Origin of the sequence: Oxalobacter vibrioformis, assembly GCF_027118995.1 — a bacterium.
GTDB classification, from domain to species: Bacteria; Pseudomonadota; Gammaproteobacteria; order Burkholderiales; family Burkholderiaceae_D; genus Oxalobacter; species Oxalobacter vibrioformis.
The window spans coordinates 1,487,937-1,603,279 of the sequence record NZ_CP098242.1 but is presented as its reverse complement, the minus strand read 5'-3'; the positions used below and the strand labels follow the sequence as shown (position 1 = coordinate 1,603,279).

Sequence of the window (115,343 nt, the reverse complement as noted above, 5' to 3'; positions counted from 1 at the left end):
TCGATGAAAAAGGACAGCCCTTTCCTTTCACCACCCAGCTTTTTTCCGCGCCAAAACGGGTTGGCCTGGAAGAAGCAACGAACTGGATTCAGGAGTTAACCGGTCTTTCCAGAACCGATCCTGCGTCAGAAGAAAACCAGCCGGAATAAATATTCCGCTTCATCGTTCGATATTGCCCACCCCTTTTTTGTAAAATAGCCTAATCCCGTCAAGTCACAATAACCATGCGCATATGGCAAAGCAGATCAGCTACAGGCAGGAACTCCTGCGAAAACTCATCCATCTGAGTTCACTCTGGATGGTCGTTTCGCTGGGCATCCTTCCGCGTTCATGGAATGTCTGTCTCTTTGCGGTACTACTTTTCGGGCAGGTGATGATTGAATACGGCTATTACAAGAAATGGCCGCTTCTGGTATCAACCTACGGGCGTTTTTTCAGTCGCATGTTAAGAGAAAGCGAAACCGGAGAAACCTTTCGTCTGAGCGGCGCACCGTACGTTATCGCCGCAGCCCTGATGGTGGCTTTGCTTTTTGAGCGCACCATTTCCATGGTGGCGCTTTCCACCATGCTGATCGGGGATACCTGCGCCGCATTGATCGGCAGAAAATTTGGCCGGCACAAGATCAACGAAGGCACCAAAAGCATCGAAGGCGCCATTGCCTTCTGGATATCCTCAGCCGCTGTTCTGGCTTTCTTTGTCAACATTTACAGCCAGCCGCCAGCCTTTGCCATCATGGGCGTCTTTGGCCTGACCGTCGCCATGCTGGCAGAAATCTATGAAAAGCAGATCAAGATGGATGACAACTTTTCCATCCCGCTGGCAATGGGTATCTCGCTTTCTTTGGCACGTTTTCTTCCTGTCGGCTGATCAGGCAGACGTCTCGTCTTTCACCCACTGCAGGTAAGAAGGCAAACCCGCTGTAACCGGAACGGCAATCAGTTCCGGTACATCATACGGATGCAACGCCACCAGCTTTTCAGACAGCGCAGCAAACTGGTTTTTCGTTGTTTTTATCATCAGACAAACTTCAGACGCTTCTAGAACGGCCCCCTGCCAGCGATAAACCGACTGGTATCCAGGCATCATGCCCACACAGGCAGCCAGCTTTTCGCCAACCAGCGCCTGCGCTATTTTTTTAGCCGTATCCAGATCCGGTGTCGTACTGTAAACCAGCATCACGTTATCCATACGATTTCCTCCCAGACAGTTTTTCCGTTCAGTTTACGCGAAATCCTGCCCGGGAAGCAGAAAAACAAAAAGGCCGGATATTCCGGCCTTTCAGGATACGTCTGAAGTGCAGGTTATGCACCTTCGATAACAGTTGGTTCAGGACGATCCACCAGCTCGACATAAGCCATTGGCGCATTGTCGCCAACACGGTTAGCGATCTTCAGGATACGCAGATAACCGCCGTTACGGTTAGCATAACGCGGACCCAACTCGCCAAACAGCTTGACAACGATATCGCGGTCACGCAGACGATTGAATGCCAGACGCTTGTTGGCCACTGACTCCTTCTTGCCCAGCGTAATAAGCGGTTCAACGACCCGGCGCAATTCCTTGGCCTTTGGCAAGGTGGTCTTGATCGCCTCATGGCGCAGCAGCGAAACACTCATGTTGCGCAACATGGCAAGGCGATGGGATGAAGTACGGTTGAGTTTTCTCAACCCGTGACGATGACGCATGATATTACCTCTTTATCTTAAATCCAGCTCTTCTATCGGCGTTGCCGCGGGCCGGTGGTGTTATAAAAAAACGTGAAAATTATTTTTCAAGCCCCGGTGGCGGCCAGTTGTCCAGCTTCATGCCCAGGGTCAAACCACGGGAAGCCAGCACTTCCTTGATCTCGTTCAAGGATTTGCGACCCAGATTCGGGGTCTTTAACAACTCGTTTTCACTGCGCTGGATCAAATCCCCAATGTAATTGATGTTTTCCGCCTTGAGGCAGTTGGCTGAACGGACAGTCAGCTCAAGATCATCAACCGGACGCAGCAGAACTGGATCAACCGGCGGCAGCTGCGACATGGCTTCAGCAGAAGTCTCTGTGCCTTCAAGTGCGGCAAAAATGGTCAACTGGTCAACGAGGATACGGGCTGACTGACGAATCGCTTCTTCAGCGGTGATGACACCATTCGTTTCAATGTTGATGATCAGCTTGTCCAGATCGGTACGCTGCTCAACACGGGCGGATTCCACAGAATAGGAAACGCGACGCACCGGTGAGAAAGACGCATCCAGAATAATCCGGCCGATTGTCTTGTTGGCATCTTCCGAAAGACGACGCACATTGCCCGGCACATAGCCGCGACCCGCTTCAATCTTGATCTGCATGTCCAGCTTGCCGCTTTCTGTCAGATGGGCAATCACATGCTCCGGATTGATGATTTCAACATCATGCGTGAGTTCAATATCAGCTGCCGTCACGATACCTGCCCCATCCTTTTTCAGGTTCAGGGTAACCGCATCGCGGTTGTGCAGCTTGAATACAACCCCCTTGAGATTTAACAGCAGGTCAACGACGTCTTCCTGGATACCGTCAAGTGTCGAATATTCATGTACCACACCGGCAATGGCAACTTCAGTTGGCGCATAGCCAGCCATGGAGGAAAGCAGAATGCGGCGCAGAGCATTGCCCAGTGTGTGTCCATAACCACGCTCAAAGGGCTCCATCTCGACGCGGGAATGACCGGGACCCAGCACTTCCACATTGATGATGCGCGGCTTGAGAAAATTATTTGGCATAAAATGTCCTTTTCAATACCCTCGGCTCGTTACACCGATAAGGCTGATGGCATTAATAAGTAAACCTGATTGCTAAGGCTAAGATAACAGCGATTGTGTCAATTAGCGTGAATACAACTCAATAATCAGTGATTCGTTGATATCGTTTGCAAACTCGGTACGATCCGGAACACGCTTGAACTGGCCTTCCATTTTCTTGGAATCAACCGATACCCAGTCCGCCATACCGATCTGCTCGGCCAGTGACAGTGACTCGATAATACGGGCCTGTTTCTTGGATTTTTCACGAATGGCAACCACGTCATTGGGCTTGACCAGGTAGGACGGAATATTCACTACCTTGCCGTTGACCGTGATAGCCTGGTGGCTGACGAGCTGACGGCTTTCCGCGCGGGTTGAGCCAAAGCCCATACGATAGGTCACATTGTCCAGACGGGTTTCTAAAAGCTGCATGAGATTGTCGCCCGTGTTGCCTTTTCTGCGCTCGGCTTCAGCAAAATAACGACGGAACTGTCTTTCCAGAACGCCGTACATACGCTTGACCTTTTGCTTTTCACGCAGCTGATTACCATAGTCAGACATGCGTGCGCCGGAGCGCAGACCATGCTGGCCGGGTTTCACATCCAGCTTGCATTTGGAGTCAAGCGAGCGCCGGGCGCTTTTCAGAAAAAGATCGGTGCCTTCACGGCGGGAGAGTTTGGCCTTTGGCCCTGTATAACGTGCCACAATATTTCCTTTACATTCAATGACGCCCCGAATTTACAAGTCATTCAGGCGCTAGTCAGGCTGCAATCAGCCTGACGGTGGTCTTCAATAAAAATCAGATACGACGGCGCTTCGGTGGACGGCAGCCGTTGTGTGGAACCGGGGTGATATCCTGAATCTGGTTGATGCGGATACCCAGGTTGTTGAGCGCACGCACAGCTGATTCACGACCAGGGCCAGGGCCCTTGATACGGACTTCCAGATTCTTGATGCCATACTCAATGGCAACCCGGCCGGCCGATTCGGCAGCAACCTGTGCTGCAAAGGGTGTTGACTTGCGAGAGCCCTTGAAGCCTGCGCCACCGGAAGTTGCCCAGGTCAGGGTATTACCCTGGCGGTCTGTAATCGTGATGATGGTATTGTTGAAAGACGCATGTACATGTGCGATACCTTCCGCAATATTTCTCTTCACCTTTTTGCGCACACGAGACGCTGCGCTGTTTGATCCTTTTGCCATATTTAAAAATCCTTGATCCGTCTACGATTCAAACACGGTGGTTTGTCTTATTTCTTCAGTGCCTGCGCGGCTTTACGCGGTCCCTTGCGTGTACGCGCATTCGTGCGTGTACGCTGCCCCCTGACCGGCAGACCGCGGCGATGACGCAGGCCGCGATAGCAACCCAGATCCATCAGGCGTTTTACGCTCATGGATACTTCACGACGCAAATCACCTTCAATCAGGTAATGATTCAGTGCATCACGCAGTTTTTCGAGTTCGCTGTCATCGAGGTCCTTGACCTTCTTTGACGGTTCCACACCCGTTGCTTCGCAGATTTCCTGCGCACGCGGGCGACCAATACCGTAAATGGCCGTCAGGCCAATAACAATGTGCTGATGGTTGGGAATGTTTACCCCTGCAATACGTGCCATTCGTTAGTCCTAATAGTGCCGTTATTAACCTTGACGCTGTTTATGACGCTTTTCCGTGCAAATAACACGTAAGACGCCATTGCGCTTGATGATCTTGCAATTGCGGCAGATCCGCTTCACAGATGCCTGTACCTTCATTTTCAACCTCTTCCAAATCTAAAGTACTACCGGTTCGTGCTATTTTGACCGGAAAACAATCCGGGCACGAGTTAAATCATATGGCGTCAATTCCACTGTTACCTTGTCACCCGGGAGGATACGAATATAATTCATGCGCATCTTTCCGGATATGTGCCCCAGCACAACATGTCCATTCTCCAGTTTTACGCGAAAGGTTGCGTTGGGCAGATTATCAATAACTTCGCCCTGCATCTGGATAACGTCATCTTTTGCCATATATCGTTATTTCTCTTCTTTCCGTTGTTTTAGGGTCATCAACCCTTGAAATTCGATTTCTTCAGCAGTGATTCATACTGATGTGACATGACGAAGTTCTGAATCTGCGCCATAAAGTCCATCGTGACAACAACAAGAATCAAAAGTGAAGTACCGCCAAAATAAAATGGTACGTTCCACTTGGCTACCAGGAACTCCGGCAGCAGACACACCAGTGTCACATACACGGCACCTGCCAGTGTCAGGCGCATCAAAATCCTGTCAACATAACGTGCAGTTTGCTCGCCCGGACGAATACCCGGAATAAACGCACCACTCTTTTTCAGGTTATCTGCTGTTTCACGGCTGTTAAATACCAGCGCGGTATAAAAGAAACAGAAGAAAATAATCGCAATAGCATAAAGCAGCGCATGCATCGGCTCACCTGGGCCAAGCGATGCGGACAGATCCTTCAGGAATCGGGCAAACATATTATCCGAATCCGTGCCGGTTGCAAACCATCCTGCAATCGTTGCCGGAAACAAAATGATCGATGAAGCAAAAATCGGCGGAATCACACCGGCCATATTGACCTTCAGCGGCAAGTGTGTGCTTTGGCCACCATAAATCTTGTTACCGATCTGACGTTTGGCATAATTCACCAGAATACGGCGCTGCCCGCTTTCAATAAAGACAACCAGATAAGTCACCGCCACCACAATCACACAGATCACAAGGGCTGAAATCGCACTCATCGAACCGGTACGCACCAGCTCAAAAAGTCCACCAATCGCGCTGGGCAGGCCTGCGGCAATACCGGCAAAGATCAGAATGGAAATACCATTGCCCAATCCTCTTTCAGTAATCTGCTCACCCAGCCACATCAGGAACATGGTGCCAGTCACCAGCGTGACAACCGCGGTAAAGCGGAACATCATGCCCGGGTCGATAACGAGACCCGGCTGTGATTCAACGGCAATCGCAATCCCCAATCCCTGGAATGTGGCTAAAAGCAATGTGCCATAACGCGTATACTGCGTCATTTTACGGCGCCCTGCTTCGCCTTCCTTTTTCAGCGCCTCAATTTGCGGAGAGATGATACCGATCATCTGCATGATAATAGATGCAGAGATGTAAGGCATGATACCCAGTGCAAATACCGAGAAGCGGGAGAGCGCACCACCTGAGAACATGTTGAACATGCCCAGGATACCGCCCTCGTTCTGCCTGAACAGAAAAGCCAGCTGATCCGGATCAATTCCCGGCACCGGTATATGCGCACCAATCCGGTAGACCACCAGCGCACCAAGCAAAAACCACAGACGCTGCCAGGGGAAGCCCCCTGTCGATGTGTTGTTTTTTGCGGCCGCTTTAGATGACGTTGCCAATCGAGTTCCCCGTCTGTCTTACTTATCCAATCGTACCGCCACGGCTTTCAATTGCCGCACGCGCACCTTTGGTCACTCCCAGACCGGAAAGATTCACACTCTTGGTAATCTCGCCAGCGAGAATGACACGCACTTCCCTGATACGCTGGGAAACAATACCGGCCTGCTTCAACACCAGAAGGTCAATATCATTGACTGCCAGCTTTTCCAGATCGGAAAGACGAACTTCCGTGCGATAAGGCGCTGCCATGGATTTGAAGCCGCGCTTTGGCAATCTGCGCTGCAGCGGCATCTGTCCGCCCTCAAAACCGACTTTATGGAAACCACCGGCACGCGCTTTCTGCCCCTTGTGACCACGGCCGGCTGTTTTGCCCAGACCAGAGCCGATACCACGACCGACTCTGCGTTTGACATGTTTTGCACCGGTAGCGGGCTGTAAATTATTCAATTTCATAACTTATCCTGTTGGCAACTTCCTGAAATCAGGAAACCACTTTAACGAGATACGACACTTTGTTAATCATTCCACGAACAGCTGGCGTATCTTCCAGCATGGAAACAGAATTCAGGCGACGGAGTCCAAGGCCACGCACGGTAGCACGGTGTGCCTCATTGGTCCCGATCAGGCTTTTTACCAGCTTCACCTTGATTTGATTAGACGACATAGCCACTCACCTCTTATCCAACGATTTCTTCAACGGACTTGCCACGCTTGCCGGCAATTTCTGACGGCGTATTCATGGAAGCCAGCGCATTCATGGTTGCACGCACCATGTTGTAAGGATTACTGGAACCAAATGATTTGGCGACCACGTTGGTCACGCCCAGTACCTCAAACATTGCACGCATCGCACCACCTGCAATCACACCGGTACCCTGTTTGGCAGGATTCAACATCACTTTGGATGCGCCGTGTTTTCCGGTGATCGTGTGCTGCAGCGTACCATCTTTCAACGTCACCTTGATCATATTGCGACGGGCTTCTTCCATTGCCTTTTGGACAGCAATCGGAACCTCTTTCGATTTACCCTTGCCCATGCCGATACGGCCATCGCCATCACCGACAACGGTCAGCGCAGAAAAACCCATGATGCGACCGCCCTTGACCACTTTGGTTACGCGGTTAATGGAAATCATTTTTTCGCGCAAGCCGTCATCAGGCCTTTCGTTCTGCATTTTCTGTTGCATTTTTGCCATGGAATATCCCTTAGAACTTCAGGCCGGCTTCACGCGCAGCTTCTGCCAGCGCTTTCACACGACCGTGATAACGAAAACCGGAGCGATCAAAAGCGACTTCGGTAATACCGGCCTTCAACGCTTTTTCCGCAACCCTCTTGCCAACCAGCGTCGCTGCTTCCACATTGCCACCGGCACCGGACTTTCCGCCCAGTTGCTGACGCACCTCGTTTTCTGCCGTGGAAGCAGATGCCAGGATACGGGAATCCGGCGCAATAACATTGGCATAAATATGCATATTGGTACGATGCACCGACAGGCGATTCGCGCCTAATACGGCAATTTTGGCCCGAGTCTGACGTCCGCGACGCAAACGTGATTGTTTCTTGTTCATCAAACGCCCCTATTACTTCTTCTTGGTTTCTTTAAGCTTGACCACTTCGTTAGCATAGCGAACACCCTTGCCCTTATAAGGCTCAGGGCTGCGATATGCACGAACTTCGGCAGCGACCTGTCCCACAACCTGCTTGTCAATTCCCTTCAGAACGATTTCAGTTTGTGACGGGGTTTCGCATTTCACCCCTGTCGGCATTTTGTGCGCAACCGGATGCGAAAAACCCAGGGACATATTGAGCATGTCTCCCTGCGCCTGCGCACGAAAACCCACACCAACCAGCGTCAGGCGGCGCTCAAACCCCTTACTGACACCCTCAACCATGTTGCTGACCAGTGCGCGTGTGGTTCCCCACATCGCCTGGGCTTCACGGCTTTCATTGGCCGGCTCAACCAGCAGATTTTTGTTTTCTTCCTTAACACGCACATGATCAGAAAGATCACGAGACAGTGCGCCCAGTGAACCCTTGACGGTAATCTGACCACCGGAAATGGTGACAGTCGTGCCATCGGGAATAGCAATCGGCATTTTTCCAACTCTTGACATGCTTGACTCCTCAGGCTACGTAACAGATGACTTCACCACCCACGCCAGTAGCACGCGCCTTGCGATCCGTCATCACACCCTTGGAGGTGGAAACGATTGCAACGCCCAGGCCATTCATGACGTTCGGCAACTCATCACGTCCTTTGTAAATACGAAGTCCTGGGCGCGATACACGCTCCAGCCTTTCGATGACAGGACGTCCCACATAATATTTCAGTGCAATATTCAGCTCGGCCTTGCCGCCGGCTTCCTTGACACCGAAAGACTCGATATACCCCTCTTCTTTCAAGACATTTGCAATTGCAATCTTGACTTTTGAAGAAGGCATCGAGACCGAATTCTTGTTGACCTGCTGCGCATTGCGGATGCGGGTCAGCATATCTGCGATAGGATCGCTCATACTCATTTGATATCCTCCTGCTACCAGCTGGCTTTGGTGACGCCAGGAATTTCACCATTCATGGCAAACTCCCTGAGCTTGGTACGACCCAGGCCAAATTTTCTGTAGGTGCCACGCGGCCGACCAGTAAGTGCGCAACGATTGCGCTGACGGGTCGGATTCGCATTACGCGGCAATGACTGCAGCTTCAAACGTGCGTTGTAACGCTCTTCGTCTGTTTTGCCTTGGTCGTCGATGATCGCTTTTAACTCAGCACGCTTGGCGGCATATTTCTTTACCAGATCCGCGCGCTTTTTTTCACGATTAATAAGTGCCAGTTTTGCCATGCTGCCTCAGTTTCTGAACGGAAATTTAAATGCGGTGAGGAGTGCTCTTGACTCATCATCAGTCTTGGCGGTCGTCGTAATACTGATATTCAGACCACGCAAAGCGTCAATCTTGTCATATTCGATTTCAGGGAAAATGATCTGCTCCCTGATGCCAAGATTGTAGTTACCTCTGCCGTCGAAAGATCTGGCGGAAATGCCACGAAAATCCCTTACTCGCGGCAACGCAATCGTTACCAGGCGATCCAGAAATTCGTACATCCTCTCACCACGCAAAGTGACCATGCAGCCAAGCGGATAACCATCACGGATCTTGAATCCGGCAATAGATTTTTTTGCCTTGGTGACAACCGGCTTCTGGCCAGCGATCTTGCCAAGGTCTTCCACCGCATGATCAATAATTTTTTTGTCTGCAACCGCCTCCGACAAGCCCATGTTCAGGGTTATCTTGGTGATACGCGGCACTTCCATTGCGGACTTGTAGGAAAATTGCGTCATCAGATCAGACACCACCTTTTCCCGATAAAAATCTCTTAAACGCGCCATAATTATTTCGCCCCAACCACTCTGCCACTGGATTTGTAGACGCGAACTTTTTTACCGTCCACGACCTGGATACCCACTCGCTCCGCCTTATTTGAAACCACGTCGTACAACGCGACATTGGAAACGTGAATCGGCATCTGCTTATCTTCAATACCACCCGTTGCACCCGTCATCGGATTGGGACGAATGGTTTTCTTGACCACATTGACGTTCTTGACGATCACATAGTCATCAATGCAGCGCTCGACGAGACCGCGCTTACCCTTATCCTTGCCGGTCAGGACGATCACTTCGTCATCTTTTCTGATTTTTTTCATGACATTCCCCTTACAGCACTTCCGGCGCAAGAGAGACAATCTTCATAAAGCGCTCGGTACGCAGCTCACGGGTCACAGGCCCGAAAATGCGGGTACCAATCGGCTCCAGCCTGGCGTTCAGCAGCACAGCAGCACTACCGTCAAACTTGATCAACGACCCGTCCGGACGGCGCACACCCTTGGCTGTGCGAACAACCACAGCATTATAGATTTCACCCTTTTTAACTCTTCCCCGCGGCTGAGCACTCTTTACAGTGACCTTGATAATGTCACCGATGCCAGCATAGCGGCGCTTGGAACCACCCAACACCTTGATGCAAAGCACTTCCCTTGCACCAGTGTTGTCGGCCACTTTCAAACGGCTTTCACTTTGAATCATAAATTTTCTTTCCCAACTTGAATTCGTCCAGGCACCCGGCCCAACGATCAGTCTTGGTCCCGTCATCTGATGCTTTCACATCATCTGATTGGGTGGACAGTTTCTAAACTAGAACTTCGTGCCATGACTTAATGACACGAAGCCTGCAATTATCACATCAATATAAAATTAATGCAAGATTTTTTTATACAACCTGCGCAACCTGCAGTACACGGGTAACGACCCATGACTTGCTTTTGGAAATCGGACGACTTTCCCGAATTTCTACCGTGTCACCGATTTTTGCCTGATTGGCTTCATCATGTGCCAGATATTTTTTCGAGCGTCTGATGATTTTGCCGTACAGGGGATGCTTGACATGGCGCTCGATCATGACAGAAACGGTTTTATCCATCTTGTCTGAGACAACCCTGCCAGTCAGCGCACGCTGAACTTTTGCCTGATCATTCATTATTTATTACCCTTTGCATTCATAACCGTCTTCACACGAGCAATATCACGCCTGACCTTCCTTATCTGGGAAGTATTCGTCAATTGCTGGGTGCCTTTCTGCATGCGCAGACCGAACTGGGCCTTCAACAGCTCATTCAATTCCTGCTGCAGTGCGGCCTGATCTTTATTGCGAAGCTCGGAAGCTTTCATAATCACTCCTTTACTGGCCGCCAATCCGGCGAGTCACAAACGTGGTTGACAATGGCAGCTTGGCTGCAGCAAGGCGGAAAGCCTCACGCGCCAGCTCTTCACTGACACCATCCATCTCATAAAGCATCTTTCCAGGGCGAATTTCAGCAACCCAGTATTCCGGGTTACCCTTACCACTACCCATACGAACCTCTGCCGGCTTCTCGGAAATCGGCTTGTCCGGAAAAATACGGATCCAGATGCGGCCACCACGACGAATGTGACGGGTCATGGCACGACGTGCCGCCTCAATCTGACGGGCCGTGATTCTTCCGCGGCCGGTTGCCTTCAGACCAAATTCACCAAAAGAGACGTTGGTACCGCGCTCATGCGAAATACCGGTATTGCGTCCTTTCTGTTCTTTTCTATATTTTCTGCGTCTTGGCTGCAGCATAATTATTCTCCTGCCGTTTCAACTGGTGTGGATTCGGGCGCTGCGTCAGCCCTCCTGGCGCGGACACGTTTGACGCCACCCGGCGCAGATGCACCTTCCACTTTCCTTACCCGTTGTTTGCCAGCCGGCTTGGCGCCATCATCACGGCGCGTTCCACGGCGTTTCTTGTCTTCTTCAACACTGGCTTCCACCTTAGGCGCTTCGTCACCTTCCAGACGGTCACCTTTGTATACCCAGACCTTCACACCAATAATGCCGTAAGTGGTCAGGGCTTCGCTGAAACCATAATCGATATCCGCACGCAGGGTATGCAATGGCACACGGCCTTCACGATACCATTCGGTACGCGCAATTTCGATACCATTCAATCTGCCTGAAGACATGATCTTGATACCGAGCGCACCTAAACGCATGGCGTTTTGCATTGCACGGCGCATCGCGCGGCGAAACATGATCCGCTTTTCCAGTTGCTGCGTGATGGAATCAGCAATCAACTGCGCATGCGTTTCCGGCTTGCGGATTTCCTCAATATTGACATGCACCGGCACGCCCATGATCTTCGTCAATTCATTTTTCAGAATCTCGATGTCCTCGCCTTTTTTGCCAATCACAACGCCAGGACGTGAGCTGTAAATCGTGAAACGGGCATTTTTGGCCGGACGCTCAATCACAACGTGTCCTACCGATGCATTTTTCAGTTTTTTCTTCAGATACGAGCGGGCCTGCAGGTCTTCATTAAGCATGCCAGCAAAATTGCTGTTATTGGCATACCAGCGTGATGACCAGTTGCGAGCTACCGCAAGACGAAACCCGGTTGGATGAATCTTTTGTCCCATCGTGGCCCCCTTAGTTACCGACAGTCACATAAATGTGACAGGTTTGTTTGGTTATACGATCACCACGGCCTTTTGCGCGCGGGCTGTAGCGTTTGAGGAACTGGCCCTTTTCGACATAAATCGAAGCGACTTTCAATTCATCAATATCCGCACCATCATTGTGCTCGGCATTCGCAATAGCGGACTCCAGCACCTTCTTGATGATCGCTGCACCTTTTTTCGGGGTAAAAGTCAGAATATCAAGCGCCTGATCCACCTTCTTGCCGCGGATCATATCGGCCACAAGGCGACCTTTCTGCGCTGACAGACGCACACCACGGAGAGCAGCTTTAGTTTCCATAATTGCCATTGCGTTCTCCTACCTTCTCGCCTTCTTGTCGGCAGCGTGACCCTTGAATGCACGGGTCAGCGCAAATTCGCCGAGCTTGTGTCCAACCATGTTTTCAGAAATATACACAGGCACATGCTGCTTGCCATTGTGTACGGCAATGGTCAGACCAATGAAATCCGGCATAATCGTGGACCGGCGTGACCATGTCCTGATCGGTCTTTTGTCCTTGGTTTCCTGGGCAGCTTCCACCTTTTTGACCAGGTGAGCGTCGCAGAAAGGACCCTTTTTCAATGAACGTGTCATATGCTACCCCTATTTTCTCTTACCACGACCACGGCGTGAAACGATCATTGAAGTCGTACGCTTGTTGCTGCGCGTCTTCATGCCCTTGGTTTTCTGACCCCACGGCGACACCGGATGACGACCACCCGACGTTCTGCCCTCACCACCACCATGCGGGTGGTCGACCGGATTCATGACAACACCGCGCACCGTCGGGCGAACACCCCGCCAACGCATGGCGCCTGCCTTACCGATCTTGCGCAAGCTGTGTTCTGCATTACCGACTTCACCGATCGTGGCGCGGCATTCGACATGAACGCGGCGAACCTCACCGGAACGAAGGCGAACCTGCGCGTAGGCACCTTCACGCGCCATCAATACCACACCGGCACCGGCACTTCTCGCCATTTGCGCCCCCTTGCCTGGCAGCATTTCGACGCAGTGAACCGTGGTGCCAACCGGAATATTTCTGAGCGGCAGACAGTTGCCAGCCCGGATCGGCGCTTCAGAGCCATTCATCAGCTGATCGCCAACAGAAAGGCCTCTTGGCGCAATGATGTAACGGCGCTCACCATCTGCGTAACAAACCAGTGCAATATTGGCTGTACGGTTCGGATCATATTCAATCCGCTCAACCTTGGCCGGAATACTGTCCTTGTTGCGCACAAAATCAACAACACGATAATGCTGTTTGTGACCACCACCCATGTGGCGAGTCGTAATACGGCCATTATTGTTGCGACCAGCGCTTTTTGATTTCTTTTCAATCAGTCCGGCAAAAGGGCGCCCCTTGTACAGATCCGGAGTGACCACTTTCACCATCCCCCGGCGACCGGGAGACGTTGGCTTGACTTTAACGAGAGCCATCTTTTAAGCCTCCTCGGTAAAATTGATTTCCTGGCCGGGCTTCAAGCAAATATACGCATGCTTGACATGATTTTTTCTACCGACCGTTTTTCCGGAGCGCTTCTGCTTACCGATGCGATTGAGCATCTTCACAGACTCCACCTCTACCTTGAACAGGCTTTCTACTGCAGCTTTTACCTCTGGCTTGGTTGCATCTCTCATGACACGGAAAACCACTTGCTCATATTTATCAGCAACAAAGGTGGCCTTCTCGGAGATCACAGGAGCCAGCAGCACTTTCAGCATGCGCTCTTCACTCACTTTTTTCGCTGTATTCATGACAGCATCTCCTCAATTTTGCCCAGCGCAGCACGGGTAACCAACACGTCCTTGAAATAGACGAGTGAAACCGGGTCAGCCTGATGCGGCTCAAGAACCAGCACGTTTGGCAGATTGCGGGATGCCAGGTACAGATTTTCATCGAAATTGTCAGTCAGAACGAGCACTGAACCGAAACCGAACGCCTTGAGCTTGTCTGCCAGCATCTTGGTTTTGGGCGCCTCAATTGACAACTCGTCAATCACAGTCAGGCGGCCCTCCCGGGCAAGCTGCGACAGTATCGAACAAAGACCTGCACGATACATTTTCTTGTTGACCTTGTGAGAGAAATTTTCTTCGCCGGTGTTCGGGAAAGCACGACCACCCCCACGCCACAGCGGCGAAGACGTCATACCGGCACGCGCACGGCCCGTACCCTTCTGACGCCATGGCTTCTTGGTGGAATGCGCCACTTCCCGGCGGGTCTTCTGCTTGCTGTTACCGCCACGGGCATTTGCCTGGAAAGCGACAACGACCTGATGAATCAATGCTTCATTGTATTCACGGCCAAAAATGGTATCCGGCGCTTCAACTTTAGCGGCAGACTGGTCACTGCTGTTCAGGAGCTTGAGTTCCATAAATTATGCTCCTTTCTTGCCTGCGGCTTTAATAGCCGGCTTGACAACAACCTGACCGTTTTTTGCGCCAGGAACCGCACCCCTGACCATCAGAAGCTGGCGCTCTGCATCAATACGGGCAATTTCAAGATTTTGCACAGTACGGGTCACATCACCCATATGACCCGTCATTTTCTTACCCTTGAAAACGCGACCCGGATCCTGGTTCTGACCAATCGAACCAGGAACATTATGCGAAACAGAGTTACCGTGCGTGGCACGACCGGATGCGAAGTTGTAGCGCTTGATGACGCCGGCATATCCCTTACCAATCGAGACACCCTGCACATCAATTTTTTGCCCCACCTCGAAAATAGCTGTCGTAATGACATCGCCCGGCTTCATGTCAGCCATCACAGATGCATCAATACGGAATTCTCTTAAGACACTACCGGCTTCCACACCCGCTTTAGCACAGTGACCGGCAGAAGCCTTGTTCACACGGGAGGGGCGGCGTTTTCCAAACGCGACCTGTACGGCATCATAGCCGTCTGTCTCGGTCGTCTTGATTTGCGTAATACGGTTGTCTGATACGTCAACTACGGTAACCGGGATGGTTTCCCCTTCATCCGTAAAGATACGCATCATACCAACCTTACGCCCAATAAGGCCCAGGCTCATTTTATTCTCCATTCCTGTCTACGATTGGACAGGTTGTCTAATTTATACTACTGCACGCAAAAAAGGCTTTTTGCGTGCAGTCGGGCATTATAGCCCGTGTCCATTCATTGCACAACCGCAAAAATGGATTTTCTTGTTAAAAAAACTTACTGCAGCTTGATTTCGACATCCACACCCGCTGGCAGATCGAGCTTCATGAGCGCATCAACGGTTTTGTCAGTCGGATCAATAATATCCATCAGACGCTGGTGCGTTCTGATTTCAAACTGGTCGCGGGATGTTTTGTTCACGTGTGGTGAACGCAACACATCGAAACGCTGAATGCGGGTTGGCAGCGGAACAGGTCCTTTGACGACAGCGCCGGTTCTTTTGGCCGTATCGATAATTTCCTGTGCGGACTGGTCAATCAGTTTATAGTCAAACGCTTTTAAGCGAATGCGAATTTTCTGGTTTTGCATGATTACTTTCCAAAGAGCGAGCTGCGGATGATTGCCATCCGCAGCATGTTTATTGATACAACAGCGTGATCAGGTCAGTGTCCTGCGTTATGCAATAATTTTGGATACGACGCCGGCACCTACCGTTCTGCCACCTTCACGGATGGCGAAGCGCAAGCCTTCTTCCATCGCGATCGGGGAAATGAGCTTGACGGTAATGGAGACGTTGTCTCCCGGCATGACCATTTCCTTGTCTTTGGGCAGCTCGACTGATCCGGTCACGTCTGTGGTACGGAAGTAGAACTGCGGACGGTAGTTGTTGAAGAAAGGGGTGTGACGGCCGCCTTCGTCTTTGGACAGTACGTAGATTTCGCCTTCGAAGTGGCTGTGCGGCTTGATGGAGCCGGGACGGGCCAGTACCTGGCCACGCTCGACTTCTTCGCGCTTGGTGCCACGCAGCAGTACGCCTACGTTGTCGCCTGCCTGACCCTGGTCGAGGAGTTTTCTGAACATCTCTACGCCGGTGCAGGTGGTTTTGACGGTTTCTTTGATGCCTACGATTTCGATTTCTTCGCCTACTTTGATGATGCCGCGCTCAACACGACCGGTTACGACGGTGCCGCGACCGGAGATGGAGAAGACGTCTTCTACCGGCATGAGGAAGGCGCCATCAATGGCACGCTCCGGCTCAGGGATGTAGCTGTCTAAGGCATCGGCCAGGGACATGATGGATTGTTCGCCGAGTTCGCCGGTATCGCCTTCGAGGGCCAGTTTGGCGGAGCCTTTGATGATGGGGGTGTCGTCACCCGGGAATTCGTAGCGGGACAGGAGTTCACGGACTTCCATTTCGACGAGTTCCAAAAGCTCGCTGTCGTCCACCATGTCGCATTTGTTGAGGTAGACGATGATGTAGGGTACGCCAACCTGACGTGCAAGCAGGATGTGCTCACGGGTCTGGGGCATGGGGCCGTCGGCTGCTGAGCATACGAGGATGGCGCCGTCCATCTGGGCTGCGCCGGTGATCATGTTTTTGATGTAGTCGGCATGGCCCGGGCAGTCTACGTGGGCGTAGTGCCTGCTGGCGGTTTCGTATTCTACGTGCGAGGTGTTGATGGTGATGCCGCGGGCTTTTTCTTCCGGGGCTGCATCAATCTGGTCGTAGTCTTTTGCCTCGCCTCCAAATTTCTTGGAAAGGATGGTCGCAAGCGCCGCTGTCAGGGTCGTCTTACCATGGTCTACGTGCCCAATTGTCCCTACGTTTACGTGCGGCTTGGTCCGCTCAAATTTGCTCTTTGCCATTGTTGTTTTCCTTCAAAAAGAACGATTGTTAAGTTTTTCCTTGTCCGTTAAAACGGATTAAATTACTTTGCTTTTGAGCTGACAATTGCGTCAGCAACATGCTTGGGTGCTTCAGCGTAATGCTTGAATTCCATGGTATAGGTTGCACGGCCCTGTGTTGCCGAACGCAACGCAGTGGCGTAACCGAACATTTCAGACAACGGCACCTCAGCCTTGATGATCTTGCCGCCACCGCCTGGAATCTCATCCATGCCCTGCACCATGCCACGGCGGGATGACAGGTCACCCATAACCGTACCGGCATAGTCTTCCGGCGTTTCCACTTCAACAGCCATCATTGGCTCAAGCAGAGCCGGATTGGCTTTGCGTAAACCATCTTTCAGCGCCATGGATGCCGCCATTCTAAAGGCATTTTCGTTGGAGTCAACATCATGGTAGGAACCGAAGAACAGCGTTACCTTGACGTCAACCACCGGATAGCCTGCCATCACACCTACCGGCAGCGTGTCAACAATTCCCTTCTCAACCGCAGGAATATATTCACGTGGCACGACACCACCCTTGATGGCATCAATGAACTCAAAGCCCTTGCCGGCTTCCTGCGGCTCAATTTTCAGCACAACGTGACCATACTGACCGCGACCACCAGACTGTTTGACGAATTTGCCTTCGATTTCATCACAAACAGAACGGATCGTTTCACGATAGGCCACCTGCGGTTTACCGACCGTTGCCTCAACACCGAATTCACGGCGCATCCGATCAACCAGAATGTCCAGATGCAATTCACCCATACCGGAAATAATAGTCTGACCGGACTCTTCGTCGGTATGCACACGGAAAGACGGATCTTCCTGAGCCAGACGACCCAGCGCAATACCCATTTTTTCCTGGTCAACCTTTGTTTTTGGCTCAACCGCCTGGGAAATAACCGGCTCTGGAAATTCCATACGTTCCAGCGTAATCGGCGCACTCGGATCACACAGCGTTTCACCAGTAGTGGCTTCACGCAGACCGACAGCAGCAGCGATATCACCAGCGCGCACCTCCTTGATTTCTTCGCGGTTATTGGCATGCATCTGTAGGATACGACCCAAACGCTCGCGCTTGCCCTTGAGCGGGTTGAAAACCGTATCGCCGGACTTCACCATGCCGGAATAAACACGGAAGAAAATCAGTTGACCAACAAAGGGGTCTGTCATGATCTTGAATGCCAGCGCGGAGAACTTTTCATTATCGTCCGCCTTGCGGGTAGCCGGCTGCTCACTGTCATCAATCCCTTCAACAGGAGGAATATCAATCGGAGAGGGCAGGTATTCAATCACCGCATCCAGCATAGCCTGCACACCCTTGTTCTTGAATGCCGTACCGCACATCATCGGCACAATTTCACCGTCAATGGTGCGCTGGCGAAGCGCCTTCTTGATATCCTCTTCTGAAAGATCACCTTCTTCGAGGTATTTGTTCATCAGGTCTTCGCTGGATTCGGCAGCCGTTTCCAGCAGCTTTTCACGCCATTCCTGCGCGATCTCCATCAGATTTTCCGGCACATCGCGGTACTCGAACTTGGTACCCTGCGACGCCTCATCCCAGTAGATGGCTTTCATCTTGACCAGGTCAACCACACCCTCAAAGTTGTCCTCAGCGCCAACAGGCACCTGCAGTGGTATGGGGTTGGCCTTCAGACGGGAACGCATCTGGTCATAGACCTTGAAGAAATTGGCACCGGTACGATCCATCTTGTTAACGAAGGCCAGACGCGGCACGTTGTATTTGTTGGCCTGACGCCAGACTGTTTCAGATTGCGGCTGCACACCACCTACGGCGCAGTACACCATGCATGCGCCATCCAGAACACGCATGGAACGCTCAACCTCAATGGTAAAGTCAACGTGGCCCGGGGTATCAATAATATTGATATGGTGCTCGGGAAAATTGCCGGCCATCCCTGTCCAGAAGCAGGTCGTAGCAGCGGAAGTAATGGTGATGCCGCGCTCCTGTTCCTGCTCCATCCAGTCCATGGTTGCAGCACCGTCGTGTACTTCACCCAGTTTGTGATTAACGCCGGTATAAAACAGAATACGTTCGGTTGTTGTGGTTTTGCCAGCGTCAATATGCGCGGAAATACCGATATTACGATAGCGTTCAATGGGTGTCTTGCGAGCCATATTCAGTCCTAGTTTCTTTCAGATAAACAAAGCCGAGCATCACGTTCTTTTCAGAATGTGCCCGGCCTGCAAATGATTGTTTTTTGTGAACAACATCACGTTTTATGCTGCTGTTCAAATACTCAATTAAAAGCGGAAATGGGAAAACGCTTTGTTAGCTTCCGCCATCCGGTGCACTTCGTCACGCTTTCTCATTGCGCCGCCACGGCCTTCTGCCGCCTCAAGCAATTCGCCAGCCAGACGCTGCGGCATGGATTTTTCGCTGCGCTTGGCGGCAGCTTCGCGAATCCAGCGCATGGAAAGCGCCATGCGGCGAACCGGCCTGACCTCAATAGGCACCTGATAGTTGGCACCACCAACACGGCGGGACTTCACTTCAACAAGCGGTTTGCAGTTATTGATTGCAGTCATGAACGTTTCCAGAGGATCCTTGCCGGATTTTCCCTGGATAATGTCAAAAGCACCGTAGATGATATTTTCTGCTACAGATTTTTTGCCTGAGAGCATCAGGACGTTGACGAATTTCGCAACATCCACATTACCGAATTTCGGATCAGGCAGAATTTCGCGTTTTGGTACTTCGCGACGACGAGGCATTGCATTTCCTTTCTATCTTCAGTCGAGTGTTTCAAACACTCATGGCGCACCATCATGGCACACCACTTACTCGGCCATTCGGGCCGACTCACACACCACCGGCTAAAGCCGATTAAGCTTTGGCAGGTTTCGCGCGCTTGGCACCGTATTTGGAACGGGCCTGCTTACGGTCTTTCACACCCTGCGTATCCAGAGAACCGCGCACCATGTGATAGCGCACACCCGGCAAGTCTTTCACACGACCACCACGAAGCAGAACCACGCTGTGTTCCTGCAGATTATGGCCCTCGCCGCCGATGTACGAAATCACCTCAAATCCATTGGTCAGGCGCACTTTGGCCACCTTACGCAATGCGGAGTTCGGTTTTTTCGGTGTCGTTGTATAAACGCGCGTGCAGACGCCGCGCTTTTGCGGGCAGTTTTCCAGTGCGGGCGATTTGCTTTTCACCTTGACGGAAACACGCGGCTTACGAATCAATTGATTGATGGTTGGCATCGATCTTTCCAGCTATATTTATTAATTAATGTAACAATCCCGGTCACGCCCAAGACGTACCGGGGACTCTACGGAGAGATTATCTGACCGCTAGATGAGTGCCAGAGCAGGTAAAACAATGATTTAGGTCATCATCTGCCAAAGGCATACATTGAGAACCAGAGATTCTAAACCGCCTGATTGCCCAAGTCAATTCCTGTTTGCCGCCAATTTAAAAAAAACGGCAAAAAAACAACAAAAAAACCGGGGCGGGTAAAACGACTGCGATAAAAAAGGCATTCCGGATAATCCGGAATGCCTTTTTGACTGATGACGCTATCAGACCTGATCCGGATTGATGGAATCCACCTCTTCAGATGACGCACCTTCTGCGGGCATCGGGCTGAAAAGCGATTCGCGCTCCTCGCGCTCCATGGCTTCACGTTCTTCACGCTCCCAGACGCCCTTGAGTCTGCGGGCACGGTGAACAGCCAGGCCGGTACCAGCCGGGATCAGACGTCCAACGATCACGTTTTCTTTCAGACCACGCAGACCGTCGCGCTTGCCCATGATGGCTGCTTCGGTAAGCACGCGGGTCGTTTCCTGGAAGGAAGCGGCTGAAATGAACGAATCGGTTGAAAGCGATGCCTTGGTAATACCCAAAAGCACGTTTTCATGGGTCGCCGGAATTTTGCCTTCCGCAATCACGCGATCATTTTCATCGAGCAATTCTGAACGCTCAACCTGCTCACCCGTAATGTAGGACGTATCTCCTGCGTCAATCACATTCACACGACGCAGCATCTGGCGGACAATGACTTCAATATGCTTGTCATTGATCTTCACGCCCTGCAGACGATACACATCCTGCACCTCGTCAACGATGTAACGGGCAAGCGCCTCGATACCCAGCAGCCTCAGGATATCCTGCGGATCAGCCGGACCGTCAACAATCATTTCTCCCTTGTTGACAACCTGACCATCGTGGACCAGCACCTGCTTTTCCTTGCCGATCAGGAATTCATGACGGTTGCCGTCCATATCGGTGATTTCCAGACGCTGCTTGCCCTTGGTTTCCTTACCGAATGCAACGGTACCTGTCACCTCAGCCAACGTACCGGCATCCTTGGGTGAACGGGCTTCAAAGAGTTCCGCCACGCGCGGCAAACCACCCGTAATGTCGCGTGTCTTCTGTGACTCGGTCGGGATACGTGCCAGCACTTCGCCAACGGATACTTTCTGGCCATCCTGCACCATGAGCAGTGCACCAACCTGGAAGCTGATGGTAACGGAGTGCTCTGTACCTGCAATCTTGACTTCCTGGCCGCTGTCATCGAGCAGCTTGACCTGCGGACGTGCCGACTTGGTGGAAGTACCGCGACGTTTCGGGTCAATAACCACCAGGGTGGACAGACCAGTCACCTCATCCAGCTGACGGGCAACCGTCACGCCCTCTTCCACATTTTCAAACTTGATCGTACCGGCATACTCTGTAATGATCGGGCGAGTCAGCGGATCCCATGTTGCCAGCACCTTGCCTGCCTTGATGGCGAGTCCGTCATGCGCCTGCAATGTTGCACCGTATGGCACTTTATGACGCTCACGCTCACGACCCAGATCATCAGAAATAATGACTTCACCGGAACGGGAAATGACGATCTGGTCACCTTTCTCATTCGTCACATAACGCATGGTGGCGGTAAAATGAATGGTACCGTTTGAACGTGCCTCAACATTGGATGCCACTGCCGAACGCGAAGCCGCACCACCAATATGGAACGTACGCATTGTCAGCTGGGTACCAGGCTCACCGATGGATTGCGCAGCAATAACGCCAACAGCCTCACCCACATTAACCAGGTTACCCCGGCCCAGATCGCGGCCATAGCACTTGGCACACATACCATAGCGGGTTTCACAGGTCAGCGGCGTACGCACCTTGACTTCATCCACACCAAGACGGGCGATTTCCTCAACCATGTCCTCATTCAACAGGGTGCCGGCTTCATAGAGGGTTTCCTGCGTTTCCGGGTTGATCACATCATTGGCCGCAACACGCCCCAGGATACGATCACTCAAGGCCTCAATGACTTCACCGCCTTCAATCAGCGCTTTCATCACGGCACCGTTGGTTGTGCCGCAATCATCCTCGATCACAACCAGATCCTGCGTCACGTCAACCAGACGGCGGGTCAGATAACCCGAGTTGGCGGTTTTCAGAGCGGTATCGGCCAGACCTTTACGGGCACCGTGAGTGGAAATGAAGTACTGGAGTACGTTCAGCCCTTCACGGAAGTTCGCGGTAATCGGCGTTTCGATAATCGAACCATCCGGTTTGGCCATCAGGCCACGCATACCGGCCAGCTGCCTGATCTGCGCAGCAGAGCCACGGGCACCGGAGTCCGCCATCATGTAAATAGAGTTGAAGGATTCCTGCGTTGTGACTGAGCCGTCACGCTTGACGACTTCTTCCACTTTCAGTTGATCCATCATGGCCTTGCCGACATCATCACCGGTTTTTCCCCAGATATCGACAACCTTGTTATAGCGCTCGCCAGCCGTTACCAGGCCGGAAGAGTATTGCTGTTCGATCTGCTTGACTTCCTGCTCGGCAGCGGTAATCAGGTCGGTCTTGACCTGTGGCACCAGCATGTCATCAATCGAGATGGAAATACCGGCACGGGTCGCCAGCCTGAAACCGGACTGCATCAGGCGGTCAGCAAAAATAACGGTTTCTCTCAATCCGCAACGACGGAAAGACCCGTTGATCAACCTGGAGATTTCCTTTTTCTTCAGCGTGGTATTCAGCAGGGTAAACGGCAGACCTTCCGGCAGAATTTCGGAAAGCATGGCACGACCGACGGTTGTCTCATGACGGACAACACGTTTCACCATTTCACCGGTTTCATGGTCTTTCTGCAGCTCGGGAATACGAACGGTAATCCGGCTGGTCAGTTCCACTTCCTTGTTGTCGTAGGCACGGAGCACTTCCGATACATCGGCAAACATCAGGCCTTCACCCTTGCCATTGATTTTTTCACGGGTGGCATAGTACAGGCCCAGCACGATATCCTGCGACGGCACAATGGAGGGTTCGCCATTGGAGGGGAACAGAATATTGTTGGATGCCAGCATCAGCGTACGCGCTTCCAGCTGTGCCTCGATAGACAGCGGAACGTGAACCGCCATCTGGTCGCCGTCGAAGTCGGCGTTAAACGCCGCACAGACCAGCGGATGCAGCTGAATGGCCTTACCTTCAATCAGTACCGGCTCAAATGCCTGGATACCCAGCCTGTGCAGCGTTGGCGCACGATTGAGCATCACAGGATGTTCACGGATCACTTCTTCCAGAATATCCCAGACAATACCTTCTTGCATATCAACCAGACGCTTGGCCGCCTTGATCGTGGTAGCCAACCCCATCAGCTCAAGCTTGTTGAAGATAAACGGCTTGAAAAGCTCCAATGCCATCAGTTTCGGCAAACCGCACTGATGCAGTTTCAACTGCGGGCCGACCACGATAACGGAACGGCCGGAATAGTCGACACGTTTACCCAGCAGGTTCTGACGGAAACGGCCGCCTTTACCCTTGATCATTTCAGCCAGTGACTTCAGCGGACGCTTGTTGGCGCCCGTCATGGCCTTGCCGCGACGACCGTTGTCCAGGAGGGAGTCAACCGCTTCCTGCAACATGCGTTTTTCATTGCGCGTAATAATTTCCGGCGCACGCAACTCAAGCAGGCGTTTCAGACGGTTATTACGGTTAATCACACGGCGATACAGATCGTTCAGATCAGATGTGGCAAAACGGCCACCATCAAGCGGTACCAGCGGACGCAGTTCCGGCGGCAAAACCGGCAGCACTTCCATAATCATCCATTCCGGCTTGATACCGGAACGCTGGAAGGCTTCCAGTACTTTCAGTCTTTTCGCATACTTCTTGATCTTGGCTTCGGACTTGGAGTCACGCAGTTCACCGCGCAGCTGTTCCGCTTCACGGTTGATATCGATGGAACGCAGCAGCTCACGGACACCTTCGGCGCCCATCATGGCCGAAAAATCGTCGCCAAACTCTTCATAACGCGCAGCATAATCGTCCTCGGACATGATTTGCCCCTTACGCAACGATGTCATGCCGGGATCGGTCACCACATAGGCTTCAAAGTAAAGCACACGCTCAATATCGCGCAACGTCATGTCGAGCACCATACCCAGACGGGATGGCAGGGATTTCAGAAACCAGATGTGCGCAGCGGGTGATGCCAGTTCGATATGGCCCATCCGCTCACGGCGGACTTTGGCCAGTGTCACTTCAACGCCACATTTTTCGCAGATCACGCCGCGATGCTTGAGCCTTTTGTATTTGCTGCAAAGACACTCATAATCCTTGATCGGGCCAAAAATCTTGGCACAGAACAAGCCATCGCGCTCAGGTTTGAATGTACGGTAATTGATGGTCTCCGGCTTTTTGACTTCGCCATAGGACCACGATCTGATTTTCTCTGGCGATGCCAAGCCAATCTTGATCGCGTCAAATTGTTCATCCTGTTGAACTTGCTTGAATAGATCGAGCAATGCTTTCATATTTCACTCCGGTTAGGGTGTGTATACCGTCAGGAAGCCGCCCCAAACAACTTCCTGACTGACTTACTATCAGTTGCGTTCCAGGTCGATATCAATACCGAGAGAACGAATTTCTTTTACCAGTACGTTAAACGATTCTGGCATGCCGGCATCAATGACATGATCCCCCTTGACCAGGTTTTCATAAACCTTGGTACGGCCGCTCACATCATCCGACTTGACCGTCAGCATTTCCTGCAACACGTAGGAAGCGCCATACGCCTCAAGCGCCCAGACCTCCATCTCACCAAAACGCTGGCCGCCAAACTGTGCCTTGCCGCCCAGCGGCTGCTGGGTAACCAGTGAGTACGGGCCGGTTGAACGGGCATGCATCTTGTCATCGACCAGATGGTGCAGCTTGAGCATGTGCATGTAACCAACCGTTACCGGACGCTCAAATGGATCGCCTGTGCGGCCATCGTACATCGTGACCTGGTTTTTCGATGCCGTCATACCCAGTTTTTCAGCCACATCATCCGGATAAGCCAGATTCAGCATGCGGCGAATTTCGGGCTCTTTGGCACCATCAAAGACCGGCGTTGCAAACGGCACGCCTTCTTTCAGGTTTTTCGCCAACTCCAGCACTTCCTGATCGGTCAGGCTGTCCAGATCCTCCTGCTTCCCGCCTTCGGAATAAATCTGCTTGATGAAAGAACGGAGTTCCTCAACCTTACGCTTGGCTTCCAGCATTTCACCAATGCGATGTCCCAGACCTTTTGCCGCCCAGCCAAGATGGGTTTCCAGAATCTGGCCCACATTCATACGGGATGGCACACCCAGCGGATTCAACACGAGATCGGCAGGTGTCCCGTCTGCCATATACGGCATATCCTCAACCGGCACAATGCGGGAAACCACACCCTTGTTACCATGACGGCCAGCCATCTTGTCACCTGACTGCAGGCGGCGTTTAACCGCTAGGTACACCTTGACCATCTTCTGTACACCCGGCTGAAGCTCGTCACCCTGGGTGAGTTTCTTGCGTTTCTCTTCAAACGCCATATCAAACTGATGGCGTTTTTCCGCAATCGATTCCTTGATGGCTTCCAGTGACTGCGCGGTGTCCTCATCAGATGGACGGATGTCAAACCAGTGATAGCGCTCCAGATCGGAGAGATACTCCTTGCTGATTTCGGTGCCTTTTGCCAGCTTCTTCGGACCGCCATTGACTTTCTTGCCGATCAGGAGTTTGGACAGACGCTGGAAAGCATCGCCTTCCACGATACGCATCTGGTCATTCAGATCCATGCGATAACGCTTCAGCTCATCATCAATAATCTGCTGGGCACGCTTGTCACGAACGAGACCTTCACGCGTGAATACCTGTACATCAATGACGGTACCCACCATACCGGATGGTACGCGCAGCGAGGTATCTTTCACGTCAGAAGCCTTCTCACCGAAAATGGCACGCAGCAGTTTTTCTTCCGGCGTCAGTTGGGTTTCACCACGCGGAGTGACCTTGCCGACCAGCGTATCCCCTGCCTGTACCTCGGCACCGATATAAACGATGCCGGATTCATCCAGACGCGCCAACTGGTTTTCAGCCAGGTTGGAAATATCACGGGTGATTTCTTCCGCTCCCAGCTTGGTATCACGAGCAACCACGGAAAGTTCCTCGATATGGATCGAAGTATAACGGTCATCCTCAACCACACGCTCGGAAATCAGGATGGAATCCTCGAAATTGAGGCCATTCCACGGCATGAACGCCACGAGCATGTTCTGTCCCAGTGCCAGTTCACCCAGATCAGTGGATGCGCCGTCAGCGATAACATCACCTCTTTCAATCCTGTCGCCCACCTCAACGATCGGACGCTGGTTGATATTGGTGTTCTGGTTGGAACGGGTATATTTGATCAGGTTATAAATATCAACACCGACTTCACCGGCTGTGGCTTCCTCGTCATTGACACGAACCACGATACGGCCGGCATCAATATAGTCAACCGTCCCGCCACGAACGGCCTGAACCGTTGTACCGGAGTCAACCGCCACCGTACGCTCAACACCAGTACCAACCAGTGCCTTTTCCGGACGCAGACACGGCACAGCCTGACGCTGCATGTTGGCGCCCATCAGCGCGCGGTTTGCATCATCGTGCTCAAGGAACGGGATGAGGGACGCCGCAACAGAGACAATCTGGCCCGGCGCGACATCCATGTACTGGACACGCTCTGGCGACACCAGAATACTTTCACCGAATTCACGGGCAGAAACCAATTCGTCAGCCAGCAGGCCTTTTTCATCAACCGTACTGTTCGCCTGGGCAATAATGTAACGGCCTTCCTCAATCGCGGAAAGATATTCGATTTCGTCCGTTACCTGGCAATCAATCACCTTGCGGTAAGGGGTTTCCAGAAAACCGTATTCATTTAAGCGCGCATACAGCGCCAGCGAATTGATCAGGCCAATGTTCGGACCTTCCGGTGTCTCAATCGGACAGACACGGCCATAGTGGGTCGGGTGCACGTCGCGGACCTCAAAGCCGGCCCTTTCGCGAGTCAAACCGCCCGGCCCCAACGCGGATACACGGCGTTTGTGCGTGATTTCCGACAGCGGATTGGTCTGATCCATGAACTGCGACAACTGAGACGAGCCAAAGAATTCACGAATCGCCGCTGATATCGGCTTGGAGTTGATCAGGTCATGCGGCATGAGATTATCGGCTTCAGCCTGCCCAAGACGCTCTTTTACGGCACGCTCCACTCTGACCAGACCGGCACGGAACTGGTTTTCTGCCAGCTCACCGACACAGCGGACACGGCGGTTACCCAGGTGGTCAATATCATCCACCTCGCCACGACCATTACGCAGTTCAACCAGAATCTTGATGACAGCCAGAACATCATCATCTGACAGCGTCATCTCGCCATCAAGCTGCTCCAGCCCGATACGGCGATTAAACTTCATGCGGCCGACGGTTGACAAATCATAGCGATCCGGATTGTAGAAGAGTCCGTTAAAAAGCGCTTCCACGGACTCTTCCGTTGGCGGCTCGCCCGGGCGCATCATACGGTAAATGGCAATTCTTGCTGCCATCTGGTCTGCTGTTTCATCAACACGCAGCGTTTGTGACATATAAGATCCCTGATCCAGATCATTGGTATACAGGGTTTCCATTTCCTTGATACCCGCCTGGCGCAGCTTGGCAAGGGTTTCTTCTGTCAGTTCGTCATTCACCCTGGCAACGATTTCACCAGTATCCTGGTCAACAATATTTTTTGCCAGTACGCGACCGATCAGATAATCTTCGGGCACGGAAATACGGGTAATGTCGGCTGCCTCAATTTCGCGAATATTACGGGCATTGATGCGCTTGTCCTTGGAAACCAGCACCTTGCCGCTCTTGTCGGTAATGTCGAAACGGGCAATTTCACCCCGCATACGCGCCGGAACAAAATCCATCTCGGCACCTTCCGAACGCAGCGTGAAGTGGTCAAAGACAAAGAAATTTTCCAGGATCTGCTCGGCTGTCATGCCAATGGCCTTCAGGAGCACGGTAACCGGCATCTTGCGGCGACGATCAACACGGAAAAACAGGATATCCTTCGGATCAAACTCAAAATCCAGCCATGAACCGCGATAAGGAATGATACGGGCCGAGAAAAGCAGCTTGCCCGACGAATGCGTCTTGCCGCGATCGTGCTCAAAGAACACACCCGGCGAACGATGCAACTGGGAAACAATAACACGCTCGGTACCGTTAATCACAAATGAGCCGGTATCGGTCATAAGCGGCATTTCGCCCATGTAGACTTCCTGCTCTTTCATCTCTTTGACAACCGGCTTCGTCGGCGATTCCTTGTCCAGGATAACCAGACGCACCTTGGCGCGAAGCGGTGAGGCAAAGGTCAGACCGCGCTGCTGGCACTCCTTGACATCAAAAGGGGGATCACCCAGCGTATAGGAAATAAACTCCAGTCTTGCAAACCCGTTGTGTGAAACAATCGGGAAAATGGAAGCAAACGCAGATTGCAGCCCTTCACTTTTACGCTGCGACGGAATAACACCCGACTGCAAAAAGTTGTGATAGGACTCAAGCTGGGTTGCCAGCAAAAAGGGAACTTGATGGACGTTCTCGCGCTTCGCAAAAGATTTCCGGATGCGCTTTTTCTCAGTAAATGAGTAATGCATGGACACTCCGTGAGTGGCTGAAGGATGGAAAATTCAGGTTTCAGTATCAATACGGCCTATATTGAACCGGAAAACTCAAGCCTCAATCCTTTAAACCTGTTTAAGTCAACATGCCGTAACCCCTTGAAAAATCAGGGTTTTAGCAAAGAAATGCGTAAAGGAGCCAGAGCTGAACCACTTATTATAAGCGATTCAGCTATGACCCTGCTACTACCAAATTGTAAGAAATTGCAAAAATTACTTGATTTCGACTTTGGCGCCAGCTTCTTCCAGTTTTTTCTTGGCTTCGTCGGCTTCTGCCTTGGAAACGCCTTCCTTGACTGGTTTTGGTGCTGCATCAACCATATCCTTGGCTTCTTTCAGGCCCAGGCCGGTCAGTTCACGAACCGCTTTAATGACGCCAACTTTATTGGCACCAAAATCAGCTAAAACGATGGTAAATTCTGTCTGCTCTTCAGCAGCAGCAGCGCCGCCAGCAGCGCCACCGGCAGGACCGGCAACAGCCATAGCTGCGGCGGACACACCGAATTTTTCTTCAAAAGCCTTTACCAGATCATTTAATTCCATAACGGACATGGCGCCTACGGCTTCCAGGATGTCCTCTTTACTCATTGCCATTTGTAACTCCTAAAAATAGTACATTAATTCATCGTTGGTTTTGACGCACTCCAGTGGGAAAAGCTTGATATTTCCCAAGAAAGCATCGGTTTTTAAGCCGACTCTTTCTGTGCTGCCAGCGCAGCCAGGCCGCGAGCAAAGCTCGCAACAGGCGCCTGCATAACACCCAGAAGCTGTGACAGCAGGACTTCCCGGCTCGGGATATTGGCCAGCTCGGTAACAGCAGCCTTATCCAGCCGTTTTCCTGCAAAACTGCCGCTTTTGATGACAAGCCTGTCGTTGGTTTTTGCAAAGTCCTGCAGGACTTTTGCAGCCGCAACGGCATCTTTGGACATGGAATAAATCAGCGGTCCTGTCATATCGGAAGCGAGATCAGCAAAAACTGTCCCTTCCACTGCACGGCGGGCAAGCGTATTCTTCAATACCCGAAGATAAACACCCTGCTCACGTGCCTTTACGCGCAGTTGCGTCATGTGACCAACCTGGATACCACGATATTCGGCCAGTACAAGTGTTTCCGTTTCAGCTAACTGCGCGCTGACTTCCGCAACAACGGCCTTTTTGTCATTCAGATTGAGACCCACGGTCAACCTCCAAAAATAGTGCTCAAGCACCTGTCAAAAAACAGGCATCCCTCGCACCGGTTTAATACACGGTGTCCAAAGTTAGGAGTTTACTGCCGGCATATTCGCCTGAAAACTACAAAACATGTTTGGGTTCACCATCTGCGCTGGGGCGGAAATCCTTCTTCCGGTTTAACCGAAAACAATCTGTTTTCAGCCCAACGGTCTTTGACTGTCCGAATCGACCATACTGCGGCGATCCGGCCCAAAGTCATGCCCCGCCCGATCGACAGGCGGGGACTTTATTCTTGCATCAAACAGAAAGCGTCGTCTGGTCGATACGCACACCGGCACCCATGGTCGATGAAAGCGAAATCTTCCGGACATAGGCGCCCTTGCTGCTGGTTGGCTTCACCTTGATCAATGCGTCAATCAGCGCATTGATGTTTGACTTCAGGTCTGCATCAGAAAAGGACCTGCGCCCAACCGTTGCATGGATAATGCCGTTACGATCCGTTCTGTACTGGATCTGGCCAGCCTTGGCATTTTTCACGGCAACCGCCACATCAGGCGTTACTGTACCGACACGAGGATTCGGCATCAAGCCGCGCGGACCAAGAATCTGCCCCAGCGTCCCAACAATACGCATGGTGTCAGGCGTAGCGATAACAATATCAAAAGGCATGTCACCAGCCTTGATCCGCTCAGCCAGATCTTCCATACCGACAATGTCAGCACCGGCTTCTTTTGCCTGATCAGCCTTTTCACCGGTAGCAAAAACCGCAACGCGAACATCCCTGCCGGTACCGGCAGGCAGAACCACCGAGCCGCGAACCACCTGGTCGGATTTTCTCGGGTCAACGCCAAGCTGAACCGCAATATCAATGGATTCGTTGAACTTGGCCGTTGCAAATTCTTTCAGGAGCGCCAGGGCTTCATCAACCGGATACAGTTTGCTGCGATCCACTTTTTCCTTGAATGCGCGAACTTTTTTCGATACTTTAGCCATTACACGCCCTCCACTGTGATACCCATGGATCTTGCAGAACCTGCAATCGTCCGTACCGCCGCCTCAAGATCAGTTGCGGTCAGATCCGGCTCTTTGGTCTTGGCGATTTCCTCAATCTGGGCGCGGCTGATTGAACCCACCTTATCGGTATGCGGCCTTTGTGAACCTTTATCAATACCGGCAGCCTTCTTGATCAGGAATGTCGCCGGCGGGGTCTTCATCACAAAGGAAAAAGACTTGTCTGCATAAGCGGTAATCACAACCGGAATGGGCATTCCTGCTTCAAAATTCTGTGTCTGCGCATTGAAAGCTTTGCAGAATTCCATGATGTTCAGACCACGCTGACCCAAAGCAGGGCCAATCGGGGGAGAGGGATTGGCTTTACCAGCTGGCACTTGCAGCTTGATATAACCGGCAATTTTCTTAGCCATTTTATTTCCTAATTATTGTGAGTCATAGCGCCTGCCCAAAAGAGCAGGCTCCTCTTGCCGGATTTCGCAGCACAATCATGCCGCAGCGCACCGTGCTTACGCTGAAATCCTATACCTTTTCCACCTGCCCGAATTCGAGTTCGACAGGAGTGGAGCGCCCGAAAATAGTTACCAGAACCCTCAGGCGCGATTTCTCATAATTCACTTCTTCCACATTGCCATTGAAATCAGCAAACGGGCCTTCCTTGATACGAACCAGCTCACCCACTTCGTAAGAAGTCTTGGGCCGCGGCTTGTCGACACCTTCCTGCATCTGCTGGAGCAGCTTGTCAATCTCATGCTGTGGAATCGGGGTTGGTCGGTTGGATTTACCACCAATAAAGCCCGTGATTTTAGGCGTATTTTTTACCAGATGCCAGGTTTCATCGGTCATTTCCATTTCAACCAGGATATATCCCGGGAAAAAACGGCGTTCGGTAACCGATTTTTGGCCACCCTTCACCTCTACCACCTCTTCTGTCGGCACCAGTATTTCACCAAACAGGTCATTCATGCCCATGCGGTCGATACGCTCAAGCAAAGCACGGCGCACACTTTTTTCCATACCGGAATAAGCATGCACCACATACCAGCGTCTTTTATCAGAAGCATCCCTGGCACCTGTTATCGGGGCTTGTGTCCGATCTTCCTGGCTATTTTCACTCATTATCTGTTCCAGCCGAGAATGAAGTCATACAAAACCATTTCAAGCACCTTGTCTGTTCCAAACAGGAAGAGCGCCATGATGACCGCAAAACCAAAAACGATCGCAGTGACACGAATGGCATCCTTTCTTTCAGGCCAGACAACCTTTCTTGTCTCACGAACCGATTCACGCGCAAATACCAGAAAATTGCGGCCGGTTTCAGAAAACCACGCAAAAATCGCGCCAACCGCCAGACCGGCAATCAAAACACCGGCGCGCATCAGCATAGGCTTGTTTATAAAGAAATAATATCCCACTATGCCGGCAGCACACGCCAAAAGTGCGATGACAATTTTAATTTTATCGTTCATGACGCCTGCAATCTGCACAGGATGGTTTGATATACCAACTCAGCATTAATGTTCATACCGCTTCTGGCAGGGGAGGAGGGGCTCGAACCCCCAACTTTCGGTTTTGGAGACCGACGCTCTACCAATTGAACTACTCCCCTACACGGTATGAAACAGTTTTTAATATAACGACGCTTCCTCTGCGTTATGCAATAATTTTGGATACGACGCCGGCACCTACCGTTCTGCCACCTTCACGGATGGCGAAGCGCAAGCCTTCTTCCATCGCGATCGGGGAAATGAGCTTGACGGTAATGGAGACGTTGTCTCCCGGCATGACCATTTCCTTGTCTTTGGGCAGCTCGACTGATCCGGTCACGTCTGTGGTACGGAAGTAGAACTGCGGACGGTAGTTGTTGAAGAAAGGGGTGTGACGGCCGCCTTCGTCTTTGGACAGTACGTAGATTTCGCCTTCGAAGTGGCTGTGCGGCTTGATGGAGCCGGGACGGGCCAGTACCTGGCCACGCTCGACTTCTTCGCGCTTGGTGCCACGCAGCAGTACGCCTACGTTGTCGCCTGCCTGACCCTGGTCGAGGAGTTTTCTGAACATCTCTACGCCGGTGCAGGTGGTTTTGACGGTTTCTTTGATGCCTACGATTTCGATTTCTTCGCCTACTTTGATGATGCCGCGCTCAACACGACCGGTTACGACGGTGCCGCGACCGGAGATGGAGAAGACGTCTTCTACCGGCATGAGGAAGGCGCCATCAATGGCACGCTCCGGCTCAGGGATGTAGCTGTCTAAGGCATCGGCCAGGGACATGATGGATTGTTCGCCGAGTTCGCCGGTATCGCCTTCGAGGGCCAGTTTGGCGGAGCCTTTGATGATGGGGGTGTCGTCACCCGGGAATTCGTAGCGGGACAGGAGTTCACGGACTTCCATTTCGACGAGTTCCAAAAGCTCGCTGTCGTCCACCATGTCGCATTTGTTGAGGTAGACGATGATGTAGGGTACGCCAACCTGACGTGCAAGCAGGATGTGCTCACGGGTCTGGGGCATGGGGCCGTCGGCTGCTGAGCATACGAGGATGGCGCCGTCCATCTGGGCTGCGCCGGTGATCATGTTTTTGATGTAGTCGGCATGGCCCGGGCAGTCTACGTGGGCGTAGTGCCTGCTGGCGGTTTCGTATTCTACGTGCGAGGTGTTGATGGTGATGCCGCGGGCTTTTTCTTCCGGGGCTGCATCAATCTGGTCGTAGTCTTTTGCCTCGCCTCCAAATTTCTTGGAAAGGATGGTCGCAAGCGCCGCTGTCAGGGTCGTCTTACCATGGTCTACGTGCCCAATTGTCCCTACGTTTACGTGCGGCTTGGTCCGCTCAAATTTGCTCTTTGCCATTGTTGACTCCTAACGAATAAATTGGAAACCGGGCACAGCCCAACCTTCCCTGTAGCTGCTGCGTTATTCAAAAAAAATTCAAATGGTGCCCTTGACGTGGATTGAACACGTGGCCTCTCCCTTACCAAGGGAGTGCTCTACCACTGAGCTACAAGGGCACTGTCAGCCTTGCCAGTATCCGCACGGCCAAACTGGAGCGGGCGAAGGGAATCGAACCCTCATCTTAAGCTTGGAAGGCTTCGGCTCTACCATTGAGCTACACCCGCCTGATCTTCCACTACAGTCACAACCTGCTGTGCATTCTTGTGGTGGAGGGGGCTGGATTCGAACCAGCGTACTCGTAAGAGGGCAGATTTACAGTCTGCTGCCTTTAACCACTCGGCCACCCCTCCGCAAGGAACCCCAAATTATGCAGCAATATTTATCGCCATGTCAACGGGCAAAATACAATTCGTGCATTTATTTGCAAAATAAATCCGTTTCCCGGAAAAACACCGGACATCTTCCGGAAAGTTCAGCCTTTCATGGACCGGCTACCCTGCCCGTCTATATATATGAAAGCCGCAGAATGCCTGCCGTGACTCTGCTATTTAGATATAAGACGGGAAATATCAATTGCCCCTGCATAAGATGCGGTGGACGGGGTATCATAATAACAAAAATCTCATCTGGCGCTGACAGATGAGATGAAAAACAGGGCAGCACCATTCAAAAGACTGCCCCTCTCTTATATATATGAAGGAAAAACATGTCCAACCAAGAAAAACCCAAAGCGGGTTTTGTTACCCGGGCGCTGCAGGCACTGGCCGTTTTTTTGCTGATCGTCGCAATCTATTATTTCGGAAAAGCTTATTTCGGCTGATTTGCGATCCTGCCTGCACCATTATTAATCAGCCATTATCATGCACCCAGACCATCAGGGTATCCCTGGCCTTGATAGCCGATCCCGCGTTAGGGTGATTCACAATAAACACCACAGCATACCGTTCTCCGGAAGCCGCGAGCACATAGCCTGCAATGGCCCTGACATCCTGGATAGCCCCAGTTTTCAGATGCGCCTTGCCTGCCACGCTGGTTTGCCGCATGCTCCGCCATAAGGTGCCATCCATTCCTGCAATAGGCAGTGATGCCATGAATTCCGGCATGACCGGCGACTGATAGGCACTAGCCAGAATATGCCCCATTGTCTGCGGTGAAATACGCTCAACGCGTGAAAGGCCGGAACCGTTTTCAATAGTCAGGCCGTTAATTGAAATCCCTTTGGACGCAAGAAACGAACGAACCGCAAAAGCGCCTTTCTCCGGACTTGCGGGGCCATCGGACGATTTTGTACCCACAGTCATCAGCACATGACGCGCCATCACATTATTGCTGTATTTATTGACATCGCGTACCACTTCACTCAACGGGGGCGACTGCCACTCAGCCAGAAGCTGCGCATCATCCGGAACATCTCCTTCTTTGACCTGTCCGTTAAATGTACCGCCCAGCTCTTTCCACAGACTGACAAAAACCGATCGAAAAAAAGCAGAATCGCTCATGGAAGCCGGATAAACAAACCAGTTCTGATCGCCACAGGATAACGGATACTGCCCCTCAAACGTGGCTTCCTTTTCGGAAAACTGAAGGTTGATGCCCTTTTGCCAGCCATTACAGCCCCCCACATCCGTCAGGACAGGAGGAGTGATGGTCACCCCTTCCATTTCCGGGAAAGTCACCACGCTGACGGTGCCATCCAAGCCGTTCGGCTTGAATGTGACATCCAGCACCTTGTGATTTAACAGCAGTGCGTCAGGCCCTGCGTTATAAGGGCGGAAGGGGTCATTGTCAAATGCGGCCGGATCAAAATACCGGGTCTCAAATGCACTGCGATCCAATATCAGGTCTCCCTGGATTTCGCGAATACCCTTTGCCCGGATCTGGCGCAGAAAAACCCAGAAACTCTCCAGGTTGAATTTCGGGTCCCCACTTCCCCTGAAAATCAGATTGCCATTTAAGACATCCCCGTTTTGCGATCCTTTTGCGTAAACGGCTGTTTTCCAGCGATAGGCCGGTCCGAGAATTTCCAGCGCCGAATAGGTCGTGACCACCTTCATGGTGGAAGCCGGCAGATAAGGGGTCTTTTCGTTCAGTCCGATAGCCAGGATCTTGGGCTTGCCGGATCGGGAAAGTGGCTGGATATACACGCCAACCGCATCAAGCGGGATTCTGGCTTTTTTGAGTTCAAGAAGAAGCGGTTCTGGCAGCACTCCGGTTTCCTGCGCATAGCTGCTGGCAGGTAACACCAGCAATAAAGACAATACCAGAACAAGCAACATACACGTCTCCCAAAAAGCCGCCCCCCGTTTTTTTATTTTCATGCGTCAAGACCTTCTGTTGAATCCTGTTCCGGATCTGTCCCCCGATATCCTTTGGGATTCACATCCACCCTGGCATCAGGGCTGACAAAAGGAATCCGGTCAAACTGGTAAAGCAGGAATACCAGAAAAACGGTTGTTGGCATCATCAGCCAGGTATTGAACAGGCTGACCATGATCGGGAAAGAGAAGAAAAACGCCCTGACCCCGATACTGTACTGGAATCCGGCACGGTTCAAATAGGCAATGGCAACTGATCTGCGCCAGGGATCATCAGTACCGACACCGATTGAAATCATATAGCCGGCATGTGTATAAAACCGCACGGCCATGGTATTGAAAAAAAACGAGGCAAAAAAAACCAGCGCAAGCAAAATCAGCTTCATATCAAGCAGCCGCGTTGCCAACTCGGTCAAAGAAGCAAAGTTCCAGTGCCCTGTATTATCCCCCAGCCCGCTTAATGTCAGCATGCCGATCAAGGCCAGCATTGAGGTGGATGCCATGAAACTGGCGGCCATCAGTGAATTGCGCAATGTCTGGACGATCACCACTTCGGTGCCTGGGCGCGCCATGATCTTGCGCACCCAGGTCGCTCGCATCCGCGCATGGGTTCTCTGTGCAATCCGGTAGGGTGCCGCACTGCCCACAAAAACCAGGTAGATTTCATAAGCGATCATGATCAGCAGGCTGATTGCAATGCTGATCCACTCACTTGCCGGATTGTTGAAAAATTCCGCCCAGTCCATGATTTAGCTGAAAACCATCCTTGTATATGACTAACTTACCAGGAAAGTGTACCCAGGCCCGATCCTTTATCAAACCACTTTTTCGCAAAGATCGTATTTTAACTGCTTCAGCCATAAAAAGCCTGCTGTAACGGTTGGCAGAAAATACTTTACAAACGGAAACATTTTTATATAGTGTAGTCACGAGATTGTCTAAAATTTAATTTTATGGCATGCTTCGCTTGTCTTTACTCACAAGCGAGGAGCATATGCCAACACCCGCACATAGACGACACGACATTTCTGACGCTGTTTGGAAAAAGCTTGAGCCGCACTTGCCTGGGCGCGAAGGAAGTTGGGGCGGTATCGCCCACGACAACCGGCGTTTTATCGATGCCGTCTTTTGGATCATGCGCACCGGCGCACCCTGGCGAGATTTGCCGCCCGACTTTGGCGGCTGGAGCAACACCCATCGGCGCTTTATCCGCTGGCGCGATAATGGTGTGTGGGAACGACTGCTTGAAATATTGATTGATGAACCTGATTTTGAATGGCTGATGATTGACGCAAGCCATTGCAAAGTCCATCCGCATGCAGCAGGAGCCAGAGGAGGTAATCAGGACATGAGTCGTACAAAAGGGGGCTCAACACAAAACTGCATTTGGCCGTGGATGCGCATGGTATGCCGGTCAGGGCTCTTGTTACACAAGGTACAACAGCAGATTGCACTCAGGCAGTTGCCCTGATTGATGGCTTTGCTGCCGGGAAGCTATTGGCTGACAAAGGATATGACGCCGATGCGATTCTTGTCCAGGCCGAGAGACAGGGGATGATATCAGTCATTCCCCCAAGGAAAAACCGCAAAAAGCAGCGCGATTATGACAAGGAGCTTTATAAGGCCAGGCACTTGATAGAGAACGCGTTTCTTCATTTGAAGCGGTGGCGCGGCATTGCCACCAGATACGCGAAGAATGCGGCATCATTCCTTGCTGCCATTCATATCAGATGCATCTTTTTGTGGGCGTCAGTCTCGTGACGACACCATCTAAACAAAAATCGTTTTCATTTTCATTGCTTTTTTTATTAAGAATCATTACCATTTACATTAATCAATATTGACTGGTCGTATTGTGTCGGCACAAAGACCGGGACCAGACAGCCAAAAAGCAGGAAACTGAAACATGACCCTCAAACCTGATGCACAGTTACAGAAGATCTGTAATCTGGCCCAACTGAAAAAAGGTGACTCTGCCACCATCATGGGATTGGCTGATGCTGATATCGAGCGGCCGGAATATATTCGTGCCCGTCTGATGGAACTTGGTTTTTCCCAGGGCGAGAAAATCGCCATCATTGCAGAATCCTTTCCCGGCCGCGATCCAATGGCCGTGCGTATCGGTGGTTCCACTTTTGCTTTGAGGCGTCTTGAGGCATCCATGATTTATGTCAGCCAGGATACCCTCTCAAACACCTGAACCTGCCCACGATTCCACGACTGATAAATTGCGCACCATATCCATTGCGCTGGTTGGTAATCCTAACAGCGGGAAATCAGCGCTTTTCAATCGTCTGACAGGCGCCAGCCAGAAAGTGGCCAATTATGCCGGCGTGACGGTGGAGCGCAAGGAAGGTTATCTTGTCACGTCAGGCACGCCTTTCAAGGTGATTGATCTTCCCGGCACCTACAGCTTGAGTACACTGTCACCGGACGAAGCCATCACCCGTGAAGTGCTTGAAGGGTCCCGCCAGGATGACGCCAGCATTGATATGGTCGTGCTGGTAACAGACGCCAACAATCTGCGGCGCAATCTTCAACTGGTACTTGAAGTCAAATCGCTGGGTTATCCGGCCATTCTTGTGCTGAACATGATGGATATCGCCAGAAAGCGCGGCCTGGATATTGATATCAATCGCCTCTCCAGCGAACTTGACATGCCTGTCGTGGAAACCGTGGCCATCCGCTCAGAAGGGCTGTATGAACTCATCGCCCGGATAGAAGAGGAAGCCCGGTATCTGCCAGGGAAAAAGGCTCCTTCCGCATCCCGGGCTGAAGCCACATCCTCCCGTGAAAGAATCAGCCAGATATTAAACAATGTTATCCGGACACCTTCAGCTGCTGATACACTGGGAGACCGGATTGATGCTATTGTGCTTCATCCGGTACTCGGTTACCTCATTTTGGCAGTAATTCTGTTCGGCATGTTCCAGGCAGTTTACAGCTGGTCAGAACTCCCCATGGAATGGATTGAAAGCGGGGTGGAATATGCCGGCGAAATTTTCGGCAACCTTCTTCCGGATGGCATTTTAAAAAGCCTGCTGATAGACGGTATCCTGGCCGGTGTTGGCAGCGTCATCGTCTTTCTGCCCCAGATATTGATCCTTTTTCTGTTCATCCTGTTTCTCGAAGAATCAGGATACCTTCCCCGGGCGGCTTTTCTGCTTGACCGCATCATGCGCTCTGTCGGTCTTTCGGGACGCGCATTCATACCGCTTTTATCGTGTTTCGCCTGCGCCATCCCGGGCATCATGGCCACACGCACCATACAGGATCCACGCAACCGGCTGGCCACCATCATGATCGCGCCGCTCATGACCTGCTCTGCCCGGCTTCCGGTTTACCTTTTGGTCATTGGCGCTTTCATTCCCAATACCCGTATCGGTTTTTTCAACCTGCAGGGGCTGGTTCTATTCGGGCTGTATATGAGCGGCATACTCTCGGCCATGATTATTGCACTGATCATCAAGCTCTTTATCGGAAAAAACCAGTATCAGCCCCTTATGATGGAATTGCCGGCCTATCATTGGCCCAATCTGACCAATCTGCTTTTGGGTTTATGGGAACGGGCAAAGCTATTCATCACCCGTGCCGGCACCATCATTCTTGCGTTGATGGTTTTACTCTGGTTTCTTTCCAGCTTTCCCGGTGCGCCCGACCATGCCACAGAGCCTGCCATCCGGTACAGTTTTGCCGGCCAACTGGGGCATTTTCTGCAATATATCTTTGAGCCCATCGGCTTTAACTGGCAGCTTTCCATTGCGCTGATTCCGGGCATGGCCGCACGCGAGGCATCTGTTGCCGCACTGGGCACCGTCTATGCCCTGTCTGCAACCGGTGACGAACTTTCCGTTGCGCTCTCTTCCGTCATCGCCGCCACCTGGGGCTTGCCAACGGCGCTCTCTTTACTGGCCTGGTATGTTTTTGCCCCACAGTGCATTCCCATGATTATTGTCACTCGCCGGGAAACCAATTCATGGAAATATGCCGGCCTCATGACGTTTTACCTGTTTGCGCTTGCCTATCTGGCTTCCTTTGCCACCTATCGCATCACGCTGTTTTTGACAGGAGGATAACCATGCAGGTGTTTCTGGTTTCGCTCATTATTGCAGCCGCGGTCTGGATTGTCTGGAAGCATATGGCACCACGTACACTTCGCCTGTCCCTTAATCGCATCTTTATACAGATCGCCAGGCAAATGGGCTGGATAGATACTGCGGAAAAACTGGTTGAAAAAGGAAAGATGGTGGCAAACGAATCCGCCTGCGGCACCTGCAATGGCTGTCACTCCGAGCGGCAATCCGGGTGCGAAACGGCCATCCGGCCCGAAGATATCCGGAAGCGGCCATAGCGACACTCAGGCCGGGCCGTCCGGTTCAACTTCAGCATCAATACTGACAATGAATCTGGCGCTGCCCAATGGGCGGTAACCGCCCTGAAGCCACATGTTTTAATAAAGTACAAGGGCCTTTACCGCGTTTGAGGCCATTATTTCGTTCGGGTCACATGCCATTTTTTATGCGATTCGATAAAAAGAAATCGTTTTTTTTCGCCACATCTCTTGAAATCCGAAATATCCACCCATATACTTAGCACTCGTCGACCGGGAGTGCTAATAACCCTTCCGGGCGTTGCAATTGCAAAACGCCGAAATGCCCGGCCAAACCGGCTTTTCAGGGCATTTATTCCGGCACTGCAAAACCTGTTAACCATTTTTTAAGTATGAAGAGGAATTAGTGTTATGAAACTTCGTCCCTTACATGACCGTATTATCGTCAAACGCATGGACCTGGAAAAAACCACCGCATCCGGTATCGTGATTCCCGAAACCGCCGCAGAAAAACCGGACCAGGGCGAAGTGCTTGCTGTTGGAAACGGCAAGATCACGCCTGAAGGCAAAGTGCTGCCAATGGATGTCAAGGTTGGCGACCGCGTTCTTTTCGGCAGATATGCCGGCCAGACCGTCAAGGTGGACGGTGAAGAACTGCTGGTTATGCATGAGTCCGACATCATGGCGATTGTCGGCAAATAATCCCGGGAACACCTGTCAAAAAAAGAACACATACTATTTAAATCAACGGAGAAATTCACATGCCAGCAAAAGATGTTATTTTTGGCGATACCGCCCGTGCCAAGATGGTGGAAGGCGTCAATATCCTCGCCAATGCGGTAAAAGTCACCCTTGGCCCGAAAGGCCGCAATGTCGTTTTAGAGCGCAATTGGGGAGCCCCGGTCGTGACCAAGGACGGCGTTTCTGTTGCCAAGGAAATTGAACTGCAGGACAAAATCATGAACATGGGCGCACAGATGGTAAAAGAAGTCGCGTCCAAAACCAGTGACAACGCCGGTGACGGCACCACAACAGCAACCGTTCTGGCTCAGGCCATCGTCCGTGAAGGCATGAAATATGTTGCCGCCGGCATGAACCCGATGGATCTGAAACGTGGTATCGACAAGGCGGTTGAAGCCGTTGTTGCCGAACTGGCAAAAATCGCCAAGCCAACCACCACCAGCAAGGAAATCGCCCAGGTTGGCTCCATTTCCGCAAACAGTGATAATTCCATTGGTGAGCGCATCGCAGAAGCCATGGACAAGGTCGGCAAGGAAGGTGTGATTACCATTGAAGATGGCAAATCCCTCATCGACGAACTCGAAATCGTCGAAGGTATGCAGTTTGACCGTGGCTATCTTTCCCCTTACTTCATCAACAACCCGGAAAAACAGATCGCCGTTCTGGATAACCCGTACATCCTGATGACGGACAAGAAAGTCACCAATATCCGTGATCTGCTGCCGGTACTTGAGCAGGTTGCCAAAGCCAGCCGCCCGCTGCTGATTGTAGCAGAAGACGTTGAAGGTGAGGCACTGGCCACCCTGGTTGTCAACAATATCCGCGGCGTACTGAAAACCTGTTCGGTCAAGGCCCCTGGTTTCGGCGACCGCCGCAAAGCCATGCTGGAAGATATCGCCATCCTGACGGGTGGGCAGGTTATCACCGAAGAAACCGGCCTGAACCTGGAAGATGCCACGCTGGAAATGCTCGGCCAGGCCAAACGCATTGAAATCAACAAGGAAAACACCACCATCATTGATGGCAACGGTGATGGTGCCGCCATCCAGACACGCGTCAAGCAGGTTCGTGTGCTGATGGATGATGCGGCCTCTGACTATGATCGTGAAAAACTGCAGGAGCGCATTGCCAAGCTGGCAGGCGGTGTTGCAGTTATCCGCGTTGGTGCGGCAACCGAAGTTGAGATGAAAGAGAAAAAAGCACGTGTTGAAGATGCTCTGCACTCCACCCGTGCGGCGGTTGAAGAAGGCATTGTCCCAGGCGGTGGCGTTGCCCTGCTGCGTGCCCGTGAAGCGGTCAAGGTCAAGGGTGACAATGCAGACCAGGATGCCGGTATCCAGATCGTCATGCGAGCACTGGAAGAGCCATTGCGCATGATCGTGGCCAATGCCGGTGAAGAAGCCTCCGTTGTGGTCAACAAGGTCATGGAAGGCAAAGGCAACTTTGGCTACAACGCCGCTAACGATACGTACGGCGACCTGGTTGAAATGGGCGTTCTCGACCCGGCCAAGGTTACGCGTTCCGCGCTCCAGAATGCCGCTTCCATCGCTTCCCTGATGCTGACTACCGATTGCATGGTTGCTGACATTCCGGAAGACAAGACAGCCGTCAGCATGCCAGGTGGCATGGGCGGTATGGGTGGCATGGGCATGGATGGTATGATGTAAGCCATTCCCTGGCATTAACTGCTTCACTTTCAAAACCCGCAATGCGATCCATTGCGGGTTTTTTTCATGTTTTCTCCCGTTCCCTGACCGCTTTGTTTCGCCATTTTGTGCTGATCCCCTATAATGGGAAAAATCCTACTGAACTCTGTCCGCACATGTCTTCACCCTCATCAGAAGAACATCGAGAAGATACTTCACCCGAAACGCCGGACCACACCACCAATCGTATCGTTGACCGTACACGCGATGCCTGGTACCACATTCTCATCTGGTTTTTCGCTTCCGTCCTGATCGGCCTTACCGGGGTATGTGTGGCCATTGCCAGTGACTATGCCAATGAAGTCAATCTCTGGCTGCAGGAAAAACTGCACTGGTGGCTTTTACCCCTCATTCCGGCAGCCTTTGCACTTTTTGCCTGGCTGACGAATCGCTTTTTTCAGGGAACACAGGGCAGCGGCATTCCCCAGACCATTGCGGTGATTGATGATCCGGATGACCAGAAAAAAAGCAACCTGCTTTCCATTCGCAATCTGATCGGCAAAGTTGCCATGCTGCTGGGTGGCCTGGTCATGGGAGCTTCCATCGGGCGCGAGGGCCCGACGGTCCAGATCGGTGCGTCCATCAGCCACGCCTTTTATGGATATGGGCCATTCAAGACAGCAGCGCACCGGCGCGCACTGGTATTGGCAGGCGGTGCCGCCGGCATTGCCGCAGCCTTCAATACTCCCCTTGCCGGTATCATGTTCGCCATTGAGGAACTCAATAAAAAATATCCGTTCAACGCACACAGTTCCACGCTATTGACCGTGATTATTGCCGGCCTGATTTCACTGGCTGTCCAGGGCAATTACATCTATTTCGGGTCAACCAATGTTGTGCTGGACCTATCCCAGCATGTTTATGCCATTCCTGTCTGTGCCATCCTGGGAGGCGCGGCAGGCGGCCTTTTCAGCCTTCTCACACAGAAATTTTCCTTCTTTCTGCCCGGACGGTTGAGAGCCTTTATCCAGGCCCACCCCTACCTGTTTGCCGCCACATGCGGCCTTATCGTTGCCCTGCTCGGCTTTGCCACCAATGGCATGACATTCGGAACCAGCTATCAGCCGACACGAATGACACTTGAAGCCAACAACAGTCTTTTCACCTGGTACTACGGCATCTGCAAATTCTTTGCCACATTGCTTTCGACACTGAGCGGGATACCTGGCGGGCTTTTCGCGCCAACGCTGTCTGTCGGCGCCGGCCTTGGTGACAATATATCCGCCCTGCTGCCGGCCATTGCCCCCCACGGCGCCATTATCATCCTGGTTATGGCCGCTTATTTGTCCGGTGTCACACGCTCACCGCTGACTTCCTTTATCATTACCATGGAAATGACAGGAAGCAATCACATGCTGCTGTCACTGATGATAACGTCCCTTCTGGCCAGCGGTGTATCGCGCTTTATCAGCCCGGTACCTTTGTATCACGCGCTGGCGGAAAGATATGCCTACCCCGTTTCACCAGGAAAACGGCGTTCACAGGCACAACCTGACAATCCGGCCGAGAAGAACTGATCTGTTATGACACAACTAATTGATTTCCCCCCCGCATTTCTTGCAGAGATACAAGCCATCCGGCGTGATATCCATGCCCACCCGGAGGTCGCCTATGAAGAAACCCGGACCGCTGAACTGATTGCCGCCAAGCTGGAAGAAAACGGCATCACGGTTATACGCGGCATAGGGGGAACCGGCATTATCGGCAAGATTGAAAACGGCAAAAGCAACCGCTCGATTGGCCTGCGTGCTGATATTGACGCCCTGCCAATGCCGGAACTCAACGAATTTGAACACGCTTCACGCCACCCCGGGAAAATGCATGCCTGCGGCCACGACGGCCATACGGCCATGCTGCTGGGAGCCATCATTCATCTGGCAAAAACCCGCCATTTTGACGGCACCGTTTACGCCATTTTCCAACCGGCTGAAGAAAGTTATGGCGGTGCCCTTCGCATGATGAATGAAAAACTGTTTGAAACCTGTCCGGTCGATGCGGTTTTTGGCATGCACAACTGGCCTGACTATGCCGCAGGCGATTTCGCCGTCAAAACCGGTCCCATGATGGCTTCCAGTAATACATTCACCCTCACAATTCACGGGCGAGGCGGACATGGGGCACAACCCAACCACACCATTGATCCCATCATGACCGCCGTGCAGATTGCACAAAGCTGGCAAACCATCATCAGCCGCAATAAAGCGCCCGTAGATACCGCCGCGCTTTCCATCACCCAGATTCATGCCGGCAGTGCATTTAACGTCATACCGGATCAAGCCATGCTGGCGGGTACCGTCCGCACCTTTACAACCGAGGTACTTGATCTGATTGAGCGGCGAATGCGTGAAATTGCCGAACATACCGCCGCCGCATTCAACTGCCGGATTGAATTCGACTTCCAGCGAAACTACCCGCCGCTGGTCAATCATGCCGCAGAAACCGCATTTGCCATTGACGTGATGACCTCACTGGTCGGTAAAGATCATGTCATCACGAACGCCGTGCCTACCATGACAGCGGAAGATTTTTCCTTCATGCTCGAGGCCCGACCAGGCTGTTATGTATTCATTGGCAATGGTTCCGGCGAACATCGGGAAACCAATCATGGTGACGGCCCGTGCCGCCTGCACAATCCAAGCTTTGATTTCAATGACAACATCCTTCCGCTTGGAATGAGCTACTGGGTCAGGCTCGCAGAAAAATACCTGTCTTTCCCGGCGAATCCTGCCTGAAGACGAAAAAACGACAGTTTTTTGCAAAACCTGGACAAAACCCGTCATATATTCGGTATTTTTGATATAAAACGAATGCGTTCATGGTATAAATCTATCCAATAGGAAACAGTTGACGGCCTGCAACTGACCAGGCAAATTAACTCTTGTGAGCGAGGTGAAATGAAAATCAGGGACATCATGACAAGATCTGTCGTCACGGTTGAAATGGACGACAAGCTGTCTTTGGTAAAAGAGATTTTTGACAATTCAAAATTCCATCATCTGCTAGTAATCGATGGCGGCAAGCTCTTTGGTGTTGTCTCTGACCGCGACCTCCTGAAAGCCATCAGCCCCAACCTGGGTACCATGGTAGTGACCTACCGGGATCTGGCTACCCTGAACAAACGGGTTCACCAGATCATGACCCGCAAACCCATCACGCTCAAGCCGGACAATTCCATCAGCGACGCCGCTGCACTCTTTAATACCCACCGTATTTCCTGTATCCCCGTCGTTAATGACGAATTCCAGCCCGTAGGCATTGTCAGTTGGCGGGATCTGGTTAAAACCATGCTGCCAAAACCGGAACTCTGACCGGTATCAGTGCAGGAAAAATGAATACAGGCCGAGTGCTGTCCCAACTGCCGTCAGAATAATGATGCACCACGCCAGGCTGATGGCGTGGGCGTTGTTTAACTATCCGGCAAGGTTCCACCGGGATTTCAGATGGCTACGATGTGGGCGGGTCAGAATCTCCCATGATGTGCACAGGCCAATGCAATTGGCCAAAAAAGCGCCCACACCATAAAGACGGTTTCCTGTCATGCCGGCTCTTTCGACCTTTTGCAGTCCGGAATACAGTAGCCATAGAGTGCCAGCGTGTGATCCACCATTTCAAAACCATATTTTCTCGCAACCGCATGCTGGCGCTTTTCTATCTGGTCATCATGAAACTCCTCCACCCGGCCACAGTTTAAGCAAACGATATGATCATGATGGGTTCCCTCATTGAGTTCATACACTGCCTTGCCGGTTTCAAAGAAATTACGGGTTAACAACCCGGCCTGCTCAAACTGAGCCAACACCCGATAGACCGTAGCCAGGCCGATTTCCAGGTTGTCAGTAATGAGAAGACGATAGACATCTTCAGCACTCAGGTGTCGTACCGGATTCTGCTGAAAAATTTCCAGAATCTTCAGTCGGGGCTGGGTGGCCTTGAGTCCGCTTGCCTTGAGTTCAGCCGGATTATTGTTGTCTACAGGATTTTTACTCATCATGAAATTCACTTAAAAGCATAAAATTCTTCCTATTTTTCCCATCTGCTTTATCATATAGTGTTTGTTTGTCCAGCTCAATGAATTGCAACAAGGAATAAATCGCACAATGCACACAACATTGTCTTCAAAATGGCACTGGCCGACCCTCATTATGATGGTCATTTTACTTGCCGGCTGTGGTGTCACGACAAAAAAAACCTTCCTTGGAGAGCCTGTTCAAAAAACTGTCAATAATGCAGTGCCTGTTTCATCCGATGAATCCAGGCAGACTGCTTCAGATGAGCTTTCCCGTAATCCGGCGCTGAATTCAGCCGAAGCAACCGGTGTGCAGAAACTCCTGAACATCATCACGCCTTACCGTATCAATATCCAGCAGGGCAACTTCGTCTCACAGGAAATGCTGGCACGTATCCAGCCGGGCATGACAAAAGAGCAGGTTCGTTTTGCACTGGGGACACCGCTTCTGACAGACCTTTTTCACTCTGCCCGCTGGGACTATCTTTTCCGGCTGCAAAAACCCAATGGCCAGATAACCAATAACCGCGTCATCATTTATTTTGAGGACAATCGCGTCGCACGCATTGTCAATGACCCGCTGCCGGAAGAAACCCAGTATCTTGAAACCATTGCCGGACCGGCGCCGAAAAAGAAAGTGAAAGACAGCGAGAAGAAAGCCGCTGCTGATACAGACAAACCCCAAGAGTCCAGGCAAACAGACACGCCTGTATCAGATGAGACACCTTCTGTAACCGATACGTCCGAAGCCACAACGGAAGCCGTGGAACATTCATCCACCTCACCGGAAACGGATCGTCCGGTTCCTGCCGTGACCGATACGCAAGAAACGGCGCCATCAACAACAGAAACCGTCATCACCACCCCGGGCGAAACCTACCGTTCTGCCCCAGCGGTGACAAGCACGCCTGAAACCGCGCCATCCCGTATAGAACCCGTGGAAACGACACCGGTGGAAAGAGAAACTTACCGGCCCGCGCCAGCAGAAACCCGTTCCCATGAAAGAGAAGCGGTGTCAACGGAAACGACGGTACCGGCAGCAACAAAAGTCGAACCGGTACGCACGCACACGCCGGAACCGGTGAGACAGGAAACGCCGAGAAAAGCGGCAACAACCACGCAAGCTGTCTCGGATGAGCCGGAAGATGATTTCAGGGCAGCACCTAATTCAACCATGCAGCTTCATGAACTGATGCAGCCACAATAACAGAAAGACATGAATCCAATGAAAATTGCCATTGCAGGCGCCAGCGGCCGTATGGGGCGCATGCTGATTGAAACGGTTCTGGATGCCGAAGATACTCGCCTGGTTGGCGCACTTGATGTGGCAGGTTCTGCCAGTATCGGCAATGACGCCGGCCTTTTCCTTGGCAGGCAAACCGGTGTGCCGATTGAATCGGATCTTGCAAAAAGCCTGAAAGATGCCGAATACCTGATTGATTTTACCCGTCCGGAAGGCACACTGGATCACTTGGCATATTGTGAAAAACACGGCATTAAAATGGTTATCGGCACAACCGGGTTTGATGATGCCGGCAAAGCGAGAATTGCAGAAGCCGCCAAAAAGATTGCCATTCTGTTTGCGCCCAATATGAGTGTAGGGGTCAATGTCACCATGAAACTCCTGGAACTGGCCGCAAAGCATTTTTCCCAAGGGTATGATATTGAAATTATCGAGGCACACCACCGTCATAAAATTGATGCGCCTTCCGGCACTGCCCTCAAGATGGGTGAAGTTATTGCAGATGCGCTGGGCCGTGACTTAAAGGCGTGCGGCACCTTTACCCGGGAAGGCATCACCGGAGAACGCGATCCTTCCTCCATCGGTTTTGCCACTGTCAGGGGCGGGGATATCATTGGTGACCACACGGTGCTTTTTGCCGGTATTGGCGAGCGCGTCGAGATCACCCATAAATCGGCCAGCCGCGTTTCTTATGCGCTGGGAAGCCTGAGGGCAACCCGTTTTCTGGCTGACAAGGCAAACGGCCTTTATGACATGCAGGATGTGCTAGGCCTAAAAGACAAGTAACGATCCGGCCTGTCTTTTCACCCGAATGCGGCAGCCACTCACAAAGGCTGCCGTTTTAACTTGAAAAAGATTCAGGCCGGCTCGAGTATGACACAGGCGGTTTCAACTGCCAGGGCACATCATCGTGATGTGGTGTTTTAAACCAATTTTTCTCTTTTTATCCATGCAAGACAAATACAGTCCATCCGATATCGAAAAAGCCGCCCAGGCTCACTGGAAGGCAACGGACGCCTACAAGGCCATCGAAAACGATCCCCGCTACCCCAAAGGGAAATTCTATGCCTGTTCCATGCTGCCGTACCCTTCAGGGCGCCTTCACATGGGGCATGTGCGCAATTACACAATCAATGACGTCATGTACCGCTACCTGCGCATGAATGGCTATAACGTCCTGCAGCCCATGGGCTGGGATGCTTTCGGCATGCCGGCGGAAAATGCCGCCATGGAAAACGGGGTGCCGCCCGCGCAATGGACCTACGCCAATATCGCCTACATGAAAGAACAGCTGGAATCCATGGGCTTCGGTATCGACTGGTCACGCGAAATCACCGCCTGTGATCCGGATTACTACAAGTGGAACCAGTGGATATTTCTCAAGATGCTGGAAAAAGGCATTATCTACCAGCGAACCGGTACAGTGAACTGGGACCCCGCTGACCAGACTGTTCTCGCCAATGAGCAGGTAGTTGACGGACGTGGCTGGCGCTCCGGCGCACTGATTGAAAAACGCGAAATCCCGATGTACTACGCCCGCATTACCGACTATGCGGAAGAGCTGCTGGACTATGTCGAAAACAAGCTGCCTGGATGGCCTGAGCGCGTCAGGATTATGCAGGCCAACTGGATCGGCAAGTCCATTGGCGTGCGTTTTGCCTTTCCGCATGAAATCACTGACGAAAATGGCACGCTGATTGGTGACGGCAAACTGTGGGTATTTACCACACGGGCAGACACCATCAAAGGCGTCACCTTCTGCACGGTGGCGCCCGAACATGAACTGGCCACTTTTGCAGCAAAAAACAATGCCGAACTGGCTGAATTCATCGAGGAATGCAAACGCGGCAGCGTCATTGAGGCTGATCTCGCCACCATGGAAAAGAAAGGGATGCCCACCGGCCTTTTTGTCAAACACCCGCTTACCGGTCAACTGGTTGAAGTCTGGGTGGGCAATTATGTGCTGATGAGCTACGGTGACGGCGCTGTCATGGCGGTTCCGGCGCATGATGAACGCGACTTTGAATTCGCCCATAAATACAGCCTGCCCATCCGCCAGGTCATTGCGGTTGAAGGCAAGGTCTTTTCCGAGCTCACCTGGCATGACTGGTATGCCGACAAGGACAATGGCGTCTGCATCAATTCCGGGCGGTATGATGGACTGCATCATCAGGAAGCCGTGGATGCGATTGCAAACACCCTCGCTGAAATGGGGCTTGGTGAAAAAACCGTGACCTGGCGTCTGCGTGACTGGGGCATTTCACGTCAACGGTACTGGGGAACGCCCATCCCGATCATCCATTGCCCGGATTGTGGTGCCGTCCCTGTCCCTGAAAAAGATCTGCCGGTCATCCTGCCGGAAGGGCTGGTGCCTGATGGATCGGGCAACCCGTTAAACCGCGATGAATCCTTCCTGAAGGTATCCTGCCCGGTTTGCAGCAAGGATGCCCGCCGTGAAACCGACACCATGGATACCTTTGTCGATTCCTGCTGGTACTTCATGCGTTACTGCTGCCCGGACAACAAGACGGCCATGCTCGATGAAAGGGTCGACCACTGGATGCCCATGGACCAGTATATCGGCGGCATTGAACATGCGGTCATGCATTTGCTGTATGCCCGTTTCTGGACCAAGGTCATGCGTGACTTTGGCCTCGTCACATTTGATGAACCCTTTGTCAAGCTGCTGACACAGGGCATGGTGCTCAATGAAACCTACTACAGGGAAGAGGCATCCGGCCGCAGAATCTGGTTCAACCCGGAAGACGTGGAACTGCTTCTCGATGACAAAGGCCGTCCGCTTTCCGCAAAACTGAAAAGCGACAATGCCCCCGTGATGATCGGCGGCACCGAAAAAATGTCAAAATCCAAAAACAACGGTATTGATCCGCAGGCACAGATTGAACAGTATGGCGCAGACACGGCTCGTCTTTTCACCATGTTTGCCTCACCGCCCGAGCAGACACTGGAATGGTCCGGCACCGGTGTGGAAGGTGCCCAGCGCTTCCTGCGCCGCGTCTGGACTTATGCCTATGCCAATGCCCAGGCGATTGCTGGCGGCTCAGACGAGATACCGGCTGATTTGCCGGACACACACAAAAATATCCGTTTCCGGATTCACCAGGTCCTGCAGCAGGCCAATCATGATTATGCGCGCATACAATACAACACCGTTGTTTCCGCCAGCATGATCATGTTAAATACCCTTGAGGGTGCGAAACTGGATGATTCCGGCGCATCCCATGCCGTTGTCCGGGAATGTTTTTCCATTTTCCTGCGGGTACTGTACCCGATCGTGCCCCATATCACCTGCATCCTGTGGCAGGATCTGGGATACGTGAAAACCCGGGGAGAAATTCTCGATGCGCCATGGCCGCAGGTCGATACGGCAGCACTGGAACAGGATGAAATTGACATGGTCATCCAGGTCAACGGCAAGCTGCGCGGCAATATGCGTATTGCCAAGGATGCAGACAAGGCAACCATTGAGGCAACAGCACTGGCCAGCGAAAGCGTGGCAAAATTCATCACCGGCTCCCCGAAAAAGGTAATTGTCGTTCCTGGCAGATTGGTCAATATTGTTGTATAACCTTTTTATGGGAACAAACCGGAAAATGAAACGCCATTCACTTTCTTGCTCGGCACTGATTGCATTGATCGCCACGCTTATGCTTTCTGCCTGCGGCTTTGCCCTGCGCGGAACGGGCGGCGATTTCAGGCTGCCATTTGAAACACTGTATATTAATGTGCCGAATACTGAATATTTCGGCGCCACACTAAAACGCCAGATCGAAAGCACCGGCACCAAAGTCATCAAGGACCGGAAACTGGCTGATGCCTCGCTGGAAATCCTGGAGCGAAGCAGAGATAGGGAAACCCTCTCCCTGAGTACGGCAGGCCGTGTGCGTGAGTATGCGCTTTTCTATACTTTCCGCTTTCAGGTAAAGGACAAGGAAAACCATATCCTGCTCGATCCGGTGGAAATCCGCCTGAGGCGTACCCTGACCTACAGCGAATCACAGGCTTATGCCAAGGATAAAGAAGAAGAAATGCTGTACGAAGATATGGAAAATGACGTGATGCTCCAGCTTATCCGGCGCCTGGCCAACATTGAGGTTCCCGACCTCACAGACGATACCGAGCCTGACCTGTAACATGACCTTATTTTGATCAGGAAATATGCAATTACGCCCGGAAGCACTTGACGCCCACCTTGAAAAAACACTGGCCCCCCTTTATGTGATCGCCAGTGACGAGCACCTGTTGCTGCTGGAAGCCGCAGATAAAATCCGGGAAACCGCCAGAAAGCAGGGATGTACGGAACGGGAGATCCTTACGGTTGAGCGCGGTTTCAAATGGGGTGAACTTCAGGCGGCAAACAGTGCCATGTCGCTTTTTGGTGACAAAAAGCTGATTGAACTGCGCATTCCGACGGGCCGTCCGGGAAAAGAAGGCAGCCAGTCACTGCAGCAGTATGCGGCCGAACTGCACCCGGATAATGTCACCCTGATTACCCTGCCAAAACTGGACTGGTCCACCCGGAAATCCGCCTGGGTAAGCGCCTTGCAAAAAGCCGCTGTGCACATCGACATCCCCATAGTGGAGCGCGCCCAGCTGGGCGGCTGGATTGCTTCCCGCCTGAAATCACAAAACCAGCATGCCGATACAGCAAGCATTGATTTTCTGGTCAACCGGGTGGAGGGCAACCTGCTGGCCGCGCACCAGGAAATACGCAAGCTCGGGCTGTTGTACCCGGAAGGCAAACTGGATTTTGAGCAGATCAAGGAAGCCGTTCTCAATGTGGCACGTTATGACGTGTTCAAGCTCAATGAAGCCATGCTGACCGGCAACACCTCCCGCTTTGTCCGCATGATGGAAGGCCTCAAGGGAGAAGGCGAACCGCTTCCGCTGGTGCTGTGGACCATAACAGAAGAAATCCGCACCCTGTTAAGGCTCCAGACCGGTATTGCCCAGGGGCAGGCTGCCGGCAGCCTGATGAAAAGCCTGAGAATATGGGGCCCTCGCGAAAAACTGATTACCGCCGCCTTGCGCCGTCTGAATACCGACACGCTCTTACAGGCACTGCAACAGGCCGCCCAGGTAGACAAGATCGTCAAGGGACTGCGGGTAGACACCCTGTTGGATGATGCCTGGGATGTCCTGCTCCAGCTTGGCCTTGCTGTTACGCGAAGTGGCGCAAAATCCGCCTAAAACGCGTACAATTCCCCTTTAATTGCTTTATCAGGCAAACAAGCCAACCCGGAATATGAATATCAAGGAATACATGAGCCGTATTGGCCAGGAAGCACGCAAGGCATCCCGTGTCATGGCAAAAGCCAATACCGCTGTCAAAAACCAGGCCCTTGCCGCCATAGCGGCTGCTATCCGCCGTGACGCGGAAAACCTGCTGCAAGCCAACGAAAAGGACCTTGCCGCCGCCCGTGCAAACGGGCTGGAAGCCGCCCTGCTGGACCGGTTGACGTTAACACCATCTGGCATTGCCACCATGGCAGAAGGGCTTGAGCAGATTGCGGCACTGCCTGATCCGGTGGGTGAAGTCACCAATCTCAAATACCGGCCAAGCGGTATCCAGGTCGGCCAGATGCGTGTGCCGCTTGGCGTCATCGGCATCATTTACGAGGCGCGTCCCAACGTGACTGTGGATGCGGCGGGGCTGTGCATCAAGAGCGGCAATGCCACCATCCTGCGCGGCGGCTCCGAAGCCATCCACTGCAACCAGGCTTTAGCCGCATTGGTACAGGAAGGACTTGCCAGTGCCGGATTGCCTGAAACCGCGGTACAGGTTGTAAAAACAACGGACCGTGCAGCCGTGGGTGAACTCATCACCATGCCCGACTACGTGGATGTCATTGTCCCGCGCGGCGGAAAAGGCCTGATTGAACGCCTGATGCGCGATTCCCGTGTCCCCATGATCAAGCATCTGGACGGCATCTGCCATGTTTACATTGATGACAGCGCCGACAGGGAAAAAGCACTCGCCGTTTCATTCAATGCAAAATGCCAGCGATACGGCACCTGCAATACCATGGAAACACTCCTTGTTTCACGCCATGTCGCCCCGGAAATCCTGCCGGCGCTGGCAACGCTGTACGAAGCGGAAAAAGTGGAATTGCGCTGCGATGAAACCGCCATGAAAATTCTGGCCGGCTATCCCTGGCTGAACGCCGCAACAGAAGAAGACTGGCAGACGGAATACCTGGCGCCTGTTCTTGCCATCCGGGTTGTCGACGGACTGGATCAGGCAATAGACCATATCAATACCTGGTCTTCACAGCATACGGATGCCATCATCACGGAGAACTACAGCCATGCCCAGCGCTTTTTGCGGGAAGTGGATTCCGCATCTGTCATGGTCAATGCCTCCACCCGTTTTGCGGATGGTTTTGAATACGGCCTGGGTGCCGAAATCGGTATATCCAATGACAAGCTGCACGCCCGCGGCCCGGTCGGTCTTGATGGGCTCACCTCACAGAAATATGTCGTTTTAGGCCACGGCGAAATCAGAAAGTAAATCTTACCTACCGGGATTTCAGGGTGAAATCCCGGTTTCACGGAAAAAAGGTCCTCCATGTCTTATTCTTATTTTTGCACCTGCCCTCGTGGGCTTGAAGCGCCTCTGGCAGAAGAGCTTGCTGAAATCGCTGAAAAAAGCACGTCTCTTAACATTCATGCCCAGGCCCAGGGCGGCGTTCATTGCTCAGGCACGCTGGAAGATGGCTGGCTCATCAACCTGCATTCCCGGATTGCCTCACGCGTTTTGCTTCGCATCGCGCAAGGGGCCTATCGCAATGAGGATGACATCTACAATCTGGCACTCGCCCAGCAATGGGAAAACTGGTTTGACGTTGACTGCACGATCCGGATTGACGTAACGGCTGTCAAATCCCCGCTGAAAAGCATCAGTTTTACCACGCTCAAAATAAAGGATGCGGTCGTTGACCATTTCCGCAACCGTTTCGGGAAACGCCCGTCCATTGACACCAAAACGCCGGATGTCCATATTGTGGCATTTCTCAATCCCAGTCATGTCACGCTGTATCTCGATACCTCAGGGGAATCGCTTTTCAAACGCGGCTGGCGGACAAAGAAAGGCGACGCGCCGCTGCGGGAAAATCTGGCTGCAGGGCTTTTACGTGCTGCCGGCTGGAAACCGGGCATGGTGCTCTTTGACCCGATGTGTGGTTCCGGTACCATCCTGGCAGAAGCCGCACAGATACTTGCCGGCATCCCTCCCGGGATAAACCGGCGCTTTGCCTTTGAAAAGTTCACCGGTTTTGATGCCAAAAAATGGGAAACCATGAAACAGGCGGTAAAGCCACGCCCACTACCGGCAGAACCGACCCTATTCGGCAGTGATATTTCCGGTGACATGATTGCCATGGCCCGGCACAATATGGCAACAGCCAACGTGCCTGTTGATATCCCCTTAAAACAGATTGAGGCCCAGGAAGTCCAGCCGCCAAGCGATACCCCCGGCATTATCCTGACCAATCCTCCCTACGGAGAACGTATCGGCGTACGGGGAGACCGGACAAAAGAAGCTGATGACATGGCAACCCTTTTTTACAGTGCACTGGGATCAACTCTCAAACAGCGCTTTCCCGGCTGGAAGGTATTTCTTTTTACCGCCGATCTGGATGTGCCGAAAATGCTGCGCCTGAAAGAATCGAGAAAAACCCCGTTTTTCAATGGCGCCATTGAGTGCCGCCTGTTCCGTTTTGACATGATTTCCGGTTCAAACCGCCGCAAATCTTCTCAGCCGGACAGCCCGCAGGAAACCGCCTCACCGGAATAATGAGACTGGTAGTATCGTGAAACCGTTAAAAACACTGCTTATTGATAATTACGATTCTTTCACGCACAACCTGCACCACCTCATCACTTGCGTCAATGGCACGCCGCCAGTCGTGATCCGCAATGATGAAAAAAACTGGCAAAACGATTATCTTCGCTACTTTGACAATATCGTGATTTCCCCTGGCCCGGGACGACCGGAAAAAGCAGCGGACTTTGGCCTTTGCCGCGATATTATCGAGTCCGCCGCCATTCCGGTACTGGGCATATGTCTGGGGCACCAGGGGATATGCGCGATTCACGGGGCAACAATTGATCTGGCCCCCGAGCCACGGCACGGGCGAATCTCCCCCATTACCCATCAGCAGAAAGACCTTTTCCGGAATATCCCCTCCCCGTTTTCAGCCGTTCGCTACCACTCGCTGGCAGTCTATGACCTGCCGGAAACACTGGAACCGCTTGCCAGGTCGGAAGACGGGCTCGTCATGGCGGTTGCTCATCGAAGCAAACCGCTCTTTGGCGTCCAGTTCCATCCCGAATCCATCTGCACCGAACACGGGAAAACCCTTTTTACGAATTTCGCAGAAATAACCCGCACAAGGCAAAAAGAGAAAAAGGGGCATATTTCGTCACCCATGCCGGAGAATCTTTTCTCCTCTCCCCATGCAAACACACTCACTCTCCCAAAGGAAAAACAAAAAAAACACTACACGGTACTGCATGAACAACTGCCAGCCACCATTGACGCCGAAACGCTTTTCAATACCATTTTCAGACAAAGCGCCTATGCCGTATGGCTTGACAGCAGCCGCAGGGGATATGGCTCGGGCCGCTTCTCCATTTTATGCGATGCCGGTGGCCCCCTTGGACGCATCGCCAGCGCAGATGTCCAAAAACAATGCATCTCGGTAACGACCACAGAAAAACATGAGCTGATCGAAGACGATTTTTTCAACTGGCTGGAAAAGGATCTTGACGCATACGATATCAGCACGCCCGATACCCCTTTTGAATTTGCACTGGGCTGGGTTGGCTATATCGGTTATGAAATGAAATCCCTTACCGAAAAAGTCCAGGGCCCGGTTTCCCCGTTTCCTGACGCCTGCCTGCTTTTCTGTGACCGGGCGGCAGTAATTGACCATGAAGAAAACCGGATATGGCTGGTGGCACTATCCGACAACGCCTCCGGGGAAAATGCCCGGGCATGGCTGGAGCAAACCCGCAGCAAACTGATGTCCACGGACACGCCCTGGACAGCGCCTGCCCCGCTGCCGCGCAAACTGGCGCTGGAAACGCCCCTGAAGCTGCGTCATGAAAAAGCAGACTACCTTGATCTGATAGCACAATGCCAAAAAGCACTGAGACAGGGAGAAAGCTATGAAATCTGTCTGACCAATATGGCCGAAGCATCCTGTCGCGCTGATCCGTGGACAGCATGGCGCATGCTGCGTCAAATCAATCCGGTGCCCTACGGAGCCTACCTGCAGCTGGGTGATATTGCCGTGCTGAGCTGTTCACCCGAGCGTTTCCTTTCCATCTCACGTGACCGGGTCATCGAATCCAAACCCATCAAGGGAACACGTCCCCGTGCTGAAAATCCGGCCATCGACAGGCAACTCATGAATGATCTGGCAGCAAGCGAAAAAGAAAAAGCGGAAAACCTGATGATTGTCGATCTGGTCAGAAATGACCTGGGGCGGATTGCCCGGCCAGGATCTGTAACCGTATCCCGCCTTTTTGATATCGAATCATACCAGACCGTGCACCAGATGGTCAGCACCATTTCCGCCCGGATACAGGATGGCATTTCCGCCAGCCAGTGTGTCCGTGCGGCGTTCCCCGGCGGCTCCATGACCGGCGCGCCCAAAAAGCGGACCCTGGAGATCATTGACCGTCTGGAGGCCGGTCCAAGGGGAATTTATTCCGGTGCGCTTGGCTACTTTTCACTTTGCGGCGCGGTTGACTTAAGCATTATCATCAGGACACTGGTCATGTCTGACGGGAAGCTGTCATTCGGTGTGGGGGGTGCCATTACAGCCCTTTCCGACCCGGAGGAAGAATTCGAGGAAACCCGTGTCAAGGCACGTGCGTTTTTAACCCTTTTTGATGCTGATTTCAGCGACTGCTGACAAAACATATCATATGGACAATACTCCGCTCACTTACCGTTATACCCGCAAAGGGGAGTTGCATCGGGTAACCGACACGGAAAATCGCCTGCTGGTTGCAGACTCCTTCCTGGTGGATAACGGCATGGCTCGCGCCCCGGAACGGCATGCGGCACGCTTTGTTAACAGTTGCCTGTTCTTTGCCGATCTGAAAACCAGCGAACTGGCCCGTTTCTGGCAACTCGCCATGCAACAGATCCCCGTAGGGGGCCTGTGGTTTCCCCGTGTTGAAATGGCTGGCCCGAAAAAGGCGCCCCTGCTCCAGATTCGCATTCGCCCTGCTCCTCAGTTGCAAAGTGAAGCACGCCTTGCCCATGGCGAAACAAGAGACCGCCGGCGCCATCCCCGGCACAAAGGACCGGATATTTCACTCCTGGACAAACAAAGACAGCAAATCATGGCAATGGGGGCAGATGAAGGGATTCTCTGCACACCCGGGCAGTATCTGCTTGAAGGGCTTTTCAGCAGTATCCTCTGGTGGGAAAACGGCACGCTTTGTCAGACACTACCATCAAAACGCGTCCTCCCCTCCATCACCGCCACCCTTCTCAGGGAAGTCGCCATCAAGCGCCATATCCCTTTTGCCTGGCGCTTCAGGAAATGGCAGGAACTGGATGGCTGCGAAACATGGGTGGTGAATGCGCTGCACGGTATCCGCCGGGCGATCAACTGGCCGCTTGCGCCCTGGCACACACCCGCCCATACTGATCGTGATGACTGGCAACTGGCGCTCAATCAGCATGCTCTGCGTCCTGTCGCTTCTGAATATCCTCTCTGATGGAGCAGTCCGTGAAACGCCTGTGTGGTTTTCTTCTCTTTGCCTTTCTCTTCAGTTCTGCGGTTGCCCAAACGCGCTTTACGCTGCCAGGGGTATCTGAAAATTACCTGGCTGAAATTTCAGTCATCTGCAAAAAAGATGAATGCGGTGGACCGGGTGAAATCAAACTGTTCAGCAAAAAAACCGGAAAACTGTTCCAGACTTTTCACTCCGATGATCTTTTTTTCTTTCCATCCGCCGATGGTCAGCCGTCGGTCAGTGTCGTTGAGCTTTATGGCGAACAGAGTGTCCTGATTTTTGACGATTTCAATTTTGACGGCCATGAGGATATCGCCATCCGGAACGGCAACGAGTCAGGATACGGCGGGCCATCCTACGATGTGTACGTCTACAACATCACCCGGAAAAAATTCATGCCCAGCGAAGAACTGACCGCACTGGCCCATGACAATCTCGGGATGTTTCATGTCGACCACCAGCGAAAACGGCTTGTCACGTTCAGCAAGTCGGGCTGCTGCTGGCATCTCGCCACAGAATATGAAGTCGTGCCGGGCAAAGGCCTGCTCAAGGTTTATGAATTCGAGGAAGCGATGACCGCTTCCGGTGACATGATTGAAGTCACCGCCCGCACCCTCGTGAACGGGCAATGGGTCATTGAGTCAAAACGTGTCCCGACGGCAGCATACTATCCGGATGAAACAGCGGAAAAACCCTAGTTCCCCGCTACCATCATGTTTTCAATCAGGATGGAACCGGACTCACGCCCCCCGCGGTTAATCACATCAGCACCAATTGCCACGATCTGGGCAAACATGTCTTTCAGGTTGCCGGCAATGGTAATTTCCTGCACCGGGTACTGAATAACACCGTTTTCCACCCAGAAGCCGGATGCACCACGCGAATAATCACCCGTGACATAATTGACGCCCTGCCCCATCAGGTCGGTCACCACCAGGCCCCTGTCAAGCTTTTTCAGCATGGCGGCAAAATCATCCGTTTTCCCTGTCTGTGATGACGTGAAAAAGAGATTATGCGCACCGCCGGCATTGCCTGTTGTTTTCATGCCAAGACGCCGTGCCGAGTAGGATGAAAGAAAATAACCCTGGACAATACCGTTGCTGACAACATACCGTGCTGTTGTTCTCACACCCTCATCATCAAAAGGTGATGAGCCGGTGGCGCCAATAATATGCGGATCCTCAAAAAGACTGATATGTTCCGGGAAAACCTGCCTGCCCAGTGAATCCACCAGAAAGCTGGACTTGCGATACAGCGCACCGCCTGAAACCGCATTGACAAACGCGCTCATCAACCCGATCGCAAGCGGCGCCTCAAAAAGTACCGGGCAGCGCTGCGTCTCGATCTGGCGGGCATTCAGTCGGGCCAGCGTCCGCTCGGCCGCATACCGCCCAACGGATTCGGGTGAATCCAGCTTGTCCGGATTGCGCGACGTGGTGTACCAGTAATCCCGCTCCATCCCGGCACCTTCCCCGGCAATGGGCGCAACAGAAATCGCGTGACGGGTGTAAGGATATCCACCCATGAACCCCTGCGAATCGGCCGTAATGAAATGGGAATGCTGGACCGTTACCGTCGCACCTTCACTATTGGTAATCTGTTTATCCACATCAAACGCTGCCGCTTCACAACGCTGAGCAATCTCTACCGCTTCATCTGTTGTAATCCCCCAGGGATAATACAACTTCAGGTCAGGCGGATTTTTCTCGATCATGTCTTCATCCGGCAAACCTGCGCTTTCATCTTCTGCCGTAAAAGAGGCGATGTTATACGCTGCCTCTACGGTAGCCCGCAACGCACTTTCCGAAAAATCCGCGGAAGTCGCGTTACCGCTGCGTCTACCGATATAAACCGTCACACCTACCGCTTTATCCTGGTTTCGCTCAATGGTTTCGATATCCCCCTTGCGCACACTGACAGACAGACCATTGCCGTCACTCACACCAACAGCAGCGGAGGAAGCTCCTTTTTCTCTGGCATAACGCAGCACATCTTCTGCAATCTGTTTCAACTGGTCCCGGGTATGGACGAAAACGGAATCATTCATGATCATTCTCTTTTTCATGACAGGTCAAGGCTGTTATGATAACAGCCAATTCAAAATGATTTTGTGCGCTTTCGCAGAACACCTTATGCCTAACTCAAATCGTGGTTCGACCGGCTTTCAGTCAGCTGAATTCGAAGAAGAATACACCAGACCGTCCAAATCCCAGAAAAAGCGTGACATGACAGCGCTACAAAAGCTGGGACAGCAACTGGTGGATGCACCGGTCGACCGGGTCAAACGCATCGATCTTCCCGAAAATCTCAAAACAGCGATCGACGAATGCCGCAAAATAAAAAGTCATGAGGGCAGAAGACGGCAGCTCCAGTTCATCGGAAAAATCATGCGCGGCCTAAACGAGGCGGATATCGCCGCCATCAGCAAGGCTATTGAGAGCTGGCGGGGACAGTCCAAAGCCGAAACCGCAGCCATGCATGCCATGGAAAGACAACGGGAAAAGCTGCTGGCAGAAGATACTGCCCTGACGGCGCTTATGGCCGAGCATCCCGAAACCGATGCGCAACATTTGCGTAATCTCATACGCAATGCAAGAAAGGAGCACGCCGAAGGCAAGCCACCCAAGGCTTACCGGGAGATTTTCCAGATTCTCAAACAACTGCAGGCTGGCAGCACCAGCAACACGGAGCCAATGGAGGACCATGAAGATGAGTAAATCCGGCAGCATCATAATCGGCCTGGTGTCGATTTCAGACCGTGCCTATGACGGCACCTATGTCGACAAAGGCATTCCCGCACTGACAGAGTGGCTTTCTTCTGCCATCAGTACCCCTTACTGGTTTGAGACACGCCTCATCCCGGATGAAAAAGAGCAGATTGAAAAAACACTGCTAGAACTGGTCGAGGAAGACCGCTGCTCACTAATTCTGACCACAGGCGGAACCGGGCCGGGCCGCCGTGATGTCACGCCTCAAGCCACACTGGCTGTCGGCACAAAGGAAATGCCCGGCTTCGCCGAACAAATGCGCCAGATCAGTCTGCATTTTGTGCCAACTGCGGTATTATCAAGGCAGGTGGCAGTCATTCGCGAAGATCCGGATCATGCCGCGCTGATCCTGAATCTGCCGGGCAGGCCTGAAGCCATACGGCAAACGCTGGAAGGGGTAAGGGATCCGGATGGCACACTGCGCGCCCCGGGCATCTTTACCGCCATACCCTATTGCATTGACCTTATTGGAGGACCCCGTATGGAAACCCATGAGGCGGTATCAAAAACCTGGCGGCCTGATGCGGGCGGGCAAAAAAATACCTGAGCCGACACTCCCCTTTTCCCGTGAAAAGGATTTGAAAAACCGATAACCGAAGAGAAAAACGATGAGTAGACTGAAACTAGATTACAACGAGGTTGATACTGGCAGCGATCCCAAAATTTCCATTATCTGGATGCATGGTCTGGGCGACCATGGCTCCAGCTTTGTCCCGCTGGTCCAGTACTTTGACCTTGCAGGCTGTCCCCCCATCCGTTTCATTTTCCCGCATGCCCCTGAACGGGCGGTTTCTGTCAACATGGGATTTGAAATGCGTGCATGGTTTGATATCTATGGCGGATTTGACGCTTCTGACAAGGAAGATGCCGAAGGCGTTGAAGAAGCACAGCGCCTGATCACGCAACTCATCAACCAGGAAAAAGAACGTGGCGTTCCTTCCGAGAAAATCATCCTGGCCGGGTTTTCCCAGGGATGTGCCATGGCGCTGCATACCGCCTTGTGCAGCCCGGAAAAAATGGGCGGAGTCATCGGCCTGTCCGGCTATATCCCGTTAATCAAACAATTCCCGGAGGCTCGTAATCCTGCCAACCAGGACACCCCGATCTTCCTGGGACATGGAACACACGACGAAGTCGTTCCTTTCAGCCGTGCTGAAAGCGCGCGTGATCTGCTCCAGAAACTCAACTACAACGTCGAGTGGCACGAGTACTCGATCACGCATACCCTATCGATGGAAGAACTCAATGACATCAGCGCCTGGCTGCGCCGCCTGCTGGCCTGACGAACCTTTTCAAAGAAAAAAAGCCGCTGCCATCTTCGGAGGCAGCGGCTTTGCTTTTCATGATGCCGTCTGCCGGACCCGACAGGACAGGATATCCACATCAACCGTCTTCTCACCACTGGCCAGGTACAGTTGACCGTCCTGGATAGAGCAGACCACCCGCATGGAGCGCTCAACCATTTCCGCCAACACCTGAGTAAATCCTGTCGGCAACAGATAAACCGACAGATTAGCCAGCCTTGCCACCGCCTTTTCTGTCTGTTTCCACCATAGCTGTGCCTGGCGGCCATAAGCATAGACAACCACCTGGTCAGCCCGTCCTGATGCCTGGGTGAGGCGGCGCGCATCCGGCATGCCAACCTCTATCCAGACCCTGGTGCGCCCTGTCAGGTCTTTCAGCCATAAATCCGGTTCACTTGTTTCAGAAAGACCTTTGGTGAATTTCAGCTGTTCATCGGCATGCTGCAAAAAAGCCAGCAACCGCACCATCATCCGTTCGGAAGTTTCGGAAGGATGACGCGCCAGGGTCAGCGTGTGATGCTGGTAATAATGACGGTCAATATCGGAAAGATCGACATCCGCCTTGAAAATGGTTGCTGCCAGTGCCATGTTTTACCGTTTCCTGAATTAATCTCACCCGTCATGGGAAAAATGAAGCCCGCGGGGGATCGCCTCCAGCAGTGTCCGGGTATAAGGATGCTTCGGATGCCGGTATATTTCATCTGAATCCGCCATTTCCACGACTTCCCCATGCTGCATGACCATGACCTGGTCCGCCATGTATTTCACGACCGAAAGATCGTGTGAAATAAAAAGATAGCTGATGCCAAACTCATCCTGCAGCCCCTGGAGCAGATTCAATACCTGCGCCTGAACCGAAACATCCAGCGCGGAAACCGATTCATCGCACACCAGCACCTCCGGCTGCAGTGTCAGGCAGCGTGCAATCGCAATGCGCTGGCGCTGCCCGCCCGAAAATTCATGCGGATACCGGTAAAACGCGGACTCCGGCAAACCGACCCGGTCAAGCCATTGAAATGCCAGCGCCATTCTTTCCCTGTCATCCGATCCAACGCCATGAATCTGCATGGGTTCCATCAGGATCTGCCCGACCGTGAAACGCGGATTTAAGGAGGCAAACGGATTCTGGAACACGATCTGGATACGCCTTTTATAGGCAAGAAATTCCTTTTCGGACATGGCAAACAACTCCTTGCCGTCAAAAAACGCCTGTCCGCCTGTCGGCTCGTGCAGACGCAAAAGCGTCAGGCCCACCGTTGTTTTTCCCGATCCGGACTCGCCAACCACACCCAGCGTTTTCCCTTTGGGCAGGGAAAAAGAGACATCTTTTACCGCCTGGAACTCCCTTTTGCCAAAAAGCCCCTCCCGGCTGAAAAAGCTCTTTTTCAGATGCCTGACCTCCAAAAGCGCGGGCTCATTTTCCGCATACCCCCGCACACGCTGCCGGGCCATCTCGTCGCTAACCCTTTCCGGATGCAGGATATCCTCAATCACCGGCAAACGCCAGGGTCGGGAATCCAGCGGCGGACGGCATTCCAGCAGCGCCATGGTATACGGATTGGCAGGATGCAGGAAAACCTGTTCGGCACTCCCCGCCTCCTGAATCTCGCCATCCCGCATCACAATCACCTGGTCGGCAATTTCCGACACCAGTTGCAGGTCATGCGTAATAAAGAGCACGGACATCTGGTGGGTTTTCTGCAAGGTCTGGATCAGGTCAATGATCTGTTTCTGGATGGTCATATCCAGTGCCGTTGTCGGCTCATCGGCAATGAGCAGTTTCGGCTCACAGGCAATCGCCATGGCGATCATCACCCGCTGCTGCTGACCGCCGGACATCTGGTGGGGATATGAATCCACTCGCGTGGCCGGATCGGGAATGCCGACTTCCTCGAGCAGTTCAATGGCTCTTTTCCTGGCAGCCTTTGCATCCATCCCCCTGTGAATGCGAAGCACCTCGGCAATCTGGAATCCGACAGTGAAAACCGGATTCAGTGACGACATGGGTTCCTGGAAAATCATCGAAATATCACTGCCGCACAACCTGCGGCGTTCATTTATCGATAGCTTCTGCAGTTCCCTGTCATCAAAAATGATGTCCGCATCCGCATTAATCAATGTGATTTCCGGCGGCAACAGCCCCATGATGGCCAGGCTGCTGACCGACTTGCCGCTGCCGGATTCCCCGACGAGCGCAACAGTCTGGTTGCGCGGGATATCAAATGAAATATGCTTTACCGCCTCAAACGTTGTCTGCCGGTCGACCCTGAAACGGACCTGGAGATTTCTGACCTGAAGAAGCGGTGTCATGTCTGCCTCCATCAGCCCTCCTTGAGACGGGGGTCCAGCGCATCACGCAACCCGTCGGTAAAGAGTGAAAATGCCGTGACCAGAAGCGCCATCGCCACCGTGGCGGCCGTCAGTTGCCACCATTTTCCTAAAATCAGTTCATTTTGCGCCTCATTTAACATGCTTCCCCAGGAAACCACACCAACCGGCACCCCAAATCCCAGAAAGCTCAGGATCACTTCCGATTTGATAAAACCCACCACCAGTATCGACATCTGGACCAGCGGAATATGACTGACATTCGGGAAAATATGCGAAAATATGCGCCGCCAGTGCGATGCCCCGATAGTACCCGCCGCCAGGACATACTCCCGCTCCTTATGACGGATGTATTCCGCCCGCACCAGTCTGAAAACACCGGTCCAGCCGGTCAGCCCCAGAATCAGGATGATGGTAAACACCCCTTTTTTCTGCAACACGGCGGCCACCGCCAGAATAAGCAGCAAATAAGGAATGGAAGTGAAGATGCTGTAAAACCAGTTGAAAAAATCATCCACTTTCCCGCCAAAATAACCGGAAAAAGCGCCCAGCACCGTGCCGATCACTGTGGCAAGCAGGGCAGCAACCAGTCCAACCACAATGGAGGTTTCTGCCCCTTTAACCGTTTTCTTGATAATGTCATGGCCCCACTTGTCTGCGCCAAAGGGAAGAGTTTCCTTTCGCCCATCCTCATGTGCCGCACCAGCATCTTTCAGCCCGGCACGGATTTCTGCCAACTCTTTTTCAAGCGGATCAGCAATGCCATAATCATTTTTCACAGCCATTTGCGGCTGCTCAGCCATCTCGGCACGCAGCTTGCGAATGACATCGCGCAGGGGATCGACCGGATTTTCAGGGCGGGCATCAGGCCGAACGGGTTCGGGCTGGATCTGTACACCGGAACCGGCACCCACAAAAGTAGGAGGCGCATAATTAACCCCAACTTCCGCATCCCAGTCCGATGCAATAACCCCCATTGCCGACAGGACAAGCATCACCATAAAAAAACCGACAACAACGAGTGACACCATCGAAACCACATCCGAGCGCAGGCGCTTGAAGACCATAGCCCACAGGCCGGGAGAGATGGGGATGCCGGTCCGTGTCATGGCTTACCTCAACCGCACACGGGAATCGACCATCTGGTAAAGCAGATCGGCCAGCAGATTGAAAAGCATGGTAGCCGCAGCCACCAGCACCGTAATCGCCTTGATGACCGGGAAATCACTTCTTTCCACAGCCAGAATCACTTCACGCCCGATCCCCGGAATAGAGAAAAAACGCTCGACCAGAAAAGCACCTATCAGGAGCGCGGGCAGATTGGACATGACATAGGTAATAATCGGAATCGCTGCATTGCGAAGCACATGCACCCACATGATGCGGCCCTCCCCCAGCCCCTTTGCCCGTGCAGTGCGGACATAATCCTGCCCGATCTCATCTAACACGAAGGTGCGGAAAAGCCGCAGGTTGGGAGCCAGGCTCACCGCCAGCAGGATGATGATGGGCAAAAGCGCATAGTAAAAAAGATTCTGCGACAGGCTGTCGCCCCATCCCTGCACGGGAAAAAGCCCGAGCTTGTAGGCAAACCAGTACTGAAACACAATGATGTAGACGAGAATACTGATTGACATGCCCACCGTGCAGACCATCATGATCATGCGGTCTGTCAGTGACCCGCGGACATAGGCAACTGCCAGCGCCAGGCCAATGGCAATCGTGGTTTCCAGTATCGTCAGCGGTAAAAGCAATGTCAGCGACGGTCCCATGCGCGTGACGATAATCTGCGAAACCGGCTCGCCCGTGCTCCAGCTGTTGCCGAAATCAAAGGTGAGAACCTGCTTGATGAATATCCAGAGCTGGACATAATAAGGCTCATCAATTCCCAGCTGTTTTCGGATATTGGCGATCTGCTCCGGATTGGAAATCTTGCCGGCAAGAATATAGGCAGGATCACCTCCCACCCAGTTAAAGAGGATAAAGACGAGAAGCAGCACCCCGAGCATGGTCGGGATCATTTGCCACAAGCGGCGAATCAGGTAAGCAGCCATGGGTATGCTCTTCTGTCAGCCGTTATCCTGTTACCTTTTGTCACTCGCATTGCCGGTGATTTCCTGGTAAAACGCCTTGCTGTCAGGCGCACGCCCCAAAAATGCACGAACCAGTTCATCCGCATAAGCTTCCCCCCCCGCTCCAGAATCGCTTTTCTGTAACGCATGCCCATCTGCGGATTCATCAGGTTGTCGCCAAACCGGGACAACATGTCGAGCGCCAGCACCTCGGACCACAGGTAGCCATAATACCCTGCGGCATAACCGCTGATGGTATGGTTAAACTGCCCCGGGAACTGGGTACCCTTCGTATAACCCAGCGGCGTCTTTCCTTCCATGGCCTCCCACAGCGTCATGACATTTTTTTTATGTTCGTTATAAAGCGCCATGTCATATCGGGCATACAGTAACTGACGGGCATAAAAAGTTCCCTTGCCGTACTTTCTTGCCTGGTTGATCCGTTTTAACAGATCATCATCCACTACCGGGCATGAAGGTGAACAATAATCCGGCAGGAGCGCCAGCGGCTGTTTCTCATGGGCCCAGGCTTCAAACATCTGCGAAGGTGCTTCGACAAAATCACGCTCCACGCTGGTACCGGACTGTTCAACATAACGGGTTTTTGAAAGCACCCCATGCAGCACATGGCCGAATTCATGCAGCAGGGTTTCCAGTTCATTCCCGTCGAGCCCGGTCCGGTTGAAGTTGGTCACGAGAACTGAAATGGGTTTGCGCCCTTCCAGCGTGCTGCCCCCTCTCACGGGGAAGGCCGCTGCATGGCCGTATTTTCCTTCACGCGGAAAAAGGTCCAGGTAAATACCGCCGAGCCGCTCTTTGGACGCTTTGTCATACACATCAAAATACGCCACATCCTCATGCCAGAGCGGCACGTTGGCCTTCCTGAAGGTAATGCCGTACAACGTTTCCGATATGCCAAGCGCCCATTTCACCGAAGCATCTGTCGGGAAATAACGGCGCAGATCATTCTGGTCAACATCAAAGCGCTCTTTTCTTATCTTTTCCTGCCAGTAAGTCACATCCCAGCGCTCAATAGCTGCCTCAGAAGCGGAGATGCCCAGTGAGCGTGCCTTGTACTGACGCAAATCTTCAAGCTCGTTGCTTTCTGCCACACGGGTGGCTTCCTGCACCTGATCGAGGAAGGTATCCACAAGCCCCGGTTTTTTTGCCATCCGACGGCGCAGCTTGTAGTCGGCATAGCTGCGAAAACCTGCCAGCTCCGCCATCTCCTGGCGCAGCATGATGGCTTCCTGCAGCAACTCCAGGTTTTTTGGCGTTCCCCTGTTCAGGAATTCAAACTGGTACTGGCGGCGCGCCTCGCTGTCATCGGCATAACGCATGAACGGTACATAGACCGGGTAGGAAAAATCGAGCAGATAGTTTCCGCTCCCGTCTGTTTTCAGCTTTGTCAGGTAGTCTTCCGGCAAACCCCGCATCTGCTCTGGCGTAAAAACCACGCGGGTTTTATTGTCACGGATATTGCGGGAAAACTCCTGCTGGATGGCATCCAGCCGGACCCGTATCTCGCGCATCCGTTCGCGTTTTTTGGGCATCAGGGTGATCCCGGCATCCTCAAAATCACTCAGCGTGTCCTTGCGCAGTTTCCTTTCCACATTGTCCGTCGAACGCGAAACCCGCACATTGGCATACAGCTTCTGGTTCAGATACAGATCGGTATTAAACGCCCGTATCTGCGTATCACAGGCTTCCGCACTGCTGCGGACCGTTTCATCGGGTGAAACCTGGCTTAAGAGATAAATCGGACCATGCACATCATCCAGGGCGATCAGCAGGCGATTCCATTCCTCAACAAACTGCACGGAACCCTGTGGGGTATACGCCCTGATTTCCTCCAACTGGCTCACACGCTGTTTCCAGTCTTCCAGGCCCTGTGTACAAAAGGAGTTGATCTCTTCTGCCCCCATCACAGGAACGGTAGCCCGTGTTTCCGCCAGAGCCGGCGGCAGGAGAAGTCCCGGCAAAAGCAGGAGAACAATAAAAGAAAAACGCGCCGTGAAAGAAGCGGGAAATGTTATTTTCATCATGTGGTCCAATTCTCGGGTTGCATATCAAACAACCGATTTTAAAGGGAAACGCCCCGGTTGCGTTTAAGTCACGCCAAGACTTTGTTACTTCCGGGCCTGTTTCTCCTTTTTATCCATATCAATATAAATCCATTCACTGTGCATGACCGGATGTTTTTTGTAACCGATGATATAAGGCTGAAGCAGCATATTGCGATAGCGGGCATACCCGATCCGGGTCGGCGCATACACTTCCAGGATACGGGCCATTTTATGATAAAGGAGATTGCGTTCCTCACCATCGGGCAGCGTAACCGATTGTTCGTACAGGGCGTCAAACTCGGGAATTTTCATGCAGCCATTGTTGCTCTGGCCAACATGCGGGCCGTAAAAAAGCTGCATGAAATTATCCCCATCCGGATAATCCGCAATCCACGGGCTGGTCCGCATCATCAACTGGCACTGTTTTTCCGCTTTGAGCAGATCAGGAAAAAGCCGCTTGTCGCTTTTCATCCGGATGCCCAGCGAATCAAATGTCTTTTTCCACATCTCACTCTGCTGCTGCCCGGTAGAGTCCGCCCTTGCCGATAAAACAATTTCCAGGGGGGAGCCGTCCGGCTGTATACGCCAGCCGTCTTTCCCCCGCGTATAGCCAAAACGGTCCAACAGGGCATTGGCTACCGCCGGTTCATATCTGACGCTGCTTTTATAGTCCGGGTCATGCCCCACTACCCCTGGCGGTATGGGGTATTCAAGCGGAATGGCTTCCCCGTTCCAGACCACCCGGATCTCCTCATCCACATTGTGCGCCATGGCTATTGCGCGGCGCAATGCAATTTTTTCCTTTTCCATCCCCCCCAGTACCGGGTTTTGCATGTTGAAATAATAATGACTCAGTTCGGCATCAATCGTGCGTGACAACTGAATGCCTTTGGCCACAAGTTCCGGTCGCAGACGTCCCTCAGCCAGCGCTTTGGGTGCCAGCGGACCATCCAGATTGAACATATCCACTTCGGCGCTTTGAAAAGCCAGCCAGCGCGACTGATCTTCCGGAATCACACTGATTTCCACCCGGCCGATCTGCGGCATGGATTTTCCCCTCATCTTTTCCACAATACGAAAATTTTCCGGATCACTTCCTGCCGCAAAATCCCAGATAAAACCCCGGAAGTCCGGATTGGCCACCAGAACAATACGGGACCCCCGTTTCCATTGATCCAGGGTATAGGCACCGGTACCTACGGGGTTGGCCATGACGTGGGTACTGGCATCCCCGTACTTTTCCACGACCTCCCGCGCCATGGCACAGGTGGGGTAATGCGCCAGGATGTGGGTGAAGTTGTAGTCCGGCTTGTTTAAGCGTATGCGCAGGGTATAACGATCAACAATTTCAAGCCCTTTTACCGGCCGGCTGTAATCCGGGCGGCCCGAACGGCCGGTCATTTTTGCCCACGCCGACAATCCGGCAACCTTGTCCTCAACGAGCCAGCCCCAGGCTGACCGGACCGTGGGGTCAGCCAGGCGCTTGATGGCATAGGCAAAATCAGCCGCTGCCAGTTCGCGGGGCTTTCCGTTGAATGCCGCATCACTGGCGAAAAAAATCCCTTTTTTCACGCGTACTGTATAGATTTTTCCGCCATCACTGATCTCCGGCATGCCATCTGCCGTCAGCGGAACCAGCCTGGCGGGTCTTGCCAGATAGTCATAGGTATAAAGCGGCTCGCAAATGGACCGGATAACCTGTGAAGAATAAAGGTCATGGGCAACGGCAGGATCAAATCCGGTTTCCGGCGCCGGGAAAACATAGCGCAAGACCTTGTCCGGATCAGCCGCATCAGATGGCATGCTGACAAGACATGCCAGCATCATGACCAACAATGCGCACCATGCCCGTTTCATTTTCCGGTTATCTGTTTTCATTGCATCCGGCACCTTTCGTTTTCTTTTGATAAAGCTTATCGATAGTTGAGAAAAAATCCCAGCACCTGTTCCATCATTCGCTTTTGAATATAGAATATGCTACTGTGCCGTAAGCAATATTTCAGGAAAAATGACGGCACATTTTGTCCGTCTGACTGTATTGAACAACCCACAGGTGACCGGACAAAACGCGACGGTCTGATCTTATTTAACAGGACGCAACTCATGAAAAAAACAACCAGAATCCTGCTTTTACTAATCGCAGCGCTCAGTTTACCGGCATTTGCACAAAATGCCGCTGTCGTCAACGGAAAACCCATCCCGGCGTCACATGTGAATGCCATTGTCAGTGAAGTGGTCCAGCAGGGACAGCAGGACACCCCGGAACTGCGTGCAGGCATAAAAGAAAACCTGATCATGCGTGAAATCCTGGTGCAGGAAGCCGAAAAGAAAAAAATGGGGGCCATACCCGCAGTAAAAACCCAGATGGAAGTCACCCGCAGAAATATTCTGGTTCGCGCCCTGATGAGTGACTTTGTCAGCAAAAATCCGGTCAGTGATGCCGACGTCAAAAAAACCTATGACCAGTTGAAGGCCCAGGCCGGTAATACGGAATATCAGGTCAGCCATATCCTGGTCGCTTCGGAAGACGAAGCAAAAACCATCATTGAGCAGCTGAAAAGCGGCGGCAAGTTTAAGGAAATCGCCAAGGAAAAATCCACCGATACCCCTACAGCGGCAAGGGGTGGCGATCTGGGATGGAGCGCCCCCAATGTGTACGTCGATCCCTTTGCGCAGGCACTCGTCAAGCTGAAAAAAGGCGAGTTTTCCCAGGAGCCGGTACAAACCAACTTCGGCTACCACATCATCATGGTCGAAGATACCCGGGAACTGACTTTCCCGACGCTGGAAGAAGCCAGGCCCGGCATTACCCAGCGCATCCAGGAGCAGAAATGGGAGGCTTATACCCAGACGTTGCGTGCCAAGGCAAAAGTCAAATAAGCAAAATCCATTAAAAAAGAAAAGCCGGACATATCATAATGTCCGGCTTTTTTAATGCTGTTGTGATTATCCCCTTTGCGACAGCTGTAGGATAGCCTCGGCATTAGAAGCGGAAAAGCATCTGTCAGCCGCGTCAAGCCAGTCAAGCCAGGCATACTGCAGATGCTCGCGCGGCTCAAGCCGAACAGGAATATCCTTTGGCACACACAACCCGAAAACATGCTCCGTATTCATCGTGACACCTGGCGCAAAGCGATGACGCCAGGCAGGATAAATCTCATAACGATTGGTCATGTGCCAGTCATGGAGATTTTCCTGCAGAATCACATTGTCCGGCAAAGCACTACCAGAAAGCGCAGGAATAACCCGAATACCAGTCTCCTCCCCGACTTCCCTGATTGCTGTTTCAACAAGTGTTTCTTCCTGTGTTGCCCGTGAACCGGTTACCGACTGCCAGAATCCGGGATTATCCGCCCGCTCAATCAGGAGGACATCCCGCTCGCTGGTGTAAATCACAACGAGGACAGATTCGGGTATTTTGTATGTTTTCAAGACAATCCGTCCGACAGTCACTTTCCCGTTCAGGCCGTTTTGGGCTGCTCCGTCTTGCGCAGGCGAATATGCAATTCCTGAAGCTGGCGCTCATTCACCGGTGATGGTGCCTGTGTCAGCAGATCCTGTGCCCGTTGGGTTTTCGGGAATGCGATCACATCACGGATGGACTCGGAACCTGTCATGAGCGTCACAATCCGGTCAAGCCCGAAAGCCAGCCCGCCATGCGGTGGCGCGCCATACTGCAACGCATCCAGAAGGAAGCTGAATTTTTCACGCGCTTCTTCGTCATCAATTTTCAGGGCACGGAAAACCTTGGTCTGGATATCCTGTTTGTGAATACGGACAGAACCGCCACCGAGTTCCCAGCCATTCAACACCATATCGTATGCCTTTGCCAGGCAACGGCCCGGGTCGGTTTCCAGGTAGTCTTCATGCCCGTCTTTTGGCGAAGTAAACGGATGGTGAACGGCGGCCCAGCGATTGGCTTCCTCGTCATGCTCAAACATCGGGAAATCAACCACCCACAGCGGTTTCCAGCCTTCTTCAAGCAGGCCATTCTTCTGCCCGAATTCAGAGTGACCGATTTTGACACGCAATGCACCCATCGCATCGTTAACGACACGGGCCTTGTCAGCGCCAAAGAAAATCAGGTCGCCATTTTGCGCACCGGTACGCTCCAGGATTTGTGTCAGCGCCTCATCACTCAGATTTTTCACGATAGGTGACTGCAGGCCGCTACTGCCTTTTTCCTTATCATTGACACGGATGTAGGCCAACCCCTTGGCGCCATAAATCGCAACAAACTGGGTATAGGCATCAATTTCTGAACGCGGCATGCCCGAGCCCTCTTTGGCGCCACCCGGCACCAGAAGCGCAACCACCCGGCCATTGGCCATATTGGCCGCAGAACTGAATACCTTGAACTCCACGTTTTTCATCACATCCGTAAGCTCGGTCAGTTCCAGCCTGACACGCAAATCCGGCTTGTCCGAGCCATAACGCGCCATGACTTCCCTATGTGGCATCACCGGGAAAGGCGATGGCAATTCGGTATCAATGGCATTTTTGAAAACCACGCGCAGCATGTTTTCAAACAGATCGCGGATTTCCTGTTCATTCATGAAAGATGTTTCGCAGTCGATCTGCGTGAATTCCGGCTGACGGTCTGCACGCAGATCCTCATCACGGAAACACTTGGTGATCTGGTAGTAACGGTCAAAACCGGAGACCATCAGAAGCTGCTTGAAAAGCTGGGGAGATTGGGGCAACGCATAAAATTCACCGGCATTTACCCGGGAAGGAACCAGGTAATCCCGCGCACCTTCCGGGGTGGAGCGGGTCAGCATCGGGGTTTCAATATCAATAAAGCCGTTTTCATCGAGGAACTTGCGAACCTCCATCGTGACCTTGTACCTGAGGCGCAGGTTGTGCTGCATGGGTGCACGACGCAAATCCAGCACGCGATGTGTCAGGCGGGTTGTCTCGGAAAGATGCTCATCGTCCAGCATAAAAGGCGGCGTCACCGAGGCATTCAGAATTTCCAGCGCTTCACAGAACACTTCCACTTTTCCCGATGTCAGATTCGGATTAATGGTGCCTTCCGGCCGCTCACGCACCGTACCGGTCACACGGATGCAGTACTCGTTACGAATGGATTCTGCAACGGCAAAAACGCCAGGACGATCCGGATCACACACGACCTGAACCAACCCCTCGCGGTCACGCAGATCGATGAAAATAATCCCGCCATGATCCCGCCTTCTGTGTACCCAGCCACAAAGACTGACGGTCTGTCCCATAAGTGCTTCTGTTGTAAGGCCGCAATAGTTTGTTCGCATCGACATGTTGTTTTGCCTAAAAATTAATCGGTTATTGATTCAGTGATAAAAACGGTTCTGCCCAGGCGACAGAACCGGAAAAAAAGCACAGGGCAAAAGCCGTTGCCGCCAACACAGCAGCGCGTCATTTCTCTGCGCTGTCAGAAAAAAGCATGTTCAACCGCAAGGACCGTTATGTCCGATGGGGCATCCCGAGCACGGAGAGGCAAAGCCGGCAGATGTTCCTGCTGCGCCGGTATTGACACTGGCGGCTGTCAGCTGTTTTTTGAAACTGTCCTTGCCGCAGGAAGGACATTCCTTGAGCGGGGCGTCAGAAAGTTTTTGCAGCACATCCTTTGCATGACCGCATGCTTCACAGCGATAAGCATAAATAGGCATATCATTACTCCAATAAATCCGGAAACTTTTTATTATAAATCGTTTCTTTTCATATTTATACGGATACCGGCCCGGAGTCTGATATATCTTCAGCAACCGGTTTATACAGGAGCGATCCGGCAATCATGCCGGCCAGCGACATTGCCAGGCCCAGTAATTGCGGCGGAATCAGTCCCTCCGGATCAATCAGTTCCATTGCGATCCACGTTGCCAATCCCAGAATCATGGACACAAGCGCCCCGCGGCTGTTTGCCCGTTTCCAGTAAAAACCGAAAATCAGGGGAACAAACGCTGCCACCAGTGTGACCTTATAAGCATTTTCAACCATCTGGAAAATACTGGAATCCGTGCTCATGGCAAAGCCCGTTACAATTGCGGCAAAAACCAGCACAACCATCCGCATCATGAAAAGGGACTGTTTGTCACTCATGCCGGGCATGAATCCCTTCAGCACATTTTCAGAAAAAGTGACCGATGGCGCGAGCAGGGTCGCGCTGGCACAGCTCTTGATGGCAGACAGCAGCGCGCCGAAAAACATGATCTGGGCAAAGACCGGCATGTGCGTCATGATCATGGTGGGGAGAATCAACTGGGAATCCTTTTCCATCAGATCCGCGGTCATGGCCGGATCAATCAGGGTTGCCGAATAACACAGGAACATGGGCAACATGGCAAAAAGAACATACAGACAGCCGCCCACGATGGAGGCGTTTCGGGCAATTTTTTCATTCCGCGATGAGGCAATCCGCTGAAAGACATCCTGTTGCGGCATGGAACCGAACATCAGCGTAAACCAGGCAGCAAAAAACCACAGAATATCCCGCAACTCCGCCTTGGGGAAAATATTGAGCTTGCCCGCTTCGGCTGCATGCTGGATTACCACATGGGCACCGCCTACCATGCCGGATACTTCCCAGCAGATATAGACAATACCAACCACGATAATGATCATCTGGAGAAAATCGGTGATCGCAACAGACCACATCCCGCCCATCAGGGTATAAATCAGTACACTGGCAGCCCCTAAAATCATACCGATGTTCATGGAAATATAGCCCCCGGACACCACATTGAATACCAGGCCCAGCGCCTTGATCTGGGCAGCCACCCATCCAAGGTATGACACCACAATGCATAAGGTCACCAGCACTTCAACCACACGGCCAAAGCGGTTACGGTAATAATCACTGATGGTCATGAGGTTCATCCTGTACAGGCGCCGTGCAAAAAGAATGCCGACCAGCACCAGACAGCAGGCGGAACCGAAAGGATCAGCTATGACACCCCGAAGACCTTCCTCGACAAAAGTGGCCGGAATACCCAGAACCGCTTCAGAACCAAACCAGGTCGCAAAAACCATTGCAGTAACAACAGACATGGGCAACGACCGGCCGGCAACGGCGAAATCCTTGGAGTTCCTGACATAACGTGCGGCATACATCCCGATGCCGACAGAAATGACCCAGTACAGAATAACAAACCAGATGAGCGTGTCCATGCAACCGAAAAAGGCAATTTAATTTCCAGGGAAAAAAAGATTCGCAATTATAAGGGCAAGCCACCCGTTTTTTGTGATTTTTTTTGCCCGGCACAAAGAGAATTTTTTCTCTTGTTTTTTAAAGAGTTAGGCATGAAACCGGAAAGCCGGCAGGGAGACGATTTTTGCTACGGCCCGAAGAAAGGAAGAATCAGAAGAACAATACGCGCCAGCCACCAAAAAAGCGAAGACACAACAGCCCTGCCATCAGGCCGCATCCAAAATAAATGATGCCGTTCAACAGCCGCCTTGTCCGTTTCTGTTCCGCCACCAGCTGCTTTAAGAGCGCGTCTTTTTCTGCATCGGGTTCTGCGATCTTTATCAGGGCCTGCTGAAACAGGCGCGGCAGTTGCGGGAATATATGACCATATCGCACCGCTTCCTGCCTGAACTGTTTGACCATGCCCTTGAATCCGATCTGCTCTTTCATCCATTCTTCCAGAATCGGTTTGGCGGTTTTCCACAAATCGAGATCCGGATCGAGCTGTCGGCCCAGCCCTTCAATATTCAGCATGGTTTTCTGAAGCATGACCAGCTGTGGCTGAATTTCAATATTGAAGCGGCGAGAGGTCTGGAAAAGACGCATCAGCAACTGCCCCAGTGAAAAATCCTTGAGCGGCTTGTCAAAAATCGGCTCGCAACAGGTGCGTACCGCTGCCTCCAGCTCTTCGACCCGGGTATTTCTCGGTGCCCACCCTGATTCAATATGCGCTTCGGCCACCCGTCGGTAATCATGATGGAAAAAAGCCAGGATATTTTCTGCCAGATACGCCTTGTCAAAATTATTCAGTGTACCGACAATACCAAAATCAATCACCACATAACGGCCATAGGTCGGCATTTCCGCGGAAATAAAGATATTGCCGGGATGCATGTCCGCATGAAAAAAACCATCACGGAAAACCTGGGTCAGGAAAATTTCCACCCCGTTTTCGGCCAGTTTTTTCAGGTCAAGGCCCTCTGCCACCAGACGGTCTGTCTGGGAAACCGGGATGCCCCGCACCCGCTCCATGACCATAACACCACTTGAACAGTATTCCCAGTAAATCTCCGGCACAATCAGCAGGGGAGAATCAGCGAAATTGCGCTTGAACTGGCTGCAGTTTGCCGCTTCCCGCATCAGATCCAGTTCATCCTGAAGCGACTTGTCGAATTCATCAATCACATCACGAAGCCGCAGCCGGCGGGCATCTTCCCAGAGCCTTTCACTCCAGTTGGCAATCGAGCGCATCAGATCAATATCACGGCCAACCCGCCTTTGCATGTTTGGCCGCAATACCTTGACGGCGACCTCGGTTCCATTGTGCAAAATGGCAAAATGCACCTGCGCCACCGAGGCAGACGCGACCGGTGTCCGGTCAAAATGCGCAAACAGCACTTCCGGGGGCGCCCCAAGATAGTCGGTAATCTGCTTGACAGCCAGGTCTGAATCAAAAGGAGGAACCCTGTCCTGGAGCAGGGACAGTTCAGCAATAATATCTTCCGGCATCAGGTCAGGACGCGTGGAAAGCGCCTGCCCCAGCTTGATGAAAATCGGCCCCAGCGTTTCCAGCGCCAGGCGGAGCCTCGCGCCCCGCGGCATGGACAGGTTGCGCCAGAAAAAGAGATAACGAAACAGCACGAAATAACGTGGACGCCCCATGCTCGACAGCATGACATCATCAAGTCCGTATCGTACGGCGACAAAAAAAATCGTCAACAGCCGCCAAAATTTCCGCATAATCCGGCAACCCCCTGTTCGTCATCGCGAATATCGTACAGCCGAACGGCTGCAAAAGCAGCTTTCAGGCACCACATTACAGCAAACCGCTTCTTTTTCAAAACAAACCGCCCGCTGGATTGATGCGGGCGGTTTTTTCAGGCATGTTTTATGACAGCAATCCCATCAGGACAGCAGCTGTACCCCTGCCAGCACCCACCCCTCCTTGCCGGTAAGCGGACGGGTCAGATTCCAGACCTCGGTAAACGCCGTCAGATCGGCATCCTTGTCTTCCCTCACGGTGCCAGTGAATTTCACACTGGCAAAATACTCGTCACCAATCGTTTCGATGCCTAAAAGCTCAGCGTCCAGAGAAACGACATCGGTCACATTCGGGGACGGCCCCCGTTCCTGTAATTGCAGTTTCATTTCAGCATACATTTCCGGCGTGGTGAATTCATGGATATCATCAATATCCGCCTTGTCCCACGCTGCCTGCATACGGATGTAGTAAGCCCTGGCATTCCGGATAAAGGAATTCACCTCAAAATCCGCAGGAATATCCCAGGTTAGCGGCGGCTCCATTGCCGCACCCGGTGCGGGCGTGTTTTCCAGCGACTGAAAAGCACCGGGGTGGGAAAGACCCGAACCGATCTCAGGCGTGCTGCCGGAACTGTTCACATCATAAAAACCGCCCGGATTGGCTGCCTGCTGCTGGTAGGAGGGCTGCTGTTTTCTCGAGCGCATGCGGAAAATCGTTCTCACGGCATAATAAATAATCAGGATCATCAGGATCATACTGATCATGCCGGCCATATCACCGCCGATTCCCAGATGGGCAAGCAGTGTCCCCAGCCCCAGTCCGAGAAGCGCACCACCCAGCATCCCGCCAAAACGGCCGGGCTGCTTTGCCGTGTTGGCTCCCTGCTGCTGTGACTGCTGGTTTGTTCCCGCCTGCCTTTGCTGCGAAGGCGTGGTTGCCGGCTGGCTCCGCTGCATCCGGCTGACATTGGCCGACTGGCGGCCAAAGGAGCCGCCACCAAAACGCCGGGCATAGGCATCCGTTACCACCATGGTAGACAGGCTGGAGATCAGGACAAATGCAAGTAATAATTTCTTCATAATTTCCTTAGTTTTTTTACAGTTTCAGCCCGGTATGCAACGCGGCAACACCTGCTGTCAGATTAAAATATTTCACTCCCACGAACCCGGCTTCCTGCAGCATCTGAAGCAGGGATTCCTGATCAGGATGCATCCGGATGGATTCGGCCAGGTAGCGATAGCTGTCCGCATCCTGTGCAACCTGCCGGCCAAGCCATGGCAGCACGGAAAAAGAATACCGGTCATACAGGCTTTGAAGCGGTTTCCAGATCCGGGAAAATTCCAGGATCAACAGTTTCCCGCCTGGCTTTAGCACCCGGTTCATCTCGCTTAATGCCACTTCCTTACGGGTCATGTTCCTTAAGCCAAACGAAACCGACACCCTGTCAAAATAATTGTCAGGAAAAGGGAGCTGTTCCGCATCGCAGGTGACAACCGGCACGAGATATCCCTGATTCAACAACTTGTCACGTCCCAGGCGCAACATGGATTCATTAATATCCGTCAGCCATACCTGCCCGGTATCGCCTGCCTGCCGCGCAAAAGACAGCGCCAGATCACCCGTTCCCCCGGCAATATCCAGCACCTTAAAGCCTTTGCGGATAGCGGCCTGTGTGGCGGCAAAGGCCTTCCATGCCCGGTGGAGTCCTGCCGACATCAGATCATTCATCAGATCATAGCGCCGGGCAACCCGGTTGAACACGCCAGCCACTTTTTCCGCTTTTTCCTGCTCGTCAATCTGGCGATAGCCGAAATGGGTTTTCTTGTTCGTCATATTTGTCTGATGGCGAAAATGTGGAGGCAATGAATAACAAACCTGCCATTATAAGGCTTTTGCCTGCTGTGCCAATATCCGGCTGATCGCCTCTGCCACTTCCGGCTGCTGCGAGCGCCGCTTTTTCAGCACAATGGGAGCCGGTTCACGCTGTTTCGTTCCCCAGACAGATTCCGGGAAATGCGCATCGTCCCTGAAACGGGGGATAACATGCCAGTGCAGGTGCGGCACCATATTGCCCAGACTCGCCAGATTCACCTTGTCAGGATGCATGACGTCACGAAGCGCACGCTCAACCGCAAAAACCACCGTCATCAGCTCCTGGCGATCCGGCAAGGACAATTCTGTCATCTCCGCCACGTGCGAATGCCAGATAACCCGGAAAAAACCGGGGTACAGGAAATCATCAACGTGTATGATCCGCCATTTTTTGCTTTCAGCCGCGATCTGCTCGCCTGGCGAAGACTGGCACAACACACAGTCGGGTTTCATTTGTCCATCCATTGAAAAATTATCCCTCATCCCAGAAAAGCGGCGATGCTGCGCCAGTATTCCTGGGGAATATATAATAACAGTGTTGTCATGATGAGATACCGGAAAAATTTGCCCACCGCCATGTAAAACACACTGGGCCAGAAAGGCAGCCTCAGCCAGCCGGCCAGCGTACAGATCGGGTCGCCAATACCAGGCAGCCAGCTCAACAGCATCGTCTTGGCACCATAACGGGAAAGCCAGCCAAACCAGCGGGTTTCTCTTTCTTTTGCGAAAGCTTCACGCGTTCCCAGCCCGATCCAGTAATTGAGTGCGCCGCCCAGCGTATTGCCGATCGTTGCCACCGCCATGACCTGCCAGAAAAGGCTGTTGTCCGCCGCAATGACAGCAAACACCGCCGGTTCGGACCCCATGGGCAAAAGCGTCGCGGAAACAAAGCAGACGATAAATACCGATGTCAGCCCGATTTCCGGAATGGCAAGATAACTCAGCAACCAATGGACAGCAGATTCAATCATGTATTCTCAGACCTGTCAGGAAACACCAAATAATGTTTCAGGATACGCTCAAGTTGATAACAACCATCAGTTTGAACGCCAAACAGCAGGAAAAAGTCTTTCGGAGTGGATTATAATGTGTCGCTAATCGATACGCCTTATCCAGGCTCATTATGACCGACTATCTGAAAAAAATCCTGACTGCCCGCGTTTATGACGTGGCACATGAAACACCGCTTGAACCGGCGTCCCACCTCTCGCAGCGACTGGGAAATGCGGTTCTTTTCAAACGCGAAGATATGCAAAGTGTTTTCAGTTTCAAGCTGCGTGGCGCGTACAACAAAATGGCGCACCTTTCGCCAAAACAGCTGAAAAACGGTGTGATCTGCGCTTCCGCCGGCAACCACGCGCAAGGCGTCGCGCTCGCGGCAAACCGCCTGGGCTGCCGCGCAATGATTGTCATGCCCACCACAACGCCGCCAGTAAAGATTGAAGCGGTAAAGGAACATGGCGGGGACAATGTCGACGTGGTGCTTTATGGCGACTCCTTTTCAGATACCTGTGAACACGCCATGGCGCTGGAAAAAAAACACCGGCTGACATTCATTCATCCTTTTGACGATCCTTATGTCATTGCCGGGCAGGGAACCATCGGCATGGAAATCCTGCGCCAGCACCCGGCGCCCATTCACGCGGTTTTTGTTGCCATCGGCGGCGGTGGCCTGATTTCCGGTGTTGCGGCTTATATCAAGCAAATCCGGCCTGATATCAGAATCATTGGGGTGGAAACATCGGATTCCAATGCCATGGCGAAAAGCCTGAAAGCCGGACGCCGCGTTACGTTGTCAGAGGTGGGCCTTTTTTCTGACGGCACGGCAGTCAAACAGGTGGGACGAGAAACCTTCCGACTCGCCAGAAAGTACGTGGATGAGGTCATTGAGGTGGATACCGATGACGTGTGTGCCGCCATCAAGGACATGTTTTTAGATACCCGCAGTATCCTTGAGCCGGCAGGCGCGCTGACGGTGGCTGGTGTCAAGGCCTATGTCGAACAACGCAAAAAAGGGGGAAAGCCGCTAAAAAATGAAACACTGATCGCCATTGCCAGCGGTGCCAACATGAATTTCGACCGCCTGCGCTTTGTTGCGGAACGGGCTGATTTCGGTGAAAACCGCGAAGCCGTCTTTGCTGTCACCATACCGGAAGCATTCGGCAGTTTCCGACGTTTTTGCGAACTGGTCGGTCCCCGCCACATCACGGAATTCAACTATCGCATCAGTGATGAAAAACAGGCCCATATTTTCGTCGGGCTGGAAGTCCAGAACCGGGAAGAGGCCTCCCGTATTGCCGGAAATTTCGACCGGCATGGCTTTTCCACCATCGATCTGACCAACGACGAACTGTCCAAACTGCATATCCGCTATATGGTAGGGGGAAAAAGCGCGCTTGCTGAAAATGAACTGCTTTACCGCTTTGAATTTCCGGAGAGGCCAGGCGCACTGATGCGTTTTCTATCCTGCATGCAGCCTACCTGGAATATCAGCCTTTTCCATTACCGTAATCACGGCGCCGATTACGGACGCATTCTTGTCGGCCTGCAAGTTCCCAAAAATGAAAGAAAAGCTTTCCGGGAATTTCTTACCGGTATCGGCTATCCTTTCCAGAATGAAACAGACAACCCGGTCTACAAGCTCTTTCTCGGGCAATAATCCTTCCTGGAAAAAGCTTTCTCACTGTTACTGAATCAGGCATATGACAACTTCTGACGACACTCCTGTCACCCCGAACACCCCGGAAAGCTCACCGCTCGGCAAACGCGCAGAGGCGTCAGCGAGCTATGATCCGGCCGTTCTTTATCCGATTCCACGCCAGCCCATGCGTGAGGAACTTGGCATCACCGGCACCATCCCGTTTTACGGGCTAGACATCTGGAACGCCTACGAGCTTTCCTGGCTCAATATGCGGGGCAAACCCCAGATTGCGATCATGAACCTGACAGTTTCATCGGACTCTCCCAACATTGTTGAGTCCAAATCGATGAAGCTGTACCTGAACTCCCTTGCCCAGATGCAGTTGGCTGACGCCGATGCGGTAATCGCCCTGTTGCGCGTCGATCTGTCGGATGCTTTTGGCTCCCCCGTTGCCGTGACCCTGATACAGCAGCCGGACTTCAAGTCCATTGAACTGGAAGAACTGGAAGGATTGCTGCTTGACCGTCTGGATATTGAAGCCACCCAATACGCCCTTGATCCGTCATTGTTGACAACTGATACGGAAGAACCGCCTGTTGAAGAAAAGCTGGTATCCCACATCCTGAAAACCAATTGCCCGGTTACCGGACAGCCGGACTGGGGCAGCATCCAGATTCATTATGTCGGCCACGCCATTAACCAGGAGGGGCTGCTCAAATACCTGATCAGCTACCGGGAGCAGCAGGAATTTCACGAGCAGTGCGTAGAGCGCATTTTTATGGATATCCTGAAAGCCTGCCGGCCGCAAAGTCTGACCGTCTACGCACGGTACACCCGGCGGGGCGGCATCAGCATCAACCCCTTGCGCAGCAACACATCATCCGGCAAGCGGCCTATTTTTATCCGAAATGCCCGCCAGTAATCCGCCCCCGGAATTATGTTAAATTGACGCCAGCATGAATGAAGGTTAACTTATCATATCGAATTCAAGGCAGCATTTAATTTGAGGCAATATCGGAGCTACTGTTTTACATGACTACCAACCTGTCGAGGATCATTCCTCCTGAAAACATTGTGCTTGATCTTGAAGCAACGGGCAAGCAGCAACTCTTTGACAAGGTCGCAGAGCGCTTTGAAAAGCAGTGCGCGCTTCCTGCCGCAACGATTGCTGAAAACCTGCTGGAACGGGAAAAACTCGCGTCAACCGGGCTGGGACACGGCGTTGCCGTACCGCACGGACGCATTGAGGGGCTAAAATCCCCTACCGCTGCGCTGGTCAGGCTGGCCGAGCCGCTTGCGTTTGATTCACCGGATGGCAAGCCGGTAGACCTGATGGTTGTTCTCTTGATTCCTGACAACGTGACGCAAAAACATCTTGAAATACTGTCAGAAATTGCTGAAATGTTTTCAGACGCAGACTTCAGGGATGCGCTTACCCACGAGAAGAGCTCGGCGGCTGTCCATGACATGCTCATATCGTGGTTACCGGCCCACATGAAAAAAACCTGATCATTCATTCTTACTGCATTTTCATATGACCACGCCAAAGACCCTGACCATACAGCGACTTTATACAGAAAACAGAGAGCCTCTGAAGCTGACGTGGTTTGCCGGTCTGGAAGGCGGGGACCGCATGGTATCACCAGGCAGCGCCTCTGCAGCAGACCAGGTTGGACACCTTAACCTGATCCACCCGATGCGCATACAGGTATTCGGCCGGCAGGAAATCAGTTATTACGACCGCCTTTCACCCGAATCACGGGCATACCTGGTTCATGAAATCGTTGACTGCAATCCTCCCGCACTGATTGTTGCCCGCGGCCTTGACGTGCCGCCTGACCTGCATTCCATCTGTAACGAAAATAATATTCCCCTTTTTACCACCCCCCTGACGGCAGCGGAAATCATTGACTACCTCCGTGTCTACCTGTCAAAGAAACTGGCGCTACGCATCATCATGCACGGTGTTTTCATGGATGTGCTGGGTGTAGGGGTACTGATCACCGGAGAATCCGGGCTGGGTAAAAGCGAACTGGGGCTGGAACTGATTACCCGTAACCACGGCCTGGTTGCGGACGATGCCGTGGAATTTGCGCGGATTGCGCCCAACATGATTGAAGGACGCGCCCCCCAGTTATTACAGAATCTGCTTGAGGTTCGCGGACTGGGCCTCCTGGATATCCGGGCGATTTTCGGGGAAACGGCAGTACGCCGTAAAATGCAGCTCAAACTGATAGTGCACCTCATGCGCAGCCGGCTTGGCGAAGAGGCAGGCGAACGCCTGCCGGTGATCTCACCCACACAGGAAGTGCTGGGAATACCCATCAGAAAAGTGGTCATTCCCGTTGCTGCCGGCCGCAATATTGCGGTTATGCTGGAAGCGGCCGTTCGCAATACCATCATGCAGTTGCGCGGATTCAACACTATGGAGGAATTCATGGAACGTCAGCGCCAGGCCATGACGAAAGACTGATCGGGCCTGCCTGCGCAAGCGCTGGCAAGGCGATTGTCGTTTTTGTTTTTAAGAAACGCTGATTAAATGAGTTTGGGAGATGAAGCGCAAGGCAAACGGAGCAATTCGTTCACAAAGCCTTTTAATCAGCCTTTCCTTAAGTGGACCATCCGGGGGATTTCCCATGCATATCATCCTCATTACCGGTATCTCAGGTTCCGGCAAATCCGTTGCATTGAATGTGCTGGAAGATGCCGGTTATTTCTGCGTTGATAACCTGCCCCCCGTTTTACTGCCCAACCTGGTCGAAACCTGCATTGAAGAAAAAAAATCGCGCCTGGCTGTTGCGGTCGATTCGCGAAGTGCGCACTCACTTTCCGATCTTCCTGCCACCGTGGAAAAACTTCGCAGTGACGGACACCATCTTCAGGTGGTTTTCCTCACGGCAGATACCCACTCCCTCATCAACCGTTTTTCCGAAACCCGGCGAAGCCATCCCCTCGCCCATCGCGCGCCATCCAGCCATGACCCCTCAGACCAGCGCACCCTCATGGAAGCCATCCATGCTGAAAGAGAAATGCTGGCAGAGATCCAGTCAATCGCTCACGTCGTCGACACATCCCATCTCTCAACGAACAAGCTCCGGGGCTGGATCAAGGAATTTGTCGAAGCGGAGCACAGTACAGACCTGACACTGCATCTGGAATCTTTCGGCTTCAAGTTTGGTATTCCGCAGGATGCCGACCTGATGTTTGACGTGCGCAGCCTGCCCAATCCGCATTACGATCTGCGCCTGCGCCCGCTCACCGGAAAAGATGAGCCGGTCAGACAGTTTCTGGAAGCACAACCCGAAGTCGGTGACCTCCTGACGGATATCCGTCAGTTTGTTGAAAAATGGCTGCCATCTTACAAACGGGATCACCGCAGTTACCTGACCGTTGCCCTCGGATGCACAGGGGGTCAGCATCGTTCAGTCTATATGATTGAAGAGCTTGCCAGATACTTCAGCCAATCGGAAACCGTTCTGGTCCGGCACCGCAATCTTTCCTGAAAACAAGACACCTTTTATCGCTTATACAATCAGTTTGACACCCTCCAGTAATTTTCTGACTGGTGCGGGCAATGGCGCATTATCCAGGCCAGCCATGTCATACCAGACATACCGCTCATCCGGCATTTTTCTGGTTGTCTTTGAAAGTGTCATCAGGATGGGGACAATATGCAGCCTGAAATGGGTAAACGTATGGATGAATCCCCCAAGCCATTGCAGGGAATCCACATGACCAAATGGCCCAAGGACTTTGTTCAGCATAGCCGGATGGATATCTGACTCACTGCCCGGCAGTTCAGGCAATGAAAAAAGCCCTCCCCAGATACCCGATGCCGGCCGCTTTTCCAGCAAAACACGGTTCTTATGTATTGCAACCAGCAGACAGACATGCCGTTCAGGCAATGTTTTCGATGGTTTCCTGACAGGCAGTTCCCTGACTTTGTCCTGCAAAAAAGCATAGCAACAGGAAGAAAAGGGACACAAATCGCAGGAAGGCGTTCCCCGCACGCAAATCGTGGCGCCCAGATCCATCAATCCCTGGGTGTACGATTCCAGATTCTGCTCAGGCAATAACGACTCAGCCAATTGCCACAACCTGTTTTTGACCTTTGCCGCACCCGCGTATTCTTCAATGCCAAAAACCCGGGAAAGCACCCGGATGACATTGCCATCCAGAATCGCAGCCCGTGTGCCACTGGAAAAAACCGAAATGGCGGCAGCCGTTGAACGTCCGATACCGGGCAATGCCTCGAGTAACGCCGGATCAACAGGAAAATGCCCGCCATATTTTTCAACAACAATCTGCGCACAGCGGTGCAGATTACGTGCGCGGGAATAATACCCCAGCCCGCTCCATTGGGCCATGACGGCCTCAGCCGGGGCAGATGCCAGCGCGGCCACATCAGGAAAATATGCAAGAAAACGCGCGTAATACGGAATGACAGTGGTTACCTGCGTCTGCTGCAGCATGATTTCCGAAAGCCATATTCGATAGGCATCCCGTGTCTGCTGCCAGGGGAGCGCATGCCTTCCATGACGTTTCTGCCATGCAATCAACACCCCGGAAAAATCAAAATCCGGTTGCCGGGCGCTTCTTTTTGATGCCGCTTTTTTATTTGCCGGTTTCATAAACAGCCAAAACCTGATATTTTCTTCACCATTGCTGCCAAGGCCATTGTGTCAAACCGTATGGTATGACCCGGTTCCCTGTTGAAGCAACCTGATCCTGATTAATAAAGCAGACAGTATATGGAAAACGCCGTTTTCGTGCAGATAAAAAAATCCTTATCCGTTCTTTCACGGCTGGTTTTGTGCCTTTCTTTCATTCTGCTTGCCGGATGTGAAACCGGGCCAGCCATTGAAGACGAAGCAGAACTCCCGGCCAGAATCACCCGAAAATGCAGTGATGCAATGGAAATTTCAGGCCGTGTTTCCATGAACTACACCCTTTCCCGCAACGACAAGACCGAATCGCTGCATGGTAAATTCTCCTGGCGCCAACGTCGCGGCAACACGCACATTGAGATCTTTTCCCCGCTCGGACAAACCCTGGCAGTCATTGACATTTCCCTCGGACAAGCCATCTTTACCGCTTCCGGGAAAATCCCGGTCAGCGCAACCGATGCGGATACCCTGGTTTTCCAGCAGCTTGGCTGGCCGCTGCCCGTTTCGGGCATGCGCCACTGGCTGCAGGGATGCGCAACCAATACCAGTGGAAAAGCGTTTCAGGCTGATCCGGCCCATCCCGAAGTCACCACACCTGATGGATGGCGGATTCACTATGTCAGTTGGAATTCCTTTCAGGAAAACCAACTGGTTCCACGCCGTATTGATATGACCCACACGCCCGCAGCAGATGCGGCGGTCAGCGAAATCCGGATTCGCCTCATCATTGATGAATGGCTCACAGAAAACGGAAAACAGGATTGACATGGCACGCACACTGCATCACTGCCCTGCCCCGGCCAAGCTGAACCTGTTTTTACACATTACCGGTCGCCGGCCTGACGGATATCACCTGCTGCAAACCGTTTTCCAGCTCATTGATTTTGGCGATACCCTGCATTTCACGTTTCGGGAAGATGGCAATATCTGCCGGGTAACCGCAATCGAAGGCATCCCGGAAAAACAGGATCTCATTGTTCGCGCCGCCCTTCTGCTTCAGCGCGAAATTTTCCAGCGAACCCGCAAAAAACCAGGCGTGAACATTGCCATCGAAAAACGCCTGCCCGCCGGTGGCGGGCTGGGCGGTGGCTCATCTGACGCAGCAACCACCCTGATGGCACTCAACCATCTGTGGGAATGCGGACTGAATAAAGAAGAACTCATGCAGATGGGCCTTCAACTCGGCGCGGATATTCCCTTTTTTATTTTCGGACATAATGCCTTTGCAGAAGGTATCGGGGAAATATTGCGTCCTGTCGATACGCCCGATGGCTGGTTTGTTGTGATTCATCCCAATATTTCAGTACCAACAGCCGCAATATTTGCATCAAGGGAATTGACAAGAAATACGGAAAGGATCAAAATGTTGGACTTTCCCGGCTATTTGACTGAAAATAGCTTTTTGGGAAAAAATAATTTGCAGTCTGTTGCTGAAAAACTGTATCCTCCGGTTTCAGAAGCCATTGAGTGGTTAAACAGATATGCAGATGCCAGAATGACCGGCTCAGGTGCCTGTGTTTTTGCCCGCTTTGACAGTGAAGCAGCAGCAGACAGGGTTGTCAGTAAAATACCTGGGGAATGGAAAGGCTGGAAAGCGAGAGGATTACAGATTCATCCGCTTGATGAGATATTAAAAAGGCATCCGGTGGAAAATGATTGACAGAGCATCCGGCTTGTCCGGGGTTCAAAAGGTCAGCAGGGGAATCGCCAAGCTGGTTAAGGCACTGGGTTTTGATCCCAGCATGCGAAGGTTCGAATCCTTCTTCCCCTGCCACTTCAATCAAGGTGCCCGCCGTCAGGCGACCAGAAAACAAGCTGACGGCAAGCCGCATACGGAACTGATCCATTTATGCGGCTTTTGATTTTGTAACGAGACTATCGCAGGAATTCCATGTCCGATCCCAATCTGATGATTTTTACCGGCAATGCCAACCCGGCGTTGGCCGCCAAAGTAGCCAGCAAACTCGGTATCCCGCTGGGCAAAGCGCATGTTTCCCGGTTTTCTGATGGTGAAGTCACCGTTGAGATCAAGGAAAATGTCCGCGGCAAGGAAGTTTTTGTCATGCAGTCCACCTGTGCACCCACCAATGACAACCTGATGGAAATCATGCTGATGGTTGATGCATTAAAACGTGCCTCTGCCAAACGCATTACCGCCGTCATCCCGTATTTTGGTTATGCCCGTCAGGATCGCCGTCCGCGTTCAACCCGCGTTGCCATCTCGGCAAAAGTCGTCGCCAACATGCTGGAAAACGGGGGGGTGGACCGTGTGCTTATCATGGATGTCCATGCCGACCAGATTCAGGGCTTTTTCGACATTCCTGTTGACAATATTTATGCGTCACCCGTTCTTTTACGCGACCTGATCAAGAAAAGATACAAAGACCTGCTCGTCGTATCGCCTGACGTCGGTGGTGTAGTCAGGGCACGCGCGCTGGCAAAGCTGCTTGACTGTGAGCTTTCCATCATCGACAAGCGCCGCCCGCGCGCCAACGAATCCGAGGTCATGAACGTTATCGGTGAAGTTGCGGGCAGAAACTGCGTCATCATGGATGACATGGTTGATACCGCAGGCACACTGACAACTGCTGCCGATATCCTGAAAGACAGGGGAGCCAAAATGGTGGTGGCCTACTGCACCCACCCGGTCCTGTCCGGCCCGGCTGTCGAACGCATCAACAATTCCAAACTGGATGAGCTGATTGTCACTGATACCATCCCGTTATCCGATGCGGCAAAACAATGCAGCAAGATCCGCCAGGTTTCCTGCGCCGAACTGCTGGCAGAAACCATCCGCCGTATCAGCAGAGGCGATTCGGTCATGTCTTTCTTTATGGAAGCAGAAACCATCGAAATCTGATAAAAGCATTCTGGATGCGGGGGTTTTTCCCGCCTCTTTTTAACGAAATTCCTGGTCGCGGGAATTTCACTCACGAAAGGGCATTACGCCCTGAATTTTTTGGAGTTAATCATGAAAGTTGTTGCATTTCCCAGGGCAGAACAGGGTACCGGAGCGAGCCGCCGCCTGCGTACTGCCGGCATGACCCCAGGTATTATCTATGGAGGCACCAGTGAGCCGATGGCAATCAAGCTGGATCATAACGCGCTTTACCATGCTCTCAGAAGAGAAGCCTTTCACTCTTCCATCCTGGATATGGAAATCGAAGGCAAAATCGAAAAAGTGCTGCTGCGTGATTACCAGATGCATGCGTACAAACAGATCGTCATGCATATTGATTTCCAGCGCGTCAGTGCTGACCAGCCGATTCACGTCAAGGTACCGCTGCACTTCCTGAATGAAGAGACGGCTGTTGCCGTCAAGCAATCCAATGGTATCATCCATCGCGCGGTTTCCGAGCTGGACATCACCTGTTTGCCAGGTGATCTGCCGAACTTCATCGAAGTTGACCTGGCGAATCTGGATATTGGCCAGACCATTCACCTGTCTGACGTGAAACTGCCAAAAGGCGTTTCTGCCACCAGCAGTGACGCCGACATGACCATTGCAACAGCCAGCGTCCCAAGCGCTGCACCTGCTGACGATGCTGACGCCACATCATCAGAAGAACCGAAAGCTGGCGAATAAGCCACACGGCTTCAGCAATAAAAAACCCGCCGGTTGGCGGGTTTTTTATTGTCCAGAAAAAATCAGCGTGCCGTATGCAAATCCTTCATCGCCACATCGAATCTGCCTTCGCAAACCAGCGGAATCACTTCAAGACCCCGTTCAATTGATTCATTGATCAGATTCTGTTCCTCCTTACCCGGACGCTGCAAAACATAATCAATAACCGCCATCTTCGGATTGCTTGTTCGGGGATGACCAATACCGAGCCTCAAGCGCCAGAAGTCCTGGGAACCCATGGCAGAAACAATATCATTGAGTCCGCGATGCCCACCGGTAGAGCCGCCTTTTTTCAGGCGGGCAACACCTGGCGCAATATCCAGCTCATCATGCACCACCAGGATTTCCTCTACCGGTATCCGGTAAAATCGCGCCAGCGCGCCAACCGCCCGGCCGGACAGATTCATGAAAGTCTGGGGCGCCACCAGCCAGATATCCTGACCGGCAATCGGCACACGAGCCGCCAGTGACTGAAAGCGGGATTCTTTTTTCAAAACCGGCGCATTCATCCGGTGAGCCAGGTTATCAATAAACCAGAATCCAGCATTATGGCGGGTCTGCTCATATTCAGGACCGGGATTGCCCAGGCCGACAATAAGACGAATAGACATGAATCAACTCGGGAAAAATCAGAAAAGGCATGACATCAGTTGAGCAACGTGCCATCCGGCACCGGGTTTTTCCTGGTCTGCACTAAAATCCATGGCTTGATGACTACTGTCCACAGCTCCACATCCTCCTCAAACCACGCCTGAGCCTGCTCGTCGGTTACCTTTTCTATCTGCTTTTGCGCAACAAGCCTTGATATATTTTCCATATCGTCTGCGGCCATCATCACGGCCACACTGACCATATCCAGACCATCACAAATGGCAAGAATATGGCCCGAGGCAAAGTAACGCTGCAGCTCACGCCAAGGCATCTGTGCCGTTTCCATATTCAATTTAGCATGAAGAAATTCCTGCTCCTGAAGAGACATTTTCATGGTTTCGCCTGTCAGTATTCAAAAAGATCACGCATCAGTAATGCGGGGGTTTTTCATGGGTAAATATCGTATTGTTATTGGCTCTTTCAGTCAAACGATGTGCAAGGACCGAAATAGCCGCTTCCAGCTGGTCAATCCGGTTCTGCTGCTGGTAAACGGTCTTGTTCAGCTCATCAATCATATCCTCCTGATGGCTGATCCGCATTTCCAGATCGATAAAACGCTCTTCCATAATCCGACTCTCTTTACCAGGTTAAAACAGGCCGCCACAACAGCCACGTATTGGGTATTGTATCAACGCATTTTACCCATTACGCCACTTTGGGATTCTGCAACAGGGATTTCAGATTGGCCAGCCGCGCCTGGGGCGTCATGGTTTCCGACTCATCAGGCAACGCCTTCCCTTCATCCAGTTTCATTTCCGCAATGAAGCGGGACATGTCGCATATTTCTGTTTCCCGGCCTCTGCGGCGTTTCTTGCACCAGGTGATCTGAAGGCTGCGCTGGGCGCGGGTAATTCCCACATACATCAGCCGGCGCTCTTCCTCAATCCGTCTTGCCAATACATCAGCCGGCGTATCCGGATCGCCCTTGTGCGGCAGGATGCCCTCTTCCACACCAACCAGATAAACATGCGGAAACTCCAGCCCTTTGGCAGCATGCAGCGTGGAAAGACGTACCGCATCAGGGGCTTCATCGCGCCCTTCCAGCATAGTCATCAGCGCAACCATTTGTGTCAATTCAAGCAGATTCTTCTCCGGGATACCACCCTGCCTGTCACCCAGGCTCTTTTCCTTCAGCCAGCCTGTGAAATCCAGCACATTTTCCCATTTTCCACGGGCATTGCGCTCATCAAACGTATCATACAGGTAAGGCTCATAGGCAATTTCCGCCATCATGTCATCCAGAACGGCTGCCGCATTTTCACCGCTTCCGGCAGCGCCCTGGCGGGACGCCCGCGCTTCAATCCGGTTGATGAAATCACAGAAAGCACGCAGCGGCTGCAACTGACGGGAAGGCAGCACTGCCTCAATTCCCCCTTTAAATACCGCCTCGAAAAGCGAACACTGCCAGCGCCCGGCATAGGCGCCCAGCGCTTCCAGTGTGGCCTGTCCGACGCCGCGCTTGGGTGTGGTAACCGCCCGGATAAATGCCGGGTCATCATCATTATTGGCAATCAGGCGAAGGTAGCTGACGATGTCCTTGATCTCTGCACGGGCGAAAAAACTCTGCCCGCCTGAAATAGTGTAAGGAATCCGCTCCCGCCGCAAAGCGGTTTCCAGCAAACGCGCCTGATGGTTTCCGCGATACAGGATCGCATAATCCGAAAACTTCGCCCTGCGCTCAAAACGGTGTGCCGACAGGGAAATCGCCACCTGCTCTGCTTCCGTTTCATCATTGTCCATGGCGCTCACCCGGACAGGCTCACCAGCGCCCATCTCGGACCAGAGCGTCTTCTCAAAAATCTTGGGGTTATTGCTGATAACCGCATTGGCTGCCTGCAGGATATGCATGGAGGAACGGTAATTCTGTTCCAGCCGTATCAGCTCCAGATCCGGAAAATCATCCCGCAATATCTTCAGGTTTTCCGCAGTTGCGCCCCGCCAGGCATAAATTGCCTGGTCATCGTCCCCAACAGCGGTAAACATGGGTTTCTTGCCTGGTCCGGTCACCAGAAGCTTCACCAGTTCATACTGGCAGACATTGGTATCCTGGTATTCGTCCACCAGGAGATACCGCATGCGCCGTTGCCATCTGTCACGTACTGCATCGTTTTGCCGGAAAAGTTCCACCGGCAGACGAATGAGATCATCAAAATCCACCGCCTGATAGGCCGACAGGGTTGCCATGTAGCTCGCATAAATCCGTGCCGCCTGCCCTTCATGCTCATCAACCGCCTCAGCCAATGCCTTCTCAGGAAAAACCAGCGCATTCTTCCATAGCGATATGCGCGTCTGGATGCGGCGGATGACCTGTCTGTCGGTTGTCACAGCCATATCCTGTATCAGGGAAAAACAGTCATCCGCATCCATGATGGAAAACCGCTCCTTTAAGCCCAGCTCTTTTGCTTCCTGGCGCAATATCCTGACACCAAGCGAATGGAAGGTGGAAATTGTCAGTTCTGCGGCCTGTGACGGGCTTGAGAGCAGCTTTGCAATACGCTCCTGCATTTCTGCTGCCGCCTTGTTGGTAAACGTCAGCGCGGCAATATGCCGGGCTTCATAAAGACCGCTTTCGATCAGATGCGCAATTTTCTGGGTAATCACCCGAGTCTTGCCCGAACCGGCTCCCGCAATCACCAGGCAGGGGCCCTCCATATAACGTACGGCATCACGCTGCGGGGTATTCAGATTGAAAAGAGCAGAGGAACTCATCACACGAAAAACGGCCAAAGACAGGAGCGCCATTATAACAGTGCACGCAGCATTAGTCAGAACCCGCGGAGCACGTTACACTATCCTCACGGAGTTTTTCCGCCCCTTGTAATTTGCAAAAGCATCCCTATCTGGTCATAGTTGATTATCTGGTCTGCGCCATGGTGGCAAGCGGGCCCACCGGAGAAACACACATGGAACAATTTCACGGCACAACCATCCTGTCAGTCCGCAGGGGAAGCGAAGTCGCGCTTGGCGGCGACGGACAGGTCACACTGGGCAGTGTTGTCATCAAAGGCGGCGCACGTAAAGTCCGCAAGCTCTATCACGACCGTGTCCTGGTCGGATTTGCCGGTGGAACAGCTGACGCCTTCACCTTGCTTGAGCGCTTCGAGGCCAAGCTGGAAAAACATCAGGGCAACCTGCTACGCTCTGCGGTTGAGCTCGCCAAAGACTGGCGGACCGACCGCATCCTCCGGCGTCTGGAAGCCATGCTCCTGGTTGCTGACAAGGAAGCCACCTTTATCATTACCGGCAATGGCGATGTGCTGGAACCGGAAGAAGGGGTAGGTGCCATAGGATCCGGGGGGATTTATGCGCAATCTGCAGCACTGGCGCTTCAGCGCAATACGGATCTCTCCCCGGCAGAAATCGTGGAAAAAGGCCTGGCCATTGCAGGCGAACTCTGCATTTACACCAATATGAGCCATATTATCGAAACACTTGATTAACGGCACGGCTCTATCTTATTACTCTTATCGCCATACCACTATGAACCTGACACCTCCAGAAATCGTCACCGAACTCGATAAACATGTTGTCGGCCAGTCCAAAGCCAAGCGTGCGGTTGCCATTGCACTGAGAAACCGCTGGCGCCGCCAGCAGGTGGAAGAACCCCTGCGCCATGAAATCACGCCCAAAAACATCCTGATGATCGGCCCGACAGGTGTGGGAAAAACGGAAATTGCCCGTCGCCTCGCCCGCCTGGCTGATGCCCCTTTTATCAAGATCGAAGCAACCAAATTCACCGAAGTGGGCTATGTTGGCCGTGATGTGGAAACCATTATCCGCGACCTGATTGACATCAGCATCAAGCAGACACGGGAATCCGAAATACGCAATGTCCGCGAAAAGGCAGCAGACGCGGCAGAAGAACGGATACTCAATATCCTGGTACCTCCCGCTCGTGACTTTGGTTTCAATACCAGTGCCAGTGATGAGGATGCCGGTTCCGGCAATAATACGCGTCAGGTTTTCCGCAAGCGGCTTCGTGAGGGCGCGTTGAATGACCGCGAAATTGAAATCGAGGTAGCTGATGCCATGCCGCATATGGAAATCATGGCGCCTCCCGGCATGGAAGAAATGACCGAACAGATCAAATCCATGTTTTCCGGGCTGGGCGGAAGCCGGAAAAAACCCCGCAAGGTCAGGATCAGCGAAGCCCTGCGCCTCTTGACAGATGAAGAAGCCGCCAAGATGGTCAACGAGGATGAACTGAAGCAAAAAGCCATCACCAATGTTGAGCAAAACGGTATCGTCTTTCTGGATGAAATCGACAAGATCGCTTCGCGCTCCGAAATCGGCGGTGCAGACGTTTCACGTGCCGGCGTCCAGCGTGATCTCCTGCCACTGGTGGAGGGCACAACCGTCAATACCAAATACGGCATGGTCAAGACTGACCACATCCTCTTTATCGCTTCCGGTGCATTTCACCTGTCCAAACCGTCAGACCTGATCCCGGAACTGCAGGGACGCTTTCCAATCCGCGTGGAACTGGAATCCCTTTCCATTGAAGACTTTGAGCGCATTCTGACAAGTACCGATGCCTGCCTGACAGCCCAGTATGAAGCACTGTTGGCAACCGAAAACATCAAGCTTGTTTTCGCCACGGATGGCATCCGCCGCCTGGCTGAGATTTCCTTCTCGGTAAATGAGCGCACGGAAAACATCGGCGCAAGACGGCTTTATACCGTCATGGAAAAACTGCTTGAGGAAATTTCATACACGGCAAGCGAAACCGGCACGGACACGATTACTATCGATACGGATTACGTGAATGAAAGACTGGAAGCCCTCTCTGTCAATGAGGATCTTTCCCGTTATGTCCTGTAACCGGGTCTAAGCAAATGAAAAAGCCCGGCTTTGAAGTGACCCCCAAAAGTTGGACAAAGTCTGACGAATTGGAGGTGCAGTTCAGTTTTTACCGGGCTTTTTTGTGATCCTGCATAAGCCAAAAACTCATTTGACCCAGACCACAACCTCATCCATGGATTGACGCGTCTTGGCGCCGGGCTCATTGACCCGATAACCGAATGCGACCATAACCGAAAGCCCCAATTGCCCGTTTTCCGTCAGCCCGGCTTCACTCAAGATTGATTCAGACGCGTCCAGATTGGCTCCCTCAATCGCGCAGGAATCAATTCCCATCAACGCCGCCGTTGTCATCATGTTGCCCAGCGCAATGTATGCCTGCTTTCCGGCCCAGTCAAACAAGGTGCGCGGTGTATCCAGCAAACGATTTTCTTCCTGAAACTGCCTGAAACGTTCGCGCTTGTTTGCCGCGACCTCATCCGGCAGATGCTGGACAGCTTTCATCATACGGGTCACATGTCCGGAATCAAAACGCATGCCATCGCGATAACACATGATCGCAACATAATGACTGGCAGTCGGCAATTGTGTCTGTGCTCCCCAGCTCACCGTACGCAGCTTTTCACGCAAGGTTGCGTTCTGGATCACAAGAAACTTCCACGGCTCAAACCCGAAAGAACTGGGAGAAAGGCGGCCTGATTCCAGAATCAGGTTGAAATCAGCATCACTGATTTTTTTGTCCGGATCAAATGCCTTGCAGGCATGACGGAACTGAAATGCAGAAAGAATTGCGTCCTGGCTTATCATGGCAGACTCCATTCAGATGATAAAAAGGTAATATAACCAAAAAAAACCGATCACTCTCCATACGAATTGAAAAAATAAACGCGGATAAAAAACACTATCTGGCGCTGCTGCTTTTAGGCGATGAGCAGGAATCCATGATAGACCGCTATCCTGAAAGGGGGGAGATGTACGCCCTCTTTGATGATGACCTGAAAAACATCTGTGTCGTCACGGAAGAAGAAAGTGGCGTGTATGAAATCAAAAATATTGCCACATGGCCCCAATACCAAGGGAAAGGTTATGGCAAAGCCCTAATCCGCCATATCCTGGAAAGATATGCCTCTTATGCGAAAGCTATGCTGGTGGGAACCGGCAACATAACCAGAATACTGACGTTTTACAAACGTTGCGGATTTGTCTATTCGCACGCCATTCCCCGCTTTTTTTACAGACCATTATCCGGACCCGAATTACGAAGAGGGTGTGCCGCTCATTGATATGATCTACCTGAAAAAAACGTTTTGACCATGCAAAAACGCGGGCCACCAAAGTGACCCGCGCCTGATCATGCTGTTAATAGGCAAATGAATTATTTGGCACTCATCATTGCCATGGCCGTATCCATCATCCGGCAACTGAAACCCCACTCATTGTCATACCAGGCCAGGATCTTGACCAAGGTGCCACCGCTCACACGGGTCTGGGTCGCATCAAAGGTGCTGGATACCGTGGTATGGTTGAAATCAACGGATACCAGCGGCTCGGTATTGTAAGCCAGAACCCCCTTCATTTCGCCCTCCGAAGCCTCTTTCAGGATGGCATTGACTTCTTCAACCGTCGTCGGGCGGGAAGCAATGAAAGTCAGATCAACTGCTGATACATTGATGGTTGGCACACGCATTGCATAACCATCAAGCTTGCCTGCCAGTTCAGGCAAAACCAGGCCAACTGCTACCGCCGCACCGGTACGGGTCGGGATAATATTCATGGCCGCGGCCCGGGCACGGCGCGGATCGCTGTGGTACACGTCCGTCAGCACCTGATCGTTCGTATAGGCATGAATCGTTGTCATCAGACCATTCATAATGCCAAGCTTTTCATGTAGCGGCTTGGCGACCGGCGCCAGGCAGTTTGTCGTACAGGAAGCATTCGATACGATCGTATCAGACGCTTTCAGAACGCCCTGGTTGACACCATAAACAACCGTTGCATCCACATCCTTGCCGCCCGGAGCAGAAATCAATACCTTTTTTGCCCCTGCCTGCAAATGGGCTGATGCCGCTTCTTTGGTCGTAAAACGCCCGGTACATTCCAGTACGACATCCACACCCAGTTCTTTCCACGGCATCTCGCCCGGATTGCGGTTGGATATGGCGCGGATTCTGTCACCATTGACGATCAGGTAATCGTTTTCGTACTCCACCTTTCCGTTAAATTTGCCATGCACCGTGTCATAACGGGTCAGGTGGGCGCTGATTTCCATATCGCCCAGGTCATTGACGGCGACAATTTCCATATCGCGTGATTTTCCGTCTTCGTAATGCGCACGAAGAACATTCCGGCCAATACGGCCATAGCCGTTAATCGCAACCCGAATAGCCATGATGTTTTACTCCTGAATTAGTCAAAATCGATTATCCACCTGTCCATGATTTTCCGTGGGGCGGAAAACCGCTGCAGGGCTCTTATTATAAAACTGTCTTACCTAAAACGGATTGCACTTTGGCGACGACATTTTCCACAGTAAACCCGAAATGCTTGAAAAGAACGGAAGCAGGGGCTGATTCACCAAAGCTTTCCATGCCCACAACAGCGCCTTCCAGACCGACATACTTGCGCCAGTAATCGGTAATCCCGGCCTCTATCGCAACGCGCGGCAGGCCTTTGGGCAAAACACTTTCACGATAGGCCGGTTCCTGGATATCGAAGACATCGGTCGAGGGCATCGACACCACGCGAGCCGCAACCCCTTTTTTCGCCAGTTCATCCGCTGCATTGACAGTCAGTTCAACTTCAGAACCTGTCGCAATCAGTACCACTTTCGCATCCTTGGCATCCCGCAATACATATCCGCCTCGGGCAATATTGGCAACCTGTTCTTCAGTCCTCTCCTGATAAGCGAGATTCTGACGTGAAAAAATCAGTGTCGTCGGGCCATTTTCCCGTTTGATCGCCTCACTCCACGCAACAGCAGACTCCACCGTGTCGCAGGGGCGCCAGTTATTGAGGTTCGGGATCAGACGCATGCTGGAAATATGCTCAACCGGTTCATGCGTTGGTCCATCCTCACCCACACCAATGGAATCGTGTGTAAAAACAAAAATGGAGCGGATCTGCATCAGCGCCGCCATCCTGAGCGCATTGCGGCTGTAATCCGAGAAAGTGAGGAAGGTGCCGCCAAACGGGACAAATCCGCCATGCAGGGCAATCCCGTTCATAATGGCACTCATGCCAAACTCCCGTACACCATAACTGATGTAATTGCCGGGCTTGTCTGCTGTCAGCTTGACGCTTTCTTTCCAGTTGGTAAGATTTGAACCGGTCAGATCGGCAGAACCGCCCAGAAAATCCGGCAGGATAGCAGAATAAGCCTCGATCGCATTCTGGCTGGCGCGACGGGTAGCAATCGTTTCTTTTTTTGCGACGCAATCGGTGATGTACTGTTTAACCGCCTCATCAAAACCGGCAGGCAATGTGCCGCTCATTCTGCGGGTAAACTCAGCCGATTCCCCGGGATATTCCTTGGTATATGCCGCCAGAAGCACATCCCATTCCTTTTGCCATTTCTGCCCGTCTTCCCGGGCATCCCAGGCTTTATATACCTCCGCAGGGATTTCAAAAGGAGGATATGTCCAGTCAATCGCAATCCGTGTCGCCTCGATTTCCTTGTCTCCCAGCGGGGCGCCATGCACATCATGGGTACCTGCCTTGTTGGGTGACCCTTTGCCGATAATGGTCTTGCAACAGATGAGTGTCGGTTTGTCTGATGCCTTTGCCTTGACGATGGCCGCATCAACAGCCGCCACATCATGGCCATCCACATTCGGAATCACATTCCAGCCATAGGCTTCAAAACGTTTCGGCGTATCATCTGTCAGCCAGCCTTTGACATCGCCGTCAATCGAAATCCCGTTATCGTCATACAGGGCAATCAGCTTATTCAATTTCCAGGTACCTGCCAGTGAGCAGGCTTCATGCGAAATACCTTCCATCAGGCAACCATCACCCAAAAACACATAAGTATGATGATCAACCAGATCAAATCCGGGCCTGTTGAATTCTTCCGCCAGAAGCTTTTCAGCAAGCGCCATACCTACGGCATTGGTAATCCCCTGTCCAAGCGGCCCGGTTGTGGTTTCAACACCGGGCGTTACATGCACCTCAGGATGACCCGGCGTCTTGGAGTGAAGCTGCCGGAAATTCTTGATATCCTCTATCGTCAGGTCATAACCCGACAGATGCAAAAGCGCATACTGCAGCATGGAACCATGTCCGTTTGACAGAACAAAACGATCACGATTTGACCAGTGCGGATTGGCCGGATTATGCCGGTAATGGCGGGACCACAGCGCCACCGCAATTTCTGCCATGCCCATCGGCATACCGGGGTGTCCGGAATTGGCCTTCTGAACTGCATCCATCGCCAGTGCGCGTATGGCATTTGCCATGATGTTGTCGGGTAGAGTCGTCGTCATAGGGTTATCTTGAATCCGTCAAAGGGTTGGATGGGGAAAAACCAATGTAATACCCCCCATCAAATCGTGTATTATGCCTAGCATATACCTGCCTGTATTCTATCAGAGACTCACTCTTAGATTAAGATCAACCCGCCAACAGGGAGCGCATCATGACACGCCTGTACTGCAACGCCCCGCTTGCCATAAATACCCAACTGGAACTGCCGGCATCCGCAGCCCGCCATACGATGGTTTTACGCTTGCGTCCCGGAGACGACATCACTCTTTTTAATGGCGAGGGAGGAGAATATAGCGCAAAAATCGTTGATATTCACAAGCACGGCACCACCGTTGACATCATCTCCTTCCAGCCCCGGGAAAACGAACTGCCCTATCGTGTCACGCTCGTGCAATCGATGCCTGAAGCCTCCAAGATGGATCTGGTCATAGAAAAGGCCATCGAACTGGGCGTGGCGCGAATCTGCCCGGTCGAATCAGAACGTTCCGTTGTCCGGTTGACAGAAGAGCGGGCGGAAAAACGGGCCATCCGCTGGAAAAGTATCATTATTGCCTCTTCAGAGCAAAGCGGCCGCAACCGCTTTGCCGAACTGGACGACATCACCCCCTTCAAGAAATGGGTGGAAAGCCATGAATCCCAGCCTACTTTGATGCTCAGCCCGCATGCCAAAGACTCCCTGGCAGACTGGGCCTTTCACAATCAGCCGCAGGATGTCACGCTTATAATAGGTCCTGAGGGCGGCTTTTCACGTGAAGAAGAAGGATTGGCTGTTCGCTATGGCGCCATCACGGTTTCACTGGGTACCCGGATACTGCGTACAGAAACAGCAGGCATGGCCGCCGTTTCAGCACTGACAGCCATCTGGAACCGGACCGATCCCTAGCGCCCTTTTACACAATGAGATAACGATAAATACAGCAATGACACCGACAAACAAAGAAAAAATGATCGCCGGAATCGAATACAACGCAAACGATCCGGAATTGCAAAATGACCGACAACGCGCGCTGACACTGACACAGGCATATAATGCAACCAGCCCGGAAGCGAACGAAAAAAAATCCACCATTTTAGAGCTACTGTTCAAATCATCCGGCGCCAATCTGAAAATCACTCCGCCGTTTTATTGCGACTACGGCTATAACATCACGGTCGGGGATAATTTTTACACCAATTTCAGCTGCATCATCCTTGACTGTGCACCCGTGACAATTGGCAACAATGTCATGCTGGGGCCCAAGGTACAGATATATACGGCTACCCACCCTATTGACCCGCTTGAGAGACGAAACGGCCTGGAATACGCCAAACCCGTCACCATTGAAGATGATGTCTGGATAGGAGGAGGCACAATTATCAATCCCGGCGTTACCATCGGACGCGGCACAACCATTGGTTCCGGCAGTGTTGTCACCCATGACATTCCCGCTAACGTGGTTGCCGTTGGCAACCCCTGCATGATCATGCGGCAACTGGATTAAACCGCATCATCCAGTTTCACGGCATGTTCACGCGTCGTATGAAACACCAGTTTCGGCCAGCGCTCTTCTGTCAGACGAAGATTCACTGCAGAAGTTGCCAGGTACGCCAGGTTGCCCGCCGCATCATGCGACAGGTTATGTGACAGCGATTTTTCAAATTCGGCCAGCATGCGCTTGTCTTCAGACGTTACCCAGCGGGCGCTGCTGATGGATGTTCCCTCAAAAACAGCATCCACCCCATACTCATTCATCAGGCGGCTGGCGACCACATCAAACTGCAGCACGCCTACGGCCCCTAAAATAAGGTCGCTTCCCTGCAACGGTTTGAAAACCTGTACCGCCCCTTCCTCACCCAGTTGCTGCAACCCTTTATGCAATTGCTTGAGTTTCAGCGGATTCTTGATCCGGACCATCCGGAAAAGATCCGGCGCAAAATACGGTATCCCGGTAAACTGCAGCAGCTCACCTTCAGAGAAACTGTCACCAATCTGCATATTCCCGTGATTGGGCAAGCCGATAATATCGCCCGCGTAAGCCTCTTCCACCTGCTCGCGCGAAGACGCCATGAATGTGACCACACTCGAAATCCGCACATCACGCTGCAAACGCAAATGCCTGAGTTTCATTCCCTTTTCAAAGCGGCCGGAACAAACCCGTAAAAAGGCAATCCGGTCCCGATGCGCCGGGTCCATATTGGCCTGTATCTTGAAAACAAAACCGGAAAACGGCTTTTCTGCCGGCGCCACGGTCCGTATAGTGGCATCCCGTGCGCCTGGCGGCTGCGCCCAGTCCAAAAGGGCATCCAGAATTTCCCGCACCCCGAAATTATTGATCGCCGAACCAAAAAAAACCGGTGTCAGCGTGCCCGCAAGAAACTGTTCGGCATCAAAAGAATTGGAAGCGCCATGAACCAGCTCTACCTCCATTTTCAACTGTTCCATTTCCTGCGGAAACCGCTCGGCAAGGCGTGGATTATCAATCCCCGAGATCACCTCAAACTCCTGGTCAGCCCTTTCACTGCCCGCCTCGAAAAGCATCACTTCATCACGCAGCAAATGATAGACACCGCGAAAATTCTTGCCCATGCCGATCGGCCAGGTAATGGGCGCACACTGGATTTTCAGAACCGACTCCACCTCATCAAGCAACTCAAGCGGATCACGCGTTTCCCGGTCCAGCTTGTTCATGAAGGTGATAATCGGCGTATGGCGCATCCGGCAGACATCCAAAAGCTTGATGGTCTGCGCTTCCACGCCACGCGCCGCATCAATCACCATCAAAGCGGTATCAACCGCCGTCAGTACGCGGTAAGTATCTTCCGAAAAATCCTGGTGTCCCGGGGTATCAAGCAGATTAATGACATGATCGCGGTATTCAAACTGCATGACAGAGCTGGCAACAGAAATACCCCGCTGTTTTTCAATATCCATCCAGTCTGACGTCGCATGCCTTGCACTTTTCCTTGCCTTGACCGTGCCGGCCAGTTGGATGGCACCGGAGAAAAGCAGCAGCTTTTCGGTCAATGTCGTTTTTCCGGCGTCCGGGTGAGAAATAATGCCAAAGGTTCGCCGCCGGGCAACTTCATGCGCAATATCCCGGTCGGAAACAGAAGAAGATGTGTTCATACTGCCAATTTTGCTGAAAAACCAGCAGTTTATCCTGTTAATAAAATAAAAGGAAATTTGCGCATCATCATAAAAAATTTCCACAAAGCAAGTTTTATTTGCAATAATTGGATAGAACAATTATTCCTGTTGCATTCACCCGGCTTTTAACCAGACGCGCAGTCCTGGTGCAATAGTCAGATCACCTTACCAGCAGGTCTTTCAGGGGATATGAATGAAAGAAGTCGATTTAACCGAAAAGATCATCAGGGCACACTTTGATGCCCCTATTTCTGTCATGTTTGATCAGGAAACCGGAAATCTGTTTATCGAAAACGATAGACGGGCTTCCCCGCGTATTGTCATCCGGGCGGTCTTTACACCGCAAGCGGTTCAGCAACTGTTAAGCAGCCTGCGGCAAATAGAAGATGCGCTGAAAATGACAGAAGAACGCATCGCAGAAACCAATTTCCTGGATAAAACCGATATTCTCTGAAAACCGCTTCCTGTCTGGCATCCCGCAATGATGCGACGCATTTCAACACAGCAGCTGTTCACCAGTAAAACGTCCCGACAGAATACCGGTCGCAATGGCCGCAGTTATAAAGCGGCAAATCTTTATCAGGATGATGGGCATAAGCGTGCCCGGTCTTTTTCCTGTATTCCTCCTCCGTCTTTTTGCAATAAATGAAAAGACCGATCAGTCCGAAAAACAGTAGTACGGGGATACTGCAAAAGAAAAACATCATGACAGACCTCCAGATGACAAACGGACTTATCCACAGATTTAATCGACTATAATGAGCCATGTGCATAATCCGGATTCACTTCAAGTTTACCCAAAATTCCTGCGCTTCGCACACAAAAAGCATGGCAGTACCCTCGTTTACAGGTTTCTCCACCATACTTTGACAAAAGAAAAGTACCAATGAAAAAGACAGCCACCTCCCTCGTTTTGTTCCTCTCCGTCTTTCTTTCGTCCTGTGTTTATGTGAGCTTTCCTGAATCATCTGATCCGGCAGTAAAGCTGGAAGAAGCAAACCGTTATATGGTGCAAGGCCAACCATTGCCTGCCGAGCGCCTCATCATGGAAGCCATGCGCATTTATGAAACGGAAAATAACCCGGAAGGACTGGGTAACGCCTATCGTGATTTTGGTACCCTGTTGCGTTCAAATGCGGTAACGCAAAGAGATGAGACCTATCGGGAAGCAGGCTTTCTTGACAACAGCATCACCTATGACAATCGTCACGAAAAATCCAATGAATATATGGATCGTGCCATTGCACAATACAACGAAGCCGCCAGCCGCTATCAGAACCAGGGCCGTTATGATCTGCTCTCCACTCTCTACTACACACAGGCCGGTGTCTATCTCCTGCAAAACAACAACACCATGGCCTGTTCTGCGTATGACCAGAGCCGGGCCGCCTATGCCGAAAGCGCTGTACGCAATTCCTCAAACCAGCCGCTCATCCCGAGAGGTTATTCCTCTTTCCATGACGCCATCACTGCCGCCAAAAGCCAAGCTGGATGCCAGTAATGAAGTACAGACGACCTCTTCAGAACCCCTGAACTGAGAAAGCAAGGTGAAAAAGCAGCGACCAAAACAATTTTCCCTCTTTGGTCAGGCCGACAAAGGCATCCTGCTTTTCGTCGTCGACAATGCCGAGCTTTTCCTGTCACACCGCCTGCCTATCGCGCTTACAGCACTTAATTCGGGCTATGAGGTTCATGTGGCAGCGCCACAGAACTTCGCTGCAGAACAATTGATCGAGTCTTACTCTATCGTTTTTCACCGCCTATCCATGAATCCGGAAAAATTCGGTTTTTTCTCGGAACTGAAAACCTTCTTTTCCCTTCGCCGGATCATAAAGGAAGTCAAACCCGATTTACTCCACCTTATCACGCTCAAGCCAACCCTTTACGGCAGCGTCATTGCCCGCATGAACAAGGTGCCCGCAGTCGTTGCCACTATCACCGGCACCCGGAAAATCCGCCTTGCGCCGGGTAGCGAGAAAGAAAATCTGCGCCAGAAATATATCCGTCTTCTGTATGGTTATGGCTTCAAACACCCCAATCTGCGCGTCACCTTCCAAAACAAGGATGACCGTGACATGTTTTTGGACATGGCACTCATCAACAAGCGCCAGATCGCGCTTATTCGCGGCACCGGCGTCAACATGCAGCAATTCCATCCCATGCAGGAAATCATCGGCACCCTCCCGTTGGTTCTCCTGGCATCACGTATGCGATGGGATAAGGGCGTGGGTGAATTTGTCGCTGCAGCAAAACAACTGCAGGAAAGCGGAACAAAAGCACGTTTTGTCCTTGTCGGCGGAACCGATCCAACTCATCCGGAAGCCATACCAGAAACCCGGTTGCAGGACTGGCATAATTCAGGAATTATTGAATGGTGGGGCCCCAAACACGACATGCCCATCGTCTTTGCCCAAGCCCATATCGTCTGTCTGCCCTCTTACCGCGAGGGGCTGCCAAAAGTGCTGGTTGAAGCTGCGGCTTGCGGAAAACCCATCGTAGCAACCGATGTTTCCGGGTGCCGGGAGATTATTGTCAACGAAGAAAATGGATTACTGGTGCCTGTTCAGGAAGTGGAAAATCTTGCCGTTGCATTGAACCGCCTGCTGTCCAACCCGCATTTACGGTTTGAGATGGGACAGCGAGGAAGACAAAAAGTCGTTGCTGAATTTTCAATCGGACATGTGGTTGACAAAACGCTAGGCGTATATGAATCTTTGTTGCAGATATAATGTGTGGCAGACATCATTTCATTTTCCAACCATCCCAAACTTATGAAACTAACCTGCTTCAAGGCATATGACATTCGTGGAGAACTCGGCCATGAATTAAATGAGGATATTGCTTATCGAATCGGCAGGGCTTACGGCGAATATCTCAAGCCAAATACCGTTGTTGTGGGTTGCGACATACGAGAGAGCAGCCCTATGCTGAAAGAGGCTGTTATCCGAGGCTTGTTGGATACCGGCAGTAATGTAATCGATATTGGCACTACGGGAACAGAAGAAGTCTATTTCGCTACTTTTCATTTTGAAGCAGATGGTGGTATTGAAATTACCGCCAGTCATAATCCGATTAATTACAATGGCATGAAGCTGGTACGGGAGAATGCCAAGCCTATAAGTGGCGATACGGGGTTGAAAGAAATACAAAAGCTCGCAGAAAAAAATGAATTTACTCCGGCTCCCAAAAAGGGAACCATTCACAGAAAAAAAATCCTGGAATCTTATATCCAGCACTTATTCACGTATATTTCACCATCTAAACTCCGGCCTCTTAAGCTGGTTGTCAATGCAGGAAATGGTGCCGCAGGGCACGTTATTGATGCAATAGAAGCGAAATTTTCCTCCCTTTCTGTTCCGGTGGAATTCATCAAAATTCACCATCAACCGGACCACACATTTCCAAATGGCATCCCCAATCCGCTAATACCTGAAAACCGGCATTTCACATCAAACGCCGTTATACAGCATAACGCGAACATGGGCATCGCCTGGGATGGGGATTTTGACCGATGCTTTTTATTCGATGAAAAAGGCAAATTTATCGAAGGCTACTATATTGTGGGATTGCTGGCTGCCGCCTTTCTCGAGAAACACCCTGGAGAAAAAATCATTCATGATCCGCGCCTGACCTGGAACACGATCGATATTGTCAATCAGTATGGCGGCACTCCCATACAGAGCAAAACTGGACATGCCTTTATCAAGGAGCGCATGCGACAGGAAAATGCTATTTACGGTGGTGAAATGAGTGCCCACCATTATTTCCGTGATTTCGCCTATTGCGATAGTGGCATGATCCCCTGGCTGCTGACAATACAACTGATGAGCAATTCCGAAAAACCATTATCCACGCTTGTTGGTGATCGTGAAGCCATGTTTCCCTGTAGTGGTGAACTCAACTACAGGGTGCAAAACAGTACGGATACGCTGAATCTGATTAAAGAACATTTCACAGGACTAAATCCCGCTATTGACCGTACTGATGGCATCAGCCTGGAATTTGATGATTGGCGGATGAATGTAAGAAGCTCCAATACAGAACCTTTGTTGCGACTGAATGTGGAAACACGAGGAAGTTTGTGTGATATCGCTAGCAAAGTAGCAAAAATTGAAAAACTGATCTATCTATCAACCAGTTGAGAATACACCGCCAGCGTTTCACGGATTACTTGCCCGGATGAAAACTCTGCTTCGGCTTTCTTTCGGCTATAAGCCCCCATTCGCTGGCGCATGCCAGAATCCAATATGAGTTTTTTCAACGCATTGGCAAGAGATGCCACATCTCGAACTGGTACCAAAAAACCGTTTTTACCATCATCCACGACTTCACGACAACCCGTTGTATCTGTTGTCACAATGGGTAATCCACATGCCGCCGCTTCAATAAGTGACTTTGGTAACCCTTCCCTGTATGAAGGCAAACAAACGATATGAGCATCTTGAAGCACAGCAGCAACATCTTCTCGCCACCCCCACCATTCCACGTTTTTTCTGCCGTTCCAGGCATTGAGCATTTCGATTGTAATTGAAGTAGGATTTACCGGGTCCGGAGCACCAACCAAAACAAACCTTGCCTTGACGCTTTCATCATATAACCGATGTGCTGCCGAAACAAACTCATCAACCCCCTTGTCACGCAACATTCTTGCAGTCAACACAACGACAGGAATGGCTTCCGGTTTTTCCATGGGTTGAAAATGATCCAGATTGACCCCGGCACCTTTTATCAGAACCGTATCAGCAGGACGCACTGCCTTCCAGTTAACAAAGCTGCTCAAATCGTCCGGATTTTCAAAAATGACTTTGCTGGGTTCGGGATTGGTAAAAAAGCGGTACGCCAGACGAAGCCATGGGCGCAAAATCCGCGCTCTGAAGTCAGATGATGAAAAAATATATCCCATGCCTACAGGCGCATTTACAACCGCAGGAACACCGGACAAACGCGCAGCCAATGATCCATACAAAATGGGCTTGGCCGAAACCTGATGAACAATGGCGGGACGCTCCTGTCGATAAAGCTTCCATATTTTCAGCAATACACCAAGCTCCCTCAAGGGATTCATCCCGCTACGATTAAATGGGATAGCGATAAAGCACAATCCGGCAGCACGGATTCTCTCGCCCTGTGTATTTTCACGTGCAGCGACCACTACATCATAACCAGCAGCTCGCGCAGCAAGAGCTCGCTCCATAAAATGAGAACAGAAAAAACTGTCTTCCGTGAGAAGGTAGAGAAGCTTTGGCTTAAAATGCATTATTCACTTGCAAGACTTGTACCGGTATGTTTAATGATTTCATCACAACAATTAAATGGTTATTTGGGAAAAACCCTATACCACTCTCAAACAAAGTATCTACAAAAAATCCAATATCGTTTCTTTTTGAGAAAATTACCATAAAGCAAAACTCCTAATAAACAACCTTCTCATATACTTGGTAAGAGAAAACGCACTAGCAATGATCCATGTTATTACATTGATTTTTTTACGCACATAAAGTTGTCTATATATTTGCAGTTCTGAACATTCCATTTTCCATAGATTTCCGCTTTGCCCACCTAGTGAAAAATCAGGACGAAAAGAAAATGCAAGGGTTCTATAAATCAAAACGGCGTTATGTCCATCCGATATTATTCTTAGCCATAAATCATAATCTTCCGAAAAACGCATCTGTTCACTGAAACGATGCTCTAACGAACAACGTAGCATAACAGTTCGAGTCTGCACCAAATTCCTGAAAAGCATCTTCTGAAGTGTAAGCTTCTTCAAAAAAAGCGCGCTTTTCTCTTCAGGAAGTTCGGGGGAATAACTGGAAAAAAGAACAGATCGATGCCCAGACAAATCACAATACGGATTCTGGATCATCCATGAATACTGGATTTCAATTTTTTCAGGAGTCCAGGCATCATCAGCATCCAGAAAAGCAAGATAATCTCCCTTGGCAATGTTCCATCCAGCGTTCCTCGCTCCAGCAGGACCCTTATTGGATTCAAGAAACAAAGAGCGAATGCAGACGCTATCATGCTGGGAATATTTTTTTATCAGATGCAAAATACAATTTCTGGTTGCATGAGCATCAGGGCTAGAATCCTCAACAAGAATGATTTCTAATGGCTTTAGCGTTTGGTTAATTACTGATATAACTGCTCGCTCCAACACATCTGAGCAACAATAGCAGGGAATGATGACGGAAACGGGTATGGCCTTCATTTTTCCCTGGGAATCAATAGCCTAAAATCGGAATTTGTTGCCATCCTGGCGGTATGATGTTCTTGTGAGAATAATCCTTACTTCTATTCCACAAGCCAGGTGCCATAACAATTTTTCCTTGTCTCTGGTTGAGATATGCCCCCCACCAACTAAAAGTGCTGTTCGCAATAATATGGTGCTTGCACATCGACATCAGCGTTAACTCCTGAGAGGCATTGATTACGGAGCCGCTGACTCCTTTTTGACCAGACACATAATAGGTATTCTCACTCAAATTCAAGTTGTTTCGAACCCACTCAATATCATCTGAAAATACCACAAGATCATAATATCCGATTTGATCCTTTAGACAGGCCAATGCTGTTTCATAATAATCAATGCCGCAGATATTATGCAAAGCACTGATCCTTGGATCAGAAACATAATCACCACGTCTAATATGCAAAGAAACTGGAGAATGCATTGATTTAATCAAATTTACAATGGGTTCTATATCCGCATTCAAATTTTCCTGAAGCAAAAACTCCTTTGATAACTCATCAAAACAGTCAACAAAATATTTCTCACATTGGAAAAAACCTTCTAGATATACGTTTCCCTTCTGATTCATTATCTCCCAATGCCAGTCAGTATAATATTTTTTGAAAACCTTCTGGCTAACCACACGAAATACCCGCGAAGCAAGACCAAAAGGATTGCGAAATCTTTGCACCTCCTCCTCAGACGCAACAGAAGCTGATACTGAAAATTGCATAATATCCGGACTTCTGACATAAGGGCGCCGTTTATCTTGACCATGATATCCGGAAAGATCCATCTTGAACTGATCTTTGTTTTTCTTGGCGAGCGCAAATCCTACCGCATATTGAAACAGTTGATTACCCAAACCTCCTTTAAGCCTCACAACGATCACTGTTATCACCTATATTTTGCACTGATTTTTTCAAGAAACACATCCCAGCCAGCCACAATTTCAAAAAATCATATCGTACCTGAAAGTCGGTTTATCAAACTAATAATTCGATCCATGAATCTGGGTTTATATCGTATTTTGAATAACTGCCTATCTGCCTCTTCATAAAATTGCAAGTCATCGTCAGGGTGAGACAACGGGAAAGTAATCTCTGAAAGGATCATTTCTATACCAGCTGGTTTGGTTTTTGTATGAGTGGCATCTGGACCAAAACCAATGTTCGAAACTAGATTTTGGTTGGGGGTGATGGATATACCGTTATTCGCCCATACTGACAATACCCATTTTGCATCCCAGTAAGGATATTGACCTGATTTTAACCTACGGTAAAAGCGAGTCCAGTACCTACGTTCAAATGAATCTGTAATTAACTGGTTAAGCCCGGTCGGTAAACTAATAAACGCATCAACACTGTCTAGCTGCCTATCAAAATATTGCCATGCCCGAGACCAAGTTGCCCAACCCCATATTGATGGATAACGAGAGTAGTAATAATCTCCATTTCCCCACTTCCTCTCTTGGAAATTGGCAGCAGAAATATTCATTATGCGTGGTTTATCTCGATATTTCTCGAGCAATTCAGCAGCAAATCTGCAGAATGCTTCCGTAACCATGCAATCATCCTCAAGAATAACGCCAGAATCTACGTGCGAAAAAAACCAGTCTATGGATTTTGGCATCCATACATCACACCCATGGTTTTCTTCAGCATGTAAATGATGCACCGTACAATCCCAGGTAATAACAGATTCGATTACTTTATGACACTCAGCAACTAAGGCAATGTCACCCGGAACATTTTTTCTCGGCGCATCTGCAGAAACAAAAAGCAAAGGAGGACGTACAGACGCAAGAGCGAGCAAAGTTTTTTTTAATACCTGAGGCCGATTAAAATAAACAATAAGAATAGGGGGTATGGCTTTATTCATAGGTAGCACTCAAATACAAAGGCGTTTCTTTGTTCAAACCTTTTGAAGCAGAATCCAGCAATCAGTGATAATTCCCGGTTCATTAAATCGCCCATCTGACCAGAAATCTTGGGGTACGCGAAAACGAAAACGATTACGTAATAGCCTGGCACGCTTTAATTGTGTAAAGGTAAGCCAGTCACCAACCACCGCATTCAAAAGATATTTACGGGATCCCCAAGCACCCTCTTCGATAACCTTCAATCCCGTTTCTTCGGCAAGGCGACAAAGAAAGCGCGGATGATATCCGGCAGAATAGAAATAGGGTTCTCCGTGAATACAATTGATAGTTGGAACTGTGAGATAAACATAACCGCCATCGCGAGCAAGTCCCGCCAGATTAATTAAACCTTGCCTTGGGTTAAAAATATGTTCCAGTACCTGATTGGCCATTACCAGATCGTAATGTGGAGTATCGGGCAATATCTCCGTATCCCAAGGTTTATCAAGATCGTAGCGTTTATCTTCATCAAAAGAAAAATAATCTACACATGATGGTGTCATCAAGTGTAACTCTGGCTCACGGTCACTACCAGATACTATGGCCACGCTCGCCGAGTCAAACCCATGGATTTTTACCATGCGTTCAAAATGTGCGAGAGAAACAACCCTTGAATAATTGTAAAAGCTTGTGAGTTTTTTGGAATACTCATGGTTTCTACGAGTTATAAACTCTGCAATATCATTCTCGTCAAGGGTAATCATATTGAAATATTAGGGAGACGTAGATAGGGTTTTATTAAGAATTTCTTGTTCCCAATAGGGAAACCAAAGCATCATGAATTCTTTGATTGTCGGATACTTATCACGGTAGATACATTCTAATTCAGCCATATCAAGTTTTAGAAGTTGATTCCAATCGTCCAAGATCAATCCGGGAAAATTTGGAAATGCATCATAAAATGTTTTTCCGACAACAATAGGAAGAGTATCAAGATAAAGAGCTTCCCAAGTGCGGTGACAATCTATCCCATTACCTGCTGGAGACGCAACGAACATATACTGAGCAAGATGCTCGCGGTACTTGTCAGGAGGAAGAGCGATTGGATCAGCGAATGAATGCTCCACCAAGACCCTTGCGGCTTCCGATCTTTCAATCGGATTGGTTTCAATACTGAAACCCCATAAAATTCTTGATTTTTTTGCAATATTCGGCAAAAACTTACGTAAACGGAAAAAATCCTCCACCACACCATTATGATAAAACCATCGATTTTCAAGCCCGATTGGTATAGTGGTCAACTTTTTATGTGCCAGTGTACAGTTCTGTGCATACCAATGAATCAGAAATGGGGATTCAGTAAGTTGGTGAAGATTTGTTTCAACACCGTGATCACTATTGTGAGTAATGAGAATAAATGGAGAAGAAAAGCTCGGCAAGACTTCTTCAATAAATTTCCCCAGCAAATGAGTTTCACAAAAAACAATACCTCCCAAATTCTTAGGGTCGAAACGAAAGAAATCCTCCTCAAATACATGGTCTGCAATAGCTCGGAAAGAATCACCACTAATAAAGGGAGCGCTTGATAAACGCAAACCCAAAAGCCTGCTTATTTTTCTTTTGACTGAATTCAAGAGAGAATACACTTGATTGCCTCATAAATTACTAAATCATATAATGTGATATTCTGCATAGGCACTTACTTAACTTTCGCCCAAATACAGAGGCTTTATACTTATTATTCTGGAAATTTCTTTATGGATTTTTTCATAATTATTTCGATTTGCGCCAATGCATGCCCCATGGTTTGATCTAGAGGATAACCTTGATTGACAAGCCATTTTCCAAAAATATTGATAAAAAGTGGGCTTTTGTAACAGAGAGAAATCATCTTCTTTATAATGAAATTTTTCATCTCACGAGGTCTATTTTTTTTATCAAAAATTAGATTATGGTTGTAATTATCTGTTTGCCTCTTGCATTGTATAATTTCGCAATTTATCAAAGCCTCGCAAAGAAGTTTTATATCAATGGAAAATCGCGACTGTGAAGATCCACCGATTCTAAATGTGAACTTGTGATCAGTATTAAACATGCTTGGCCAAAACCCCTGTTCATATAAATATTCATCAGGAACAACTATTATCATATATCCACCTGGTTTAACCAGCTTCCACCATTCATGAAGTGCTTTTTCTGGTGCATCCATATGTTCAAGACAATGACTGCTATGAACACAGTCAAATGTATTTTCAGAGAAAAAATCAAGAATCGAATTAGCATCCCCATCATCCTTGTCAAAGGACTCCGCAGTCGGACATACTAGATCAGCTCCAGCTCCAATATCAATAACCCGTCCAGACAGATATTTTTTCTCGAAATCTGGTGCTCGAACACGCCTTGTTTTGCTTGCCTCATTCATTTATTTGTTCTTTGAGAATCGAATTCGCAATTGATTGCGTTTAAAAAGAACCCTGCAGAGTTGTTTCCTAAAAAAACCACCCCCTCCAATCATAATATTCTGGTGCATTGAATGTCTATTTGTTTCTGGGTGGCCATATCCAAAAAAAACCGTTACAGGTTTTTTAAATGCCGCCATTAATGTTGCCCCACCAGAGGTTAAACAAACCAAATTTCGGCAAGAATATATTAGCGAAACATATTCATTGAAACTGCTTGTGTATACAACCCGCCCCCCTAAAAATGGCAAAATACTGTAATCCGGATTTAAAACATAATAATTCTTATACTTTTTTAAT

General features: G+C 51.5%; 121 protein-coding genes, 5 tRNA genes and 1 pseudogene (2 of these 127 cut by a window edge). 44 read left to right on the top strand and 83 right to left on the bottom strand.

Features of this window, described 5'->3' with window-relative positions; genetic code table 11:
* Together yihA and NB640_RS07990 are read left to right on the top strand one after the other, a co-directional pair.
* On the top strand, positions 1–149 hold the end of the coding sequence (yihA, locus tag NB640_RS07995) for a ribosome biogenesis GTP-binding protein YihA/YsxC (protein ID WP_269308210.1). 550 nt of this gene lie to the left of the window's left edge; only the last 149 of its 699 coding nucleotides appear in the window; the start codon falls outside the window, past its left edge; the stop codon is at positions 147–149.
* An 83-nt stretch (positions 150–232) separates the two neighbouring features.
* Entirely contained in the window at positions 233–868 is a 636-nt protein-coding gene (locus NB640_RS07990) for a diacylglycerol/polyprenol kinase family protein (protein WP_269308209.1), read from the top strand.
* On the opposite strand, the gene cutA is transcribed toward NB640_RS07990, so the two are convergent.
* The 49 genes from cutA to NB640_RS07745 all read right to left on the bottom strand — a co-directional run bounded on the left by cutA (position 869) and on the right by NB640_RS07745 (position 37,102).
* Entirely contained in the window at positions 869–1,189 is a 321-nt protein-coding gene (cutA, locus tag NB640_RS07985) for a divalent-cation tolerance protein CutA (RefSeq protein ID WP_269308208.1), read from the bottom strand.
* Between the two features lie 113 nt (positions 1,190–1,302).
* Positions 1,303–1,686, bottom strand: a complete 384-nt coding sequence (gene rplQ / locus NB640_RS07980; protein ID WP_269308207.1) for a 50S ribosomal protein L17 — start codon at positions 1,684–1,686, stop codon at positions 1,303–1,305.
* 79 nt (positions 1,687–1,765) lie between these two features.
* Positions 1,766–2,743, bottom strand: coding sequence for a DNA-directed RNA polymerase subunit alpha (locus NB640_RS07975; RefSeq protein WP_269308206.1), 978 nt, complete (start codon positions 2,741–2,743; stop codon positions 1,766–1,768).
* A gap of 102 nt (positions 2,744–2,845) precedes the next feature.
* Complete coding sequence (gene rpsD / locus NB640_RS07970; protein ID WP_269308205.1) at positions 2,846–3,469, bottom strand: 30S ribosomal protein S4; 624 nt, start codon at positions 3,467–3,469, stop codon at positions 2,846–2,848.
* Positions 3,470–3,563: 94 nt separating this feature from the next.
* Positions 3,564–3,965 (bottom strand): 30S ribosomal protein S11, encoded by a 402-nt coding sequence (rpsK, locus tag NB640_RS07965; RefSeq protein ID WP_269308204.1) that lies wholly within the window; start codon positions 3,963–3,965, stop codon positions 3,564–3,566.
* A gap of 47 nt (positions 3,966–4,012) precedes the next feature.
* Positions 4,013–4,378 carry a 30S ribosomal protein S13 gene (rpsM, locus tag NB640_RS07960; protein ID WP_269308203.1) on the bottom strand — a complete coding sequence of 122 codons (366 nt, stop codon included), beginning with the start codon at positions 4,376–4,378 and terminating at the stop codon, positions 4,013–4,015.
* 24 nt (positions 4,379–4,402) lie between these two features.
* Positions 4,403–4,516, bottom strand: coding sequence for a 50S ribosomal protein L36 (gene rpmJ / locus NB640_RS07955; protein WP_269308202.1), 114 nt, complete (start codon positions 4,514–4,516; stop codon positions 4,403–4,405).
* A gap of 39 nt (positions 4,517–4,555) precedes the next feature.
* Entirely contained in the window at positions 4,556–4,774 is a 219-nt protein-coding gene (gene infA, locus NB640_RS07950; RefSeq protein ID WP_269308201.1) for a translation initiation factor IF-1, read from the bottom strand.
* A 38-nt stretch (positions 4,775–4,812) separates the two neighbouring features.
* Entirely contained in the window at positions 4,813–6,141 is a 1,329-nt protein-coding gene (gene secY / locus NB640_RS07945) for a preprotein translocase subunit SecY (protein WP_269308200.1), read from the bottom strand.
* 22 nt (positions 6,142–6,163) lie between these two features.
* A complete protein-coding gene (gene rplO, locus NB640_RS07940; RefSeq protein ID WP_269308199.1) occupies positions 6,164–6,595 on the bottom strand; it encodes a 50S ribosomal protein L15 in 432 nt (143 codons plus the stop codon).
* A gap of 28 nt (positions 6,596–6,623) precedes the next feature.
* On the bottom strand, positions 6,624–6,806 hold the full coding sequence (gene rpmD / locus NB640_RS07935; RefSeq protein ID WP_269308198.1) for a 50S ribosomal protein L30: 183 nt from the start codon (positions 6,804–6,806) through the stop codon (positions 6,624–6,626).
* 13 nt (positions 6,807–6,819) lie between these two features.
* Positions 6,820–7,338 carry a 30S ribosomal protein S5 gene (gene rpsE, locus NB640_RS07930; protein WP_269308197.1) on the bottom strand — a complete coding sequence of 173 codons (519 nt, stop codon included), beginning with the start codon at positions 7,336–7,338 and terminating at the stop codon, positions 6,820–6,822.
* A gap of 10 nt (positions 7,339–7,348) precedes the next feature.
* Positions 7,349–7,711: a 50S ribosomal protein L18 gene (gene rplR, locus NB640_RS07925; RefSeq protein ID WP_269308196.1), complete on the bottom strand. Its 363-nt coding sequence runs from the start codon at positions 7,709–7,711 to the stop codon at positions 7,349–7,351.
* A 12-nt stretch (positions 7,712–7,723) separates the two neighbouring features.
* Entirely contained in the window at positions 7,724–8,257 is a 534-nt protein-coding gene (rplF, locus tag NB640_RS07920) for a 50S ribosomal protein L6 (protein WP_269308195.1), read from the bottom strand.
* A gap of 10 nt (positions 8,258–8,267) precedes the next feature.
* Positions 8,268–8,663: a 30S ribosomal protein S8 gene (gene rpsH / locus NB640_RS07915; RefSeq protein WP_269308194.1), complete on the bottom strand. Its 396-nt coding sequence runs from the start codon at positions 8,661–8,663 to the stop codon at positions 8,268–8,270.
* Between the two features lie 14 nt (positions 8,664–8,677).
* Positions 8,678–8,983, bottom strand: a complete 306-nt coding sequence (gene rpsN / locus NB640_RS07910) for a 30S ribosomal protein S14 (RefSeq protein ID WP_269308193.1) — start codon at positions 8,981–8,983, stop codon at positions 8,678–8,680.
* A 6-nt stretch (positions 8,984–8,989) separates the two neighbouring features.
* The gene (rplE, locus tag NB640_RS07905; protein ID WP_269308192.1) at positions 8,990–9,529 is read right to left on the bottom strand and encodes a 50S ribosomal protein L5; all 540 of its coding nucleotides are present in this window, start codon (positions 9,527–9,529) and stop codon (positions 8,990–8,992) included.
* A 2-nt stretch (positions 9,530–9,531) separates the two neighbouring features.
* The gene (gene rplX / locus NB640_RS07900) at positions 9,532–9,846 is read right to left on the bottom strand and encodes a 50S ribosomal protein L24 (protein ID WP_269308191.1); all 315 of its coding nucleotides are present in this window, start codon (positions 9,844–9,846) and stop codon (positions 9,532–9,534) included.
* A gap of 10 nt (positions 9,847–9,856) precedes the next feature.
* Positions 9,857–10,225: a 50S ribosomal protein L14 gene (rplN, locus tag NB640_RS07895; RefSeq protein ID WP_269308190.1), complete on the bottom strand. Its 369-nt coding sequence runs from the start codon at positions 10,223–10,225 to the stop codon at positions 9,857–9,859.
* A 184-nt stretch (positions 10,226–10,409) separates the two neighbouring features.
* Positions 10,410–10,676 (bottom strand): 30S ribosomal protein S17, encoded by a 267-nt coding sequence (gene rpsQ, locus NB640_RS07890; RefSeq protein ID WP_269308189.1) that lies wholly within the window; start codon positions 10,674–10,676, stop codon positions 10,410–10,412.
* Positions 10,676–10,867, bottom strand: coding sequence for a 50S ribosomal protein L29 (gene rpmC / locus NB640_RS07885; RefSeq protein WP_269308188.1), 192 nt, complete (start codon positions 10,865–10,867; stop codon positions 10,676–10,678). Before rpmC ends, rpsQ begins: the two co-directional genes overlap by 1 nt.
* 10 nt (positions 10,868–10,877) lie before the next feature.
* Positions 10,878–11,300: a 50S ribosomal protein L16 gene (gene rplP / locus NB640_RS07880; RefSeq protein ID WP_269308187.1), complete on the bottom strand. Its 423-nt coding sequence runs from the start codon at positions 11,298–11,300 to the stop codon at positions 10,878–10,880.
* 2 nt (positions 11,301–11,302) lie between these two features.
* Positions 11,303–12,136: a 30S ribosomal protein S3 gene (gene rpsC / locus NB640_RS07875; RefSeq protein WP_269308186.1), complete on the bottom strand. Its 834-nt coding sequence runs from the start codon at positions 12,134–12,136 to the stop codon at positions 11,303–11,305.
* Between the two features lie 10 nt (positions 12,137–12,146).
* On the bottom strand, positions 12,147–12,479 hold the full coding sequence (rplV, locus tag NB640_RS07870) for a 50S ribosomal protein L22 (RefSeq protein WP_269310427.1): 333 nt from the start codon (positions 12,477–12,479) through the stop codon (positions 12,147–12,149).
* Between the two features lie 15 nt (positions 12,480–12,494).
* Positions 12,495–12,770, bottom strand: coding sequence for a 30S ribosomal protein S19 (gene rpsS, locus NB640_RS07865; RefSeq protein ID WP_269308185.1), 276 nt, complete (start codon positions 12,768–12,770; stop codon positions 12,495–12,497).
* A gap of 9 nt (positions 12,771–12,779) precedes the next feature.
* Positions 12,780–13,616 (bottom strand): 50S ribosomal protein L2, encoded by an 837-nt coding sequence (gene rplB, locus NB640_RS07860; RefSeq protein WP_269308184.1) that lies wholly within the window; start codon positions 13,614–13,616, stop codon positions 12,780–12,782.
* A gap of 3 nt (positions 13,617–13,619) precedes the next feature.
* Positions 13,620–13,934 (bottom strand): 50S ribosomal protein L23, encoded by a 315-nt coding sequence (rplW, locus tag NB640_RS07855; protein ID WP_269308183.1) that lies wholly within the window; start codon positions 13,932–13,934, stop codon positions 13,620–13,622.
* Positions 13,931–14,551 (bottom strand): 50S ribosomal protein L4, encoded by a 621-nt coding sequence (gene rplD, locus NB640_RS07850; RefSeq protein ID WP_269308182.1) that lies wholly within the window; start codon positions 14,549–14,551, stop codon positions 13,931–13,933. Before rplD ends, rplW begins: the two co-directional genes overlap by 4 nt.
* Positions 14,552–14,554: 3 nt before the next feature.
* Positions 14,555–15,223 carry a 50S ribosomal protein L3 gene (gene rplC, locus NB640_RS07845; protein WP_269308181.1) on the bottom strand — a complete coding sequence of 223 codons (669 nt, stop codon included), beginning with the start codon at positions 15,221–15,223 and terminating at the stop codon, positions 14,555–14,557.
* Positions 15,224–15,357: 134 nt separating this feature from the next.
* Positions 15,358–15,669, bottom strand: a complete 312-nt coding sequence (rpsJ, locus tag NB640_RS07840) for a 30S ribosomal protein S10 (protein ID WP_269308180.1) — start codon at positions 15,667–15,669, stop codon at positions 15,358–15,360.
* 87 nt (positions 15,670–15,756) lie between these two features.
* Complete coding sequence (tuf, locus tag NB640_RS07835) at positions 15,757–16,947, bottom strand: elongation factor Tu (RefSeq protein ID WP_269308170.1); 1,191 nt, start codon at positions 16,945–16,947, stop codon at positions 15,757–15,759.
* A gap of 62 nt (positions 16,948–17,009) precedes the next feature.
* Positions 17,010–19,115 carry an elongation factor G gene (gene fusA / locus NB640_RS07830; RefSeq protein WP_269308179.1) on the bottom strand — a complete coding sequence of 702 codons (2,106 nt, stop codon included), beginning with the start codon at positions 19,113–19,115 and terminating at the stop codon, positions 17,010–17,012.
* Between the two features lie 126 nt (positions 19,116–19,241).
* Entirely contained in the window at positions 19,242–19,712 is a 471-nt protein-coding gene (rpsG, locus tag NB640_RS07825; protein WP_269308178.1) for a 30S ribosomal protein S7, read from the bottom strand.
* A 112-nt stretch (positions 19,713–19,824) separates the two neighbouring features.
* Positions 19,825–20,208, bottom strand: a complete 384-nt coding sequence (gene rpsL, locus NB640_RS07820) for a 30S ribosomal protein S12 (protein ID WP_269308177.1) — start codon at positions 20,206–20,208, stop codon at positions 19,825–19,827.
* Positions 20,209–20,526: 318 nt separating this feature from the next.
* Positions 20,527–24,771 (bottom strand): DNA-directed RNA polymerase subunit beta', encoded by a 4,245-nt coding sequence (gene rpoC / locus NB640_RS07815; RefSeq protein ID WP_269308176.1) that lies wholly within the window; start codon positions 24,769–24,771, stop codon positions 20,527–20,529.
* 69 nt (positions 24,772–24,840) lie between these two features.
* Positions 24,841–28,947: a DNA-directed RNA polymerase subunit beta gene (gene rpoB, locus NB640_RS07810; protein ID WP_269308175.1), complete on the bottom strand. Its 4,107-nt coding sequence runs from the start codon at positions 28,945–28,947 to the stop codon at positions 24,841–24,843.
* A gap of 237 nt (positions 28,948–29,184) precedes the next feature.
* Positions 29,185–29,565: a 50S ribosomal protein L7/L12 gene (gene rplL / locus NB640_RS07805; protein WP_269308174.1), complete on the bottom strand. Its 381-nt coding sequence runs from the start codon at positions 29,563–29,565 to the stop codon at positions 29,185–29,187.
* A 92-nt stretch (positions 29,566–29,657) separates the two neighbouring features.
* Positions 29,658–30,149, bottom strand: a complete 492-nt coding sequence (rplJ, locus tag NB640_RS07800; protein WP_269308173.1) for a 50S ribosomal protein L10 — start codon at positions 30,147–30,149, stop codon at positions 29,658–29,660.
* A gap of 292 nt (positions 30,150–30,441) precedes the next feature.
* Positions 30,442–31,137 (bottom strand): 50S ribosomal protein L1, encoded by a 696-nt coding sequence (gene rplA, locus NB640_RS07795; RefSeq protein ID WP_269308172.1) that lies wholly within the window; start codon positions 31,135–31,137, stop codon positions 30,442–30,444.
* Positions 31,137–31,568: a 50S ribosomal protein L11 gene (rplK, locus tag NB640_RS07790; protein WP_269308171.1), complete on the bottom strand. Its 432-nt coding sequence runs from the start codon at positions 31,566–31,568 to the stop codon at positions 31,137–31,139. The genes rplA and rplK overlap by 1 nt, the downstream gene beginning before the upstream one ends.
* Positions 31,569–31,677: 109 nt before the next feature.
* Positions 31,678–32,274: a transcription termination/antitermination protein NusG gene (gene nusG, locus NB640_RS07785; protein ID WP_408637918.1), complete on the bottom strand. Its 597-nt coding sequence runs from the start codon at positions 32,272–32,274 to the stop codon at positions 31,678–31,680.
* Positions 32,274–32,657, bottom strand: a complete 384-nt coding sequence (secE, locus tag NB640_RS07780) for a preprotein translocase subunit SecE (protein WP_269310425.1) — start codon at positions 32,655–32,657, stop codon at positions 32,274–32,276. The genes nusG and secE overlap by 1 nt, the downstream gene beginning before the upstream one ends.
* A 31-nt stretch (positions 32,658–32,688) precedes the next feature.
* Positions 32,689–32,764: transfer RNA gene (locus tag NB640_RS07775), tRNA-Trp, on the bottom strand.
* A gap of 44 nt (positions 32,765–32,808) precedes the next feature.
* Positions 32,809–33,999, bottom strand: a complete 1,191-nt coding sequence (tuf, locus tag NB640_RS07770) for an elongation factor Tu (RefSeq protein ID WP_269308170.1) — start codon at positions 33,997–33,999, stop codon at positions 32,809–32,811.
* 83 nt (positions 34,000–34,082) lie between these two features.
* A tRNA-Thr gene (locus NB640_RS07765) sits at positions 34,083–34,157 on the bottom strand.
* Positions 34,158–34,191: 34 nt separating this feature from the next.
* A tRNA-Gly gene (locus NB640_RS07760) sits at positions 34,192–34,265 on the bottom strand.
* Positions 34,266–34,305: 40 nt separating this feature from the next.
* Positions 34,306–34,391, bottom strand: a tRNA-Tyr gene (locus NB640_RS07755).
* A 498-nt stretch (positions 34,392–34,889) separates the two neighbouring features.
* Positions 34,890–36,317 carry a D-alanyl-D-alanine carboxypeptidase/D-alanyl-D-alanine endopeptidase gene (dacB, locus tag NB640_RS07750; RefSeq protein ID WP_269308169.1) on the bottom strand — a complete coding sequence of 476 codons (1,428 nt, stop codon included), beginning with the start codon at positions 36,315–36,317 and terminating at the stop codon, positions 34,890–34,892.
* 38 nt (positions 36,318–36,355) lie between these two features.
* Positions 36,356–37,102, bottom strand: a complete 747-nt coding sequence (locus NB640_RS07745) for a DUF599 domain-containing protein (RefSeq protein ID WP_269308168.1) — start codon at positions 37,100–37,102, stop codon at positions 36,356–36,358.
* A gap of 248 nt (positions 37,103–37,350) precedes the next feature.
* On the opposite strand from NB640_RS07745, the gene NB640_RS07740 reads away from it, so the two are divergent.
* The 9 genes from NB640_RS07740 to NB640_RS07700 all read left to right on the top strand — a co-directional run bounded on the left by NB640_RS07740 (position 37,351) and on the right by NB640_RS07700 (position 46,441).
* A protein-coding gene (locus tag NB640_RS07740; protein WP_269308167.1) for an IS5 family transposase occupies positions 37,351–38,117 on the top strand; the annotation gives its coding sequence in 2 pieces (ribosomal slippage) (positions 37,351–37,726 and positions 37,726–38,117; 768 coding nt in all).
* A 145-nt stretch (positions 38,118–38,262) separates the two neighbouring features.
* Positions 38,263–38,556, top strand: a complete 294-nt coding sequence (locus NB640_RS07735; protein ID WP_269308166.1) for a FeoA family protein — start codon at positions 38,263–38,265, stop codon at positions 38,554–38,556.
* On the top strand, positions 38,525–40,432 hold the full coding sequence (feoB, locus tag NB640_RS07730; protein ID WP_408637917.1) for a ferrous iron transporter B: 1,908 nt from the start codon (positions 38,525–38,527) through the stop codon (positions 40,430–40,432). Before NB640_RS07735 ends, feoB begins: the two co-directional genes overlap by 32 nt.
* A 2-nt stretch (positions 40,433–40,434) precedes the next feature.
* Complete coding sequence (locus NB640_RS07725; protein WP_269308165.1) at positions 40,435–40,707, top strand: DUF6587 family protein; 273 nt, start codon at positions 40,435–40,437, stop codon at positions 40,705–40,707.
* Positions 40,708–41,097: 390 nt separating this feature from the next.
* Complete coding sequence (gene groES, locus NB640_RS07720; protein ID WP_269308164.1) at positions 41,098–41,388, top strand: co-chaperone GroES; 291 nt, start codon at positions 41,098–41,100, stop codon at positions 41,386–41,388.
* A gap of 59 nt (positions 41,389–41,447) precedes the next feature.
* Entirely contained in the window at positions 41,448–43,094 is a 1,647-nt protein-coding gene (gene groL, locus NB640_RS07715) for a chaperonin GroEL (protein ID WP_269308163.1), read from the top strand.
* Between the two features lie 155 nt (positions 43,095–43,249).
* The gene (locus NB640_RS07710; protein ID WP_269308162.1) at positions 43,250–44,650 is read left to right on the top strand and encodes a chloride channel protein; all 1,401 of its coding nucleotides are present in this window, start codon (positions 43,250–43,252) and stop codon (positions 44,648–44,650) included.
* 6 nt (positions 44,651–44,656) lie between these two features.
* The gene (locus NB640_RS07705; RefSeq protein ID WP_269308161.1) at positions 44,657–45,865 is read left to right on the top strand and encodes a M20 aminoacylase family protein; all 1,209 of its coding nucleotides are present in this window, start codon (positions 44,657–44,659) and stop codon (positions 45,863–45,865) included.
* Positions 45,866–46,045: 180 nt separating this feature from the next.
* Positions 46,046–46,441, top strand: a complete 396-nt coding sequence (locus NB640_RS07700) for a CBS domain-containing protein (protein WP_332880208.1) — start codon at positions 46,046–46,048, stop codon at positions 46,439–46,441.
* 227 nt (positions 46,442–46,668) lie between these two features.
* Here the strand turns inward: NB640_RS07700 and fur are convergent, their stop codons facing one another.
* Positions 46,669–47,121 carry a ferric iron uptake transcriptional regulator gene (gene fur, locus NB640_RS07695; RefSeq protein WP_269310423.1) on the bottom strand — a complete coding sequence of 151 codons (453 nt, stop codon included), beginning with the start codon at positions 47,119–47,121 and terminating at the stop codon, positions 46,669–46,671.
* Between the two features lie 109 nt (positions 47,122–47,230).
* On the opposite strand from fur, the gene bamE reads away from it, so the two are divergent.
* The 10 genes from bamE to NB640_RS07645 all read left to right on the top strand — a co-directional run bounded on the left by bamE (position 47,231) and on the right by NB640_RS07645 (position 59,859).
* Complete coding sequence (gene bamE / locus NB640_RS07690; RefSeq protein WP_269308159.1) at positions 47,231–48,346, top strand: outer membrane protein assembly factor BamE; 1,116 nt, start codon at positions 47,231–47,233, stop codon at positions 48,344–48,346.
* Positions 48,347–48,355: 9 nt separating this feature from the next.
* On the top strand, positions 48,356–49,168 hold the full coding sequence (gene dapB, locus NB640_RS07685; protein WP_269308158.1) for a 4-hydroxy-tetrahydrodipicolinate reductase: 813 nt from the start codon (positions 48,356–48,358) through the stop codon (positions 49,166–49,168).
* A gap of 163 nt (positions 49,169–49,331) precedes the next feature.
* Positions 49,332–51,971, top strand: a complete 2,640-nt coding sequence (gene leuS / locus NB640_RS07680; protein ID WP_269308157.1) for a leucine--tRNA ligase — start codon at positions 49,332–49,334, stop codon at positions 51,969–51,971.
* A 25-nt stretch (positions 51,972–51,996) separates the two neighbouring features.
* Entirely contained in the window at positions 51,997–52,536 is a 540-nt protein-coding gene (locus NB640_RS07675) for an LPS-assembly lipoprotein LptE (protein ID WP_269308156.1), read from the top strand.
* A 25-nt stretch (positions 52,537–52,561) separates the two neighbouring features.
* Complete coding sequence (gene holA, locus NB640_RS07670; RefSeq protein ID WP_269308155.1) at positions 52,562–53,593, top strand: DNA polymerase III subunit delta; 1,032 nt, start codon at positions 52,562–52,564, stop codon at positions 53,591–53,593.
* A gap of 55 nt (positions 53,594–53,648) precedes the next feature.
* Positions 53,649–54,914 (top strand): glutamate-5-semialdehyde dehydrogenase, encoded by a 1,266-nt coding sequence (locus tag NB640_RS07665; RefSeq protein WP_269308154.1) that lies wholly within the window; start codon positions 53,649–53,651, stop codon positions 54,912–54,914.
* Positions 54,915–54,971: 57 nt separating this feature from the next.
* Positions 54,972–56,198, top strand: a complete 1,227-nt coding sequence (locus tag NB640_RS07660) for a THUMP domain-containing class I SAM-dependent RNA methyltransferase (protein ID WP_269308153.1) — start codon at positions 54,972–54,974, stop codon at positions 56,196–56,198.
* Between the two features lie 16 nt (positions 56,199–56,214).
* Positions 56,215–58,326 carry an aminodeoxychorismate synthase gene (gene pabB / locus NB640_RS07655; protein ID WP_269308152.1) on the top strand — a complete coding sequence of 704 codons (2,112 nt, stop codon included), beginning with the start codon at positions 56,215–56,217 and terminating at the stop codon, positions 58,324–58,326.
* A gap of 13 nt (positions 58,327–58,339) precedes the next feature.
* The gene (locus NB640_RS07650) at positions 58,340–59,143 is read left to right on the top strand and encodes an aminotransferase class IV (protein WP_269308151.1); all 804 of its coding nucleotides are present in this window, start codon (positions 58,340–58,342) and stop codon (positions 59,141–59,143) included.
* Between the two features lie 11 nt (positions 59,144–59,154).
* On the top strand, positions 59,155–59,859 hold the full coding sequence (locus NB640_RS07645) for an FG-GAP repeat protein (protein ID WP_269308150.1): 705 nt from the start codon (positions 59,155–59,157) through the stop codon (positions 59,857–59,859).
* Here NB640_RS07645 and pmbA read toward each other — a convergent pair.
* Entirely contained in the window at positions 59,856–61,208 is a 1,353-nt protein-coding gene (pmbA, locus tag NB640_RS07640) for a metalloprotease PmbA (RefSeq protein ID WP_269308149.1), read from the bottom strand. The genes NB640_RS07645 and pmbA overlap by 4 nt on opposite strands.
* Positions 61,209–61,293: 85 nt before the next feature.
* Here pmbA and yjgA point away from each other — a divergent pair, with 85 nt between their 5' ends.
* From yjgA to NB640_RS07625, 3 genes are all read left to right on the top strand, one after another.
* Positions 61,294–61,878, top strand: coding sequence for a ribosome biogenesis factor YjgA (gene yjgA / locus NB640_RS07635; protein ID WP_269308148.1), 585 nt, complete (start codon positions 61,294–61,296; stop codon positions 61,876–61,878).
* Positions 61,865–62,476 carry a molybdopterin adenylyltransferase gene (mog, locus tag NB640_RS07630; protein ID WP_269308147.1) on the top strand — a complete coding sequence of 204 codons (612 nt, stop codon included), beginning with the start codon at positions 61,865–61,867 and terminating at the stop codon, positions 62,474–62,476. Before yjgA ends, mog begins: the two co-directional genes overlap by 14 nt.
* Positions 62,477–62,537: 61 nt before the next feature.
* The gene (locus NB640_RS07625; RefSeq protein WP_269308146.1) at positions 62,538–63,212 is read left to right on the top strand and encodes an alpha/beta hydrolase; all 675 of its coding nucleotides are present in this window, start codon (positions 62,538–62,540) and stop codon (positions 63,210–63,212) included.
* 57 nt (positions 63,213–63,269) lie between these two features.
* Here the strand turns inward: NB640_RS07625 and NB640_RS07620 are convergent, their stop codons facing one another.
* From NB640_RS07620 to NB640_RS07595, 6 genes are all read right to left on the bottom strand, one after another.
* Complete coding sequence (locus NB640_RS07620) at positions 63,270–63,821, bottom strand: YaeQ family protein (RefSeq protein ID WP_269308145.1); 552 nt, start codon at positions 63,819–63,821, stop codon at positions 63,270–63,272.
* Positions 63,822–63,845: 24 nt separating this feature from the next.
* Entirely contained in the window at positions 63,846–65,555 is a 1,710-nt protein-coding gene (locus NB640_RS07615) for an ABC transporter ATP-binding protein (protein WP_269308144.1), read from the bottom strand.
* A complete protein-coding gene (locus NB640_RS07610; RefSeq protein WP_269308143.1) occupies positions 65,555–66,670 on the bottom strand; it encodes an ABC transporter permease in 1,116 nt (371 codons plus the stop codon). Before NB640_RS07610 ends, NB640_RS07615 begins: the two co-directional genes overlap by 1 nt.
* Positions 66,671–66,673: 3 nt before the next feature.
* Positions 66,674–67,612 carry an ABC transporter permease gene (locus NB640_RS07605; RefSeq protein ID WP_269308142.1) on the bottom strand — a complete coding sequence of 313 codons (939 nt, stop codon included), beginning with the start codon at positions 67,610–67,612 and terminating at the stop codon, positions 66,674–66,676.
* Positions 67,597–69,675, bottom strand: coding sequence for a M3 family metallopeptidase (locus NB640_RS07600; protein WP_269308141.1), 2,079 nt, complete (start codon positions 69,673–69,675; stop codon positions 67,597–67,599). Before NB640_RS07600 ends, NB640_RS07605 begins: the two co-directional genes overlap by 16 nt.
* Positions 69,676–69,759: 84 nt before the next feature.
* Positions 69,760–71,574, bottom strand: coding sequence for an ABC transporter substrate-binding protein (locus tag NB640_RS07595; protein WP_269308140.1), 1,815 nt, complete (start codon positions 71,572–71,574; stop codon positions 69,760–69,762).
* A gap of 225 nt (positions 71,575–71,799) precedes the next feature.
* Between NB640_RS07595 and NB640_RS07590 the strand changes: the two genes are divergently transcribed.
* Positions 71,800–72,576 carry a peptidylprolyl isomerase gene (locus NB640_RS07590; protein ID WP_269308139.1) on the top strand — a complete coding sequence of 259 codons (777 nt, stop codon included), beginning with the start codon at positions 71,800–71,802 and terminating at the stop codon, positions 72,574–72,576.
* 66 nt (positions 72,577–72,642) lie between these two features.
* Here the strand turns inward: NB640_RS07590 and nudB are convergent, their stop codons facing one another.
* The 9 genes and pseudogenes from nudB to NB640_RS07545 all read right to left on the bottom strand — a co-directional run bounded on the left by nudB (position 72,643) and on the right by NB640_RS07545 (position 81,469).
* Entirely contained in the window at positions 72,643–73,128 is a 486-nt protein-coding gene (gene nudB, locus NB640_RS07585; protein WP_269308138.1) for a dihydroneopterin triphosphate diphosphatase, read from the bottom strand.
* Between the two features lie 29 nt (positions 73,129–73,157).
* Positions 73,158–74,975, bottom strand: a complete 1,818-nt coding sequence (gene aspS, locus NB640_RS07580) for an aspartate--tRNA ligase (RefSeq protein WP_269308137.1) — start codon at positions 74,973–74,975, stop codon at positions 73,158–73,160.
* A gap of 240 nt (positions 74,976–75,215) precedes the next feature.
* Positions 75,216–75,347, bottom strand: a pseudogene (locus NB640_RS07575) (FmdB family zinc ribbon protein); the annotation flags it as partial.
* Positions 75,348–75,402: 55 nt separating this feature from the next.
* Entirely contained in the window at positions 75,403–76,845 is a 1,443-nt protein-coding gene (locus NB640_RS07570; protein ID WP_269308136.1) for a sodium:solute symporter family protein, read from the bottom strand.
* 190 nt (positions 76,846–77,035) lie between these two features.
* Positions 77,036–78,604 (bottom strand): ubiquinone biosynthesis regulatory protein kinase UbiB, encoded by a 1,569-nt coding sequence (ubiB, locus tag NB640_RS07565; protein ID WP_269308135.1) that lies wholly within the window; start codon positions 78,602–78,604, stop codon positions 77,036–77,038.
* A gap of 165 nt (positions 78,605–78,769) precedes the next feature.
* The gene (locus tag NB640_RS07560; protein WP_269308134.1) at positions 78,770–79,705 is read right to left on the bottom strand and encodes a Tim44 domain-containing protein; all 936 of its coding nucleotides are present in this window, start codon (positions 79,703–79,705) and stop codon (positions 78,770–78,772) included.
* Between the two features lie 16 nt (positions 79,706–79,721).
* Positions 79,722–80,459 carry a bifunctional demethylmenaquinone methyltransferase/2-methoxy-6-polyprenyl-1,4-benzoquinol methylase UbiE gene (ubiE, locus tag NB640_RS07555; protein WP_269308133.1) on the bottom strand — a complete coding sequence of 246 codons (738 nt, stop codon included), beginning with the start codon at positions 80,457–80,459 and terminating at the stop codon, positions 79,722–79,724.
* Positions 80,460–80,507: 48 nt separating this feature from the next.
* Positions 80,508–80,951 carry an HIT family protein gene (locus NB640_RS07550; protein WP_269308132.1) on the bottom strand — a complete coding sequence of 148 codons (444 nt, stop codon included), beginning with the start codon at positions 80,949–80,951 and terminating at the stop codon, positions 80,508–80,510.
* Positions 80,952–80,977: 26 nt separating this feature from the next.
* Positions 80,978–81,469: a YqaA family protein gene (locus tag NB640_RS07545; protein ID WP_269308131.1), complete on the bottom strand. Its 492-nt coding sequence runs from the start codon at positions 81,467–81,469 to the stop codon at positions 80,978–80,980.
* A gap of 149 nt (positions 81,470–81,618) precedes the next feature.
* On the opposite strand from NB640_RS07545, the gene ilvA reads away from it, so the two are divergent.
* The 5 genes from ilvA to rapZ all read left to right on the top strand — a co-directional run bounded on the left by ilvA (position 81,619) and on the right by rapZ (position 86,642).
* On the top strand, positions 81,619–83,157 hold the full coding sequence (gene ilvA / locus NB640_RS07540; protein WP_269310422.1) for a threonine ammonia-lyase, biosynthetic: 1,539 nt from the start codon (positions 81,619–81,621) through the stop codon (positions 83,155–83,157).
* Positions 83,158–83,200: 43 nt separating this feature from the next.
* A complete protein-coding gene (gene queF, locus NB640_RS07535) occupies positions 83,201–84,061 on the top strand; it encodes an NADPH-dependent 7-cyano-7-deazaguanine reductase QueF (protein WP_269308130.1) in 861 nt (286 codons plus the stop codon).
* A 110-nt stretch (positions 84,062–84,171) separates the two neighbouring features.
* Positions 84,172–84,648 carry a PTS sugar transporter subunit IIA gene (locus NB640_RS07530; protein WP_269308129.1) on the top strand — a complete coding sequence of 159 codons (477 nt, stop codon included), beginning with the start codon at positions 84,172–84,174 and terminating at the stop codon, positions 84,646–84,648.
* Between the two features lie 25 nt (positions 84,649–84,673).
* Complete coding sequence (hprK, locus tag NB640_RS07525; RefSeq protein WP_269308128.1) at positions 84,674–85,612, top strand: HPr(Ser) kinase/phosphatase; 939 nt, start codon at positions 84,674–84,676, stop codon at positions 85,610–85,612.
* 163 nt (positions 85,613–85,775) lie between these two features.
* Entirely contained in the window at positions 85,776–86,642 is an 867-nt protein-coding gene (gene rapZ, locus NB640_RS07520) for an RNase adapter RapZ (RefSeq protein ID WP_269308127.1), read from the top strand.
* A 21-nt stretch (positions 86,643–86,663) separates the two neighbouring features.
* Here the strand turns inward: rapZ and mutY are convergent, their stop codons facing one another.
* Positions 86,664–87,770 (bottom strand): A/G-specific adenine glycosylase, encoded by a 1,107-nt coding sequence (mutY, locus tag NB640_RS07515; RefSeq protein ID WP_269308126.1) that lies wholly within the window; start codon positions 87,768–87,770, stop codon positions 86,664–86,666.
* A gap of 120 nt (positions 87,771–87,890) precedes the next feature.
* Between mutY and NB640_RS07510 the strand changes: the two genes are divergently transcribed.
* The 5 genes from NB640_RS07510 to NB640_RS07490 all read left to right on the top strand — a co-directional run bounded on the left by NB640_RS07510 (position 87,891) and on the right by NB640_RS07490 (position 91,392).
* Entirely contained in the window at positions 87,891–88,571 is a 681-nt protein-coding gene (locus NB640_RS07510) for an outer membrane lipoprotein LolB (protein WP_269308125.1), read from the top strand.
* Position 88,572: 1 nt separating this feature from the next.
* Positions 88,573–89,466 (top strand): 4-(cytidine 5'-diphospho)-2-C-methyl-D-erythritol kinase, encoded by an 894-nt coding sequence (gene ispE / locus NB640_RS07505; protein WP_269308124.1) that lies wholly within the window; start codon positions 88,573–88,575, stop codon positions 89,464–89,466.
* Positions 89,467–89,503: 37 nt separating this feature from the next.
* Positions 89,504–89,580: transfer RNA gene (locus tag NB640_RS07500), tRNA-Gln, on the top strand.
* A 117-nt stretch (positions 89,581–89,697) separates the two neighbouring features.
* A complete protein-coding gene (locus NB640_RS07495; RefSeq protein WP_269308123.1) occupies positions 89,698–90,666 on the top strand; it encodes a ribose-phosphate pyrophosphokinase in 969 nt (322 codons plus the stop codon).
* Positions 90,667–90,777: 111 nt separating this feature from the next.
* Positions 90,778–91,392: a 50S ribosomal protein L25/general stress protein Ctc gene (locus NB640_RS07490; RefSeq protein WP_269308122.1), complete on the top strand. Its 615-nt coding sequence runs from the start codon at positions 90,778–90,780 to the stop codon at positions 91,390–91,392.
* A gap of 62 nt (positions 91,393–91,454) precedes the next feature.
* Here the strand turns inward: NB640_RS07490 and pth are convergent, their stop codons facing one another.
* The 4 genes from pth to NB640_RS07470 all read right to left on the bottom strand — a co-directional run bounded on the left by pth (position 91,455) and on the right by NB640_RS07470 (position 94,791).
* Positions 91,455–92,042, bottom strand: a complete 588-nt coding sequence (gene pth / locus NB640_RS07485; protein ID WP_269308121.1) for an aminoacyl-tRNA hydrolase — start codon at positions 92,040–92,042, stop codon at positions 91,455–91,457.
* Between the two features lie 35 nt (positions 92,043–92,077).
* The gene (locus NB640_RS07480; RefSeq protein ID WP_269308120.1) at positions 92,078–92,416 is read right to left on the bottom strand and encodes a DUF2288 domain-containing protein; all 339 of its coding nucleotides are present in this window, start codon (positions 92,414–92,416) and stop codon (positions 92,078–92,080) included.
* Positions 92,417–92,450: 34 nt separating this feature from the next.
* Positions 92,451–92,648, bottom strand: a complete 198-nt coding sequence (locus NB640_RS07475; protein ID WP_269308119.1) for a SlyX family protein — start codon at positions 92,646–92,648, stop codon at positions 92,451–92,453.
* A 79-nt stretch (positions 92,649–92,727) separates the two neighbouring features.
* Positions 92,728–94,791: a UvrD-helicase domain-containing protein gene (locus NB640_RS07470; RefSeq protein ID WP_269308118.1), complete on the bottom strand. Its 2,064-nt coding sequence runs from the start codon at positions 94,789–94,791 to the stop codon at positions 92,728–92,730.
* 194 nt (positions 94,792–94,985) lie between these two features.
* Here NB640_RS07470 and hslV point away from each other — a divergent pair, with 194 nt between their 5' ends.
* Together hslV and hslU are read left to right on the top strand one after the other, a co-directional pair.
* Positions 94,986–95,522 carry an ATP-dependent protease subunit HslV gene (hslV, locus tag NB640_RS07465; RefSeq protein ID WP_269308117.1) on the top strand — a complete coding sequence of 179 codons (537 nt, stop codon included), beginning with the start codon at positions 94,986–94,988 and terminating at the stop codon, positions 95,520–95,522.
* 40 nt (positions 95,523–95,562) lie between these two features.
* The gene (hslU, locus tag NB640_RS07460; RefSeq protein WP_269308116.1) at positions 95,563–96,903 is read left to right on the top strand and encodes an ATP-dependent protease ATPase subunit HslU; all 1,341 of its coding nucleotides are present in this window, start codon (positions 95,563–95,565) and stop codon (positions 96,901–96,903) included.
* 126 nt (positions 96,904–97,029) lie between these two features.
* Here hslU and NB640_RS07455 read toward each other — a convergent pair whose 3' ends face one another.
* Entirely contained in the window at positions 97,030–97,689 is a 660-nt protein-coding gene (locus NB640_RS07455) for an NAD(P)H-dependent oxidoreductase (protein WP_269308115.1), read from the bottom strand.
* Positions 97,690–97,823: 134 nt separating this feature from the next.
* On the opposite strand from NB640_RS07455, the gene NB640_RS07450 reads away from it, so the two are divergent.
* Positions 97,824–98,165 carry a GNAT family N-acetyltransferase gene (locus NB640_RS07450; protein WP_269308114.1) on the top strand — a complete coding sequence of 114 codons (342 nt, stop codon included), beginning with the start codon at positions 97,824–97,826 and terminating at the stop codon, positions 98,163–98,165.
* 92 nt (positions 98,166–98,257) lie between these two features.
* Here the strand turns inward: NB640_RS07450 and gap are convergent, their stop codons facing one another.
* Positions 98,258–99,271 (bottom strand): type I glyceraldehyde-3-phosphate dehydrogenase, encoded by a 1,014-nt coding sequence (gap, locus tag NB640_RS07445; protein WP_269308113.1) that lies wholly within the window; start codon positions 99,269–99,271, stop codon positions 98,258–98,260.
* 85 nt (positions 99,272–99,356) lie between these two features.
* Positions 99,357–101,363 (bottom strand): transketolase, encoded by a 2,007-nt coding sequence (gene tkt, locus NB640_RS07440; protein ID WP_269308112.1) that lies wholly within the window; start codon positions 101,361–101,363, stop codon positions 99,357–99,359.
* A 152-nt stretch (positions 101,364–101,515) separates the two neighbouring features.
* Here tkt and NB640_RS07435 point away from each other — a divergent pair, with 152 nt between their 5' ends.
* Together NB640_RS07435 and NB640_RS07430 are read left to right on the top strand one after the other, a co-directional pair.
* Positions 101,516–102,247: a 16S rRNA (uracil(1498)-N(3))-methyltransferase gene (locus NB640_RS07435; RefSeq protein WP_269308111.1), complete on the top strand. Its 732-nt coding sequence runs from the start codon at positions 101,516–101,518 to the stop codon at positions 102,245–102,247.
* Between the two features lie 37 nt (positions 102,248–102,284).
* Positions 102,285–102,845 (top strand): sugar O-acetyltransferase, encoded by a 561-nt coding sequence (locus tag NB640_RS07430; RefSeq protein ID WP_269308110.1) that lies wholly within the window; start codon positions 102,285–102,287, stop codon positions 102,843–102,845.
* Here NB640_RS07430 and NB640_RS07425 read toward each other — a convergent pair.
* A complete protein-coding gene (locus tag NB640_RS07425) occupies positions 102,842–104,470 on the bottom strand; it encodes a peptide chain release factor 3 (protein ID WP_269308109.1) in 1,629 nt (542 codons plus the stop codon). The two genes, NB640_RS07430 and NB640_RS07425, sit on opposite strands and share 4 nt — an antisense overlap.
* Before the next feature lie 214 nt (positions 104,471–104,684).
* On the opposite strand from NB640_RS07425, the gene NB640_RS07420 reads away from it, so the two are divergent.
* From NB640_RS07420 to NB640_RS07405, 4 genes are all read left to right on the top strand, one after another.
* Positions 104,685–104,945 carry a hypothetical protein gene (locus NB640_RS07420; protein ID WP_269308108.1) on the top strand — a complete coding sequence of 87 codons (261 nt, stop codon included), beginning with the start codon at positions 104,685–104,687 and terminating at the stop codon, positions 104,943–104,945.
* A 432-nt stretch (positions 104,946–105,377) separates the two neighbouring features.
* Positions 105,378–105,992: a hypothetical protein gene (locus NB640_RS07415; protein WP_269308107.1), complete on the top strand. Its 615-nt coding sequence runs from the start codon at positions 105,378–105,380 to the stop codon at positions 105,990–105,992.
* 46 nt (positions 105,993–106,038) lie between these two features.
* Positions 106,039–107,220: a glycosyltransferase family 4 protein gene (locus NB640_RS07410; protein WP_269308106.1), complete on the top strand. Its 1,182-nt coding sequence runs from the start codon at positions 106,039–106,041 to the stop codon at positions 107,218–107,220.
* Between the two features lie 3 nt (positions 107,221–107,223).
* Positions 107,224–108,633 (top strand): phosphohexomutase domain-containing protein, encoded by a 1,410-nt coding sequence (locus tag NB640_RS07405; RefSeq protein WP_269308105.1) that lies wholly within the window; start codon positions 107,224–107,226, stop codon positions 108,631–108,633.
* On the opposite strand, the gene NB640_RS07400 is transcribed toward NB640_RS07405, so the two are convergent.
* The 8 genes from NB640_RS07400 to NB640_RS07365 form a co-directional block, all read right to left on the bottom strand.
* Complete coding sequence (locus NB640_RS07400; RefSeq protein WP_269308104.1) at positions 108,615–109,748, bottom strand: glycosyltransferase family 4 protein; 1,134 nt, start codon at positions 109,746–109,748, stop codon at positions 108,615–108,617. The genes NB640_RS07405 and NB640_RS07400 overlap by 19 nt on opposite strands.
* A 135-nt stretch (positions 109,749–109,883) precedes the next feature.
* Positions 109,884–110,702 (bottom strand): glycosyltransferase family 2 protein, encoded by an 819-nt coding sequence (locus NB640_RS07395; RefSeq protein ID WP_269308103.1) that lies wholly within the window; start codon positions 110,700–110,702, stop codon positions 109,884–109,886.
* Positions 110,703–110,715: 13 nt separating this feature from the next.
* Entirely contained in the window at positions 110,716–111,615 is a 900-nt protein-coding gene (locus NB640_RS07390) for an alpha-1,2-fucosyltransferase (RefSeq protein WP_269308102.1), read from the bottom strand.
* Between the two features lie 68 nt (positions 111,616–111,683).
* A complete protein-coding gene (locus NB640_RS07385; protein WP_269308101.1) occupies positions 111,684–112,604 on the bottom strand; it encodes a hypothetical protein in 921 nt (306 codons plus the stop codon).
* Between the two features lie 33 nt (positions 112,605–112,637).
* Entirely contained in the window at positions 112,638–113,348 is a 711-nt protein-coding gene (locus NB640_RS07380; protein WP_269308100.1) for a methyltransferase domain-containing protein, read from the bottom strand.
* A gap of 9 nt (positions 113,349–113,357) precedes the next feature.
* On the bottom strand, positions 113,358–114,230 hold the full coding sequence (locus NB640_RS07375) for a hypothetical protein (protein ID WP_269308099.1): 873 nt from the start codon (positions 114,228–114,230) through the stop codon (positions 113,358–113,360).
* Between the two features lie 92 nt (positions 114,231–114,322).
* A complete protein-coding gene (locus NB640_RS07370) occupies positions 114,323–115,006 on the bottom strand; it encodes a methyltransferase domain-containing protein (RefSeq protein WP_269308098.1) in 684 nt (227 codons plus the stop codon).
* On the bottom strand, positions 115,007–115,343 hold the end of the coding sequence (locus tag NB640_RS07365) for a hypothetical protein (RefSeq protein WP_269308097.1). The gene runs 407 nt beyond the window's last position; only the last 337 of its 744 coding nucleotides appear in the window; its start codon lies beyond the right edge, outside the window; its stop codon occupies positions 115,007–115,009.

Excerpts from the sequence above, each read along its gene's own strand:
- NB640_RS07990 (WP_269308209.1), top strand. The coding sequence starts at position 233 with ATGGCAAAGCAGATCAGCTACAGGCAGGAACTCCTGCGAAAACTCATC.
- cutA (WP_269308208.1), bottom strand. The coding sequence starts at position 1,189 with ATGGATAACGTGATGCTGGTTTACAGTACGACACCGGATCTGGATACG.
- rplQ (WP_269308207.1), bottom strand. The coding sequence starts at position 1,686 with ATGCGTCATCGTCACGGGTTGAGAAAACTCAACCGTACTTCATCCCAT.
- NB640_RS07975 (WP_269308206.1), bottom strand. The coding sequence starts at position 2,743 with ATGCCAAATAATTTTCTCAAGCCGCGCATCATCAATGTGGAAGTGCTG.
- rpsK (WP_269308204.1), bottom strand. The coding sequence starts at position 3,965 with ATGGCAAAAGGATCAAACAGCGCAGCGTCTCGTGTGCGCAAAAAGGTG.
- rpsM (WP_269308203.1), bottom strand. The coding sequence starts at position 4,378 with ATGGCACGTATTGCAGGGGTAAACATTCCCAACCATCAGCACATTGTT.
- rpmJ (WP_269308202.1), bottom strand. The coding sequence starts at position 4,516 with ATGAAGGTACAGGCATCTGTGAAGCGGATCTGCCGCAATTGCAAGATC.
- infA (WP_269308201.1), bottom strand. The coding sequence starts at position 4,774 with ATGGCAAAAGATGACGTTATCCAGATGCAGGGCGAAGTTATTGATAAT.
- rplO (WP_269308199.1), bottom strand. The coding sequence starts at position 6,595 with ATGAAATTGAATAATTTACAGCCCGCTACCGGTGCAAAACATGTCAAA.
- rpmD (WP_269308198.1), bottom strand. The coding sequence starts at position 6,806 with ATGTCGTCTAATCAAATCAAGGTGAAGCTGGTAAAAAGCCTGATCGGG.
- rpsE (WP_269308197.1), bottom strand. The coding sequence starts at position 7,338 with ATGGCAAAAATGCAACAGAAAATGCAGAACGAAAGGCCTGATGACGGC.
- rplR (WP_269308196.1), bottom strand. The coding sequence starts at position 7,711 with ATGAACAAGAAACAATCACGTTTGCGTCGCGGACGTCAGACTCGGGCC.
- rplF (WP_269308195.1), bottom strand. The coding sequence starts at position 8,257 with ATGTCAAGAGTTGGAAAAATGCCGATTGCTATTCCCGATGGCACGACT.
- rpsH (WP_269308194.1), bottom strand. The coding sequence starts at position 8,663 with ATGAGTATGAGCGATCCTATCGCAGATATGCTGACCCGCATCCGCAAT.
- rpsN (WP_269308193.1), bottom strand. The coding sequence starts at position 8,983 with ATGGCAAAACTGGCACTTATTAATCGTGAAAAAAAGCGCGCGGATCTG.
- rplE (WP_269308192.1), bottom strand. The coding sequence starts at position 9,529 with ATGGCGCGTTTAAGAGATTTTTATCGGGAAAAGGTGGTGTCTGATCTG.
- rplX (WP_269308191.1), bottom strand. The coding sequence starts at position 9,846 with ATGAAAAAAATCAGAAAAGATGACGAAGTGATCGTCCTGACCGGCAAG.
- rplN (WP_269308190.1), bottom strand. The coding sequence starts at position 10,225 with ATGATTCAAAGTGAAAGCCGTTTGAAAGTGGCCGACAACACTGGTGCA.
- rpsQ (WP_269308189.1), bottom strand. The coding sequence starts at position 10,676 with ATGAATGATCAGGCAAAAGTTCAGCGTGCGCTGACTGGCAGGGTTGTC.
- rpmC (WP_269308188.1), bottom strand. The coding sequence starts at position 10,867 with ATGAAAGCTTCCGAGCTTCGCAATAAAGATCAGGCCGCACTGCAGCAG.
- rplP (WP_269308187.1), bottom strand. The coding sequence starts at position 11,300 with ATGCTGCAGCCAAGACGCAGAAAATATAGAAAAGAACAGAAAGGACGC.
- rpsC (WP_269308186.1), bottom strand. The coding sequence starts at position 12,136 with ATGGGACAAAAGATTCATCCAACCGGGTTTCGTCTTGCGGTAGCTCGC.
- rpsS (WP_269308185.1), bottom strand. The coding sequence starts at position 12,770 with ATGACACGTTCATTGAAAAAGGGTCCTTTCTGCGACGCTCACCTGGTC.
- rplB (WP_269308184.1), bottom strand. The coding sequence starts at position 13,616 with ATGGCTCTCGTTAAAGTCAAGCCAACGTCTCCCGGTCGCCGGGGGATG.
- rplW (WP_269308183.1), bottom strand. The coding sequence starts at position 13,934 with ATGAATACAGCGAAAAAAGTGAGTGAAGAGCGCATGCTGAAAGTGCTG.
- rplD (WP_269308182.1), bottom strand. The coding sequence starts at position 14,551 with ATGGAACTCAAGCTCCTGAACAGCAGTGACCAGTCTGCCGCTAAAGTT.
- rplC (WP_269308181.1), bottom strand. The coding sequence starts at position 15,223 with ATGGAGAATAAAATGAGCCTGGGCCTTATTGGGCGTAAGGTTGGTATG.
- rpsJ (WP_269308180.1), bottom strand. The coding sequence starts at position 15,669 with ATGCAAAACCAGAAAATTCGCATTCGCTTAAAAGCGTTTGACTATAAA.
- tuf (WP_269308170.1), bottom strand. The coding sequence starts at position 16,947 with ATGGCAAAGAGCAAATTTGAGCGGACCAAGCCGCACGTAAACGTAGGG.
- fusA (WP_269308179.1), bottom strand. The coding sequence starts at position 19,115 with ATGGCTCGCAAGACACCCATTGAACGCTATCGTAATATCGGTATTTCC.
- rpsG (WP_269308178.1), bottom strand. The coding sequence starts at position 19,712 with ATGCCTCGTCGTCGCGAAGTACCAAAACGCGAAATTCTGCCTGATCCG.
- rpsL (WP_269308177.1), bottom strand. The coding sequence starts at position 20,208 with ATGCCAACCATCAATCAATTGATTCGTAAGCCGCGTGTTTCCGTCAAG.
- rpoC (WP_269308176.1), bottom strand. The coding sequence starts at position 24,771 with ATGAAAGCATTGCTCGATCTATTCAAGCAAGTTCAACAGGATGAACAA.
- rpoB (WP_269308175.1), bottom strand. The coding sequence starts at position 28,947 with ATGCATTACTCATTTACTGAGAAAAAGCGCATCCGGAAATCTTTTGCG.
- rplL (WP_269308174.1), bottom strand. The coding sequence starts at position 29,565 with ATGGCAATGAGTAAAGAGGACATCCTGGAAGCCGTAGGCGCCATGTCC.
- rplA (WP_269308172.1), bottom strand. The coding sequence starts at position 31,137 with ATGGCTAAAGTATCGAAAAAAGTTCGCGCATTCAAGGAAAAAGTGGAT.
- rplK (WP_269308171.1), bottom strand. The coding sequence starts at position 31,568 with ATGGCTAAGAAAATTGCCGGTTATATCAAGCTGCAAGTGCCAGCTGGT.
- nusG (WP_408637918.1), bottom strand. The coding sequence starts at position 32,274 with ATGAGTGAAAATAGCCAGGAAGATCGGACACAAGCCCCGATAACAGGT.
- tuf (WP_269308170.1), bottom strand. The coding sequence starts at position 33,999 with ATGGCAAAGAGCAAATTTGAGCGGACCAAGCCGCACGTAAACGTAGGG.
- dacB (WP_269308169.1), bottom strand. The coding sequence starts at position 36,317 with ATGTTGCTTGTTCTGGTATTGTCTTTATTGCTGGTGTTACCTGCCAGC.
- NB640_RS07745 (WP_269308168.1), bottom strand. The coding sequence starts at position 37,102 with ATGGACTGGGCGGAATTTTTCAACAATCCGGCAAGTGAGTGGATCAGC.
- NB640_RS07735 (WP_269308166.1), top strand. The coding sequence starts at position 38,263 with ATGACCCTCAAACCTGATGCACAGTTACAGAAGATCTGTAATCTGGCC.
- feoB (WP_408637917.1), top strand. The coding sequence starts at position 38,525 with ATGTCAGCCAGGATACCCTCTCAAACACCTGAACCTGCCCACGATTCC.
- NB640_RS07725 (WP_269308165.1), top strand. The coding sequence starts at position 40,435 with ATGCAGGTGTTTCTGGTTTCGCTCATTATTGCAGCCGCGGTCTGGATT.
- groES (WP_269308164.1), top strand. The coding sequence starts at position 41,098 with ATGAAACTTCGTCCCTTACATGACCGTATTATCGTCAAACGCATGGAC.
- groL (WP_269308163.1), top strand. The coding sequence starts at position 41,448 with ATGCCAGCAAAAGATGTTATTTTTGGCGATACCGCCCGTGCCAAGATG.
- NB640_RS07710 (WP_269308162.1), top strand. The coding sequence starts at position 43,250 with ATGTCTTCACCCTCATCAGAAGAACATCGAGAAGATACTTCACCCGAA.
- NB640_RS07705 (WP_269308161.1), top strand. The coding sequence starts at position 44,657 with ATGACACAACTAATTGATTTCCCCCCCGCATTTCTTGCAGAGATACAA.
- NB640_RS07700 (WP_332880208.1), top strand. The coding sequence starts at position 46,046 with ATGACAAGATCTGTCGTCACGGTTGAAATGGACGACAAGCTGTCTTTG.
- fur (WP_269310423.1), bottom strand. The coding sequence starts at position 47,121 with ATGAGTAAAAATCCTGTAGACAACAATAATCCGGCTGAACTCAAGGCA.
- bamE (WP_269308159.1), top strand. The coding sequence starts at position 47,231 with ATGCACACAACATTGTCTTCAAAATGGCACTGGCCGACCCTCATTATG.
- dapB (WP_269308158.1), top strand. The coding sequence starts at position 48,356 with ATGAATCCAATGAAAATTGCCATTGCAGGCGCCAGCGGCCGTATGGGG.
- leuS (WP_269308157.1), top strand. The coding sequence starts at position 49,332 with ATGCAAGACAAATACAGTCCATCCGATATCGAAAAAGCCGCCCAGGCT.
- NB640_RS07675 (WP_269308156.1), top strand. The coding sequence starts at position 51,997 with ATGAAACGCCATTCACTTTCTTGCTCGGCACTGATTGCATTGATCGCC.
- holA (WP_269308155.1), top strand. The coding sequence starts at position 52,562 with ATGCAATTACGCCCGGAAGCACTTGACGCCCACCTTGAAAAAACACTG.
- NB640_RS07665 (WP_269308154.1), top strand. The coding sequence starts at position 53,649 with ATGAATATCAAGGAATACATGAGCCGTATTGGCCAGGAAGCACGCAAG.
- NB640_RS07660 (WP_269308153.1), top strand. The coding sequence starts at position 54,972 with ATGTCTTATTCTTATTTTTGCACCTGCCCTCGTGGGCTTGAAGCGCCT.
- NB640_RS07650 (WP_269308151.1), top strand. The coding sequence starts at position 58,340 with ATGGACAATACTCCGCTCACTTACCGTTATACCCGCAAAGGGGAGTTG.
- pmbA (WP_269308149.1), bottom strand. The coding sequence starts at position 61,208 with ATGAATGATTCCGTTTTCGTCCATACCCGGGACCAGTTGAAACAGATT.
- yjgA (WP_269308148.1), top strand. The coding sequence starts at position 61,294 with ATGCCTAACTCAAATCGTGGTTCGACCGGCTTTCAGTCAGCTGAATTC.
- mog (WP_269308147.1), top strand. The coding sequence starts at position 61,865 with ATGAAGATGAGTAAATCCGGCAGCATCATAATCGGCCTGGTGTCGATT.
- NB640_RS07625 (WP_269308146.1), top strand. The coding sequence starts at position 62,538 with ATGAGTAGACTGAAACTAGATTACAACGAGGTTGATACTGGCAGCGAT.
- NB640_RS07620 (WP_269308145.1), bottom strand. The coding sequence starts at position 63,821 with ATGGCACTGGCAGCAACCATTTTCAAGGCGGATGTCGATCTTTCCGAT.
- NB640_RS07615 (WP_269308144.1), bottom strand. The coding sequence starts at position 65,555 with ATGGAGGCAGACATGACACCGCTTCTTCAGGTCAGAAATCTCCAGGTC.
- NB640_RS07610 (WP_269308143.1), bottom strand. The coding sequence starts at position 66,670 with ATGACACGGACCGGCATCCCCATCTCTCCCGGCCTGTGGGCTATGGTC.
- NB640_RS07605 (WP_269308142.1), bottom strand. The coding sequence starts at position 67,612 with ATGGCTGCTTACCTGATTCGCCGCTTGTGGCAAATGATCCCGACCATG.
- NB640_RS07600 (WP_269308141.1), bottom strand. The coding sequence starts at position 69,675 with ATGATGAAAATAACATTTCCCGCTTCTTTCACGGCGCGTTTTTCTTTT.
- NB640_RS07595 (WP_269308140.1), bottom strand. The coding sequence starts at position 71,574 with ATGAAAACAGATAACCGGAAAATGAAACGGGCATGGTGCGCATTGTTG.
- NB640_RS07590 (WP_269308139.1), top strand. The coding sequence starts at position 71,800 with ATGAAAAAAACAACCAGAATCCTGCTTTTACTAATCGCAGCGCTCAGT.
- aspS (WP_269308137.1), bottom strand. The coding sequence starts at position 74,975 with ATGTCGATGCGAACAAACTATTGCGGCCTTACAACAGAAGCACTTATG.
- NB640_RS07570 (WP_269308136.1), bottom strand. The coding sequence starts at position 76,845 with ATGGACACGCTCATCTGGTTTGTTATTCTGTACTGGGTCATTTCTGTC.
- ubiB (WP_269308135.1), bottom strand. The coding sequence starts at position 78,604 with ATGCGGAAATTTTGGCGGCTGTTGACGATTTTTTTTGTCGCCGTACGA.
- NB640_RS07560 (WP_269308134.1), bottom strand. The coding sequence starts at position 79,705 with ATGAAGAAATTATTACTTGCATTTGTCCTGATCTCCAGCCTGTCTACC.
- ubiE (WP_269308133.1), bottom strand. The coding sequence starts at position 80,459 with ATGACGAACAAGAAAACCCATTTCGGCTATCGCCAGATTGACGAGCAG.
- NB640_RS07550 (WP_269308132.1), bottom strand. The coding sequence starts at position 80,951 with ATGAAACCCGACTGTGTGTTGTGCCAGTCTTCGCCAGGCGAGCAGATC.
- NB640_RS07545 (WP_269308131.1), bottom strand. The coding sequence starts at position 81,469 with ATGATTGAATCTGCTGTCCATTGGTTGCTGAGTTATCTTGCCATTCCG.
- queF (WP_269308130.1), top strand. The coding sequence starts at position 83,201 with ATGACAACTTCTGACGACACTCCTGTCACCCCGAACACCCCGGAAAGC.
- NB640_RS07530 (WP_269308129.1), top strand. The coding sequence starts at position 84,172 with ATGACTACCAACCTGTCGAGGATCATTCCTCCTGAAAACATTGTGCTT.
- hprK (WP_269308128.1), top strand. The coding sequence starts at position 84,674 with ATGACCACGCCAAAGACCCTGACCATACAGCGACTTTATACAGAAAAC.
- rapZ (WP_269308127.1), top strand. The coding sequence starts at position 85,776 with ATGCATATCATCCTCATTACCGGTATCTCAGGTTCCGGCAAATCCGTT.
- mutY (WP_269308126.1), bottom strand. The coding sequence starts at position 87,770 with ATGAAACCGGCAAATAAAAAAGCGGCATCAAAAAGAAGCGCCCGGCAA.
- NB640_RS07510 (WP_269308125.1), top strand. The coding sequence starts at position 87,891 with ATGGAAAACGCCGTTTTCGTGCAGATAAAAAAATCCTTATCCGTTCTT.
- ispE (WP_269308124.1), top strand. The coding sequence starts at position 88,573 with ATGGCACGCACACTGCATCACTGCCCTGCCCCGGCCAAGCTGAACCTG.
- NB640_RS07495 (WP_269308123.1), top strand. The coding sequence starts at position 89,698 with ATGTCCGATCCCAATCTGATGATTTTTACCGGCAATGCCAACCCGGCG.
- NB640_RS07490 (WP_269308122.1), top strand. The coding sequence starts at position 90,778 with ATGAAAGTTGTTGCATTTCCCAGGGCAGAACAGGGTACCGGAGCGAGC.
- pth (WP_269308121.1), bottom strand. The coding sequence starts at position 92,042 with ATGTCTATTCGTCTTATTGTCGGCCTGGGCAATCCCGGTCCTGAATAT.
- NB640_RS07480 (WP_269308120.1), bottom strand. The coding sequence starts at position 92,416 with ATGAAAATGTCTCTTCAGGAGCAGGAATTTCTTCATGCTAAATTGAAT.
- NB640_RS07475 (WP_269308119.1), bottom strand. The coding sequence starts at position 92,648 with ATGGAAGAGCGTTTTATCGATCTGGAAATGCGGATCAGCCATCAGGAG.
- NB640_RS07470 (WP_269308118.1), bottom strand. The coding sequence starts at position 94,791 with ATGAGTTCCTCTGCTCTTTTCAATCTGAATACCCCGCAGCGTGATGCC.
- hslV (WP_269308117.1), top strand. The coding sequence starts at position 94,986 with ATGGAACAATTTCACGGCACAACCATCCTGTCAGTCCGCAGGGGAAGC.
- hslU (WP_269308116.1), top strand. The coding sequence starts at position 95,563 with ATGAACCTGACACCTCCAGAAATCGTCACCGAACTCGATAAACATGTT.
- NB640_RS07455 (WP_269308115.1), bottom strand. The coding sequence starts at position 97,689 with ATGATAAGCCAGGACGCAATTCTTTCTGCATTTCAGTTCCGTCATGCC.
- NB640_RS07450 (WP_269308114.1), top strand. The coding sequence starts at position 97,824 with ATGATAGACCGCTATCCTGAAAGGGGGGAGATGTACGCCCTCTTTGAT.
- gap (WP_269308113.1), bottom strand. The coding sequence starts at position 99,271 with ATGGCTATTCGGGTTGCGATTAACGGCTATGGCCGTATTGGCCGGAAT.
- tkt (WP_269308112.1), bottom strand. The coding sequence starts at position 101,363 with ATGACGACGACTCTACCCGACAACATCATGGCAAATGCCATACGCGCA.
- NB640_RS07435 (WP_269308111.1), top strand. The coding sequence starts at position 101,516 with ATGACACGCCTGTACTGCAACGCCCCGCTTGCCATAAATACCCAACTG.
- NB640_RS07430 (WP_269308110.1), top strand. The coding sequence starts at position 102,285 with ATGACACCGACAAACAAAGAAAAAATGATCGCCGGAATCGAATACAAC.
- NB640_RS07425 (WP_269308109.1), bottom strand. The coding sequence starts at position 104,470 with ATGAACACATCTTCTTCTGTTTCCGACCGGGATATTGCGCATGAAGTT.
- NB640_RS07420 (WP_269308108.1), top strand. The coding sequence starts at position 104,685 with ATGAAAGAAGTCGATTTAACCGAAAAGATCATCAGGGCACACTTTGAT.
- NB640_RS07415 (WP_269308107.1), top strand. The coding sequence starts at position 105,378 with ATGAAAAAGACAGCCACCTCCCTCGTTTTGTTCCTCTCCGTCTTTCTT.
- NB640_RS07400 (WP_269308104.1), bottom strand. The coding sequence starts at position 109,748 with ATGCATTTTAAGCCAAAGCTTCTCTACCTTCTCACGGAAGACAGTTTT.
- NB640_RS07395 (WP_269308103.1), bottom strand. The coding sequence starts at position 110,702 with ATGAAGGCCATACCCGTTTCCGTCATCATTCCCTGCTATTGTTGCTCA.
- NB640_RS07385 (WP_269308101.1), bottom strand. The coding sequence starts at position 112,604 with ATGAATAAAGCCATACCCCCTATTCTTATTGTTTATTTTAATCGGCCT.
- NB640_RS07380 (WP_269308100.1), bottom strand. The coding sequence starts at position 113,348 with ATGATTACCCTTGACGAGAATGATATTGCAGAGTTTATAACTCGTAGA.
- NB640_RS07370 (WP_269308098.1), bottom strand. The coding sequence starts at position 115,006 with ATGAATGAGGCAAGCAAAACAAGGCGTGTTCGAGCACCAGATTTCGAG.